This window comes from Variovorax sp. SRS16, from assembly GCF_901827165.1.
Classification (GTDB): domain Bacteria; phylum Pseudomonadota; class Gammaproteobacteria; order Burkholderiales; family Burkholderiaceae_C; genus Variovorax.
Window position 1 is genome coordinate 2,909,844 of the sequence record NZ_LR594666.1, and the last position, 111,935, is coordinate 3,021,778.

Here is a 111,935-nt window from a genome sequence, read left to right on the forward strand (position 1 = left end):
GGCGGCCGGCAGCCGGAGCCCTTCGCTCGCCAGCGTGTCGACCGCATCGTCGAGCCGCTGCGCGAGTTCGGCCTGCAGCTGGTAGGCGCCCTCGAGCTGCAGCGTGACCTGGCCGTCGGTCGCGTACACGCCCGGCAGGATGTGCCGCGCGGCCAGCGATTGCAGCACCGGCCTGAGCGCATAGTCCAGCGCCAGCATGTGATGCGGGCTGCCGCCGGTGGCCAGCGGCAGCACCGTCTTGCCCTTGAGCGCGGACTGCGGCAGCAGATCGAGGAACACCTTGAGCACGCCGCTGTAGGCCGCCTTGTAGACCGGCGTCGCGATCACGATCGCATCGGCACGCCGCACCTGCTCGGCCGCGTGCTGCACCGAAGGATGCGAGGCCTCGCCGAGCAGGAGGGCATGCGCCGCAAGCTCGCGGATCGCAAGCCGTTCGACCCGCACCTCGCGCAGCGACAGACGCGCGGCCACGGCATCGAGAAGAACGGCGGAGCGTGAAGGCGCAGAGGGGCTGCCGGCAATGAGAAGAACGGACACGAGTTATTTATTCACGTAGATCTGGTCGAAGGAGCCGCCATCTGCAAAGTGCACCTTGTCAGCCTGGGTCCAGCCGCCGAAGGCCTGGTCGATGGTGAACAGCGTGAGCTTGGGAAACTGCTTCTCGTACTTCGCCTTGGCCTTGTCCGAGGTCGGCCGGTAGTAGTTGCGGCCGGCGATGTCCTGGCCTTCATCGGAATACAGGTACTTCAGATACTCCTCGGCCACGGCGCGCGTGCCCTTCTTGTCGACCACCTTATCGACCACCGCGACCGTGGGCTCGGCCAGGATGCTGATCGACGGCACCACGATCTCGAACTTCTCGGGGCCGAATTCCTTCAGCGCCAGGAAGGCCTCGTTCTCCCATGCGAGCAACACGTCGCCGACGCCGCGCTGCACGAAGGTGATGGTCGAGCCGCGCGCGCCGGTGTCGAGCACGGGCACGTTCTTGTAGAGGTTGGCGACGAATTCCTTGGCCTTCGCATCGCCGCCGTACTTGCGCTTGGCGAACTCCCAGGCTGCGAGGTAGTTCCAGCGCGCCCCGCCCGAGGTCTTTGGGTTGGGCGTGATCACCTGCACGCCCGGCTTCACCAGGTCGTCCCAGTCTTTGAGACCCTTGGGATTGCCCTTCTTCACGAGGAAGACGATGGTCGAGGTGTAGGGCGCCGAGTTGTGCGGCAGACGCTTCTGCCAGTCGGGCTTGACGAGGCCGCCGTGCGTCGCGAGCGCGTCGGTGTCGCCGGCCAGCGCGAGTGTGGCGACGTCGGCATCGAGGCCGTCGATGATCGAGCGCGCCTGCTTGCCCGAGCCGCCGTGCGATTGCTTGATCGTCACGTCCTGCCCGGTCTTGGCTTTCCAGTACTTGACGAAGGCCTGGTTGTAGTCGACGTAGAGTTCGCGCGTCGGGTCGTATGACACGTTGAGCAAGGTCACGCCCTGGGCAAACGACGGCAATGCCGTCAGGGCGATGCCGGCTGCAGCGGCGGTACCGAGGGAAAGCTTGATAAAGTCGCGGCGAAGGCTCATGGTCTTGTGCTGCTCGATGGCATGACGTTGAAGCCGCGTATTCTGGATATCGCATATGGAAACGCGAACGACCGAGTTCTCAGTTTCTAATAGCCAAATCAACTAAGACACCCAAAGGCAACCCAAATGGCTCGCATGGTTCAGTGCATCAAGCTCGGCAAAGAGGCCGAAGGGCTCGACTTCCCGCCCTACCCTGGCGAACTCGGCAAGCGTCTGTGGGAAAACGTCAGCAAGGAAGCCTGGGCCGCCTGGCTCAAGCAGCAGACGATGCTGGTCAACGAGAACCGCTTGAACCTCGCCGATGCGCGGGCAAGGCAATACCTCGCGCGCCAGATGGAGAACCACTTCTTCGGCGGCGGCGCCGACGTCGCGCAGGGCTACGTGCCGCCTTCCGCATCCTGAGTTCCCGAGGCCCGCATGGCCGAGCCCGTCGACTGGCGTGCCGACGGCGTCCCGCGCAGCGCGCGCTTCGACGACATCTACCACACCGAAAGCGGCGCGCCCGCGCAGGCGCGGCATGTCTTCCTGGCGGGCTGCGGCCTGCCCGCGGCATGGGCCGGTCGCCCGCAATGGCTGATTCTCGAAACCGGCTTCGGCCTCGGCCTCAACTTTCTGACAACCTGGCAGGCCTGGCGCGCGGATCCGCAGCGTCCGCAGCGCTTGCACTTCGTTTCCATCGAAGCGTTCCCGGTTTCGCGCGATGACCTCGCGCGCGCAGCGGCGGCCTGTCCCGAACTTGCGGCGCTCGCCGGCGAGCTGGGCGCGCAATGGTGGGGCCTCCTGCCCGGCTTCCATCGGCTGGCCTTCGACCAGGGCCGCGTGCTGCTCACCCTTTGCATCGGCGACGTGCAGCCGATGCTGCGCGCGCAGCACTTCGAGGCCGACAGCATCTTTCTGGATGGCTTCAGCCCGGCGCGCAATCCGCAGATGTGGTCCCCGGACACGCTCAAGGGCGTGTCGCGCTTCACGCGGCGCGGCACGCGCATCGCGACCTGGAGCATCGCGCGGCCGGTGCGCGACGCACTGACGCAATGCGGCTTCCGGATCCACAAGGCACCGGGCCTGCCGCCGAAACGCGACTGCCTGCAAGGCGTGTTCGAACCGGCCTGGCAGGTGCGGCGGCGCGGTGTTCCGATCATCGACGAGCGCGCGCCGGCAGCCGGGCATTGCGCGGTCATCGGCGCCGGGCTGGCAGGCGCTGCGGTGGCATCCAGCCTCGCGCGTCGCGGCTGGCGTGTCACGGTCTTCGACGCCGCAGATCAACCCGCAGCCGGCGCTTCCGGATTGCCGGCGGGTGTGCTCTCGCCCCATGTGTCGCCCGACGACGCGCTGCTCTCGCGCCTCACGCGCACAGGCATTCGCATCATCTGGCAACAGCTCGAAGCGCTGCTGGAAGAAGGCATCGACTGGTGCGCGAGCGGCGTGCTCGAGCGGCGCGAGACCGGCAATGCCCGCCTGCCGCCCGGCTGGTCGGCCGACGGACCCAACGAGTCATGGCGCGCATCGCCGACGCAGCTGGACGCAGCAGGACTGCCAGCCGACACCACTGCGCTGTGGCACCGGCGCGGCGGCTGGGTGCGCCCGTCGCGGCTGATCGCGGCCTGGCTCGCGCAGCCCGGGATCCGCTTCGAACCCAACCGGCGCATCGCCCGCCTGAGCGCGCGCGGCACGGGCTGGACGCTCTTCGACACGCAACACGCCGCCATCGCCGACGCCGACCGCGTGGTGATCGCGGCCGGCCACGAGAGCCGCGCATTCGCCGCCTCGATGCCTTTGCAACCGGTGCGCGGCCAGCTCGAGACCGGGCGCATGCACGGCGGCCTGATGCTGCCCGCGGCGCCCCTCAATGGCGACGGCCACCTGATCGCACACGTGCCCGATGCCGGCGGTGCGCTGTGGCTGGCGGGCGCCACCTTCGACCGCGACAGCGAAGCGCTCGCGCCGAATGCCGTCGACACCGAAGTCAATCGTGCCCGCTTGGAGCGGCTTCACCCGACGGCCGCCGCGGCGCTCGCGCCGGCCTTCGAACGCGGCGCCACCGAGCCCTGGGTCGGCGTGCGCTGCGCCTCCGGCGACCGCCGGCCGCTGGTCGGGCCGCTCGATGCCGAAGGCATGCCGGGCGTCTGGCTCTGCACGGCGATGGGTTCGCGCGGCCTGAGCTTCGCGGCCCTGTGCGCCGAGCTGCTGGCCGCGCGCTGGCACGGCGAGCCGCTGGCGCTGCCGGCAACGCTGGCGCGTGCCCTCGACACGCGGCGCGTGCAAGGGCGTTGATGCGAATGCGGTCCGGCGGCCGTCGACGGCGCCACAATCGCGCATGGCCACCCAGTACGACATCGTCCACACCACCGTCTACCGCTACAACGAGCCGGTGAGCTTCGGCCTGCACCGCGTGATGTTCAGGCCGCGCGACAGCAATGACCTGCGCGTGCTGGCGACCGACCTGCAGGTCAGCCCCCAGGCCTACGTGCGGATGATCCAGGATCCGCATTCCAACTCGGTGGCGCTGGTGCAGCCGATGGGCGAGGCGACCGAGCTGCGCATCGTTTGTTCCTTCTCGATCCAGCAGGTGAGCGCGCCGCATCACACGCTCGAACTCGAGCCGGCGGCCGAGTTCCTGCCCTTCGCCTACTCGGTGCAGGAGCGGCTGGACCTGGAGCACTACCTGCGTCCGCACCATGACGATCCCGAGGGCGTGTTGATCCGCTGGGCGCATCAGTTCCTGCACAGCGATAAGCCCAACAGCACGCGCGAAGTGCTCGCGCGCATGAATGCCCACATCGGCCAGAGCCTCACCTATGCGGCGCGCGACGAGGAAGGCACGCAGACACCGCTCGCGACGCTGGCGCTGGGCACCGGCAGTTGCCGCGACTACACGCTGCTGATGATGGAAGCCGCGCGCCGCCTCGGCGTCGCCACGCGCTTCGTCTCGGGCTATCTCTACGACGCCGCGCTCGACAGCGGCAGCGCCGCGCCCGGCGACACGGTGACCGGTGCCGGCGCCACGCATGCCTGGCTGCATGCCTATCTGCCGGGCGCCGGCTGGGTGGCCTACGACCCGACCAACAACCTGGCCGGCAGCGGCCAGCTGATCCGCGTCGGCGTCGCGCGCGATCCCTCGCAGGCCGCGCCGATCAGCGGGAGCTGGTACGGCCCGGCCGAAGCCTACGAAGGGCTCGAGGCCACGGTGCAGGTGAGGCGCATCGAGTCATAGGCACCGCAGCCAGGGCGTAGCGCGAACGCCCAGACCCGATGGTGGATGCGCGCCGCCGCCGATCGGCGTCTGATGTCATGACGCTGCCGCATTGCGGCGGCCCACTCGACATCCTCACCGACATCCTCACGATCGCGATCCTTCATGTACCCCGGCGAACGCTTCAACGGATACAGCCACCTGCTCGGGCTGATGCTGGCCACGGCAGGCTCCGCCCTGCTGCTCGCGCGCACCGTGCCCGGCGGCGACCCGGCGAGGACGGCGAGCGCGCTCGTCTTCGCGCTGTCGATGGTGACGCTCTACGCCGCGTCGACGCTCTTTCACAGCACGCGCGGCCGCACGCGCCTGTTCTGGCAGCGCGTCGACCACTGTGCGATCTACCTGCTGATCGCCGGGAGCTATACGCCGTTCGCCCTGGTCACGCTGCAAGGCGCGTGGGGCTGGGCGCTCCTGGTCGCGACCTGGGGCGCCGCGCTGTTCGGCATCGGCCGCGAGCTGCGGCCGGGCGAGCCGCCCAGGCCCTCGCTGCTGCTCTATGTGGGCATGGGCTGGATCGGCGTGCTGGCCGCCGCGCCGATCGTCGAGCGGCTCGACGGTGCCGGCCTCGCGTGGCTGCTGGCCGGCGCCGCGCTGTATTCGATCGGCACGGTGTTCTATCGCAATCGCCGCGGCTGGCGCCATGCGCATGGCACCTGGCATCTGTTCGTGCTGGCCGGCACGGTGAGCCACTACGTCACGGTGACGCGCTTCGTGCTGTAGCGGGCTGCGTTCGCCAGTCCAGGATGTCGCGATGCAGGCGAAGGGTTTCGCCCAGCACCTCGTTCAACGCTGCGCCGCCGGTCTGGTCGACGTGCTCCAGGAAGGCCCGCCGCATGCGGGGATCCCAGAACTTGCGAATGTGCAGCGCGATGTCCTTCAATGCCTGAGGCCGATCGGGCATCGCCTCGAAGAAGCTGCCGATCTGGTTGGCCATGCGGATCAGGTTGTCGACTTGCATCGGGCTATTCGTTAGAGGGGTTCGAGCGAGAGTCGCTCCGGATGGGCGTAGGCGACCAGATCGTCGCCGCGCGCGAAGCCGGCCAGCGTCAGGCGCGCGGCCGCGGCCGTGCGGATCGCGAGCGAGGTGGGTGCCGAGACGGCGGCCAGCAGCGGCACGCCCGCGATCACGCTCTTCTGCACCATCTCGAAGCTGGCGCGGCTGGTGACCACGATGAAGCCGGTGTCGGGCCCGGGATGCCGCGCAGCGACGAGCCCGCCGATCAGCTTGTCGAGCGCGTTGTGGCGACCCACGTCCTCGCGCAAAAGATGGATCTCGCCGTGCGCCGAGCACCAGGCCGCGGCGTGCACCGCGCCGGTCGCGCGTTGCAGGGTCTGCAGGCCGCCCAGTTCGGCCATCGCGCGCGCGACGGCCTGCCGCTCGAATCGGGGGCCGTCGGGCAGCACGGGCAACTCGCGCGCCACATGGGCCAGGCTTTCGGTGCCGCAGAGGCCGCAGCCGGTGCGTCCGGCCAGCGACCGGCGCCGGTCCTTGAGGCGCGCGAAGGCGGCAGCGGCGATGCGCAGCCGCATCGTGATGCCGAGCGCGTCCTCGTGCTGTTCGACGTCGTAGAGCTCGTCGCGGCTCGCCAGCACGCCTTCGCTCAGCGCAAAGCCGAGCGCGAAGTCTTCCAGGTCCAGCGGCGTGGCCAGCATCACGGCATGCGATACGCCGTTGAACTCGAGCGCCACCGGCACCTCGTCGGCCACCCAGTCGCGGCCCGCGAGTTCGCGCCCCTTGCGAACCCCGCGCACCGCATGCTGCGTGGCGCCGCCGCGCAGGAACATGGCGTCATCCGGCTTCACGCGGCACCCGCCTCATCATTTCGCCGCGACGGCATGGCCGGCCTCCTCGCGTTCCTTCAGCAGCGCCTCCTGGATGCGGTTGAAGCGGCTGTATTCCTGCTGCCATTTCGACGGCTGCATCACGCGCGTCACCTGCACCGCGGTCACCTTGTACTCGGGGCAGTTGGTCGCCCAGTCGGAGTTGTCGGTGGTGATCACGTTGGCGCCCGATTCGGGGAAATGGAAGGTGGTGTAGACCACGCCCGGCCGCACGCGCTCGGTGACGTCGGCATGCAGCACGGTGTCGCCGACCCGGCTCTGGATGCCGACCCAGTCGCCGTGCCGGATGCCGCGCTCCTCGGCGTCGTGCGGATGGATCTCCAGCACGTCCTCGGCATGCCACTGGTTGTTCTCGGTGCGCCGGGTCTGCGCGCCGACGTTGTACTGCGACAGGATGCGCCCGGTGGTCAAGAGCAGCGGGAACTTGCGCGTGACCTTCTCGTCCGAGGCCACGTACTGGGTGACGAGGAAGCGGCCCTTGCCGCGCACGAAGCGGCCGACGTGCATCGTCGGCGTGCCGTCGGGCGATGATTCGTTGCAGGGCCACTGCACGCTGCCGCCCATGCGGTCGATCTTGTCGAAGCTCACGCCGCTGAAGGTGGGCGTGAGCGCGGCGATCTCGTCCATGATCTCGCTCGGGTGCGTGTAGTTCATCGGATAGCCGAGCGCGTTGGACAGCTTCATCGTCACCTCCCAGTCGCCCCAGCCGCCGAGCGGCGGGACGATCTTGCGCACGCGCGAGATGCGGCGCTCGGCGTTGGTGAAGGTGCCGTCCTTCTCCAGGAAGGAGGAGCCGGGCAGCAGCACGTGCGCGTACTTGGCGGTCTCGTTGAGGAAGATGTCCTGCACCACGATGCACTCCATCGCCATCATCGCCGCGGCGACGTGCTGGGTGTCCGGGTCCGACTGCACGATGTCCTCGCCCTGGCAATACAGGCCCATGAAGGTGCCGGCCAGCGCGGCATCGAACATGTTCGGAATGCGCAGGCCCGGCTCGGGGTTGATGTCCACGCCCCAGGCCTCCTCGAAGGAGGCGCGCACGGTGCTGTCCGAGACGTGGCGATAGCCGGTCAGCTCGTGCGGGAAGGAGCCCATGTCGCACGAACCCTGGACGTTGTTCTGGCCGCGCAGCGGATTGAGGCCGACGCCTTCGCGGCCGACGTTGCCGGTCGCCATCGCGAGGTTGGCGATCGCGATCACCGCGGTCGATCCCTGGCTGTGCTCGGTGACGCCGAGGCCGTAGTAGATCGCCGCGTTGCCGGCCGTGGCATAGAGGCGCGCGGCGGCGCGCAGCTCGGCGGCGGGCACGCCGGTCTCGGCCTCGGTCGCCTCGGGCGAGTTCTCGGGTCGCGCGACGAAGGCCCGCCACTCGTTGAACGACTTCTGCTCGCAGCGCTCGGCAACGTAGGCCTGGTCGACCAGCCCTTCGCCGACGATGACGTGCGCGAGCGCGGTGACGACCGCCACGTTGGTGCCCGGCCGCAGCTGCAGATGGTGCGCCGCGCGCACGTGCGGCGACCTGACGAGATCGATGCGCCGCGGATCCACCACGATCAGCTGCGCGCCCTCGCGCAATCGCTTCTTCATGCGTGACCCGAACACCGGATGCGCATCGGTCGGGTTGGCGCCGATGACCAGGATCACGTCGGCCTGCTCCACCGACTTGAAGGTCTGCGTGCCGGCCGAGGTGCCCAGCGTCACGCCGAGCCCGTAGCCCGTGGGCGAGTGGCACACGCGCGCGCAGGTGTCGACGTTGTTGTTGCCGAAGGCCGCGCGCACCAGCTTCTGCACCAGGTAGGCTTCTTCGTTGGTGCAGCGCGACGAGGTCAGGCCGCCGATGGCATCGCGGCCGTACTTGGCCTGGATGCGCTTGAACTCGCTGGCCGCATGGCCGATGGCCTCGTCCCAGCTCACCTCGCGCCACGGGTCGGTGATCTTCTCGCGGATCATCGGCCTGGTGATGCGGTCCTTGTGCGAGGCATAGCCCCAGGCGAAGCGGCCCTTCACGCAGGCGTGGCCCTCGTTGGCCTTGCCGTCCTTCCACGGCACCATGCGCACCACCTCGTCGCCCTTGATCTCGGCCTTGAAGCCGCAGCCGACGCCGCAGTAGCCGCAGGTGGTGACGACGCTGCGCTCGGGCTGGCCGATGGCGATCAGCGTCTTCTCCTTCAGCGCGTCGGTCGGACAGGCCGCGACGCAGGCGCCGCAGCTCACGCATTCGGAGTCCATGAACGATTCGTTCTGCCCCGCCGACACGCGCGACGCGAAGCCGCGGCCGCTGATGGTCAGCGCGAAGGTGCCCTGCGTCTCCTCGCAGGCCCGCACGCAGCGGTTGCAGACGATGCACTGCGCCGGGTCGTAGGTGAAGTACGGATTGGATTCGTCCTTCGCGTCGCTCGCATGGCTCGCGCCGCCGAAGCCGTAGCGCACGCCCTCCACGCCTGTCGCGGCCACCATGTGCTGCAGTTCGTTGCTCGGCGCCTGCGCGCCGGCGGCATCGGGCGGCAGGTCCGACAGGTAGAGCTCCATCACGCCCTTGCGCAGTGCCAGCAGCTTCGGCGTCTGCGTGCGCACCTGCATGCCGGCCTCGGCCGGCGTGGTGCAGGATGCGGGATAGCCCTTGCGGCCTTCGATCTCGACCAGGCACAGGCGGCACGAGCCGAAGGGCTCGAGGCTGTCGGTGGCGCAGAGCTTGGGCACCTGCACGCCGGCCTGCGCGGCGGCGCGCATCAGCGACGTGCCTTCGGGCACGGTGACCGCGGTGCCGTCGATGTCGAGCGTGACCTCGCGCGCCGCCGTGCGTTGGGGCGTGCCGTAGTCGATCTCGTTCAGGGAATCGTGCATCTTCTTCATCTCCTCGTGTCGGCCGGCGCGACCGCGTCGTGGGCCGCGGCGCCGTCGAAATCCTGCGGAAAGTGATCGAGTGCCGAGAGCACCGGGTACGGCGTCATGCTGCCCATCGCGCACAGCGAGCCGTGCACCATCGTGTCGCAGAGGTCGCGCAGGAGGCGGATCTGGCGCGGCGCATCGGTGCCGGCACGGATGCGATCGATCACCTCGACGCCGCGCGTCGAGCCGATGCGGCAGGGCGTGCACTTGCCGCACGATTCGACGACGCAGAATTCCATCGCGTAGCGCGCGAGCGCGGCCATGTCGGCCGTGTCGTCATGCACCACCAGGCCGCCGTGCCCGACCACGGCACCGACCGCGGCATAGGCTTCGTAGTCGAGCGGGATGTCCCATTGCGAAGACGGCAGGTAGGTGCCGAGCGGCCCGCCCACCTGCACCGCCTTGATCGGCCGGCCCGAGGCCGAGCCGCCGCCGAAGTCGTAGAGCAGTTCGCGCAGGGTGACGCCGAAAGCCTTCTCGACCAGCCCGCCCTGCCGGATGTTGCCGGCCAGCTGGAACGGCAGCGTGCCGCGCGAGCGGCCCTGCCCGAAGTCGCGGTAGAACTCGGCGCCGCGCGCCAGGATCAGCGGCACGGTGGCCAGGGTGATCACGTTGTTGACCACGGTGGGCCGGCCGAACAGCCCGACGATGGCCGGCAGCGGCGGCTTGGCGCGCACCACGCCGCGCTTGCCCTCGAGGCTTTCGAGCAGCGCGGTCTCTTCGCCGCACACGTAGGCGCCGGCGGCCTTGCGCACTTCGAGCACGAAGCGATGGCCGGAGCCCAGCACGTCGGCGCCGAGAAAGCCCGCGGCCTCGGCGAGGCGGATGGCTTCGTTCAGGGTCGCGATGGCATGCGGGTATTCGGAGCGCACGTAGATGTAGCCCATCGTCGCGCCGGTGGCGATGCCGGCGATGGCCATGCCCTCGATCAGCATGAACGGATCGCCTTCCATCGTCATGCGATCGGAGTAGGTGCCGGAGTCGCCCTCGTCCGCATTGCAGACCACGTACTTCTGCGGCGCCGGCGTGGCCAGCACCGTCTTCCACTTGATGCCGGCCGGGAATGCCGCGCCGCCGCGGCCGCGCAGGCCGGCGTCGAGCACCTGCTGCACGATGTCCGCCGGCGCCATCGCGAGCGCGCGGCGCAGACCGGCGAAGCCTTCGTGGGCCTCGTAGTCGGCCAGCGACAGCGGATCGGTGATGCCCATGCGGGCGAAGGTCAGGCGCTCCTGCTTCTTCAGGAAGGCGATCTCGTCGGTCAGGCCGAGACCGAGCGCGTGCGCGCCGCCGTCGAGAAAGCCGGCGTCGAACAGCCCCGCCACATCGCGGGGCGTGACGGGCCCGTAGGCCATGCGCCCTGCGGGCGTCGCGACCTCCACCAGCGGTTCGAGCCAGAACAGGCCTCTCGAGCCATTGCGCACCAGCGTCACTGCGACGCCGCGCGCCGCGGCCTCCTCGGCGATGCGGCGCGCCACGCGTTCGGCGCCGGCGGCCAGCGCGGCCGAGTCACGCGGCACATAGACGGTGACGGTCATTCGTGCCCCCACGCTCGGCACTTCGTGTCCTCGCTGCCCCCCAAGGGGGCGCGAGCCTGCTTGGGGCGGCCCGGCGCGGCGCTCATGCGTAGGCCCCGGCTTCCTGCAGCAACGCGTCGAAGACCTGCGGCGTGACGCGCGCGTGCGGTTCATCGCCCAGCATCATGGCCGGCGACGAAGCGCACAGACCGAGGCAATAGACCGGCTCCAGCGAGAACTCGCCGTCCTTCGTGGTGCCGTGCAGCCCGCAGCCTAGCCGGTGCTGCGCGTGCGCCAGCAGCGCCTCGGCGCCCATGGCCTGGCACGATTCGGCGCGGCAGATCTGCACCACCCGCCGGCCCGCCGGTTGCGAGCGGAAGTGGTGGTAGTAGCTCACCACGCCATGCACCTCGGCACGCGAGAGATTGAGCGCACCGGCGATCTCGGGCACCAGCTCGGCCGGGATATGGCCGAGCGCATCCTGCACGTCGTGCAGGATCGGCAGCAGCGCACCCGGCATCGCAGCGCGCCGTTCGAGTACCTCGCGCACGATGGCCAGTGCTGTGGCGGAAGGGGGTTGGTCAGTCATCAATGGAAAGTCTCGAAGGCTCGGGGTCTCGATGCGAATTCAATGGAACAGCGCCAGCGCGCTGAGGAAGCTGCGGCGTGGATTGGATGGCAGGAGTATTCGCAGCGCAATATGCGACGTTCCATCGAAGCCATATGCGCTCGAGTGCCTATGACCCATCCGCGGACCCATGCCGCCGTTGGAGGGCATTCATAATCGGAGCGCGCCGCCAGCGAAAACACACGTACGTATGCATGAAGTCACGATCAAGCCCGAATGGATCATTCGCCGTCCGGGTGGCGTCGCGTTGCCGCGGCGGGTGGTCGACCTGCTGGTCAAGGTGCATGAGCACGGCAGCCTGGCCAGCGCCTGCAAGGCGTCCGGCATGTCCTATCGCCATGCCTGGGACCTGCTGCACGAAGGCGAGCTCCTGTTCGGCGAGACGCTGGTGCTCATGGAGCGCGGCAAGGGCTCGAGCCTGACCTTGCTCGGCGAGAAGCTGGTGTGGGCCGATCGCCGCATCGTCGCGCGCCTGTCGCCGATGCTCGATTCGCTCGCCTCCGAGTTGGGCGCGGAGATCGAGAAGGTGCTCTCGGCCGCGCCCGCGCTGCTGCGCATCCACGCGAGCCATGGCTTCTCGGTGCAGATGCTGCACAACTTCCTCGGCGCGGCCCACGTGCCGAACGAGCTCAAGTACCGCAACAGCCTCGAGGCTGTCGTGTCGCTGCACAACGGCGATTGCGACGTGGCCGGCTTCCACGTGCCGCTGGGCGAATTCGAGGCGCCGGTGCTCGAGCACTACGGCGACTGGCTCACGCTCGGCACGCAGAAGATCATCAACATCGTGACGCGGCGGCAGGGGCTGATGGTGGCGCCCGGCAATCCGAAGGAGATCTACCAGATCAGGGACCTCGCCCGGCCCGACGTGCATTTCATCAACCGCCAGGCCGACTCCGGCACGCGCCTGCTGTTCGACCTGCTGCTGCGCAGGGAAGGCATCGAGCCGGCGCAGATCAAGGGCTACGAGCAGTGCGAATACACGCATGCCGCGGTCGCCGCCTTCGTCGCCAGCGGGATGGCCGATGCGGGCTACGGCGTGGAGACGCCGGCGCGCCAGTTCAAGCTCGACTTCATCCCGAGCCAGACCGAGCGCTACTGCCTGATGTGCAACGAGAAGGCGCTGGCCACGCCCGCGGTCCAGAAGATGCTCGAGATCCTGCGCAGCGAGGAATACCGGACGGCCGTCAACCAGTTGCCGGGCTACCAGACCCACGAATCGGGGACCGTGATCGAGTTGGACGAGGCCTTCAAGTCGCTGGCGGCCGGCTAACATCCCCGCCAACGTGAAACCCCAGAACTTCAACTTCCACCATCCCCTCGCCTTCTGGATCGGCTGCATCGCCATCATCGGCGGCGTGCTCGCGCATGTGCCGATGTTCCTGATGGGCCGCTACACCGGCTACCAGATGGTCGGCATGGAGATGGACACCACCATGCTGACCGGCATGGCGATGATCCCGCTCGGCGTGCTGCTGTCGGCCTACGGGCTGATGCCGCGCATTGCGCAGATGCAGAAGAGCCTGCACGGCGACAGCCACCTGCAGTTCCATCTGGCCGACGGCGTGCCGCTCAACGGCGAGCACTGGAAGCTGGTGGGCGTGCTGGTCGTCGCGCTGGCCGTCGATGTGCTCAAGCCGGCCACGCTGGGCTTCGTGATGCCGGGCATGACGCACGAGTACGCGATCAGCAAGGAAACGGCAGGCGTGCTCGCGCTGGTCGCGCTCATCGGCACCACGGTGGGTTCCGTCGTGTGGGGGCGGCTGGCCGACATCTTCGGCCGGCGTTCGGCGATCCTGCTGTCGGCGCTGATGTTCATCGGCACCGCGATCTGCGGCGCGATGCCGGCCTTCGGCTGGAACCTCGCGATGTGCTTCCTGATGGGGGCGTCGGCCGGCGGGCTGCTGCCGATCACCTTCACGCTGATGGCGGAGACGGTCCCCGCAGCGCACCGCGGCTGGATGCTGGTGGCGCTCGGCGGCGTCGGCACCTCGGCCGGCTACCTGCTGGCGGCCTGGTCGGCAGCCTTGCTGGTGCCCGAGTTCAGCTGGCGCGCGCTGTGGCTGCTCGGGCTGCCGACGGGCCTGCTGATCGTCTTTCTCGGCCGCTACATCCCGGAGTCGCCGCGCTTCCTCTCGAACGCCGGGCTGGCCAACGAAGCCCGCGCCGTGCTCGCGCGCTTTGCCGGCGGCCAGGCGGCCGGTGCGGGCGCGGCCGGCCCCGCGCCGGTCGTGGTCGAACCGGAAGAACCGTCGGGCGGCCTGATGCAACTGCTGCGCGGCAGCCATGGCCGCATCACCTGGGGCCTGGTGGTCTGCGGCGTGGCCTGGGGCCTAGTGAACTTCGGCTTCGTGCTGTGGCTGCCGACCAACCTGGGCAGCATGGGCATGGACCCGACCGCGGCCAGCGCCCTGCTCGCGCGCTCCGCGCTGCTGGCGCTGCCGGGCATCGGCGTGGTGATCTGGCTCTACCACCGCTGGAGCAGCATCAAGGCGCTGGTGCTGTTCATCGTGCTCACCGCGGCGACGCTCCTGGTGTTCTTCGGGCTCGGCCTGGCGCAGGTGCAGTCCAGCCTCGCGATGGTGCTGACGACCGCCCTGCTGCTCGTGAGTTCGAGCGGCGTGATCGCGATGCTGATCCCCTACGCGGCCGAGATCTATCCGGTGCACCTGCGCGGCACGGGGTCGGGCGTGATCGCGGCCAGCTCCAAGTTCGGCGGCATCCTGGGCGCGGGCTTCGGCGTGCTCGGCGTGTTCGGGCATTTCGCCATGTCGGCCCTGCTGATCGCGGTGCCGATGGCCGCTGCGGCGGTGATGCTGGTGCGCAGCGGCATCGAGACCCGCGGGCGAGGCCTGGAAGATATCCAGGAAGATATCCAGGACACCTTCGCCGCGCCGCGCGGCAGCCTTTAGGGCCGCCGGCCGCCTGCGCGCTCAGGCCGCGCCGCGCGGCATGGAAGCCCGACGTGCGGCCTTATCCGAAAAAGGCCCTCCATCGCCCCGCAACCCGCATGGATGCTGGCGAATAAGCTTATCCGCATAAAGCGCGAACCAAAAAATAGTTTGGTTCCATAAGGCTCGCACCTACAGTCCTGCCTCACGTTGACGGGCCATGGACGCATGGTCTTCCAGCCAGACTGAACACATGTACCAATACACAGATTTCGACCGCCAGTTCGTGCGCCTGCGGGCCGCGCAGTTCCGTGACCAACTTGAGCGCTGGCAGAGCGGCAAGCTCGCCGAAGAACAGTTCCGGCCGCTGCGCCTGCAGAACGGCTGGTACGTCCAGCGCTACGCGCCGATGCTGCGCGTGGCCGTGCCCTACGGCGAACTCTCCAGCGCGCGCCTGCGGGTGCTGGCGAAGATCGCCCGCGAGTACGACGCGCCCGAAGCCGAGCTCTACCGCAACGCGAACGAGATCCAGGGCAAGCTGGGCAGCGTGAAGCTGCCGACGCACTATGCGCACTTCACCACGCGCACCAACGTGCAATACAACTGGATCCCGCTCGCCAAGTCGGCCGACGTGATGGATCTGCTGGCCACCGTCGACATGCACGGCATCCAGACCAGCGGCAACTGCATCCGCAACATCACCAGCGACGAGCTCGCCGGCATCGCCGTCGACGAGATCGCCGACCCGCGTCCCTTCGCCGAGATCATGCGGCAGTGGAGCACGCTGCACCCCGAATTCGCCTTCCTGCCGCGCAAGTTCAAGATCGCCGTCACCGGCGCCGTGGAAGACCGCGTTGCCACCGGCTGGTATGACGTCGGCCTGCAGCTCTACAGGAACGAGGCCGGCGAGCTCGGCTTCCGCGTCAAGGTCGGCGGCGGCATGGGCCGCACACCGATCATCGGCACCGTGGTGCGCGAGTTCCTGCCCTGGGACCAGCTCATGAACTACCTGGAAGCCGTGATCCGGGTCTACAACCGCTACGGCCGGCGCGACAACGTCTGGAAGGCGCGCATCAAGATCCTCGTCAAGGCCGAAGGCCAGCGCTACATCGACGACGTCGAGGCCGAGTACAAGCAGGTGATCGAGCGCGACGGCGCGCCGCACACCATCACGCAGGCCGAACTCGACCGCGTGAGCGCGAGCTTCGTGACGCCGACGCTCGCCGCGCGCGTGTTCCGCAGCGCCGAGGAAACCCATGCTGCGCTGCGCGCCCAGGCCGATGAAGACCCGCAGTTCGCGCGCTGGCTGCATCGCAATGTGGCGCCGCACAAGAACCCGGCGCTGCGCGCCGTCACGCTGTCGTTCAAGCGCCTCGGCCAGGCGCCGGGCGACGCATCGGCCAGCCAGCTCGAGGCCGCGGCCCAGCTCGCCGACCGCTTCAGCGCCGGCGAGGCCCGCGTCACGCACGAACAGAACCTGCTGCTGGCGTGGGTCCATGCCGAAGACCTGCACGCATTGTGGCTCGCCGCCCGCGAGGCCGGCTTCGCCAGCCCCAACATCCATCTGCTGACCGACATGATCTCCTGCCCGGGCGGCGACTTCTGCTCGCTGGCCAATGCGCGCTCGATCCCGATCGCGGCCGCCATCACCGAGCGCTACCAGGACCTCGACGAACTCGACGACCTGGGCGAGATCGACCTGCACATCAGCGGCTGCATCAACTCCTGCGGCCACCATCACAGCGGCCACATCGGCATCCTCGGCGTCGACAAGGACGGCAAGGAGTGGTACCAGGTCACGCTCGGCGGCTCCGATGGCGCCGCGCGCAATGGTCCGGCCCTGCCCGGCAAGGTGGTCGGCCCGTCGTTCTCGGCGGCCGAGGTGCCGGACGTGGTGGAAGCCGTGCTCAACACCTACCGCGACACGCGCAACGCGGGCGAGAGCTTCATCGACACTTTGCGCCGCGTCGGCATGGACCCCTTCAAGGCGGCCGCCAACGGCGCGCGCTTCAAGGTCGAGGAGGCCGCATGAACAGGACGCTTCAACTGATCGCGGCCGAGGACCACGTGGACGACGGCGACCCGAGCGTGCTGCAGATCGCCAACGATGCCGACCCGCTGGCCATCGAGGTGTGCCTGAACGACGTGCAGCGCATCGACCTGAACTTCCCGAAGTTCACCGATGGCCGCGCCTTCAGCCAGGCCTACCTGCTGCGCCGCCGGCTCGGCTTCAAGGGCGACATCCGCGCCACCGGCGACGTGCTGATCGACCAGCTGGTGCAGATGCAGCGCAGCGGCTTCTCGAGCGCGGTGCTCAAGGAAGGCGTGGACGCCTCCGATGCCCAGCGCCAGTTCGACCGCTTCGGTGACTTCTACCAGGGCGACGTGGCCTCCACGCCGCTGTTCCGCCATCGCGATGAAGCGGGAGCCGCCGCTTGAGCCTGCCTTCGATGAACGCCATCTCGCTCTACGCGAAGGCCTCTGCCGATTTCGATGCCAGGCTCGCCGAAAGCGTCGCGTTGCTGCGCCGCGCAGCGGACGAGTTCGCACCGATCACGCAAGCCTCCAGCCTCGGCGCCGAGGACATGGTGGTGACCGACCTGTTGCAGCACCACGGCATCGCGTCCGGCATCTTCGTGCTGGAGACCGGCAAGCTGCACGCAGAGACGCTGGGCCTGCTCGACACGCTGCAGACGCACTACGGCCGCCAGGTCGACATCTATCGCCCGGTCGAGGCGGCCGCGGCCGCCTTCGTCGCGGCCAACGGCGAGGAAGCCATGTACCGCAGCCTCGACCTGCGCAAGGCCTGCTGCCACATCCGCAAGATGGAGCCGCTGGAGCGCGCCCTCGCGGGCCGGCGCGGCTGGATCACGGGCCTGCGCCGGGAGCAATCGGGCGCGCGCGCCGAGGTCGAGTTCATCGAGCAGCAGCCCGAGCGCGTCAAGGTCAACCCGCTGGCGCGTTGGACCTGGGGCGACGTGTGGCACTACATCGCGTTGCACGAGGTGCCCTACAACCCGCTGCACGACCAGTTCTATCCGAGCATCGGCTGCGCGCCCTGCACGCGCGCCGTGACCCTCGGCGAGGACTTCCGCTCGGGCCGCTGGTGGTGGGAACAGGAAAGCGCCAAGGAATGCGGCCTGCATGTCGCCGCCGACGGCAGCCACGAAGGCGAGGAGCCGGCCGCGTTCGAATCCCAGTCTGCCGTTTCTGCCGTCTCGCCGCTGCCGAACCGTGCCATTCCCATCCGTGCCATCCCGAACTGACCACCGCTTTTTCATGAACGCCCGCACCGAACACGACCTGCTGCTGCAAACGACGCCTTCGCTGGCGCGCCTGTCCAACACGCAACTCGACGCGCTCGAGGAAGAGACGATCTTCATCCTGCGCGAAGTCGCGGCGTCGTTCGAGCGGCCGACCCTGCTCTTCTCGGGCGGCAAGGATTCGCTGGTGCTGCTCAAGTGCGCCGAGAAGGCCTTCGGCACCGGCCGCATTCCGTACCCGCTGCTGATGATCGACACCGGCCACAACTTCCCCGAAGTGACGGCCTTTCGCGATGCGCGCGCGGTGGAGCTGGATGCGAAGCTGATCGTTCGCAGCGTGGAGGACTCGATGCGGCGCGGCACCGTGCGGCTCGCGCATCCGGGCGAATCGCGCAACGTGCACCAGTCGGTCACGCTGCTCGAAGCCATCGAGGAATTTCATTTCGATGCGCTGATCGGCGGCGCGCGCCGCGATGAAGAGAAGGCACGCGCCAAGGAGCGCATCTTTTCGCACCGCGACAGTTTTGGCCAATGGCAGCCCAAGGATCAGCGCCCCGAACTGTGGACACTGTTCAACACGCGCCTGGCGCCGGGTGAGCATTTCCGCGTGTTCCCGATCTCGAACTGGACCGAGCTGGATGTGTGGCAGTACATCGAGCGCGAACATATCGCGCTGCCCTCGATCTACTACACCCATCAGCGCCAGGTGGTCGAGCGCCGCGGGCTCCTGGTGCCGGTCACCGAGCTCACGCCGCCGCGCGACGGCGAGAAGGTCGAACTGCGCGACGTGCGCTTTCGCACCGTGGGCGACATTACTTGCACCTGCCCCGTTGAGAGCCTGGCGTCCGATGCGGCCGAGGTGGTGATCGAAACGCTGGCGGCCGACGTGAGCGAGCGCGGCGCGACGCGCATGGATGACAAGACGTCGGACGCCTCCATGGAAAAGCGCAAGAAAGACGGGTACTTCTAGCTCGCCCCCAGGCTTGCCCACTTCGTGTGGCCGCCCACCCCCTACCGGGGGCAACACCAGCGGCCCGGCGGAGCCGGTTCCGCGGTGTTTCACGAACTGAAGAGCGCAGCATTGCGCAGAGTGGATATGAACTTGACTACTTCTCCGACCCACACGCCCATTCAGGTCCCGGCCGACACGGGGGCGGCGCTGCGCTTCATCACCTGCGGCAGCGTGGACGATGGCAAGAGCACGTTGATCGGGCGGCTCCTCGTCGATAGCAAGGCCGTTCTGCAGGACCAGCTGGCCGGTGTGCAGCGCAGCGGCGAGACGGATCTGGCGCTGCTGACGGACGGGTTGTCGGCGGAGCGCGAACAAGGCATCACGATCGACGTGGCGTACCGGTATTTCTCGACCGCAAAGCGCAAGTTCGTGATCGGCGATGCACCGGGCCATGAGCAGTACACGCGCAACATGGTCACGGCCGCGTCGAGTGCCGATGCCGCCGTGGTGCTGGTCGACGCGACCAAGCTGGCCTGGGCCGCGGAGGTCGAGGACGGCGAGGTGGTGAAGCGCGAGTTGCTGCCGCAGACGCGCCGCCACACGCTGCTGTGCCATCTGCTGCGCGTGCAGTCGATCGTCTTCGCGGTCAACAAGCTCGACGCGATCGACAATGCCGAACTCGCGTTCGAACGCATCGGTGCCGCGCTGGCCGCCTTTGCCGATGCCGCGGGCGTGCAGGTCGCCGCCACGGTGCCGATCTCCGCGCTCAAGGGCTGGAACGTGGCCACGCGCCATGCGGACTGGTGCGGCTACGAAGGGCCGAGCCTGCTCGAACTGCTCGAGCAGCTGCCCGTCACCGCGCAGGACGAAGCGGTGCCTTTCGCCTTCCCGGTGCAATGGGTCGAGAAGTTCTCGTCGTCGGCTGACACCTCGCAAGGCCGGCGCGTGTTCTGGGGCCGCGTGGCCAGCGGCCATGTCGAGCCGGGCCAGCGCATCACCGTGCTGCCGAGCCGGCAGACCGCGACCGTCGCGCAGGTGCTGAGCCACACGCGCAAGCCGAAGACCGTGCATGCGGGCCACAGCGCCGGCATCGTGCTCGATCGCGAGGTCGACGTGTCGCGCGGCGACTGGCTGCTGGCGCCCGATGCGTTCGAGGCGACGCGCGAGATCACCGCCACCATCGCCTGGCTGGACGACGAGCCGCTGACCGCAGGCCGCGTCTACTGGGCGCTGCAGGGCCACCGCTGGGTCAAGGCCAAGGTGGCGCGCATCGTCGATCGCGTGAACATCACGACGCTCGAATCCGAAGCGGCGACCCAGCTCGAAGCCAATGCGATCGGCGATGTCGTGCTGTCGCTGCAGCAGCCGCTCGCGGTGCTGCCCTTCACCCAATCGCGCGCGCTCGGTTCGCTGGTGCTGGTCGACACCGCGTCGCACAAGACCTCGGCGGCGGTGCTGGTAAGGCCCGCCGCCGCAAACGCCTAAAATCGCGGGCTTCCCGCCTCTTCTCTCTCGCTTGCCAAGACCATGACCCACGTCGTCTCCGAATCCTGCATCCGCTGCAAATACACCGACTGCGTCGACGTGTGCCCCGTGGATTGCTTCCGCGAGGGGCCGAACATGCTGGTGATCGATCCCGACGAATGCATCGATTGCGCGGTCTGCATCCCCGAGTGCCCCGTCAACGCGATCTACGCCGAGGAAGACCTGCCGGCCAACCAGATGGCCTTCATCAAGATCAACGCCGAGCTCGCGCTGGCCGACGGCTGGAAGAGCATCACCAAGCGCAAGCCCGCGCTGCCCGACGCCGACGAGTGGAAAGACAAGACCGACAAGATCGGGGAGTTGGTGCGCTGAAGCCCGCCTCCGCGCCGATCGAGACCGACGCGCTCATCATCGGCGCCGGTCCGGTCGGCCTGTTCCAGGCCTTCCAGCTCGGCCTGCTCGAAATCGCCTGCCACATCGTCGATGCGCTGCCCCGCGCGGGCGGCCAGTGCGTCGAGCTCTATGGCGACAAGCCGATCTACGACATCCCCGGCACGCCCGTCACCACGGGCCGCGGCCTCGCGGAATCGCTGCTGCAGCAGATCGCGCCCTTCAAGCCCGGCTTCCATTTCGGCGAACAGGTCGCGACGCTCGAGCGCCAGGGTGACGAGCGCCTGCTGCTGAGCACTTCGGCGGGCAGCACCTTCCTCGCCAGGACCGTCTTCATCGCCGCCGGCGTCGGCGCCTTCGTGCCCAAGCGCATCGCCCTCGAAGGCATCGAGCGCTTCGAGGGCTCGCGGCTTTTCTACCATCCCGAGGCGCTCGATCGCTTCGCGGGACAGGCGGTGGTGGTCCAGGGCGGCGACGACGTGGCGCTCGACACCGCACTGGCGCTCGCGGGCCTCGCTGCAGAGGTCACGCTGCTGCATCGGCGCGATGCCTTCCAGGCCGACGAGGCGACCGTGGCGGCGCTGCGCGCGCGCATCGCGGCCGGCGCGATCCGGCTCGTGGTCGGCCAGCCTTCGGCCTTCGACGGCGGTGCGCTGCAGGTCACGACGCCCGACGCGCAGACCGTGACGCTGGCGCTCGATGCGCTGATCGGCTGCCTCGGCATCTCGCCGCGCCTCGGCCCGATCGCGAACTGGGGCCTCGAACTCGAACGCAAGCAGGTGCCGGTGGACACGCAGCAGTTCCAGACGCGCGAGCGCGGCGTCTTCGCGGTCGGCGACATCAACACCTACCCGGGCAAGAAGAAGCTCATCGTCTGCGGCTTCCACGAGGCCACGCTGGCGGCCTGGGGCGCCACCGAGATCGTGTTCCCCGGCCGTTCCGTGCCGCTGCAATACACCACCACCAGCACACGGCTGCACACGCTGCTCGGCGTGAGTCACTAGGCGACTGCGCCCGACGCGCGGCAAGGCGCGCACGCACCTGAACGCGCGGTGAACCCCGCATTCATGTTGCCGACATGCGGCGTTCCTTATGATCGGCCGATGTCCAGCCGTCGTCGCAACGCCCCGTTTCCGTCTTTCCGCGGGGCCTTGTGGAGCCGCTGAACCTCGCGCTCTTCGAATGGATCGGCGCCGGCCATGCGCCCGACCCGTGGGCGCTGTGGTTCGCGTCGGCGGTGGCCCGCCATGCTGCATGGCTCTGCGTTGCCCTCATGGGATGGGCCGCCTGGCGCCGCCCGACGCAGCGCGCCTACGTGATGGCGATCCTGGTGGCTGCCGTCTTGGCCGCGATGCTGGCCCACGCGCTGGCCGATGCGATCGACATGCCGCGCCCCTTCGTCCTCGGCCTGAGTCCCAGGTACATCGCGCACGGCGCACGCGGCTCGCTGCCGAGCGCGCATGCGTGCGTGATGTTCACCGTCGCGCTGGCCTTCCTGATGCGGCCGGCCCTGCGCGACCTCGGCCTGGCGATCACGGCGATCGCCGTGCTCACGGGCTGGGCCCGCATCTACGTGGGCGTGCATTTCCCGCTCGACATCATCGCCGGGCTGGCGCTGGCCGGCGTGATGACGGCAGCGATCTGGGCGCTCGGGCGGCTGGCCCGACGCTTCGGCGTGCCGATCGTCGCGCGGGACGACCTGCAGACAGGGTCATCGACGAGCCCTCGCTGAAGCCGGGTCGGCGCATCGTTCTACAATCTATCCTGCTTCGCCCGTCGAAGCAACGCTAGGGGTGCCGGCGCGCGCATCGAAACGCGGGCCGGCTGAGAGAGTCCCTTTGAACCTGACTGAGGTAATCCTCGCGCAGGGAAGCCGGCCCGGCGGCTGTCACGTTGTCTCGCGTGGCAGTCCCACCGCCATGGCCTCGCCCACCTGCCAACTCTTTGCAATGGAGCAAACGGATGGCACACACACCCGACCCGACACCCGCCGGCGCGAACGAAGCGCTGACGCCGCTCGGCGAAACGAGCCGCGTCTTCCGCTGGCACGACCACATGGCGCTGTGGTTCAGCCTCGGCGTCGGCCTGCTCGTGATGCAGATCGGCGCCTACCTGGTGCCGGCGGTCGGCACGCGCGATGCGATGCTCGCGATCGTGCTGGGCTCGTGCATCGGTGCGGGCCTTCTGGCCTGGACGGCGCGCATCGGCTGCGAGAGCGGCCTCGCGAGCGCCGGCCTGATGCATGCGACCTACGGCAGCGCCTTCGCGCGCCTGCCGGTGGTGCTGAACATCGTGCAGCTGATCGGCTGGACCACCTTCGAGATCGTGATCATGCGTGAGGGCACGCAAGCCATCGGCAAGCAGGCCTTCGGCTGGCTGTCGCTCGGCGGCACGCTCGGGACGCTGCTCACCACGCTGCTGTGGGGTGCGGTGCTGCTGGCGCTCCTGGCCGGCTCGATGGTGAAGCTGGTGCGCCGTTTCGTGAGCCGCTTCGGCCTGCCGCTGGTGGTGCTGTCGCTGCTGTGGCTGAGCTGGCAGTTCGCGGTCCGGCTGCATGCCAAGGGCCTCGATGCGTTCTGGTCGCGGCCCGGCGACGGCAGCATGGGCATGTTCAGCGCGCTCGACCTGGTGATCGCGATGCCGGCGTCCTGGCTGCCGCTGGTGGCCGACTATGCGCGGCACGGCCAGCGCGGCACGGGCGGGCTCGGCGGCGCGTTCGGCGGCACCTGGGTCGGTTACGTGGTGGCCAATATCTGGTGTTATGCGCTCGGCGTGATGGTGGTCAGCGTGGCCGAGCCCGGCACCGATCTCGTGGCCGCGCTGCTGCTGGCGCAGGGCGGCCTGATGGCGCTGGGCCTGATCCTGGTCGACGAACTCGACAACGCCTATGGCGATGTCTATTCGGGCTCGGTGTCGGCGCACAGCCTGCAGCCGCGCTGGAGTGTGCGGCGCTGGGGACTGGTGCTGGCGGTGGCCTGCATCGCCTTCGCGCTGGTGCTGCCGATGCATTCGCTCGAACCCTTCCTGCTGCTGCTGAGCTCGGTGTTCGTGCCGCTCTATGGCGTGATCCTCGGACGGCTCGGCATGGGCAGCGCCGTCGTGTCGACGGGTACGCGGCGTGTCGATGTCACGGCCGCCGCGATCTGGATCGTCGGCATCGCGGTGTACCACGCCTCGGCGGCGTGGGCGCCTCAGTGGGGCTCGGCGCTGCCGACGCTCGCGATCACCTTCGTGCTGGCGTGGATCACGCGCCCGACGCCGGCAGGCGGACCGTCGGCACTGGCGCAAAGCCGTGGTTGAGCGGGCCGTGGCCGGCACCGGTCTTCACGTCCGCGCCGGCCGCCATGGCCGCGACCACGTAGCCTCGCGCGCGTTCGACCGCCTCGGGCAAGGCATGGCCGAGCGCCAGGTGCGCCGCGATGGCCGAGGACAGCGTGCATCCGGTGCCATGCAGATTGCGGCTCACGATGCGTTCGGACGCGAAGCGGAAGCGCTCGCCATCGGCCTGCGCCAGCAGATCGACCACGTCGTTGCCCGGCAGATGGCCACCCTTGAGCAGCACCGCGTGCGCGCCGAGTGCCAGCAATTCGCTGGCCGCATCGTCGAGCGCATCGACGCCGTCGATGCCATGACCGATCAGCAGCGCCGCCTCGTCCAGGTTGGGCGTGACGACCGCCGCCCGCGGGAACAGCTCGCGCACCAGCACCTGCACCGTCTCGGCGGCGATCAGCCGGTCGCCGCTGGTGGCGACCATCACCGGGTCGAGCACGACGTTGGGCAGCTGGTAGTGGTCGATGGCCCAGGCCACCACCTCGACGATCTCGGGCGCGTGCAGCATGCCGAGCTTGACGGCATCGACGCCGATGTCCTCGACCACCGCCTGGATCTGCGCCTTGAGAAAAGCCGGCGGCACGCCGTGAATGCCCGTCACGCCGAGCGTGTTCTGTGCGGTGAGCGCGGTGATCGCCGTCATGCCGTAGCAGCCGAGCGCCGCGAAGGTCTTCAGGTCGGCCTGGATGCCGGCGCCGCCGCCGCTGTCGGAGCCGGCGATCGAGAGCACGCGGGCGTAGCGTGAAAATGCAGAAGTCATATGGATAGCGTACACCCCGGGGCCACGCCCACCTTCCCCTTCGACTCGGCCGCGATCCTCGGCGCGGGCCTGATGGGCCGGCTGCTCGCGGTCACGCTCGCACAGGCCGGTTGCAAGATCGATCTGTTCGAGGCCGGTGGTCCCGATGCCGAGGGGGCGGCCGCGCGCGTGGCCGCCGCGATGCTGGCGCCGCTGGCCGAATCCGCCATCGCGCCGCCCTCGGTCGTGCGCATGGGACACCACGCACTGCAACGCTGGCCGGCGCTGCTCGCACCCTTGGCCGCGCCGGTGTTCTTCCAGCGCGAAGGCACGCTGGTGCTGTGGCATCGGCAGGACGCCGCCGAGGCCGCGCGCCTCGCGCGCTTGCTCGCGCACACGACCGAGATCGTGCCCGAGCTGCCCGCCATGCAGACGCTCGACGCGGCCGGCATCGCCGCGCTGGAGCCGTCGATCGGCCGGCGCTTCGCGCAAGGGCTGCTGCTGCCGGACGAAGGCCAGCTCGACAACCGCGGCCTGCTCGCCGCCCTGCTCGCAACGCTGCAGGCCTCGCCGCGGGTGCGCCTGTATTGGCACTCACCACGCGCCATCGCCGACTTCGAACCCGGTGCCGCGGGCCAGCCCGAGCGCGTGATCGACTGCCGCGGCCTCGGCGCGCGCCCGCAATGGAGCGCGGTGCGCGGCGTGCGCGGCGAGGTCATCCGCGTGCACGCACCCGAGGTCGGCCTCGTTCGGCCGACGCGCCTCGTGCATCCGCGCTATCCGCTCTACATCGCGCCCAAACCCGACAAGGTGTTCGTGATCGGCGCCACCGAGATCGAGTCGGAGGACATGTCGCCGGCCAGCGTGCGCTCGACGCTCGAGCTGCTGAGCGCGGCCTATGCGGTGCACAGCGGCTTCGCCGAGGCGCGCATTCTCGAGATCGCGACCCAATGCCGGCCCACGCTGCCTGACAACCTGCCGGCCTTCCGCCAGCCGCGCCCCGGCGTGCTGCAGATCAACGGCCTGTACCGGCACGGCTTCATGATCGCGCCGGCGATGCTCGATGTCGCGATGGAGCTGCTGGCCACCGGCCATTCGCAGCTGGCGAGCAATTTCGATCTGCCCTCCGAACTCGCGACCGCTTCACCATGAACGTCCTGATCAACGACACGCCCCACACGCTGCCGCCCGGCGCGATGCTGGCCGACGCGCTGGCCCTCATCGAGGCCAAGCCGCCCTTCGCGGCCGCGGTGAATCGCCAGTTCGTGCCGCGCTCGAACTACGCAGCGCATGCCCTGCAACCCGATGACCGCATCGAAGTGATCCGCCCCGTCACGGGCGGCTGAGAGAGGAAGCGCCATGACCTCCACCCACACCACCGCCAACGACCCGCTGGTCCTCTACGGCCACAGCTTCCAGAGCCGCCTGCTGCTCGGCACCGCGCGCTATCCCTCGCCCGACGTGCTCGAAGCCGCGGTGCGCCGCGCGAAGCCCGCGATGCTGACCGCGTCCTTGCGCCGGCAGATGGCCACGCCCGGCGCGGCCGGCGGCGACAACGGCTTCTGGGATCTGCTGCGCCGGCTCGACGTGCCGGTGCTGCCCAATACCGCCGGCTGCCACAGCGTGCAGGAAGTGATCGCCACCGCGCAGATGGCGCGCGAGCTGTTCGACACGCCATGGATCAAGCTCGAACTGATCGGCGACGACTACACGCTGCAGCCCGACACGCTGAACCTGGTCGATGCGGCCTCGCAGCTGATCCGCGACGGCTTCCAGGTGCTGCCCTATTGCACCGAGGATCTCGTGCTGTGCCAGCGGCTGGTCGATGTCGGCTGCCAGGCCGTGATGCCCTGGGCCGCGCCGATCGGCACCGGCCGCGGTCCGGTCAATCCCTATGCCTTGCAGGTGCTGCGCGAACGGCTCGATGTGCCGCTGCTGGTCGATGCCGGCCTCGGCCTGCCCTCGCATGCGTGCCAGGTGATGGAGTGGGGCTATGACGGTGTGCTGCTCAACAGCGCGGTCGCGCTGGCGCAAGATCCCGTCGCGATGGCGGGCGCCTTCGCCGATGCGGTGCAGGCCGGCCGCGATGCGCACCGCGCGGGCGCCATGGCCGCACAGGAGTCGGCGCAGCCGAGCACACCGGTGCTGGGCACGCCGTTCTGGCATCACGCCGCATCGCAATGAGCCACGAGCCACGAACATGACCAACGACCCTCAAGTTCTCGCGCAGGCCATCGTGGCCGCGCACGCATCGCGCTTCGGCGAGACCGCGCCCGCATCCGCCGCGCCCGTGTTCTCATCGGACGATGCTGTCTATCGCGGCGCGAAGCAAGGCTGCGCACGGCTCGGCTTCATCGAAGTCGATGCCGAGTGCCTCGCGCAAGCCTGGCATGCACAGACGCAGCGCACCGGCCACTTCGACGCCCGCGCATGGCCCGAATCACCGGTCGACTTCGGCCTGCGCGCCTTCCCGCCCGCGTCGCGCGACGATGCCTTCCCGCCCTGCCCGCCAAGGCTCGGCCTCTATGCCGTGCTGCCCGATGCGGCATGGGTCGGCCGCATGGCACGCGCCGGCGTGCCCACCGTGCAATTGCGATTCAAGTCGAGCGATGCGCAAGCCGTGTCGCGCGAGGTGCGTGCCGCCGTCGACGCCGTGCGCGGCACCGACGCGCTGCTCTTCATCAACGACCACTGGCGCGCCGCCATCGAGGCCGGCGCCTACGGCCTGCACCTCGGGCAGGAAGATCTCGACGCGCTGGCGCCCGGCGATTTGCAAGCGCTTCGTGCCTCGGGCCTGCGCCTGGGGCTCAGCACGCACGGCTATGCGGAGATGGTGCGCGCCGATGCGGTCGGCCCGAGCTACATCGCGATGGGTGCGGTCTATCCGACCACGCTCAAGCAGATGGCGACCGCGCCGCAGGGCGTGGCGCGGCTCGCGGCCTATGCACGGCTGCTGCGCGGCTATCCGCAAGTGGGCATCGGCGGCATCGACGCCGCGCGCCTGCCCGAAGTGCTTGCCACCGGCGTCGGCTCGGTCGCCGTGGTGCGCGCGCTGGTCGCCGACCCGGACCCCGAAGCCGCCGCGGCGCGCCTGATCGCCGCCGTCGAGGCCGGCACGCTCGCGTAGCCGCAAAGGATGGCGCCCCCTCCCCACCTGGTCCATCCCAAGTACCGCGCCGACATCGACGGCCTGCGCGCGATCGCCGTGCTGTCGGTGGTCGGCGTGCATGCCTTTCCGGACTGGCTGCGCGGCGGCTTCATCGGCGTCGACATCTTCTTCGTCATCTCCGGCTTCCTGATCAGCACGATCATCATCGGCAGCCTGGAAGGCGAAGGCTTCAGCTACCGCGCGTTCTATGCGCGGCGCATCAAGCGGATCTTCCCGGCGCTGGTGCTGGTGCTGGCGGCGAGCCTGGCCTTCGGCTGGTTCGTGCTGCTGGCGGACGAATGGGAACAGCTCGGCAAGCACGTGGCAGCGGGCGCGGCCTTTGTCTCCAACTTCGCGTTCTGGAGCGAGGCCGGCTACTTCGACAACGCGGCCGAGACCAAGCCGCTCCTGCACCTGTGGTCGCTCGCGGTCGAAGAACAGTTCTACATCCTGTGGCCGCTGCTGCTGGGCCTGGCTTGGCTGCGCAAGTGGAATCCACCGGCGGTGATCCTCGCGGTGGCGGCGCTGTCCTTCGGCATCAACGTCCTCACCATCCACAGCCATCCGACCGCGGCCTTCTACCTGCCGGCCTCGCGCTTCTGGGAGCTGATGGTCGGCGGCATGCTCGCGTACATCGTGCTGCACCGGCCGCAGTGGCTGTCGCGGGGCCGCGGGCTGCAATCGATCCTGGGCCTGTTGCTCATCGCATCGGGGCTGGTGCTGATCCGCAGCGGCAGCGCATTCCCCGGCTGGTGGGCGCTGCTGCCGACGCTGGGCGCGTTCTTCTGCATCGCGGCCGGTCCATCGGCATGGCTGAATCGCAGCCTGCTCTCCTCGCGCGTGCTGGTGGGGTTCGGCCTGATCAGCTATCCGCTCTATCTGTGGCATTGGCCGCTGCTGGTGTATGCGCGCATCCTCGAGGACGGCACGCCCAATCGCAGGGTCCGCTTGCTGGCGGTGCTGGCGAGCATCGCGCTGGCGTGGTTGAGCTATCGCTTCGTCGAACGCGCCGCGCGCCGCAGCGCGCGCGCGGCCGTGCTGCGGGTGCTGGTGATCGCGATGGTCGTCATCGCGGCGCTCGGCGCGCTGGCTGCCACGCAGCGGCTCGCGGCGCGGCATGGCGATCCGTACATCGGCCAGGTGATGGCTGCCGTCAAGGACTGGACCTACCCCGAAGGCCTCGCGCCGGCCGAGGTCGATGGCGAGAAGGTCTACCGCATCGGCCACGGCGCGCGCACGGTGCTGCTGTTCGGCGACAGCCACCTGGAACAGTACGGACCGCGGGCCGTCGAGCTCGCACGCACGGCGCCCGACGCACTGGCCACCACCTACTTCGCGACCTGGGGCGGCTGCGCGCCGATGCCCGGCGTGTTCGAGGACAAGAACGTCGACTGCGACAAGCGACGCAGCGCGATGATCCGCTTGGCGCTCGACAGCCGCGTCGACGCGGTCGTGATCGGCGCCTGCTGGAACTGCTACTTCGTCAAGCAGACGCTGCCCAGTGCCACGCTGGCCGACAACGAGGGCTACTACTTCTTCGATGGCCGCAAGCGCCACGGCTTTCGCAATGGCGGCGACGGTGCCGAGCTGGCCTTCGCCTCGCTGGAATCGCTGCTGAAGGAACTCGCGGCGCGCAAGACGGTGTACCTGATGCTCGACAACCCGATCGGCGACGAGTTCGATCCGAAGCGGCTCCTGCTCGGCGGCAGCCGGCTGGGCCGCATGGACGTCACCCGTTCTACGCCGACGACGCCCTGGCCGCCGGCGCAGAAGCAGCTCTACCTGCGCCTGCGCGAGCTTGCGCAGAAGACCGGCGCGATCGTCATCGATCCGGTGCCGGCGCTGTGCAAGGACGACCAGTGCATCCGGACCACGCCCGACGGCACGCCGATCTACAAGGACGGCGACCACCTGCGCTCGGACTACACGCGGCGCTTCGGGACCGAGATCGATGTCGCGCTGAAGAATTCCAGATAAGCGGGGAACCTATTGCGCGCTGGCCGACCCGTAACAAGGGTGAAGCACATCATGTTGCAAAACAACCAATAAGCCAGGAGACATCCACCCATGCGCATCCATCGTTCGCCCCTCCTTCCTGCACTTCTGACGGTCGCCATGACCACCCTGCCCGCAGCCGCGGCGTTCGCGCAGGAGGTCGTGCTCGGCGCATCGGTCCAGCTCACCGGGCCGGTCGCCAACACCGGCCGCTACTACCGCGACGCCTACCAGCTCGCGATCGACAAGATCAATGCGGCCGGCGGCGTGAAGATCGGCGGCACGGCGCACAAGCTGGCGCTGAAGCTCTACGACAACCAGTCCGACGTGAACCTGAGCGTGCGCCAATACACGCAGCTGGTCTCGCAGGACAAGGTCAACCTGCTGCTCGGGCCCTTCGCGAGCAACTTCGCGCTCGCCGATTCGGCCGTGTCGGAAAAATACAAGGTGCCGATGGTGCAAGGCGGCGGCGCATCGGACCAGATCTTCTCGCGCAAGTTCAAGTACATCTTCGGCACGCTGGCACCGGCCAGCAACTATTTCGGCAGCACGATCGACATGCTCAAGTCGCTCAAGCCGGTGCCCAGGAGCGTGGCACTGCTGTATGCCGATGATGCCTTCGACGTCTCGGTCGCCGAAGGCACGCGGCCGATGCTCAAGAAGGCCGGCTTCGACACCGTGATGGACGAGCGCTACAGCACCAACGCGACCGACTTCAATTCGCTGCTCTCGCAGGTCAAGAGCAAGAACGTGGACGTCGTGCTGGTGGCCGGCCACGAGACCGAGATCCTGAACTTCGTGCGCCAGGCCAAGAGCCTCGCGGTCGCGCCGAAGCTCTATTCGTTCACCGTCGGCGTGCCGAGCGAGGACTTCCGCAAGGCGCTCGGCAAGGACGCCGACTATGCCTTCGGCATGACCGCCTGGCTGCCCAGCACGACGCTCAAGGACCGCTGGTTCGGCGACGCGCAGAAGTTCGCCGACGAATACAAGGCCAAGTTCGGCTACGACCCCGACTACCACGCAGCCTCGGGTGCCGCGGATGTCGAGGCCATCGTGCAGGCGATCGAAACGGCCGGCAGCATCGATCCGGCGAAGGTGCGCGACGCGCTGGCCAAGAGCAAGTTCGACAGTCTCTACGGCCCGATCGCCTTCAGCCCCGAGGGTCAGATCGACCTGCCTCAGGTCGTGATCCAGGTGCAGGGCGACAAGCTGGTCGAGATCTACGGCGCCAAGGGAGGCGTCAACGCACCCAAGTACCCGATGCCGGCCTGGAACGCGCGCTGAGCGGCCGCGTTCCGGACAGCAGGTCATGGATCTCTTCGCGCAGATCGTCGTCAACGGCATTCTGCAAGGCGGCCTCTATGCGGTGATGGCGCTCGGGCTGGCGCTGGTGTGGGGCGTGCTCAACATCGTCAACCTGGCGCACGGTGCCTTCATCATGCTGGGCGGGTACCTGTCGTGGTATCTCTACACCGACGCCCACATCGATCCCTTCGTGGGGCTGCCGATCACTGCGGTCGCGATGTTCGGCCTGGGCTATCTGATGCAGCGCGGCGTGCTCAACCTGGTGGTGCGCGCGCCGATGTTCAACACGCTGCTGATCACCTTCGGCCTCGAGGTCGTGCTGACCTACCTCGCGCAGCTCGCCTTCTCGGCCGACTTCCGCACCATCAATCCGCCCTATGCGGGCAACAGCGTGGCCTGGTTCGGCATCGTGCTGCCGGTGGTGCGGCTGATCGCCTTCGCGATCGCGATCGTGCTGACCGTCGGGATGTGGCTGTTCCTGCTGCACACGCGCCTCGGCCGCGCGATCCGCGCAACGGCGCAGAACCTGGTCGCGGCGCGGCTCTACGGCGTCGAACCGCGGCATCTCTACGCGGTGACCTTCGGCCTCGGCATCGCGCTGGCCGGCGCGGCCGGCGGCCTCTATGGCACGGTGTCGCAGGTCAATCCCTACATCGGCGCCTCGCTGACCGCCAAGTCCTTCGCGATCTCGATCATCGGCGGGCTCGACAATCCGCTCGGCGTGATCGTCGGCGGCCTCTTCCTCGGCCTCATCGAGGCGCTCGCGACGCTCTACATCGGGCCGACCTTCGCCGATGTCGCGAGCTTCGGCGTGCTGCTGCTGGTGCTGATCGTCAGGCCGAGCGGCCTCCTGGGGAAGACGGCATGAAGACGTTGCGCATCGCGCTCATCCTCGCCGCGCTGGTCGCGCTGGCGGGCGTGCCCTGGTACGGCTCCGACGTGGTGATCCAGTTCGGCATCAGCACGCTGCTGCTGGCCGTGCTGGCGCAGGGCTGGAACATCATCGGCGGCTATACCGGCTATGCGTCCTTCGGCAACTCGGTCTTCTACGGGCTGGGCAGCTACGGCGTCGCCATCGCGATGGTGCAGTGGAACCTGCCTTTCGGCGTCGGGCTGGCCTTCGGCGCGCTGCTGGCGGTGGTGTTCGCGTTCGCGCTCGGACTGCCGGTGCTGCGGCTCAAGGGCCACTACTTCGCGATCGCGACGCTGGCGCTGGCGCAGGTGATGACGGCGATCGTCTCCAACATCCCGCTCGCCGGCCAGAACGTCGGGCTGGTGCTGCCGCCGCTCAACAACGACGCCCTCTTCTACGAATCCGCGCTGGCCCTGCTGGTGGCGGCGACGCTGACCATCTTCTGGATCACGCGCAGCCGCTTCGGCTTCGGCCTGATCGCGATCCGCGAGAACGAGGAGGGTGCCGCGGTGATGGGCGTCAACACGACCCTCTACAAGGTGCTCGCCTTCGCGCTCTCGGGCCTGTTCAGCGCGCTGGCCGGCGGCATCCATGCCTACTGGATCACCTTCCTCGATCCGGCGAGCGCCTTCGACATCACGCTCAACGTGCAGATGATCATCATGGCCGTCTTCGGCGGACCGGGCACCGTGTTCGGACCGATCGTCGGCGCCTTCTCGCTGTCTGCCATCTCGGAGATCCTGTCGAGCAAGGTGACCAGCATCGCGGGCCTCTTCTTCGGCGTGGTCATCGTCGCGGCGGTGGTGCTGATGCCGCGCGGCCTGGCCGACATGCTGCGGCGCGCCAAGGTCAGCGGCTGGCGCTATTTCATCGAGAACATCAGGGCCCATCGGTTATGACCGCGCAACTCGAAGTCCGCCACACGACGCGGCGCTTTGCGGGGCTGGTGGCCGTCAACGACGTCAGCTTCTCGCTGCAGCCGGGCGAGATCCTCGGCCTGATCGGCCCGAACGGCGCCGGCAAGACCACGCTCATCAGCCTGATCAGCGGCACGCTGGACATGGGCGACGGCGAGATCCTGTTCCAGGGCGAACGCATCGACGCCATGCCGGCCTTCCGCCGCGCGCGCCTGGGCATCGGCCGCACCTTCCAGATCATGCGGCCGTTCCCGGGCCTGTCGGTGCTCGACAACGTGGCCGTCGGCGCGCTGTTCGGACGAGGCGGCGGACAGTCCAGGCTGGCGCTGGCGCGCGAACAGGCGCGTGCCTGCCTCGATTTCGTCGGCATGGGAAAGGCCGTGGACCAGCGCGCCGAGGAACTCGGCGGCCCTGGCCGCAAGCGCCTCGAACTGGCGAAGGCGCTGGCCATGCAGCCCAAGGTGCTGCTGTGCGACGAGGTGATGGCCGGGCTCAACAATGTCGAGATCGACGAGGTGATCGACATCATCCGCAAGGTGCGCGCGCAGGGGATCAGCGTGCTCGTGATCGAGCATGTGATCCGCGCGATCAAGACCCTGTCCGACCGCCTGCTGGTGCTGCACCATGGCGAGAAGATCGCCGACGGCGCGCCCGACGACGTGCTGGCCGATCCTGCGGTGGTGCAGGCCTATCTCGGAAAGAAGCGCACATGAACGCCATTGCCACAGCCGCGCCGCTGCTGCAGGTCAAGGGCCTGAGCGCGGGCTATGGCGAGATGCTCGCGCTGCACAAGGTCGACCTCGAAATCCACGCGGCCGAGATCGTTGCCCTGGTCGGCAGCAACGGCGCCGGCAAGACGACGCTGCTGCGCGCCCTGTCGCGGGTGCTGCCCGCGGCCGGCGGCAGCATCGTGCTCAAGGGCGAGGAGCTGACCGGATTGACGCCCGACCAGGCCTTCGCGCACGGCCTGGTGCAGGTGCCCGAGGGCCGGCAGCTGTTCGACCGCATGACGGTGCAGGACAACCTGCTGATGGGCGCCTACCTGCGTCGCGACAAGGCGGCTGTCACACGCGATCTCGACCGGATGTACGCGCTCTTTCCGCGCCTTTCGGAACGCCGCCGCCAATTGGCGGGCAGCATGTCGGGCGGCGAGCAGCAGATGTGCGCGATGGCGCGCGCACTGATGGCCGCACCGATGCTGATGATGGTCGACGAGATGAGCCTCGGCCTTGCGCCGGTCGTCGTGCAGCAGCTGATGGAGGTGCTGGCATCGATCCGCGCCGAGGGCGTGACGGTGCTGCTGGTGGAGCAGGACATCCATCTTGCGCTGTCGGGCGCCGACCGCGGCTACGTGCTCGAGACCGGGCGCATCGTGCGCAGCGGGCCGGCCAGGGAATTGATCGACGACCCGGCGGTGCGCAACGCCTACCTGGGCCTTTGACCCGGATCTCACCCGGGCCGGCGCGCCCTCTATTCTTCAGGCCTCGGCCAACGCTTGCGGCGCGGGGCCGCCAGCGGCCTCGTTGTCGTGCTGGTGCTGGGCCGCCAGCGCCAGGTACATCGCGGGCACCACGAACAGCGTGAACAGCGTGCCGATCGACAGGCCGCTGAAAATCACGATGCCCATCGCCTGCCGCCCGGCCGCGCCGGCACCCGAGGCGATGACCAGCGGCAGCACGCCGAACACCATCGCCGCCGTGGTCATCAGGATCGGACGCAGCCGCGTGCCGGCGGCTTCGATCACCGCATCGAGCTTGCTCTTGCCGGTGCGCTGCAGCCGGTTGGCGACCTCCACGATCAGGATCCCGTGCTTGCTGATCAGCCCCATCAGCGTGACCAGCCCGACCTCGGTGTAGATGTTCATCGACGCGAAGCCGAGGAAGATGAAGATCATCGCGCCGAACAATGCCAGCGGCACCGACACCAGGATCACGATCGGATCGCGGAAGCTCTCGAACTGCGCGGCCAGCGCCAGGAAGACGATGATCAGCGCGAACGCGAAGGTCACGGCGAAGTTGCCCGACTCCTGCTGGAACTGGCGCGACTGGCCCGAGTAGTCGACCGTGTAGCCGGTCGGCGCGATCTGCTTCACCAGGCCCCGCAGGTACTCCAGCGTCTCGCCCTGCGCACCGCTGGGCACGCCCGAGATGGTCACCGAGTTGAGCTGCTGGAAGTGGTTCACCGACTCCGGCTGCACCGTGTATTGCAGGCTCGCGACCGTGCTGGCCGGCACCACGCCGTTCGGCGTCTTGATGTAGAAGTTCAGCGTGTCGGAGGGGTTGAGCCGGTCGACCTGCAGCACCTGCGGGATCACCTTGTACGAGCGGCCCGCGATCGAGAAGTAGTTGACGAAGCCGCCGCCCAGCGCAGCGCCGAGCGCATTGCCCACGTCCTGCTGCGTGATGCCGAGCGAGGCGGTCTTGTCGCGGTCGACGACCACGGTGGCCTGCGGCTTGTCGAGCTTCAGGTCGGCATCGATGTAGTAGAACTTCTTGTCGGCGCGCGCGCGGTCCATCACCTGTTGCGCGATCGTGTTGAGGTTCTCGAAAGGCTCGGTGGTGTTGATCACGAACTGCACCGGTAGCCCGGAGGCGCCCGGCAGCGCCGGGAACTGGAAGGCCGCCACGCGCGCGCCGGCGATGCCGTTCCAGCGCTGCTGCAGTTCGGACTGGATGTCGTGCGCGCTGCGCGAGCGCTGGTCCCAGGGCTTGAGCAGCACGCCGGCGATGCCGGTGTTGGTGCTGGGCACGCCGGTCAGCTGGAACATCTGCGCGTACTCGGGAATGGCCTTCGCGATCTTGAAGATCTGGTCGGCGTAGGTCTGCATCTGATCGATGGTCGCGGTCGGCGGGCCCTGGATCTGCGACAGCACGATGCCCTGGTCTTCTTCCGGCGCAAGCTCGAACTTCGACATCTTGAACATCAGGCCGAGGCACAGGATGAGGATCACGCCCATCACGATCAGCACCGGCCAGGTCCGCAGCAGGCTGCGCAACACGGACTGGTAGCCGTGGTGCACGCGCTCGAAGGTGCGCTCGATCGCCATCGCGAACTTGCCGCTGTCCTGCTCGGGCTTGAAGAAGCGCGAGCACATCATCGGCGACAGCGTCAGCGCGATCACACCCGACACCGCCACTGCGCCGGCCAGCGTGAAAGCGAACTCGGTGAACAGCGCACCCGTGAGGCCGCCCTGGAAGCCGATCGGCACGTACACCGCGACCAGCACCACCGTCATCGCCAGGATCGGCCCGCTGAGTTCGCGTGCCGCGATGAAGGCCGCCTCCATCGCCGACTTTCCCTCCCGCATGTGGCGGTCGACGTTCTCGACCACGATGATGGCGTCGTCCACCACCAGGCCGATGGCCAGCACCAGCGCGAGCAGCGTCAACAGGTTGATCGAGTAGCCCAGCATCAGCATGACGAAGAAGGTGCCGATGAGCGACAGCGGCATCGCGATCACCGGCACCAGCACCGCCCGGAAACTGCCGAGGAACAGGAAGATCACCACCGTCACGATCAGCAGCGCCTCGACCAGCGTCTTCACGACCTCGGTGATCGAGGTGTTGATGAAGTCGGTCGAGTCGTAGACGATCTCGCCGGTCAGGCCGCTGGGCAGTTGGCTCTGCACGTCGGGGAATACCTTGCGCACGCGCTCGGCCACGTCGAGGATGTTGGCCTCGGGCGCGACCTTGATGCCGACGAACACCGAACGCACGCCGTTGAAGGCCACGTTGAAGTCGTAGTTCTCGGAGCCCAGCGTGACCGTGGCCACGTCCTGCAGTCGCACGATCGCGCTGCCGCTGCTCTTGATGGCGAGCTGCTTGAACTCGTCGACCGAGTGCAGCGAGGTGCCCGCGGTCAGCGGCACGGTGACGGCCTGCCCCTTGCTCGAGCCGACCGCCGCCAGGAAGTTGTTGGCCGCGAGTGCGGCGCTCACGTCGGCCGCGGTCACCCCGTAGGCCGCCATGCGCGAGGCATCGAGCCAGGCGCGCAGCGCGAAGGTGCGGGCGCCGAGGATTTCCGCCGTCTGCACGCCATCGATGGCATTGAGCTTGGGCTGCACCACGCGCACCAGGTAGTCGGTGACGTTGTTGTTGGCCAGCGTGTCGCTGTAGAAGCCGATGTACATGGCATCGGTGGTCTGGCCGGTCTGCACCGTCAGCACCGGCTGCTGGGCCTGCGGCGGCAGCTGGTTCTTGACCGAGGCGACCTGCGTGTTGATCTCGGTCAGCGCGCGGTTGGCGTCGTAGTTCAGGCGCAGCGTCGCGGTGATGGTCGACACGCCGCTGATGCTCGACGACGACAGGTAGTCGATGCCCTGCGCCTGCGAGACCGCGGCCTCGAGCGGCTGCGTGATGAAGCCGGCCACGGTCGCGGCATCGGCGCCGTAGTAGGCGGTGGTGATGGTGACCACCGCGTTCTGCGTGCGCGGGTACTGGTTGATCGGCAGGCCGAACAGCGCACGCAGCCCGAGCACGACGATCAGCAGGCTGACCACCGTCGCCAGCACCGGCCGGCGGATGAAGATGTCGGTGAAGTTCATGCGATGGCCTTCTTCACTTTTCCTGCGGCGTCGGGTTCGGGCTGTTGGCGGGCTGCACGCTGTTGTCGATGACCACCGGCGTGTCGTTCTTCAGCTTGATCTGGCCGCTGGTCACGATCCGCTGGCCGGCCTCCAGGCCCTTGGTGATCGCGACCTGATCGCCGCGGGTCGGCCCGGCTTCGACGAAGACCTGGTGCACGACCAGCTGGTCGCCGCCGGCACCGGCCGGTGCGCTTGCCGCACCGGCTGCACTGGGCGCACTCGCTGCGCTCGCCGGCTGGCCCGGCCTGGCGGCTCCCGCCTTGCTGACGATGAACGCGGTGGAGCCGTAGGGGTTGTAGGTGATGGCGGTCTGCGGCACCGTGAGCCACTGCTGCGTGTCGCCGACGTCGATCTTCACGTTCGCGAACATGCCCGCCAACAGCTCGCGCTTGGGATTGGCGAGCGTTGCTTCGACCTGCACGTTGCGCGTGGCCGGATCGACCTTCGGATTGATCGCGTTGATCTTGCCGCTGTAGGTCTGGCCGGGGAAGGTGTCGACGCTGACGTTGACGACCTGCCCGACCGCGAGTCCGGCCAGTTGCTGCTGGGGCAGCGAGAAGTCGACGTAGATCGGATCCAGCGTCTGCAGGGTGACCAGCTTGTCGCCGGCGTTCACGTACTGTCCCGGGTTCAGCGTGGTGATGCCGAGCCGGCCGGCGAAGGGCGCGCGGATGGCCTTCTTGTCGACCGTGGCCGCCTGCTGGGCAACCTGTGCGCGCTTGGCCTTCAGGTCGTTGAGGTCGGCATCGATCTGCGCCTGGCTGACGGCCTGCACCGCAAGCTGGGCCTGGTCGCGCTTGAGCACGATGGCGGCCTGCGCGGCGGCGGCTTCCAGCGCATGCAGCTGCGCGATGTCGGAATCGGCATTGAGCTGGACCAGCAGCGCGCCGGCCTGGATGTCCTGTCCCGACTTGAAGTGCACGCTGCGCACCAGGCCCGCGACTTCGGTGCTGAGGTCGGCGCCGCGCACCGGGGTGAGCGTGCCGACGGCGGCCAGCTGCGGACGCCATTGCTGACTCTTCACCTCGATGACCGTCACGGTCTGTGGGCTCGGCTTGGGGGCCGACGCGATGAGCTGCCTGATCTGCAGGAACTTGCCGAATGCCAGCACGGCAATCAGCAGCAACACGCAGCCGATCATGATGATCATGCGCTTCGTCATGAGGGGGTTCTCCTGGGGGTCGGGGTCGTCAATTCTTGGGGGCAGCCGAGGCGTCGGCGAGCTCGCTGCGGTTCCACCAGCCGCCGCCCAGCGCCTGGAACAGCGCGGCCGTGTCGGCGTAGCGCGCAGCCTGCGCCTGCACCAGTGCCGTGTGGGTCTGCAGGTAGGCCTGCTGCGCGGTCAACAGCTGCACATAGCTCACTGCGCCGGCGCGGAATTGCTGCGTCGTCAGGTCGAGCGACTGCTTCGCGATGGCTTCGGCGTCGGACTGCGACTTGAGCGTGGCGGCATCGAACTCGAGCGCGCGCAGCGCATCGGCGACGTTCTGGAATGCCGTCAGCACGGTGCCCTGGTATTGCGCCGCGGCGGAATCGAAGGCGGCGATCGCGGCGCGGCGCTGCGCATTGAGCGCGCCGCCGTGGAAGATGGGCTGCGTCAGGCCGCCGGCCAGGCTCCAGAAGTCCCAGCCGCTGCCGAACAGGTTGCGCGCCCGGGTCGCCGTGCTGCCGTAGCTCGCGGTGAGCTGGAGCTGTGGATAGAGGTTGGCGGTGGCCACGCCGATCTGCGCGCTGGCCTCGTGCAGCAGCGCCTCGCTGGCGCGCACGTCCGGCCGCTGGCGTGCCAGCTCGGAGGGCAGCGAGAGCGGCAGCGTGGCCGGCAGGTTCAGGCTGGCGAGATCGAATTCGGGCAGCCCGGCCTCGCTGGGCAGGCGTCCTGCATAGACGGCGAGCTGATGGCGGGTCTGGGCGAGACTCTTCTCGATCGCCGGCAGCGTTGCCAGGGTCTGCGCGACCTGCGTGCGCTGCGCCAGCACGATCGACTTGGGCGTCGCGCCGGTGGCGAACTGCTTTTCGATCACATCCAGTTGCTGCTGTTGCGCCGCCAACACCTCGCGCGTGGCCTGCAATTGGGCGCGCAGCGACGCGTCCTTGATCGCCGTCGTGACCAGGTTGCCGGTGAGCGTGAGATACACCGCCTCGACCTGGTAGCGCTGCGCATCCACCGCGGCCTGCGCGCCTTCCAGTTGGCGGCGCACGCCGCCGAACACGTCGACGGTGTACGAGACATTGACCGAGGCGTTGTACAGCGTCAGCAGCTGGCCGCCCGGCACCTGCGTCTGGATGGCGGAGGCGCGTTCGCGCTCGACGCCGAGCTGTGCATCGACGGACGGCAGACTCAGCTTGCCCGATTGCGCGTTGTAGTTTTCCTGTGCCTGGCGCAGCGCGGCCTGGGCCGACGCAAGCGTCGGGCTGTGCTCGAGTGCGCTGCGGATCAGCTGGTCCAGCGGCTCGGAGTGAAACACCGTCCACCATTGCGCCGGAATGTCCATGCCTTTGGCCCATTCCTGCGCCGGGCCTGCGCTGCCGGGCGCTTCGGCCGTCCTGGCCGGCAGCGGACCGGGGGTGTAGTCAGGCCCCTGGGCCGCCGGTGGAAGCTCGGGCGTCTTGAAATCGGGCCCGACCGCGCAGCCGGCCAGGACCAGCGCCGCAGCCAATGCCGTGACTCTTTGCGAATGCCGCCACCTTGCGGGCGCCGTGTTTGCGTTGCTCATGACCTTCTCCGTATGGGAGCGATGGCGCGACTGTGCTGCCCTGTGCACCCCGTGGCGAGCGCAATGCGACGAAATGCGTCCAGCGAACGCAAGATGCCGCCTCGACCGATGGCTGGCTGATGCGGGGCACCGATTGCCTGCACCGGAACATCGCATTGACTTGATAAACCGGCAATCGGCCCCCTCGGGGCAGCGATATTCTGCCCAGAATATACTGCGCAACTGCGTATTATCATGACAAGCTCAAAGGGTTCTCCCGACAGCGTGGCGGACGTTCGGCGCGGAGTTTTCCGCCTGGCACGCCGCTTGCGCGCCGAACTCGCGGCAGACGCCCTGAGCGCCAACAAGATCGGCATGATGAGCTATCTGCAGCGGCATGGGCCCAAGACGCTCAGCGAACTTGCTGCCGCGGAATGCCAGCAGCCTCAGTCGCTGACGCGCGCACTGGCGGAATTGCGCGAGGCCGGCATGATCGTGCGCAAGCGAAGCCAGGACGATCGACGCCGCTTCTTCATCTCGATCACCGAGGCCGGGCGCGCGACGCTCGACCAGGACATGGTTCGATGCGACAGCTGGCTGTCCGCGGCCCTCAAGCAATTGAACGAGACCGAGCGCAAGGTGCTCGGCATGGCGAGCTCGCTGATGGAGCGACTCGCGGACATTGCCCCGGCCGATCACGTCGTGCCGCCGCATGCGGCAAAAGGCCGGCGCGGTCGCGATTGAGGCATTCGCCGGTCTCTCCGCGCCAACCGCCGCTCGGCGATGTGTTCGAGATACCGAACATCCCGTACGGACAAACCCGCAGCCGCACGCAAATGGCGTGGTTGTTCGAAATCGCGAACATTATTTCGCATGAGCGAATAAATTATCCGGCACTCCACACGAGGACCTGTGCATGAAATCCCCACTCCGGCGCTCGATCACGCTGGCGGCCCTGTCCGCCGGCGCATTGGCGGCGCTGCCCATTGCCCACGCGCAGACCGATTGGCCTGCGCGGCCCGTCACCTTCCTCGAACCCTACGGCCCGGGCACGACGCTCGACGCCATTACCCGCGTCCTCGCCGAACGGCTCGGCACGCAATGGAAGGTGCCGGTGATTGTCGATCACAAGGCAGGTGCCAATGGCGTCATCGGCACCGACTACGTGGCCCGCGCGGCAGCGGACGGCTATACGGTCCTGTTCACCGGGCCCGGCCACTACACCAACGAGGTGCTGATGAGCAAGGTACCCTACGACGTGGGCCGCGACTTCAAGCCAGTCGCCCGCCTGGCCAGCGTGATGCTGGTGCTGGTCGTGCCGACCAACTCGCCCTTTCATTCGGTGAAGGAGCTGGTCGACCATGCGAAGAAGAACCCGGGCAAGCTCACCTACTCGAGCGGCGGCAGCGGCAGTTCGCAGCATCTCGCCGCGGCCTCGTTCCAGCAGGTGGCGGGCGTCGAGCTGATGCACGTGCCCTACAAGACGCAGAGCGCCGCGGTCATCGACATCATCAGCGGCGAGGTCAACTTCGGCTTCGCCGCGCTCACCACGGCCGCGGCGCAGCTCAAGGGCGGCAAGCTGCGGGCACTGGCGGTCACCGGCCCGCGCCGCTCGCAGGCGCTGCCCGATCTGCCGACCGTGGCCGAGCTCGGCTATCCGGGCTGGGAATACTTCTCCTTCAACGCCGTCTTCGTGCCGACGGCAACGCCCGACGAGGTCGTGCGCAGGATTTCCGACGGGCTGTCCGCGCAGATGCGCTCGCCGGCCATGGCCGACCTGGCACGTGCGCAGGGCTTCGAGAACGACTTCGCGGACGTCACGGCATGGAGCGCCGCGCAGGCCAGCGAGCGCAAGAAATGGCAGGACCTGATCCGCGTCAGCGGGGCGAAGCTGGAATGACGGCCTTTCCCGACCGGCTCGACTTTGATGCGCGCACCGCCGATCTCCACCAGGTCCTCGCGGCCAAAGCGCGGACATGGGGCGACAAGACCTTCATGACCTGGCTGCCCACGGGCGCCGCCACCAGCTATGCGCAGATCGACGAAAGGACCTCTCGCATCGGCGGCGGCCTGGCGGCGCATGGCATCGCAGCCCGCAGCCACGTCGCGGTGCTCATGGAGAACTGCCCCGAGCAACTCCTCGCCATCTGGGGCCCCTGCCGCTCGGGCTACGTGACCGTGCCGGTGAATGCTGCGGCCAAGGGACAACTGCTCGCCTACTTCCTGAACCACTCGGACAGCGCTGCGCTGATCGTCGAGGAGCGGCTGCTGCAGCGCTTCATCGACATCTGCGAGACCGTGCCCGGCGTGAAGCAGGTGTTCGTGGTGCGCGTGGACCGGCCGGACAGCGATGCCCCTGTCCCCGCCTGGACGCCCGGCAGCACGCTCGCGTCCGGCGCCGCCGTGCATGACTTCGCGCACTTGCTGGCCGCCGAGCCCGAGGTGGCGCAGCCGCCGCGCTTCAGCGATCTCGCGATGCTGATGTTCACCTCCGGCACGACCGGGCCCTCGAAGGCCATCATGTTCAGCCACGCCCAGCTCATCTACTGGGGGACCGACGTCGCCTTCCATCACGAGTACACGCCGCAGGACATCGCCTACGTGTTCCTGCCGCTGTTCCATGGCAATGCGCTGCTGGGCAGCACCATGGGCTCGCTCATGGCCGGCTCGGCGATCGCATTGGCGCCGCGCTTTTCGGTCAGCAGGTTCTGGCAGCACATCCGCGAGAGCGGCGCGACCGTCTTCAACGGTGTCGGTGCGGTGACCAACTTCCTGTGGAAGCATCCGCCCTCGCCGCAGGACCGCAGCCACACGGTGCGGCGCTGCCATCTGGCGCCCGTGCCCGGCTTCGCCAAGGGCTTCGAAGAACGCTTCGGCATGCAGATCATGAGCGCCTTCGGCCTCACCGACTACTGCCTGGGATCGGCCTACAACACGCGAAGCCGGCGCGACAAGCTCGGCTCCTGCGGCCTGCCGCGCGCGGGCGTCGAGGTGCGCATCGTCGACGCCGACGACTTCGACGTGCCGCCCGGAACGCCGGGCGAGATCCTCCTGCGCAACAACAATCCGTGGGGCGCCTCGCTCGGCTACTACAAGCAGCCCGAGGCCACCATCGCCAGCCGGCGCAACCTGTGGTTCCACACGGGCGACCGCGGCCTGCGCGACGCCGACGGCTACGTCTGGTACACCGACCGCATCAAGGACGCGATCCGGCGGCGCGGCGAGAACATCTCGGCCTTCGAGGTGGAAGAAGTAATCCGCACCCATCCCGCCGTCGCCGACGTGGCCGTGTATCCGGTGCGCGCGGAGTCGAGCGAGGACGAGGTCGCCGCCACCATCACGCTGCGCGCCGGCATGGAAGGCGACTTCAGCCACGAGTCCCTGCTCATGCATTGCAACCGCAACCTCGCGTACTTCATGGTGCCGCGCTACATCGAGGTGGCCGAGGACATGCCCGCCACGCTGAGCCAGAAGATCGAGAAGTACAAGCTGCGCCAGAAGGCCGAAGCCAACCTCGGCGCATTCTGGGACCGCGAACGCGCCGGCATCCAGGTGACGCGCTGAACATCCCGAAAGGATCCTCTTGAGAACCAAAGCCAAGCCGAGCACCGCGATCGCGCGCTCGGATGCCCAGAGCATCTTCGTGCGCGAAGTCAATCTCGTGGAAGACATCATCGGCGAGATGAGCTTCACCGAGATGTTCCTGCTGCAGCTGATCGGCACGCGACCGACACCAGCGCAGGTGCGCATCCTCGACACCGTGCTGGTCACCCTGATGGAACACGGCATCACGCCGAGCGTCATCGCCACGCGGCTGATCTACCACTCGGCGCCCGATGCGCTGCAGGCGGCGGTCGCGGCCGGCCTGCTCGGCGTGGGCACGACCTTCATCGGCACCATGGAAGGATGCGCCGCGCTGCTGGAAGAAATCCTCGCCGCGCCCGAAGGCATGGAAGCCCGCGCGCGCGCCATCGCCGAGCGCCAGCATGCGGCACGCACGCCGGTGCACGGATTCGGCCATCCGCATCACAAGCCCGACGATCCGCGCTCGCCCAAGATGCTGGCCGTGGCCGAACGCGAAGGCGTGCCCGGGCGCCACATCGCCGCATTGCGCATGCTCTCGGTGCAGGTCGACGCGGTCTACGGCAGGCACCTGACGATCAACGCCACCGGCGCCACCGCGGCCCTGCTGGGCGAGATCGGCATTCCGCAGAAGGTCATGCGCGGCGTGGCCGTGGTGAGCCGCTCCGCCGGCCTGGTCGGCCACATCCTGGAAGAAAGCCGCAACCCGTCGGGCGCGTACATCTGGGAGACGGTGGACGAGTCGATTCCCTATGCGCCCGATGCGTCGACGCAAGACACGAAGAAGGCCTGAGCGTGCAAATCAGAAAAATCGCGGGCGCCCTCGGCGCAGAACTCTCGGGCATCGACCTGCGGCAAGGCATGGACGCCACGCGGGCCGCCGAGGTGCGCCAGGCCCTGCTCGACCACCAGGTGATCTTCATGCGCAACCAGGACCTGACGCCGCAGCAGTTCCTGGATTTCGCCAGGTCCATGGGCGAGCCGATCGAGTACCCGTTCGTGAAGGGTGTGGAAGGTTTTCCCTTCATCATCGAAGTGAAGAAGCTCAAGTACGAGACATCGAATTTCGGCGGCATCTGGCATTCGGACACGACGTACCTGGACGAACCGCCGATGGGCTCGATGCTGCTGTCGCGCGAAGTGCCACCCTATGGCGGCGACACGCTGTTCGCCAACCAGTACCTTGCCTACGACACGCTGTCGGCGGAGATGAAGCGCGTCATCGATCCGATGATCGGCATCAGCACATCGAGCAAGGCAGACATCTCGCGCACCCGCGAAGACCGCATCAGGTCCGACGGCAAGACCGAGAACCTGCGCGAATACCGTGCGGAGCATCCGGTGGTGCGCACGCATCCCGAGACGGGCCGCAGGGCGCTGTACGTGAACACCGCGCACACCGCGGGCATCAAGGGCATGACCGACGAAGAAAGCGCGCCGCTGCTGCGCTTCCTGTTCGAACACCAGGTCAGGCCCGAGTTCACCTGCCGCTGGGCCTGGGAGCCCAACGCCATCGCGTTCTGGGACAACCGCTGCGCGCAACACAACCCGGTGAACGATTACCACGGGTTCCAGCGGGTGATGCAACGGATCACGCTGAAGGGGACGAAGCCGGTCTGAAGGTTCCGACGCGCAATTCGAGGGGCTACAACTCGTCCTGCGGAATGAACGGCCCCAGCCAGCCTGCAGCAGGTCATGGATATGGGGCCAGTAGCCGACGTAGACCCAGGGCTCGTCGGTCGATGCGAGGGAGTTCGTGAGCAGCGCGACCTTGATGCCCGCGGCCCGCGCCTGCGCCAGGCTCGCCACGGCCGCATCGAAGGGCACGAAGTACGGCGACACCATCTTGATGTTCGACTGCGCGGTCCTGAACCAGCGGATCACGCCTTCCGTCACGGTGCCCTTGATCGAGTTCTCGCGTTCGAGGCGCCACAGTGCGGGCCAGCGGATGGTGCCCCTTCGATCTCGAGGCGACGCCTCGGCCGCGCATGTCATCACCATGTCATCCACCTTGCAGCTCGGTCGCCGGGCCGTCCCGCCCGGGATCGCGCGTGCCGTGCCGCCCGACCTTGGAGACTCCGGGAAAGTATGCCGCGGACACCGGCTGTGCGTGGCGCACCTCAGGCCATCCCCTGCATCCCGCGTCGCCTGTGCACGCTGAGTTTCAAGAATGGCCTGGCGCGAGGCGCTGCCTGGCCGAAGCGTAGTCGCGGCGCAGTTCCGTCACCACATCGGCCGCGGGCAGCACTTCCCGAATGCGTCCCACGCCCTGGCCCGCGGACCAGATGTCGCGCCACACCTTGCTCGTGGCCATGCTCTCGGAGCCGAAGTTCTCCGCGTGCTCGCCCTTGGCAGGCAGCTTGTCGGGGTCGTAGCCGGCCGCCGCGATGCTGCTGCGCAGGTAGTTCGCATGGACGCCCGAGAACAGGTCGGAATAGACGATGCCCTCGGCCGACGCGGCGAGCACGGCCTCCTTGTAGGCGGCCTGCACCTGCGCCTCGGGCGTTGCGAGGAAGCGCGTGCCCATGTAGGCCAGGTCGGCACCCAGTGCCTGGGCCGCGAGAACATGATCACCGGTGGTGATGGCACCACCGAGCAGGATCAGGCCCTGGAACCAGTCGCGCACCTCGCCGACCAGTGCGAAGGGCGAGAGCCGGCCCGCATGGCCGCCGGCACCGGCGCAGACCAGGATCAGCCCGTCCACGCCGGCCTGTGCGGCCTTGCGTGCATGGCGCTGGTGGATGACGTCGTGGAACACGAGCCCGCCATAGCCGTGCACCGCATCGACCACGGCGGCCGGGTTGCCCACCGAGGTGATGACGATCGGCACCTTGCGGCGCACGCAGGTCGCGAGGTCGCTCTCGAGCCGATCGTTGGTCTTGTGCAGGATCAGGTTCACCGCATGGGGCGCTGCAGGGGCCTGCGGATGTTCGCTGTCGTGCTGCGCCAGCGCTTCTTCGATGCGGCCGATCCAGCGGTCGAGCTGGTCGGCCGGGCGCGCATTGAGCGCCGGGAACGAGCCGACAATGCCCGCCTTGCACTGCGCGACGACGAGATCGATGCCGCTCGCGATGAACATCGGGGAAGCGACGACGGGCAGGCGCAGTCGCCGCAACAGGGCGGTCTTGTCCATGAGAAGCCTTTCATGCGGCGAACCGCGCAAGCATGGCGCGAGCCACGCGCTCGCATGCCGCCAGTAGAGCAGGACAAGCGCGCGCCGGCCCCACCCCTGAGGAGTAGGTGCCCTGCCGCACAATGGCGCCCGTGCGAGACGACATCCGAAAGCAGACCGACATGAAAGACCCGTGCGCGAAGCCTCGGCAAAGCGTGGCGGCAGAACGCAAGCCGCGCCCCGCGCGCGCGGACGCGGCCGCCATCGCGCGACCGCGCCTCGTCGAGCAATTGAGGCAGGCCCGGCATCGCCGCTGCGTCGTGTTGCAGGGGCCGGCCGGCAGCGGCAAGACCACGGCACTCGATGCCTGGCGGCGCGAACTGCTGGCGATCGGCGTCGAGGTGGCCTGGATCGCGCTCGGCGAAGGCGACGACGATCTGGCGCCCTTCGTCGACGCCCTCCTCGCCACGCTGTCGCACATCGATCCGTCGATGACGGCCGAAGCCTCTGCGCTGGCGGGCCATGGCCACGGCGAGGACGCCATCGAGGCCCTGGTGATCGCGCTGGTCCGCGGCATCGCGGCGCAGCGGCGCGACGTCGCGCTGATCCTCGACGACGCGCACCACCTGCGCGACCCGCGCATCGTGAACGCGCTGCAGCTGCTGCTCGACTACGGGCCTGCGAACCTGTTGTGCGTGTTCGCCTCGCGCAACGCCCTGCCGCTGTCGCTGGGCCGGCTGCGCGCGCAGGGTGAATTGCTCGAGATCGGATTCGACGCCCTGCGCTTCACGCCGCAGGAGTCGGCGCACCTGGTGGCGAGCCTGCTGGGCAAGGCCGACGAATCGCAGGCGCGGGTGCTGCACGAGTTGACCGACGGCTGGGCGGCCGGTCTCAAGATGCTGTGCCTCGACCTTCGGCGCAAGCGTGGCGGCACCGCCCTGCAAACCGGCGAGCGCGTGCGCGACGCACAGACCTTTGCGCGCTACTTCGACAGCGAAGTGCTGTCGCGGCTGTCGGCGCCCGAGCTGCGCTTCTTCGTGCTGTGTGCGCTGCCCGAGCACTTCAACCTCGGGCTGTGCGACGCGCTGCTCGGCGAGGTGCCGGCCGCGCCGGCGGCCGCCGAGCTGCTCGGCCGGCTCGAGGGCCAGGGACTCTTCCTGGTCGCGGCCGGTCCGCGCTACCCCGAAGGCTGGTGGCGGCTCCATCCCCTGCTTCGCGACGTGCTGCTCACGCGCCTCGAGGCGCTGTCCGAGAGCGAGCGGCGGGGACTGCACACGAAGGCCTGGCACTGGTTCGCTGCCGGCGGCATGGCGCACGACGCGGTGCGCCATGCGCTGCTGGCCGGCGACGCCGCCGCGGCCGCGGATCTGGTCGAGCGCTGTGCGGACGAGCTGTTCGTCGCCGGCGAGCTGCGCCGTCTCGTCGGCCTGGTGCGCCAGTTGCCGGAGGCTCTGGTTCGCGAACGCACCGGCCTGCGGCTGTGGATGGCCTGGGTGGAAGTCTACGAACGCCGGCTGCAGGACTGCGCGCTCAGCATCGCGCAGCTGCACAACGAGATGGCGGCGGCAACACCCGCCGAGCGCTACCGCCTCACGCTGCTGCGTGGCCTCCATGCGGTGCAGTGCGACGACTCCGCCGCGGCCATGGCCATCCTGCCCGAGCTGCTCGACGCGCCGGCCGATGCCGACGCGATCGCGCTGACCGGCCGCCGCAATCTGCTGACCTGGATCCATCTCTACCACGGCGACTACGAGCAGGCCCGGCGCGTTCAGATCGGCGACGCGCCGCCGCTCCTGCGAGGCCAGGTGCTGCAGGGAACGCCCTTCGGCGTGCTGGCCGGGCGGTGCCTGGCCGGCCTGACCCATGCGGTCGAAGGCCAGGTGATCCAGGCCGAGCGCATCTATCGCGACGTGCTGTTCGAAGCCGATCGCCGCGGCGCGAGCTGCATCGATGCCAGCTGCCTGGCGGCCGGCCTGCTCGCCGAGATCCTCTACGAGCTCAACGATGCGCCGGGCGCGATGCGCCTGCTGGAAGAACGGCTCGAAGTGCTCGAACGGGTCTCGATCCCCGACACCGTGGTCCGCGTGATGCTCGTGATGGTCCGCTCGCGCTGGCGCGAGGGACGGCCCCTCGATGCGCTCGCCTACGCGGAGCAGATCGAGGACTATGCCGAACGCATGGGCCTCGATCGCCTGCGCGCCTACAGCCTGCTGGAACAAGTGAAGATCCAGCTGCGGCGCGGCATGCCCGATCTCGCGCGCAGCCTGATGGTCGCGCTCGACGCGCTCGATGCGCGCCATGCGCAGGCCGCGGCCGGCACGCTCAGCGAAATCCGTGTCGTGGCCGAGCGCGCGCGGATCCAGCTCGCGATGCATGGGGGCGACCTGCGACAAGCGCTCGCGCAGCTCGATGCGCTGTCGGCCTTGTGCCGGCAACGCGGCCGGGTGCGGCGCATTCCCTATCTGCACATGCAGTCGGCGGCCATCGAGCGGATGCTCGGCAATGCCGGCAAGGCGCGCGCGCATGTGCGCGAGGCCTTGCAGCTCGGGCACCGGCTCGGGCTGGTGCGCACGCTGCTGGATGCGCACGAGGACGTCATCCCGTTGATACGCGACGCCGGCGACGAAGTGCGCCGCGATCCGGTGCTGGGCTTCTACGCCGAGCGGCTGGAAGCCGCAGCGCGCGAGCAACCGCATGCGACGAAGCCGGAGCCGGCCCGCGAAGGCCGGGCCGCGCAGGAAAAGGCGCTCGCCGTGCTGAGCCCGCGCGAGGCCGAGATCGTGCAACTGCTGCTGCAGGCGATGCCGAACAAGAAGATCGCGCGCGTGCTCGATGTGTCGCTCGACACGGTGAAGTGGCATCTCAAGAACTGCTACGGCAAGCTGGGCGTGAGCGGGCGCGACGAGGTGGTCGAGCGCATGCGCGACCTCGGCAGGACATAAGCCGCCGCAGCGCCGATTCGCCGCGATCGGGTTTACCCACCCCTCCTCATCTAGGGTGGGGCGCGCACACGCGCGAATGCAGATGATCCGTCTCATCGCACACCGGCCGCAGCCCGCAGGCAAGGCAGCGGTCCACCAGGAGACGACATCGTGCAAGTTCGATCCAACCCGGCTCTCGCCCGACTGAGTTCCATTCTGAGAGCCGCCGGACTGGCGCTGACCGCGTGCGCATTCGCGCTGGCCGCGCACGCAGCCTATCCCGAGCGCACGGTCCGGCTCGTGGTCGGCGTGCAGGCCGGCGCCAGCACCGACACGCTGGCGCGCGTGATCGCGCAGAAGCTCCATGAGCGGCTCGGCGCGCACTTCATCGTCGACAACAAGCCGGGTGCGGCGACGCGCATCGGCATGGAGATGGTGATCAAGGCGCCGGCGGACGGCTACACGCTCGGCGTGGCCAACGCGGTGACGACGAGTTTCCCGCTGATGTTCGATGACTTTGCCTTTGTGCCGGGCAAGGATTTCGTGCCGGTGGCGATGCTGGCGCGCGCGCCCTCGTACCTCGCGGTGCGCGCCAGCCTGCCTGTCAAGAACGCTCAGGAGTTCGTCGCCTACGCCAAGGCGCACAGCGGCAAGCTGAGTTTCGGACAGGGCGGCAACGGCAGCAATCCGCATCTGGCCGCATTGAAGCTCGTGCAGTCGATGGGCGTCGAGGCGGTCGGTGTGCCATACAAGGGCAACGCGCCCACGGCCGTCGCGCTGGCCGGCGGCGAGGTGGACTTCGCGATCCTGGACTACCAGTCCGTCCGGCCGCTGGTCGAGCACGGCAACATCCGGCTGCTCGCGGTGACCGAGGCACATCGCTCGTCGATGACGCCCGACGTGCCCACCAGCGGCGAGCAGGGCCTGACGCGCGAGATCGACGGCATGTCGCCGTGGTTCATGCTCGTGGCGCCGCCCGGCACGCCGGCCGCCGTGGTCGCGCTGCTGAACCGCCAGGTCGAAGAAGTGCTGAAGCTGCCCGACGTGCGCAAGACCCTGCTCACGGCCGGCATCGAGCCCGAGACCGGAACCAGCGCCGAGGCGCTGAGCTATTTCCAGCAGCAGCGCGAGAAGATCGCCCGCCTCGCGCGCGAGATGAACGTGTCGTTCAAGAACTGAAGAAGGCAGGACGGACCATGACCCCACAAACGATCGAACTGGGCGAATCCGTGCTTCGCATCGACGAAGGCGTTGCCGAGTTTTCCCATCAGCGGCCCGCTGCGCGCAACGCGATGTCGATGGCCCTGCGCAAGGACTACGAGGCGATGCTCGCCCGCGTGACGGCCGAGCGCGACATCCGCGTGCTGATCATCACCGGCTCCGGCGGCAGCTTCTGTGCCGGCGGCGACGTGAAGGGCATGAACGAGCGGCTGCACAACCCCGACCCCGAATTCAATTCGCCCGACGCCACGCGCCGCAGGCTGCAGGATTCGCATCGCTGGCTCACGCCGCTGCGCGAGCTCGACGTGCCGGTGATCGCGGCCGTCGACGGCGCGGCCTACGGCGCGGGCTTCGGCCTCGCGCTGCAGGCCGACTTCGTGCTCGCTTCCACGCGCGCGGCATTCTGCATGTCCTTCGCGCGCATGGGCGCGGTACCCGACTACGGGGCGCTCTACACGCTGCCGCGGATCATCGGGCTCGCCGCGGCCAAGGACGTGATGTTCACCGCCCGGCGGATCGATGCGGCCGAAGCCCGCGCGCTCGGCTTCGTGCACGCGGTGCACGAACCCGACGCGCTGCTGCGCGAGGCGCATGCCTTCGCGCGCCGCCTGTGCGACGGGCCGCGCGAGGCCACCGCCATGACCAAGGACTTGCTCAACAAGAGCTTCGAGACCGACTACGCCACGATGTGTTCGCTGGAGGCCTGTGCGCAGGGCATCGCGATGCACACCCCCTACCACGCCGAGGCGGCAGCGCGCTTCTCGCGGGGCGAGCCGAGTCTCTACGACTGGGATCGTCCGGCCGCCGCGCGCTGACGCGCATTCACCCTCACCGCCTTCACCATGTCGCATTCATCTTCCTTTGCCGATCTCGAAGCCTTCCGTGCCGAGGTGCGCGCTTTCCTGCAGCAGGCCGTGCCCGACGACATCCGCGCCGCCGTGCGCGCGCACACCCTCGTGACGCGCGAGCAGGCCTCGCGCTGGCAGCGCATCCTGCATGCACGCGGCTGGGCCGCGCCCGGCTGGCCGGTCGAACACGGCGGCACCGGCTGGTCGCTCACGCAGCAGGCCGTGTTCCGCGAGGAGATCGCTGCCTGCGATGCGCCGCGCTACGAGAACCTCGGCATCGACACCATCGGACCGACGATCATCCGGCACGGCACGCCGGTGCAGTGCGCACGCTTCCTGCCGCGCATGCTGTCCTTCGAGGACTACTGGGCCCAGGGCTATTCCGAACCCGACGCCGGCTCGGACCTGGCCTCGCTGCGGACCGTGGCGCGGCGCGACGGCGAGCATTTCGTCGTCAGCGGCACCAAGATCTGGCAGAGCTACGGCCACTGGGCCGACTGGGCCCTGGTGCTGGTGCGCAGCGATCCGTCTGCCGCGCGCAAGCAGGACGGCATCTCCGTGCTTCTGATCGACCTGAAGTCGCCGGGCGTGACGATCCGGCCGATCCGCTTCATGAACGGCGCGACCTTCCACGTGCAGATGTTCTTCGACGAAGTGCGCGTGCCGGCCGAGAACCTCGTCGGTGCCCGGGACGGCGGCTGGTCGGTGGCCAAGGGACTGCTGGTGATCGAGCGCCTGTTCGTGGCCCGCGTCGCGGAATGCAAGGCCGAGCTTGCGCACGCGGCGCAACTCGCTGCCGGGCGCGGCGCGGGCGGCGCTTCGCTGCTGGACGAGGACGTCCATGCGCGCCGCCATGCCGAACTCGACATCCGCGCGCGCGCGCTGGAGGCCGCCTGGTGGCCGGCCATCCACGCGGTGCAGCAAGGCCGCGAACCGGCCCTGGAGGCTTCGCTGCTGAAGCTGCAGGGCAACGAGCTGCTGCAGGACCTGCATCAGTTGCAGCTCGACCTGGTGGGACTCGACCAGCTGCCCTTCGATCCGCAGGCGATCGCGGGCATCCCGGCAGACGCGCCGCTGTCGGCGGGGCACGTCAACAACCTGCCGCTGCACGTCTGGCGCTACCGCGGCATCACGCTCGGCGGCGGGACGTCGGAAGTGCAGCGCGGCATCGTCGCGAAGGCCGTCTTCGGCGGCCAGACCGAACTCGATGCGCCGCTCGCGGCCGGACTCGACGAGCAGCAAGCCATGCTCGACACCACGTTGCGCCGCCTGCTCGCGGACCGCTACGACTTCGACACGCGCCGCACGATCATCAACGACAAGCTCAGCTTCGATGACGGCTTCTGGCGAGCACTGGCAAAACTGGGCCTGACCGGCCTGCTGGTGTCCGAACGCGATGGCGGCTTCGGCGGCACGCTCGCCGACCTGATGCCGGCCATGGAAGCGCTCGGCGAATCGCTGGTGGTCGAGCCCGTGCTCTGGAATGCCGTGCTGCCGACCCAGCTGCTGCTGGATGCAACCGGGTTCGCAGGCCGCGATCGCGCGCTGCAGGCGCTGATGAGCGAAGGCGCACGCGTGGCCTTCGTTCACGGCACCGGCTTCTCGGAGGGTGCCGTCGGCGCGGCTGGCGTCACGGCGCACCGCGACGCCGACGGCTGGCGCCTCGAAGGCCAGGCCCGCCTCGTGATGGGCGGCGACAGTGCCGGGCGGCTGATCGTCGGTGCCCGGCTCGGCGACGGTGGCATGGCCTTGTTCGAATGTGCGTCGGAGACGGCGGGCATCGAACGGCATGCCTATCGGCTGCACGATGGACGCGGCGCGGCGGACCTGCGCTTCTGCAGCGTGCGGCTGTCCGCCGAGGCTCGCCTGGCCGGCCCCGAGCGCGCCGGCGCCATCGTCGAGGAAGCCCTGGCACTCGCCACCGTCGCGCTGTGCGCGGAAAGCGTGGGCGCGATGCGCCGCGCGCTGGCGCTCACGGTCGAGTACATGCGCACGCGCAAGCAATTCGGCCGCATGCTCTCGGACTACCAGGCGCTGCAGCACCGCGTGGTCGAGCACTACCGCCGCTGGGTGAATGCCCGCGCGCTGGTGCGCGAGGCCGCGGCCGGCTGGCTCTGCGCATCGCCGGTCGAACGCAGCCAGCGCATCAGCGCGGCCAAATGGTTGACCGGGCGCGCAGGCCGCGAACTGGCGCTCGATGCGCTGCAACTGCATGGCGCCGTCGGCCTGCAGGACGAGACCGCCATCAGCCATTACGCCAAGCGGCTTGCGGCCAACGACGTGCTGCTCGGCGATACGACCCATCAGCTGGCGCGCTTCATCGCGGCCGGCCGGCAGGCGTCCTGATGCGGCAGGAGACCCATCCCTTGACCTCGACCCCTTCACCCGAACCAGCCAAGCGCCAGGGACCGCTCTCGGGCCTGCGCGTCCTCGACATCGCCACCGTCGTGGCGGCGCCTTCGGCCGCCGCGCTCCTGGCCGACTACGGCGCCGAGGTGCTCAAGATCGAGCTGCCCGGCGCCGGCGACGGCTGCCGCAATTTTCCGCCGTTCAAGGACGGCAAGCCGCTGTGGTGGAAGGTCACCAACCGCAACAAGAAGCTGATCTCGCTGGACCTGCGCAAGCCGCAGGGCATGGCCTTGTTCAAGCAGCTGCTGCCGCGCTTCGACGTGCTGATCGAGAACTTCCGTCCGGGCACGCTGGACCGCTGGGGCCTGGACCGCGACACGCTGTGGGCGCTGCAGCCGCGGCTGGTGATCCTGCGCGCCACCGCCTTCGGCCAGACCGGGCCCTATCGCGACCGCGCGGGCTTCACCCGCATCTTCGAGGCGATGGGCGGGTTGACCTACATCACCGGCGAAGCCGATGGCGAGCCCATGCATGCGGGCTACCCGATCGGCGATTCGATCGGCGGCCTCTTCGGCGCACTCGGCGTGATGACCGCGCTCTGGAAGCGCGCGCGCGATCCGCAGGCGCCGGGCGAAGAGATCGACCTGTCGCTGACCGAGGCGATGCTCAAGCTCATGGAGTTCCTGCCCATCAAGCAGGCGCTGCTCGGAGAGTCGCACGGACGCTCGGGCAACACCAGCCAGTATTCGGCGCCGACCGGCGTCTACCCCACCCGCGACGGACAGTGGGTCTCGCTGTCGGGCAGCACCGATGCCCTGTTTGCCGCCAACTGCCGCGCGATCGGCCGCGAGGATCTGATCGGCGACCCGCGCTATGCAGGCAATCGCGAACGCTGCGCCCGCACGGTCGAGCTCAACGCGCTCTATCGGCAGTGGTTCGCCGAGCACGATCTGGCCGACGTGCTCGAACGCTTCGAGCGCCACGAGGGGACGCTCGCACCGATCTATTCGGCGCGTCAGATCGTCGAGGATGCGCAGGTCAAGGCGCGCGGCTTCCTGCGCGACGTGCCGGACCGCGACTTCGGCACGGTGCCGATCCAGGACGTGGTGCCGCGCTTTCACCACGACCCGGGCGCCGTCTACAGCAGCGGCGGCGCCGTCGGCGAACACAACGACGAGATCTATGGCGAATGGCTGGGCCTGACGCCGGAGGACCGAGCCGCATTGCGCACGCAAGGGGTGATCTGATGCCTGTGCTGACCTTGCGTGCATCGCGCCTGTCGGTCGACGGCGACGGCATCGCGCTGTTCGAGCATCTGCACGGCGAGGCGCGCAATCCGCTGTCGATGGACTTGCGCGCCGACTACGCCGAGATGCTCGACCACGTGGAGGCTGACCCGGCGGTGCGCGCCCTCGTGATCGCGGGCAGCGGCGGCAGCTTCTGCGCCGGCGGCGATGTCAAGGACATGCGCGAACGGCTCGAGCACGGACAGCAAACCGCGCCCGCAGCGGCGCGGCGGCGCATCCTGGACCTGCACCGCTGGCTGCAGCGGCTGCGCGACCTGGAACTGCCGGTCATCGCGGCGGTCGATGGCGCGGCCTGGGGCGGCGGTTTCGCGATCGCACTGTGTGCCGACTTCGTGCTCGCCACGCCACGGGCCTCGTTCTGCATGGCTTTCCTGCGCATCGGCGCCCTGCCCGACATGGGCGCGATTCATCTGCTGCCGCGCGCCATCGGCCTGCCCAGGGCCAAGGACTTGTTGATGACGGGCCGCCGCGTGGATGCCCGCGAAGCGATTCAGCTCGGGCTCGTGCATTCGCTGCACGAACCCGAGGCACTGCAGCGCGAGGCATTGGCGCTGTCGCGTCGCTTCCTGGCAGCACCGCGGGTGGCGCTGGGCCTGACCAAGCGCATGGCGAACCGGGCCTACGAGCTCGACGCCGCGACCATGTCCGAACTGGAGGCCTGCGCACAGGCGACCTGCCTCGCGGAGCCGGACCATGCCGAAGCGGTGCGCCGGTTCGTGCGCAAGGAACCCTTTCGCTTCGACTGGGATCGCGACGCGACCGATTCCGCCAAGGCCGCGCAAACCACGACATGGACACAGAGATGAAGCTTTTCCCGCACCTGCGCCGGCTGGCGCACTTCGCCGCGGCCGGACTGGCCGCGCTGGCCGTGATGGGCGCGCATGCAGAAGACATCGCCGCGTGGCCGACCAGGCCCATCACGCTGATCGTTCCCTTTCCCGCAGGCGGCCCGACCGACACGGTGGCCCGCACCGTGGCGCTGCAGCTCGGCAAGTCGCTCGGCCAGCCGGTGGTCGTGGAAAACAAACAGGGTGCCGGCGGCAACATCGGCGCGAGCTGGGTCGCTCACGCGGCACCCGACGGCTACACCTTGCTGCTCGGAACGGCCACGCTCGCGACGAGCAAATACCTCTTCAAGCAACTCAGCTACGACCCGCTCAAGGACCTGACGCCGGCGGCGCTGCTGGCCACCACGCCGGTGTTCATCTGGGTCGGCAGCGGCTTTCCGGCACAGAAGCTCGCGGACATGCTTGCCCTGGTGAAGGCGAAGCCGGGGCAGTACAACTATTCGTCCTCGGCCCCGGCGACGCTGGCGCACCTCGGCAGCCTGGTGTTCTTCGAACGCGCAGGCGCCCAGCTGGTGCATCTGGGCTACAAGGGCTCGGCGCAGGCGATGAACGACTTCCTTGCGGGCGTATTCCCGATCTACTTCGAAGTCGCGCAGCCCGTGGCGCCGCAGCTCAAGGCCGGCAAGGTCCGCGCGCTGGCGGTGGTGGCGGGCCGCCGCAGCCCGCTGATGCCGGACGTCCCCAGCGTCGCGGAACTCGGCTATCCGTCGATCGATGCGGTACCGTTCATGACCCTGATGGCGCCGGCCGCGACGCCCAAGGCCATCGTCGCGCGCCTCAACGACAATGCCCGGCGCGCACTGCAGTCGCCCGAGGTGCGTGCCAGACTGGCAAGCTTGTACTTCGAAGTGGCTGATGGCGGCGATCCGGCTGCAGTGGCCGCATGGTTGCGCACGGAGTCGGACAAATGGGGCGAGGTGATACGGCGCCACGATCTGAAGCTGGATTGAATCCATCGCAACGCACGGAGAAAGGGACACTCATGAATCCGCAATCGCTTGCACTGTGGCACGTCGAAGACAGCGTCGGCCACATCGTTCTCAACCGACCGGAGGCCGCCAATGCGTTGAACTCGGCGTATGGCGACGCGCTCTGCGAGGCCATCGCGCAGGCGGCGCGCGCCGACGTGGGCGCCATCCTGCTCTCGGCCAACGGCAAGCAGTTCTGCGCCGGCGGCGACATCCATGAATTCGCCGAGCGGCGCGACGACATCGATGCGCTCATCAAGACCATGCTCGATGCGCTGCACCCCGCCATCCACACGCTGGCAACCCTGCCGGTGCCCGTGATCAGCGCGGTCCAGGGACCGGTCGGCGGGGCCGGCATCTCGGTGGCCTTGTGTGCCGACCTGGTGCTGGCTTCGCCGGCCATGAAGCTTCGCGGCGGGTATTCGGCGATCGGCCTGAGCCCGGACCTGGGCGCGTCCTACTACCTGGTGCGTCGCGCCGGGGCTGCCCGGGCCAAGAACATCCTCATGACCAATCGGCCGCTTTCGGCCGAGCAATGCCTGGCCTGGGGCCTCGTCGACGAGATCCATGCGCAGGACAGCCTGCTGCCCGCGGCGCGCGCGCTCGCGCAACAGCTGGCGCGCGGCGCCACCGCGTCGCTCGGCGGCATCAAGCGCCTGTGCGACGGCGCGCACGAACACGACCTGCGCACGCACCTTCAACTCGAACGCGAGGCGCTGTTGCGCTGCGCGCTGTCGGCGGACGGCCGCGAGGGTGTGAAAGCCTTCGTCGAAAAAAGAGCACCGGAATTCTCGGACCCGCGACTCGATTGATCAGGAGCTGAATGTGAGCCATCTGCCATTGCAAGGCGTGCGCGTTGTCGAGTTCGAGGGCATCGGGCCGGGTCCCGTGGCCGGACGCATGCTCGCCGCCATGGGTGCCGAAGTGACCGTGCTGGCGCGCCCGCGGGAGCGGCTGGCGCTCAACCTCGGCGCCGACCAGGACAATCCGCTGCGCGAGGGCAAGCAGGTCGTCACGCTCGATCTCAAGACGCCCGAGGGCGTGACACGCGCGCTGGACTGCGTGGCCGGCGCCGACGTGCTGATCGAAGGCAATCGACCCGGCGTGATGGAGCGCCTGGGGCTGGGGCCGGAAGTCTGCATGGCACGCAATCCGCGGCTGATCTACGGCCGCATGACCGGATGGGGACAGGACGGCCCGCTGGCGCAGGCAGCCGGCCACGATCTGAACTACGTCGCCCTGACCGGGCTTCTGTCGCTTTCGGCGCGCAAGGGCGAGGCGCCCATTGTTCCGCCCACGGTGGTCGGCGATGCCGGCGGTGCGCTGGGCCTGGCCTTCGGCATCGCCTGCGCCCTGGTCGACGTGCGAGCCACCGGTCGCGGGCGGGTCATCGACGCCGCCATCGTCGATGTGGTGTCCATGCTCGGCACGCTCGCGCAGTGGGTACGCGCCAGGGGCAACATCGACGGCGCACAGCCAAGCCCTTTTCACGATTCGCCCTACTACGACACCTACCTCTGTGCGGACGGCAAGTTCATCACGATTGCCGCCATGGAACCGCAGTTCTATGCCCTTCTGCTGGACAAGTTGGGCATGCACGACGTCGATCCCGGCAAGCAGGACGACCGTGCGGGATGGCCGGCGCTGAAGACGCGCTTCGCCGACTGCTTCCGCAGCCGGACCCGCGAACAATGGTGCGAATTGCTCGAAGGCACCGATGTGTGCTTTGCGCCCGTGCTGACGATCGAGGAAGCTGCCGCGCATCCGCACAATGCGGCGCGCGGGATCTTTCGCGTGCTGTCACCGGTCGACATCCGACCCGCCGTGGCGCCGCGCTTCGTTTGAATCTTGCGATGAGCCATCTTCGGCGGGATGGCTGGGGATAAACCGCCCGTTGGGCGGTCGGTAGGGCGCGCCTGCTCGAAGCGACGCGGGCCTGCGTTCTGGCTGCACGGTCACAGCCCAAAAAAATGGCCCATCCGGTGAGGGATGGGCCAAGTGCTTGTCTTCTACAACAAGAATCCATGGCTCCTCGACCTGGGCTCGAACCAGGGACCTACGGATTAACAGTCCGGCGCTCTACCGACTGAGCTATCGAGGAACAAGCCTCAAATTATAGCGTGCTTTTTTGCGGCTCCCGACTGGCACGAAAGAGCGGTGCACCCTTGTTGGATGCGGCACGGCCGATCATGGTGACCGTGCCCGCGATGTTGATCTGCCTGACGCTGCTGTTCTTGGCCGGGATGATGAGTCTCGGCATGCCCTGCTCCTTTGGCTATTTGACTGAGGAATAGCTCAAGCGCGCAGATTCAGCCTCCAAAGCACAAACAGAAGGGGCTTCTTTCAGGCTTGTTCGCAGAAGTCCGAGAGCAGCCTCGATGGCGCCCGGCTTCGTTCCTACAGCGAGGACCGATCCGTGGTGAACAGACATGAATCCTCATCCTCCGGCGGTGCCGGCGCCCGCAGCGCGGCGACAGGCCCCGTCAAGGTCGTCTCTCCCAGGCCGACCGGTGCTTTCGGCCTGCCGAACGGCGCCAGGCCCTGCAGCACGCGCAACGCAGAAGCACCCTGGATGAGCGCCTCCGAATAGTCGGGCAAGCCTTGCGTCGACGAGTCGATGGGCCTATAGCCCAGGCACTCCTCGGAATCCGCCTGCACTGCTTCCATCAGAACCCAATGGAATTCGTTGGGCTCGAGTTCGAGAACAGTCAAAGCAACATCGCGCAGCGCCATAGGGAAACCTCTCATTCAATCACTTGAAAGATTGTTGCCCGCAGTTAATCTTCCACAAAGGTACTTTTGCACGATGGACTCTTCGTGTCGGCGCGAAGCGGCACTAATGCCTGAGTTGCCGTGTCGCTTGCGCGCCGGTGATCAGCCGATACGCACCGGCACGAAGATCTTGTCCCCGTCGCGCTGGATGAGCAACGCGACCGACTTGTCGGCCTTGGCAACCACCTCGCGAATCTGCTCGACGCTCTTCGCCGGGGTGCCGTTGATGGCCAGCAGCACGTCACCCGCCTGCACGCCGGCCAGCGCTGCCGGTCCGCCGGCATCCTCGATCAGCAGGCCGCCATCGACCTGGGCCTCGCGCTTTTCCTGCGGCTGCAGTGGCCGCAATGCGAGACCCAGCTTGCCGCCGGGGCCGCCACTGTCGTCGTTGCTGGCCACGGTGGTGGTCTTGTCGTTGGCATTGCCGAGCTTGGCCGTGATCTCCTGCCGCGCGCCCTGGCGCCAGATCTCCATCGTGACCTTGGTGCCGGGCTTCTGCTGGCCGATCACGGCTGGCAGATCGCCCGACGAGACGATCGGCTGGCCATCGACCTTGCGGATCACGTCGCCGGTGCGCAGGCCGGCCTGATCGGCCGGGCCGCCCTTCTCGACGTTCGACACCAGCGCGCCTTCCGGCTTGTCGAGCTTGAAGGAATCGGCGAAAGCCTGATTGACTTCCTGCACCGCCACGCCGAGCCGCGCATGGCTGGCCTTGCCGGTGGCGACGATCTGATCCTTCACCTGCACCGCCACATCGATCGGAATCGCGAAGGACACGCCCTGGTAGCCGCCGCTGCGGGTATAGATCTGCGAATTGATGCCGACCACTTCGCCACGCGTGTTGATCAGCGGACCGCCCGAGTTGCCGGGGTTCACCGCCACGTCGGTCTGGATGAAGGGCACGTAGCTGTCGTCCGGCAGCGAGCGGCCCTTGGCGCTCACCACGCCGGCCGTCACGGTGTTCTCGAAGCCGAAGGGCGAACCGATCGCGAGCACCCATTCGCCGACCTTCAGGTTCTTGACGCTGCCCAGCGCCACCGTCGGCAGGTTCCTGGCGTCGATCTTGAGCACGGCGATATCGGTCTTGGCGTCGGAGCCCAGCACCTTGGCGCGGAACTCGCGGCGGTCGGTCAGCTTGACCGTGACTTCCTTCGCATCCTTCACGACGTGGGCGTTGGTCATGATGATGCCGTCGGGGCTGACGATGAAGCCCGAGCCCTCGCCGCGCGTCGGCGTCTCGCGCTGCTGGCCGCGCGGACCCATCTGGCCTCGGAACTGGCGGAAGAACTGGAACATCGGGTCATCGGGGTCCATGCCCGGAATGCCCTCCATCGATGTCTTCATGGTGCCGGTGACGGTGATGTTGACCACCGCAGGGCCTTCCCGCTCCGTGATGGTCGAGAAGTCGGGCATGGTGACGAGGGGCCCGGTCGTCGCGGCAGCGACTGCCGGTGTGGGCGAAGCCAGCGCATGGGCACTCGTATAGGCGCCGGCGCCGACGGCACCGATCACACCGGCGGCCGCCATGGCAATGACGAGGGTGCGGGGCGAGGTCAAACGGGTATTCATTTGAAGTCCTTTCGATGCATGAAACAGTCATGCGATGAAAGGAATGTCGATCCGCTGACTTAAGCCCGCCTTAAGCAGCAGGAGGCCCGCGCCGGGCTCAGGCGGAGGTTGGAAAACGCACCGTGACCCGCAGCCCGCCCAGGCGCTCGGACCGGTCGAGCGACACGGTCGCGCCATGCAGGTCGGCGATCGATTTCACGATGGCCAGGCCGAGGCCGCTGCCCGACGCCTGCGGCTCGCCCGAGCGATAGAAGCGGTCGAGCACGCGCTCGCGTTCGCCCTCGGGAAGTCCCGGCCCGCTGTCTTCCACGACGAGGCCCGCGCCGGCATCCGCCTGGATGATGCCCACATCGACCCGGCCACCCGCCGGCACGTACTTGACCGCGTTGTCGAGCAGGTTACGCAGCAGCATGCGCAGCGCCTCCGCGTGGCCACCCACCGACACGGCATCGTCCCGCGCGATACCGATGTCGATGTCCTGGGCTTGCGCCGCGGCGATGGCATCGGAGATCGCAAGCCGTGCGACCTCCGACAGGCTCACGGGCTCGGGCCTTGCGCCGGCTGCGGCGCTGGCTTCGTGGCGCGCCAGCGCCAGCATCTGTTCGACCAGCCGTGTCGCGCGATCGATGCCCGCGGCCAATCGGTTGACGGCGAGTTCGCGCGCGTCGGGATCCGTGGCGCGCTTCAGGCCCTGCACCTGGAGCTTGAGCGCCGCGAGGGGCGATCGCAGCTCATGCGCGGCATCGGCCACGAAGTGCTTCTGCGCGTCGAAGGCGCGACGCACGCGATCGAAAAGAAGGTTGAGTTCATGCACCAGCGGGCGAACCTCCTCCGGCAGTTCGGCTTCGCTGACCGGCGAGAGATCGTCGGCCTGGCGCGCAGCGACCTGGCGCCTCACGCGCGCGACCGGCGCGAGCGATCGGCTCACGACCCACCACACGACGAGCATCAGCAGCGGCGCGGCGAGCGCGATCGGCCCCACGGTTCGCAATGCGAGTGCACCCGCCATGTGGCGCCGCGCGGCCATGTCCTGCGCCACCTGGATCACCAGCGCGCCTGTCTGAAGCGAGAACACGCGGTAGGTCGTGCGGTGGGCCTGCACGTTCGAAAAGCCCAGCACCGCGCGTTGCGGCAGCGCAGCCTGCGGTGCCGACTCGAAGATGCGCGAGCCGTCGGCCGTCCACACCTGGACGATGAATTCGAAGTTCTCGTCGTCCCCGCCCAGTCCGCCGACCGTCGAGCTCGCCGGCAGCCCAGCGCGCAGCGAGAGTGCCATCTGCTGCATGTGATAGTCGAAGATGTCGTCGGCTTCCTTGAGCACGGTGCGATAGGCGACGAAGGCTTGAGTGCCCGCGGCCAGCACGATGGCCGCCAGCAGGAACCACAAGAGGCGTGCGCGCAGGGACTTCATGGTCGCCGCACCCGGCGCAGCGCGCCGTTCGTCATTCCTTGGGCACCATGTAGCCCACGCCGCGCACGTTGCGGATCAGGTCGGCGCCCAGTTTCTTGCGCAGGCCGTGGACGTAGACCTCGACGGCATTGCTGCTGATCTCGTCCTTCCAGCTGTAGAGCTTTTCCTCGAGCTGCGCACGCGACAGCACCATGCCGGGCCGCGCGAGCAAGGGCTCGAGCACGGCCCATTCGCGCGCGGACAGCACCACCGGCTGGCCGGCCACCGTGACCTCGCGCGTCAGCGGATTGACGCTCACGCCCATGTGCTCATAGACCGGCTCCGCCCGCCCGGAAGCGCGGCGCAGCAAGGCGCGGATGCGCGCGAGCAGCTCGTCGAGGTCGTAGGGTTTGAGCACATAGTCGTCGGCGCCGGCATCCAGCCCCTCGATGCGTTGCTGCACCGAATCGCGCGCGGTCGCGATCAGCACCGGCATGCGCTGCTTGCGGGTGCGCAGCGCGCGCAGCACGTCGAGCCCGTCGCGGCGCGGCACGCCGAGGTCCAGCAGCACGAGGTCGTAGTGCTGCGTGCGCAGCGCGGTGTCGGCGGTCTCGCCGTCCTTGACCCAGTCGACCGCATACTGCTCGGCGCGCAGCAGATCGAGCACGGCTTCACCGATCATCAGATCGTCTTCGAGCAGCAGCAATCGCATCGTTCATTCACTCGCATGGGACGGTTCGAGATCGTAACGGCGGCGAAGTTCATCCGCCTCACAGGAGCGCCCTGACCTCGCGCGCTGCTTCGAACAGGAGCGGGAGCATCTCGTGGCGCAGCGTGTCTTCCTGATGGCGCGTGCCGGAGAACACCACGTTGAGCGCCGCCACCGTATGCCCCTGCATGTCGCGCAGCGGTACGGCGAGCGCCTGCACGCCGAGTTCATGTTCCTCGCTGGCAAAGCAGAAATCGTCCTTGCGCACCCGCGCGACGAGCTGGCGCAGCACACGCGCCTGCGTGACGGTCTGCGGCGTGAGACGCGGCAGGCTGCGGCCCTTCAACCAGTGCGCGAACTGCGCAGTGCTCATCGCCGCGAGCAGCACGCGGCCGGTCGACGTCGCGTGCGCCGGCAGGCGCGCGCCCAGATGGAGGCCATAGGCCAGCACCCGCGTCGGCGCACCATAGCTGCCGCTGCGCGCGATGATGACGACCTCCTCGCCATCGAGTACCACCGCGGAAAAGGATTCCTGCGTCTGCGCGGCGAGGCGGTTCAGCGTGGGCTGCAGCGCGCGCGGCAGGCGCGACGACGCGAGATAGCTGCCGGAAAAGCGCAGCACCTTCGGCGCCATCCAGAAATAGCTGCCGTCCGTTTCGAGGTAGCCGAGGTGCGCCAGCGTCAGCAGATGGCGCCGCGCCGCGGCCCGCGTCAGGCCGGCGCGTTCGGCCGCGAGCGTCGCATTGAGGCGCTGGCGCTCGGTATCGAAGCTCTCGAGCACGGCCATGCCCTTGGCGATGCCTTCGATGAAGTCGGGCTTGGCGATGGTCATGGAATGAAGTGTTGCGCGATCATCGCGCAGACCGTCTCATGATCGCACAGAGGATGGGATCGCGCCATGCCGAATCGGCCGCAGCGGCCTACGCTTGCCCGAATCACGAGATCGAGAGACAACGCATGCGCACACAAGTCGCCATCATCGGCGCCGGCCCGGCCGGCCTTCTGCTCGGCCAGCTGCTGTACAAGGCCGGCATCGACAACATCATCGTGGAGCGGCAAACCGGCGACTACGTGCTGGGCCGCATCCGCGCCGGCGTGCTGGAACAGATCACGATGGACCTGCTCGAACGCGCCGGCGTCGACGCGCGCGCCAAGGCCGAGGGCCTGCCGCATGGAGGCATCGAATTGCTGTTCAAGGGCGCGCGGCATCGCATCGACATGCATGGCCTTACCGACGGCAAGCAGGTCACGGTGTATGGCCAGACCGAGGTCACGCGCGACCTGATGGCAGCGCGCGCGGCAGAGGGCCTGACGACCCTCTACAGCGCGTCATCGGTGAGCCTGCACGACTTCGACACGGGCAGGCCGCGCGTGCGCTACCAGAAGGACGGCACCACCCACGAGATCGAGTGCGACTTCATCGCCGGTTGCGACGGCTACCACGGCGTCAGCCGCGCCAGCGTGCCGACGCAATCGCTCCATACCTACGAGAAGGTCTACCCCTTCGGCTGGCTCGGCGTGCTGGCCGATGTGCCGCCCGTGTCGCACGAACTCATCTATGCCAACACCCCGCGCGGCTTCGCGCTGTGCAGCATGCGCAGTGCCGCGCGCAGCCGCTACTACGTGCAGGTGCCCACCGACGAACGCGTCGAGAACTGGAGCGACGAAGCCTTCTGGAACGAATTGCGCCTGCGGCTCGATCCGGAAGCGCGGGAACACCTCGTGACCGGTCCTTCGCTGGAAAAAAGCATCGCGCCGCTGCGCAGCTTCGTCGCCGAGCCGATGCGCTTCGGCAGCCTGTTCCTGGCCGGCGACGCCGCGCACATCGTGCCGCCGACCGGCGCCAAGGGATTGAACCTGGCGACTGCGGACGTCGGCTTCCTGTCGCGCGCCTTCGAAATCTTCTACACCGGGAAATCGGCGTCAGCGCTCGACCGCTACTCCGACCTCTGCCTGCGCCGGGTCTGGAAGGCCGAGCGCTTCTCGTGGTGGTTCACCTCGCTGATGCACCGCTTTCCCGAGACCGGCGAGTTCGGCCAGAAGATCCAGGAGGCCGAGCTCGACTACCTGGTGCACTCGCGCGCCGCATCGACCTCCCTCGCGGAAAACTACGTGGGATTGCCGCTCGAGGATTTCTGAGGCCCGCGCTCGCCCGGCTGGCTCAGTTCGCAGCCTGCATGAGCTGCCACAGGCGCGCGGAACTCAGCGGCATGTCCAGATGGGGTGCGCGGTCGGCCAGATGGTTGCGGGCCAGCGCATCCGCCACCGCGTTGACGACCGCCGGCGTGGCGCCGATGGTGCCGAGTTCGCCGACGCCCTTCACGCCCAGGGGATTGTTGAGACAAGGCGTGCTCTCGTCCATTTCCATTCGGAACATCGACGCGATGATGTCCGCGCGCGGTGCGGCGTAGTCCATCAGGCTGCCGGTCAGCGGCTGACCGGTTTCGGTGTCGTACACCACGCGCTCGCACAAGGCCTGCCCGATGCCCTGAACGGCACCGCCTTCGAGCTGGCCGCGCACGATCAACGGGTTGACGACGCGGCCCACGTCATTGACCGAGGCATAGGCAACCACGCTCGCGTCGCCGGTCGGCGGATCGATCTCGACCTCGGTGATGTGGCAGCCGTTGGGCCAGGTGGGGCCCGAGACGGCGCTGGTGGAGTCGACGAAGATCTCGCGCTCCGGCTGCTTGCCCGCCAGCGCGAAAAGGTCCAGTTCCAGGTCGGTGCCGGCAACCGTGAAGGCGCCGGCCGCGTAGCGCACGTCTTCGGCCGCGACTTCGAACTCTGCCGCCGCCAGCTGCTTCGCCTTGTCGATGGTCCGCTCCGCGCCCACACGCACGGCGGAGCCACCCGTGAAGAGCGAACGCGACCCGGCACTGCCGAAGCCGTCGCCGCGGTCGGTGTCGCCCAGCACGATGCGGACTTTCTCGATCGGCACGCCGAAGGTGTCGACCGCCAGTTGGGCCAGGCTGGTCGCGATGCCCTGCCCCATCGCGTTGACGGCCGAGAACACTTCGATGATGCCGTCGGCCTGGACCGAGACGGTCACGCGCTCCTCGAAGACGTTGCCGCCGGTCCATTCCAGGAAGGTGGCGATGCCGAGGCCGCGCATCTTGCCCCGGCGCTTCGACTCGGCCGCGCGGGCCTCGAAGCCCTGCCAGTCCGCGAGCGCGAGCGCCTGGTCCATGACGGATTCGAACTGGCCCGTGTCGTAGGTCTGCTTCATCGGGTTGGTGTAGGGCATCTGCGAAGGCTGGATGAAGTTTCGCCGCCGCAGTTCGATGCGGTCGATGCCGGTCTGGCGCGCCGCTTCGTCCATCAGGCGCTCGATGGTGTAGATGGCCTCGGGCCGCCCTGCGCCGCGGTAGGCGCCGGTGGGCGCGGTGTTGGTCAGTACCGCCTTGAAGTGGAAATCGATGGTCTGGATGTCGTAGACGCTGGTCTGGACCCAGGGCCCGATGAGCAGCTGGATCGCGACGCCGGTGCCGGTCGCGTAGGCGCCGACATTGGCGAGCGTCTTGATGCGAAGCGCCAGGATCCTGCCTTGCGCGTCGAGTGCGAGCTCGGCCTTGGCTTCGACGTCGCGGCCGTGTGCGCTCGAGACGAATTCCTCGCTGCGGTCGGCCACCCATTTCACCGGCCGCCGTACCGCACGCGCAGCGAAGACGACGACGATGTCCTCCGGGTAGGCACCCGTCTTCATGCCGAAGCCGCCACCGACGTCGCCCACCACCACGCGCAGCTTGTCCTTGGGCAGGCCGATCGCGTCGCACACCGAATCGCGCACGCCGGACGGCATCTGGGTGCTCATGCGCAGCGTCACGCGCTCCGATGCCGGGTCGAAATCGGCGAGCACCGAGCGCGGCTCGATCGTCAAGGCCACGACGCGCTGGTTGACGATATCGAGCGCGATCACGTGGCTGGCCCGGGCGAAGGCAGCGGCCGTCGCATCGCTGCTTCCATGGCGCATTTCGGCCGCGACGTTGCCGGTGGCCGTGTCGCAGACGAGCGGCGCGCCTTCGGCGGTCGCGCCGGCGAGATCGACGACCATCGGCAGCTCTTCGTAGTCGGCCACCACCGCCTCGGCGGCATCGCGCGCCTCGCGCGCCGTCTCGGCGATCACGGCAGCGACCGGCTCGCCGACGAAGCGCACCCTGTCGCGGGCCAGCGCATGCCGTGGCGGCGTGGCGCAATCGGCACCGTCCGCGCGCTTGAACCCCGCGGCGCCCGGCATGGGCTTGACACCCGCCTCGGCCAGATCCGCACCGGTCAGGACGCGCAGCACACCAGGCATGGCGACGGCTGCCGCGGTGTCGACGGACACCAGCCGGGCATGCGGATAGGGAGAACGGACGAAGCACAGAAAGGTCTGGCCCGGCAGCGTGACGTCGTCGGTGTAGCGTCCGGCGCCGGCCAGCAGGTTTTCGTCTTCGACGCGCCGAACGGCCTGGCCGCTGCCGAAGCGCATGGGATTAGTTTCGGATGTCACCGTGGTCCTTTGGATCTTGCGAGCAGCTGAAATTACGAGAGGAACTATATGGGCATCGGGCACATCTTGCTTTCGAAGCGCTCGTGTCGCCGAAGCCGTGTATACCTTCAATCATGCAACTGCCCTGGCTCGTTCCTGGTGAACCCCTGCCCTGCGCCGCATCGGCCTGGGGCGCAGCCGACCCTGTTCCCGGTCTTCTGGCAGCCGGCGGAGGGCTCGACGTCGCGACCCTGCTGCAGGCCTACGGCAACGGGATCTTTCCGTGGTTCAGCGAAGGCCAGCCCATCCTGTGGTGGAGCCCCGATCCGCGGATGGTCCTGGAAGCCGCCCGGTTCAGCCTCCATCGCTCGCTGCGCAAGACGCTGGCGCGCTTCGCATCCACCGAAGGCTGCGAGATTCGCATCGACCACGATTTCGAGACCGTGATCGAAGCCTGCTCGCAGGCGCCGCGAGCCGGCCAGACCGGCACCTGGATCCTGCCCGAGATGGTGGATGCGTACACCGCATTGCATCGCGCGGGGCACGCGCACAGCATCGAAACCTGGATCGACGGAGAGCTCGCCGGCGGGCTGTATTGCGTGGCGATCGGGCGCGCGGTGTTCGGCGAGTCGATGTTCGCGCACCGGGCCGACGCCTCCAAGATCGCGCTCGCGGCGCTGGTGTGCCTGTGCCGCCGGTACGGCATTCCGATGATCGATTGCCAGCAGAACACGGCCCATCTTGCCGGGCTCGGCGCGCGCGAGGTGCCGCGAGCCGACTTCCTGTCGCACGTGGCCGACAGCCGCCAGCAGACAGGCCCCGACTGGCGATTCGACCCCGTATACTGGACAGAACTCCTGTCCGCGCGACCCTCCTTCACGACGTGACGCACCTCAAGGATCTTCCGCTCCATACGCTGCAGTTCTACGCGACGGCACCCTATCCGTGCAGCTACCTGCCGGACCGGCAGGCGCGCTCGCAAGTTGCCACGCCCAGCCACCTGATCCATAACGACGCCTACTCGGACCTGGTGCTGAGCGGTTTCCGACGCAGCGGGATGTTCACCTACCGGCCGTATTGCGACGGTTGCAGCGCCTGCGTCCCGCTGCGCGTGCTGGCCAAGGAATTTCAGCCCAATCGAAGCCAGCGCCGCGCCCAGAAGCGCCATGCGAACCTGCAAGCCCGCGTGCTGAAGCTCTGCTTCGTGCCCGAGCACTACCAGCTGTATCTGCGCTACCAGAATGGACGACATGCGGGCGGCGGCATGGATCACGACAGCATCGACCAATACACCCAGTTCCTGCTCCAAAGCCGTGTCAACTCACGGCTGGTGGAGTTCCGCGAAACAGGGCCGGACGGCAGCGTGGGCGACCTGAAGATGGTCTCCATCCTCGATGTGCTGAACGACGGGCTCTCCGCCGTCTACACCTTCTATGAGCCCGATGCAGGTGCGGGCTACGGCACCTACAGCGTTCTCTGGCAGATCGAACAGGCGCGCAAGCTCGATCTCGCGCACGTCTACCTCGGCTACTGGATCGAGGGCAGCGCCAAGATGAACTACAAGGCGCGGTTCGGCCCGCACGAAGTGCTGATCGACAACCGCTGGCAGGCATCCGAGCATTTCACGAAGTAAAATCGCGACCGGTCCACCCGCGTTGCCCATGAGAAAACCACAATCCGACGTTCCAGCCGTGCCCGTCATCCAGGTGATCGAGCGCATGTTCTCGCTGATCGACGTGCTGGCGTCGCGTGAAGAGGCCATCTCGCTGAAGGAAATCAGCGAAAAGACCGGACTTCACCCCTCCACCACCCACCGCATCCTGAACGATCTTGCGATCGGTCGTTTTGTCGACCGTCCCGAAGCGGGCAGCTATCGGCTGGGCATGCGCCTGCTGGAACTCGGCAACCTGGTCAAGGGGCGGCTCAATGTGCGCGATGCCGCCATGACGCCGATGCGCGAACTCCACAAGCTGACCCAGCAGCCCGTCAATCTCAGCATGCGGCAAGGCGATGAGATCATCTACGTCGAGCGCGCCTACAGCGAACGCTCCGGCATGCAGGTGGTTCGCGCCATCGGCGGTCGGGCACCGCTGCATCTCACGTCCACCGGCAAGCTGTTTCTCGCGCTCGACGACCCGCAGCGCGTGCGCAGCTACGCCACACGAACCGGCCTAGCGGGCCACACACGCAACAGCATCACGCAATTGCCGGCGCTGGAGCGGGAGCTGTCCAAGGCGCGCCAGTACGGCATTGCACGGGACAACGAGGAGCTCGAACTCGGCGTGCGCTGCATGGCGGCAGGCATCTACGACGACCAGGGCAAGCTGATTGCAGGCCTGTCGATTTCGGCGCCGGCGGATCGGCTGGACGATGGCTGGCTGCCCAAACTGCAGGCCACGGCCAACGAAATCTCGAGTGCGCTGGGCTACAAGGTGAACACGCCGGCAGCGGCCTGACCCGCCCTCGCGCTTTGCGCCTGGAAGCGCAAGCGCAAGCGCAGGAGGGCCTCAACCCGCAATGTGCGCTGCGATGTTCTGCTGCGCGGCCGACGTGCCCATCGTGTGATTGGCTTCGACCCAGCGCCGAACGCGCTCGGCGTCGGCAATGCGGCTCAGCTTGCCGGCAGAGTCGAGGAATACCATGATCAGCTTGCGACCGGCGATCCGAGCCTGCATCACGAGGCATTGTCCTGCCTCGTTGATGAAGCCGGTCTTCTGGACACCGATGTCCCAGTCCGGGTTCTTGACGAGACGGTTCGTCGTGTTGAACTGGAGCACGCGATTGCCGACTTCCACCTGGTATTCCGGCGACGTGGTCAGCTCACGCACGGTGGCATCGGCGTAGGCTGCGTTGACCAGCAACGCCAGATCCTGGGCGCTCGACTGGTTGCGGCTCGACAACCCGGTCGGCTCGACGTAGCGGGTGTCTTTCATGCCGAGCATCCTGGCCTTGGCGTTCATGACGCTCACGAAAGTGGCCAGCCCACCCGGATAGGTGCGCCCGAGTGCATGCGCCGCACGGTTTTCGCTCGACATCAGTGCAAGGTGCAGGAGTTCACCGCGCGGCAGGGTCGTGCCGACGGTCAGCCGCGAGCTGCTTCGCTTTTCCGTATCAACATCGTCCTGCGTAATGGTGATCAGTTCATCGGAGGGCAGGCGCGCCTCGCTCACGATCAGGCCGGTCATGAGCTTGGTCAGCGAAGCGATCGGCAGCACGGCATGGTCATTCTTGCTGAAGAGCACTTCGCGCGTGTCCTGGTCGATCACCAGTGCCGCGCTGGATTTCAGATCGAGGGCGTCCTCCGTGCTGTGCAGGCCGGCCAGTTGGCCATAGGACAGATGAGGCGCCTCCGGCACCCGAACCACCGACCGCCGCTGCACCGCGACTACGGTCTTGCCGCCCCTCTTGCGAATGGTGGCCACCACGTTGCGGCCACCGCTCACGACCCGCTCCCGCGCGGCGCGCTCGCTGCCGCCCTTGCGCCTGGAAGCGACGGTATGCGGGACCGCAGCGGCCGTGCGCACCTTTCGCTTGCTGTCCACGCTGATCTGGACTTTCTTGGCAGCCGGCGCCTTCTTGGCGGCATTGGCGGCAGGCAGAAAAAACGCCGTGGCGCAAAGCGCGACGGCGACGAGGCGAAGAGCAGGCAGAAACCGCTGGCTGGAAACTCGATGGAAGCGGGCTTCAGGCATTAAAAACTCTCCAGCGGCGACGAAAGAAAACCGCAGTGTATCGAAATCGAAAAAGACACGCAATATCAGTTACTTGCATCCTCTTCCTCATTCGAAAGCAAGGATCACGCAAAAACCTAACCTTGTGCCGCTACTCTCTCAGCTTGGCTCTGTAACTTATTGAGTGCACTCAAGTAAGCCTTGGCCGACGCCACCACGATGTCAGGATCGGCGCCCACCCCATTGACCACCCGTCCGGCATTCTGCAATCGCACGGTGACCTCGCCCTGACTCTCCGTCGACCCGCTGATCGCATTCACCGAATAGAGCACCATCTCGGCACCGCTCTTGACGTGCGCCTCGATGGCCTTCAATGACGCGTCGACCGGACCGTTGCCATCCGACTCGCCCGTGACTTCCTTGCCTCGCACGGTGAAGACAACGCGAGCCTGAGGCCGCTCGCCGGTTTCACTGTGTTGCGACAGAGACACAAAACCGAACTGCTCAGCAACGTGCGACAACTCCTCGTCGCTGACGAGCGCGAGGATGTCTTCGTCAAATATTTCACTTTTCCGGTCGGCGAGTTCCTTGAAGCGCGCGAACGCCGCATTGATGTCACCCTCGCTCTCCATTGTCACGCCGAGTTCGAGCAGGCGCTGCTTGAACGCGTTGCGCCCACTGAGCTTGCCCAGCACGATCTTGTTGGCGCTCCAGCCTACATCTTCGGCGCGCATGATTTCGTAGGTGTCGCGGGCCTTGAGCACGCCATCCTGGTGGATCCCCGAGGCATGCGCGAAGGCGTTGGCCCCCACCACGGCCTTGTTGGGCTGGACCACGAAGCCGGTCGTCTGGCTGACCATGCGGCTCGCCGCCACGATGTGCCGGGTATCGATGGCCAGGTCCAGGCCGAAGTAGTCCTTGCGGGTCTTCACCGCCATCACGATCTCCTCGAGCGAGCAGTTGCCCGCGCGCTCGCCGAGCCCGTTGATCGTGCATTCGACCTGCCGCGCGCCGCCGATCTTCACGCCCGCCAGCGAGTTCGCGACGGCCATGCCCAGGTCGTTGTGACAATGCACCGACCAGACCGCCTTGTCGCTGTTCGGAATGCGCTCGCGCAGGTCTCGAATGAAGTTGCCGTAGAGCTCCGGGATGGCGTAGCCCACCGTGTCGGGGACATTGATGGTCGTCGCACCTTCCTGGATGACGGCCTCGAGGACGCGACACAGGAAGTCCGGGTCGCTGCGATAGCCGTCCTCGGGACTGAACTCGACATCCGCGATCAGGTTGCGCGCGAAGCGCACCGAGAGCCGTGCTTGCTCGAACACCTCGTCCGGCGTCATTCGCAGCTTCTTTTCCATGTGCAGCGGCGAGGTCGCGATGAAGGTATGGATGCGGCCGTTGGCTGCGCCCTTGAGCGCCGCTGCCGCGCGCGAGATGTCGCGATCGTTGGCGCGCGAAAGACCGCACACAGTCGAATCCTTGATGGCGTTGGCAATCGCCACCACAGCGTCGAAATCGCCGTTCGAGCTGGCAGGAAAGCCCGCCTCGATGACGTCGACCCGCAGGCGCTCCAGCAAGCGCGCGATGCGCAGCTTCTCATCCTTGGTCATGGAGGCGCCCGGGGACTGCTCGCCATCGCGCAAGGTGGTGTCGAAAATGATGAGTTTGTCGGCCATCGTGGATCTCCAGAATCTTATGCGGGCTCAGCCAAGGATTGTGCGCTGCGCGCACCCTGCGCCCGCGCCCGCTGCAATCCCGAGACGATGGCCTTGAGCGACGCTGAAATGATGTTGGCGTCCATGCCGACGCCGAACAGCGTCGTCCTCTCGTCCACGCGCAGTTCGAGGTAGGCGACAGCCTGCGCGTCCGCGCCCGCGCCAATCGCGTGCTGGTGATAGTCGATCACGCGAATCGAATGCCCGGTGGCGCTGGCGAGGGCGTGAATGAAGGCATCGATCGGTCCGTTGCCGCGACCTTCGATCCGTCTGATTTCGCCCTCCCACGCCAGGTCCGCATGCAACACGACCGACGCAGAAGCGCCCTCGCCCTGCTCTTCGAGCACGCGGTGTTGCGGTCCGGGTTCGTCCTTGACCCGGTATTCGCGCTCGAACAATTGCCACAGGTCCGCCGCGGTGAGTTCCTTGCCGGCGACATCCATCACGCGCTGAACCGTCTGGCTGAACTCCATCTGCAGGCGCCGCGGCAGCTCGAGCCCGTATTCGCTCTCGAGCAGATAGGCGATGCCGCCTTTACCGGACTGGCTGTTGACGCGGATCACGGCCTCGTAGCTGCGGCCCAGGTCCTTCGGGTCGACGGGGAGGTAGGGCATGTCCCAGATGTCGCCCTCCTTGCGTGCGGCGAAGGCCTTCTTGATCGCATCCTGGTGCGAGCCGGAGAAGGACGTGTAGACCAGATCGCCCACATAGGGATGCCGCGGATGCACTGGCAACTGATTGCAATGCTCGACAGCGGTGCGGATCTCGTCGATGTTCGAGAAGTCGAGTTCGGGCGACACGCCTTGCGTGTAGAGATTGAGCGCGACATTCACCAGATCGAGGTTGCCAGTGCGCTCGCCGTTGCCGAACAGGCAGCCCTCGATGCGCTCGGCGCCCGCCATCAGTGCGAATTCGCCGGCCGCCGTGCCCGTGCCGCGATCGTTGTGCGGATGGACCGACAGCACGATCGCATCGCGGCGTGCGAGATGACGATGCATCCACTCGATCATGTCGGCGAAGATGTTGGGCGTCGAGTGCTCGACCGTCGAAGGCAGATTGACGATGCACTTGCGCTCCGGCGTCGGCGCCCAGACCGCGGTGACCGCATCGACCACGCGCTTGGAAAAGCCGAGGTCGGTGCCCGAGAACATCTCGGGCGAATACTGGAACGTCCATCGGGTTGCGGACTGCTTGGCGGCGAGTTCGTTGAACATGCGCGCATGGTTGGCCGCGAGTTCGACGATCTCGTCTTCATCCATCCCGAGGACAACGCGGCGCATCACCGGTGCCACGGCGTTGTACAGATGCACGATCGCACGCGGCACGCCTTGCAGCGCCTCGAAGGTGCGCTCGATCAGATGGTCGCGCGCCTGCGTGAGCACCTGGATCGTCACGTCGTCCGGGATGCGGTCTTCCTCGATCAGCTTGCGGATGAAGTCGAACTCGACCTGCGAAGCCGAGGGAAAGCCGACCTCGATTTCCTTGAAGCCGATCGCGACCAGCATCTCGAACATGCGCATCTTGCGTGCGATGTCCATGGGCTCCACCAGCGCCTGATTGCCATCGCGCAGATCGGTCGACAGCCAGATGGGGGCCCGGGTCAGCACGGTGTCGGGCCAGGTGCGATCCTTGAGACCGATGGGCGCGGTAGCGCGGTACTTGCGGTTGGGTTGCTTCAACATCTGGTATTTCTCGCTGTGGTGGGTCAACCAGCAACCCCAAACAAAACGGCCCGTTGCTGGTGCATACGGGCCGTGAGGAGGGAATTGCGCGTGCGCTACCGTCTTCGCCCGTGAGGGACGATTAGTAGGGCCAGCGAAATCTTGGTCATGAGGGTTGGGAATGTAGCACAGACCGCTGGCCGCTCGCGGCAACCCTAGTTGTGCAGCCCGCGTTCGTCCGGTTCATCGGTCGACACGCTGATGACGCTCACGGGTTGCCCTTTCGACTTGCGCCACCCGTAGACCACATAGCCACTGAGGCCGTAGGCGACGAACAGGCCGAACAGGACGGTCGGCGGATTGATGTTGATGACGGCGATGCCCAAGGCGATCAGCACGATCACGGCGAATGGCACGCTCCGCTTCATCTGGATGTCCTTGAAGCTGTAGAACGGCACGTTGGTCACCATCGTCAGACCCGCATACAGCGTGAAGCCGAAGGTGATCCAGGTGATCTGGTTCCAGGAAAGATAGAGGACTTCACCGCCGCGCTTGCCCCACTCCGTCACGAGCCAGATGAAGCCCGCCACCAGCGCCGCAGCCGCCGGGGAAGGCAGCCCCTGAAACCAGCGCTTGTCGACCACGCCGGTGTTGACGTTGAAACGCGCAAGGCGCAATGCCGCGCAGGCGCAATAGACGAAAGCCGCAATCCAGCCCCAGCGCCCCAGGCCCTTGAGCGACCATTCGTAGGCGATGAGCGCGGGCGCCGCACCGAAGGACACCATGTCGGACAGGGAATCCATCTGCTCGCCGAACGCACTTTGCGTGTTGGTCATGCGCGCGACACGGCCGTCCAGGCTATCGAGCACCATCGCTGCAAAGACGCCGAGCGCGGCCAGGTCGAAGCGTGCGTTCATGGCCATCACGACCGAATAGAAGCCCCCGAACAGTGCTGCCAGCGTGAACAGATTCGGCAGGATGTAGATGCCCTTGCGCCGCTTGCGAAGCAACACGCCTTCGGGAACGTTGTCGTCATGCACGGGAAGCATCTCCCGCGCCCATGGCTGCTCGGCGGGCAGCTACCGGATTTACAACAACAAGAGGGTGAGTAGATCGCATCGAGGGGCAGTGTAGTTCAGGCATCGGCTTGCCTGGAAAGAAAAGGGCCACCGCGCAGGGTGGCCCTTTTCGCGTCGGAAATTGTCCGATCAGTTGCGGGTCTGGTCGACCAGCTTGTTCTTCTTGATCCAGGGCATCATCGCGCGCAGCTTCTCGCCGACCACTTCGATCTGATGCTCGGCATTAAGGCGCCGGCGGCTGATCAGCGTCGGAGCACCGCCTGCGTTTTCCAGCACGAAGCTCTTGGCGTATTCGCCGGTCTGGATGTCCTTCAGGACCTGCTTCATGACCTTCTTGGTGTCTTCCGTCACGATGCGCGGCCCGGTCACGTACTCGCCGTACTCGGCGTTGTTCGAGATCGAGTAGTTCATGTTGGCGATACCGCCTTCATAGATCAGATCGACGATGAGCTTCAGCTCGTGCAGGCATTCGAAATACGCCATTTCAGGAGCGTAGCCCGCCTCGACCAGCGTTTCGAAGCCGGCCTTGATCAATTCGACGGTGCCACCGCACAGCACAGCCTGTTCGCCGAACAGATCGGTCTCGGTCTCTTCGCGGAAATTGGTTTCGATGATGCCGGCCTTGCCGCCGCCGTTGGCTGTGGCGTACGAGAGGGCGAGGTCGCGCGCCTTGCCGCTCTTGTCGGCATGCACGGCGATCAGGTGCGGCACACCGCCGCCTTGGGTGTAAGTACTGCGCACCGTGTGGCCCGGCGCCTTGGGCGCGACCATCCAGACGTCGAGATCCGCGCGCGGCTGCACGAAGCCGTAGTGGACATTGAAGCCATGCGCGAACACCAGCGACGCGCCTTCCTTGATATGCGGCGCCACGTCGTTCTTGTAGACGCTGGCGATCTGCTCGTCGGGCAGCAGGATCATCACGACGTCGGCCGACTTCACCGCGTCGGCAACCTCGGCGACCTTCAGGCCGGCCTTCTCGACCTTCGGCCAGGAAGCGCCGCCCTTGCGCAGCCCAACCACGACCTTCACGCCACTGTCGTTCAGATTCTGAGCATGCGCATGGCCCTGGCTGCCATAGCCGATGATTGCAACCGTCTTGCCCTTGATGAGGCTGAGATCAGCGTCCTTGTCGTAGTAGACCTTCATGATTTCTCCTTCGTAGATTCGGTGGATATGGATGGGTTGCTCAGACGCGCAGGATGCGCTCGCCGCGGCCAATGCCGCTGGCGCCGGTGCGGACGGTTTCGAGAATCGCGCCGCGATCGATGGCTTCCAGGAACGCATCGTTCTTGCCGTGGTCGCCGGTGAGTTCGATCGTGTAGCTCTTGTCGGTCACGTCGATGATGCGGCCGCGAAAGATCTCGGCCATGCGCATCATCTCCTCGCGCTCCTTGCCGACGGCACGCACCTTCACCATCATGAGCTCACGCTCGGTATAGGCGCCTTCGGTGAGGTCCACGACCTTCACGACCTCGATCAGGCGGTTGAGATGCTTCGTGATCTGCTCGATCACATCGTCGGAGCCCGCCGTGACGATCGTCATGCGGGACAGGCTCGGGTCCTCGGTGGGAGCGACGGTCAGCGATTCGATGTTGTAGCCACGGGCCGAAAACAGGCCCACGACGCGCGAGAGTGCACCGGGCTCGTTCTCGAGCAGCACGGCAATGATGTGTTTCATGAGCGAAGACTTCCTCTTTTCGCCGCCCTCCCCCACGCACGGTAATGCGCGGGCTCGGCGGACAATAGATTCGTCGAAAAGGATTGGACGAAAAACCCGGTCCTGGCGAACCGGGGACTTCAGGTTTCTCTAGAGGTCCTCGGACCCCAGCAGCATTTCGGTGATGCCCATCCCGGCCTTGACCATCGGGAAGACGTTCTCGGTCGGATCAGTGCGGAAATCCATGAACACGGTGCGGTCCTTGAGCTTGCGCGCCTCGCGCAACGCCGGTTCGACGTCCTGCGGTCTTTCGATCAGCATGCCGACATGGCCGTAGGCCTCAGCCAACTTCACGAAATTGGGCAGCGCATCCATGTAACTGTGGCTGTAGCGTCCCGAGTACTCGATCTCCTGCCACTGCCGGACCATGCCGAGATAGCGGTTATTGAGCGAGCAGATCTTGATGGGCGTGTTGTACTGCAGGCAGGTCGACAGTTCCTGGATGCACATCTGAACCGACCCCTCGCCCGTGATGCAGAACACCTCGGACTCCGGCTTGGCCAGCTTAATGCCCATTGCGTAGGGAATGCCCACGCCCATCGTTCCCAGGCCGCCGGAATTGATCCAGCGGCGCGGTTCGTCGAAGCGGTAGTACTGAGCCGCCCACATCTGGTGCTGGCCGACGTCGGACGTGATGTAGGTATCGGCGTCCTTGGTCATGTTCCAGAGCGTCTCGACCACGTACTGCGGTTTGATGACGTCCTTGTTGCCGCGGTCGTACTTGAGGCAATCCTTGCTGCGCCAGCCTTCAATGGTGTCCCACCAACCGGCGAGCGCGCCGGCATCGGGCTTCGTGCTGCTCTCCTTGATCATCGAAATGAGTTCGGTCAGCACGTCCTTCACGTCGCCCACGATCGGGATATCCACCCGCACCCGCTTCGAGATGCTGGAAGGATCGATGTCGATATGAATGATCTTGCGTTCGTTCTGCGCGAAGTGCTTCGGGTTGCCGATCACGCGATCATCGAAACGAGCGCCTACCGCGAGCAGCACGTCGCAGTTCTGCATTGCGTTGTTGGCCTCGATGGTGCCATGCATCCCCAGCATGCCAAGGAACTTGCGATCGCTGGCCGGATAGGCACCCAGACCCATCAAGGTGTTGGTGACCGGATAGCCGAGCATGTCGACGAGAGTGCGCAATTCGTTCGTCGCATTGCCGAGCAACACCCCGCCACCCGTGTAGATGTACGGACGCTTGGCGGCCAGCAACAGCTGAAGTGCCTTGCGGATCTGCCCGCCATGCCCCTTGCGCACCGGGTTGTACGAGCGCATTTCCACCTTCTCCGGATAGCCGGTGAACGGGGTTTTCTTGAAGGAAACGTCCTTCGGCACATCCACCACCACAGGACCGGGACGGCCAGTGCGTGCGATGTGGAAGGCCTTCTTCATCGTCATGGCCAGATCCTTGGCATCCTTGACGAGGAAGTTGTGCTTGACGACCGGCCGCGTGATGCCGACGGTGTCGCATTCCTGGAACGCATCGAGCCCGATCGCCGCGGTCGGCACCTGGCCCGAGATGATCACCATCGGGATGCTGTCCATGTAGGCCGTCGCGATGCCGGTCACCGCATTGGTCAGACCCGGCCCCGAGGTCACCAGGGCCACACCGACCTCCCCGGTTGCGCGCGCATAGCCGTCCGCAGCATGGACCGCCGCCTGCTCGTGACGCACCAGCACGTGCTGGATGGTGTCCTGCTTGTAGAAAGCGTCGTAGATGTAGAGAACCGCGCCGCCTGGGTAGCCCCAGACATACTTCACGCCTTCGGCTTGCAGTGCCTTGACCAGCACCTCGGCGCCCATGAGTTCCTGCGTTTGACTGCCTGTCGCGGCAGCTGCGGAAGCGAGTTCCGCCTTCGAAATTTCCATGATGAACCTTTGTGTTTTTTCGGGAACGAAAAACCTTGGGTGCTCCTTCATCAGCTCTTTTGAAGCCGCGTCGGAACTTGAGGCCAAAGCCATGGGCGGACTTGTCGCACCGCCGGACCGTGACCCGTTTGCCGTTTGTCTTGGAATGCGGATTATGCCATTCGCCTTGAGTGCTCCCGCGGCAAGGCAGGCGACGGGCGCGGATGCATAATCCGCGGCTGCAAAAACGCAACCGTCCCCGAGACAACATCCCATACGGCGCTTTCCCGCGCCGGAGCTCGCTTGGCCACCGAACAAGAACTTTCCGATTTCCTGAAAAGCGTTGAGCGCCGCGCTTTCAAGCGTTCGGTCTACCACGTGCGGGACGAGGAGGCCGCACTCGACATCGTGCAGGACAGCATGATGAAGCTGGCCGAGCATTACGGCGACAAGCCGGCCAACGAGTTGCCGCTGCTGTTCCAGCGCATCCTTTCCAATTGCACGCTCGATTGGTTTCGTCGTCAGAAGACCCGGCGGGCGTTGTTTTCCAACCTCAGCGACTTCGAATCTCTGGACGACGACGGTGATTTCGATCTTCTAGAGCACGTCGTCTCGCCCACCGATGCACGGGAAACCGAGAGCGCCGAGGACACCACGAGGCGCGCCCAGGTCTTTCACGAAATCGAGGAACAAATTGCCGCTTTGCCGGGTCGTCAACGCGAGGCCTTTCTAATGCGTTACTGGGAAGAAATGGACGTCGCCGAAACGGCCGCCGCCATGGGCTGTTCCGAAGGCAGCGTCAAGACTCATTGTTCGCGCGCCGTGCATGCTCTGAGCAAAGCACTCAAAGCCAAGGGAATTTCGTTATGAACACCACGCTTTCGCCCTCTTCGGTCGTGACCGAGGACCAGTTTGGCCATCGGCTTGCAGCTCGACTTTCAGCCGGCAACCTCGAACTGTCACACGAGGTCGGCGAGCGCCTGCGGGTCGCGCGCGCTCAGGCTGTCGCGCGCCGCAAGGTCGTACGGCAGCTTGGGATGACGCCGGTGGCCGTGTCGGGTGGGCGCGCGGCGACGCTGGGCGCGGGCTGGTGGACGCGCATCGGTTCGGTCATTCCGTTGGTGGCGCTTGCGGCAGGGCTCGTTGCGATCAGCGTCATGCAAGACGACAGTCGCACGAACGAGCTGGCGGAAATCGACTCGGCGTTGCTGACAGACGATCTGCCGCCGGCGGCTTACACCGACCCCGGTTTTGCTCAATTCCTGAAGGCTACCGACGCTATGTCCGAGTCGTCGGAGCACTGAGCGTCCGTTGCCGAATGCCACCACGTCTCTTCTCACGCGCGAAGACATCCGCTGCGCTGAGCCCGTTTGAGTCGGGCGCGCTCGGCAGGCTGGGGCTCGGCCTATTGCTTGCCTGCTCCTTGGGGCTGGCAGCAATTTCGGCCTTGGCCCAAGCAAAAGAAACAAAAGAAACAACGCCGCCGCACGCACCGGCATCGGCGCCCGTGGGCAAATCGACCTTGTCCAAGCCACTGTGGCGCGAACTCAGCGCCCGCCAGCAGCGGGCCTTGCAACCGTTGGCCCCCCTCTGGGACGGCCTGAGTGCACCACATAAGCGCAGGTGGCTCGCGATATCGCGGAATTACGCCCGTTTATCCACTGAAGACCAAGAGATTCTGCATAGTCGAATGACCGAGTGGGCTGCGCTCACCAATCAACAGCGCATCCAGGCCAGATTCAACTTTGCAGAAGTCAAGCAGCTTCCCACTGAGGAGCGCAAGGCCAAGTGGGAGGCCTATCAGGCGCTCAGCGAAAAGGAAAAGGAAAAGCTGGCTGCACGCGCAACCCCTCGGGCGCCCGGCGCCGCAGTGACAATCAGGCCCGTGCCTATTCAAAAGCTCGCGCCGATTCCCGCGATCGCCCCGGACGGCCAGCGCACCCCTCGCATCCAGCTGGCCCCTCCAGTTCCAGTACCATCGCCCACTCGGCTTCGCGCGACGAATGTCACAACGCCTCCCGTACCGGCCGAATTGCAGGTGCCCGACCCTTCGTCGGTTCCGAGCGGGGAAGTTCCGGCAAGCCCGAAAGTTCCGCCGGTGCGAGTCACCGAGCAGCCGTCGTCTGCTTCCTGATCAAGATAGTGATGGCATCCAGTTCCCCCGAAATTTCCACCTCCGACGACGCTTCTTCACCTGATGCTCAGGCGCTTGCTGCAGCCGTGTTGACCGCACCCGGACTCTGGCGCCGGATGGCCTGCTGGATCTATGAAGGGATGCTGCTCTTCGCAGTAGTGTTCGTCGCTGGATGGCTGTTCAGCACGCTCGGCCAGATGCGGGACGCCATGGATTCGCGCAGGCATTTGCTCCAGGCGTTCCTGTTCGTGGTTTTCGGCGTCTATTTCGTCTGGTTCTGGATACACGGCCAGACCTTGGCCATGAAGACCTGGGGCCTGCGCATTGTCGACCGGTTCGGCCGTCCGCTGACCCAGGGCCGCGCGTTGTTGCGCTACTTGCTGAGCTGGGTGTGGTTCCTACCATCGCTCGCGGCGATTGCGCCCTTCAAGCTGGGGGGCGGCGAATCGACGGTGCTGATCTTCGGCTGGGTCGCAGTCTGGGCGATGTTGTCCCGGTTCCATCCCGAGCACCAGTTCTGGCACGACGCCTGGGCCGGAACCCGCCTCATTCCGTCCGCACCGCTCAGCCGACGATGAGCCCCGACACCCCGGCCAATCCGCAAAAGTCACGCCGCGGTCTGATCCGAATCTGGCACGCGGTGCTCATCTCGCTGGACGGCTTCTGCGCCGGCTGGAAAGAGCCTGCCTTCCGACAGGAAGTGCTGTTTGCGGTCTTCATGCTGCCGGCGGCGTTCTGGGTCGGCAGCAACTGGGTGGAAACTGCGTTGCTCGCCGCCACCATCGTGCTGGTGCTGATCGTCGAGTTGCTCAACAGCGGCATCGAAGCCGCGGTCGACCGGATCGGTCCGGAGTGGCATTCGTTCTCCAAGAGTGCCAAGGACATGGGCAGCGCCGCAGTGCTTTTGTCCATCCTCCTGTGCGGCGGTGTCTGGCTGGCAGCATTGTGGCAACGCTTTGCCACTTAGGTTCCATCAGAGCGCGGCATGATCGGGGGATGACTCCAGCCTTTTCGATTTGCGTGTATTGCGGTTCGCGTGCCGGCGAACGCCCCGAGTTCACCGGCATCGCCGAAGCGGTTGGCCGTTGGATCGGCGAACATCGGGGCCAGCTGGTCTACGGCGGCGGTCGTACCGGCCTGATGGGTGCATTAGCGAACGCTACCCGCACATCCGGCGGGCGCGTGGTCGGCATCATTCCCCAGGCCCTGGTGGACAAGGAACTCGCGAACCGCCTCAGCGACGAGCTGCACGTCGTCGACACGATGCACGAGCGCAAGGCCATGATGGGCGAACGCGCTGATGCCTTCCTTGCGATGCCGGGCGGCATCGGAACCTTCGAGGAGTTGTTCGAAATCTGGACCTGGCGCCAGCTCGGCTACCACGACAAGCCAATCGGGATCCTGAATGCGGCCGGCTACTACGACGCGCTGTTCGCGTTCCTCGCACACAGCGTGCGCGAAGGCTTCATGGGTGAATGGCAGATGGGATTGGTGCGCACCGGCAACGAAGCCCCGGCCTTGCTCGAAGCGCTGGTCGAAGAGGCTCGCCGCCACCCCCGCGGCGACAAGCTCGCCGAAGTCCTCTAACGGCGCTCAGAACCGGGTTTTTTCGGGAGGGCCGCCGCGCCCGGCCGCCCGAAGCGGCCGGCCCGCCCCCGGCAGGGGGTTGGCGAAGCGACACGAAGTGCGCGCAGCCTGGGGGCGAGCAACCTACACCGCTGCTTCGTCTTCCTCGCCGGTGCGGATGCGCACCACGCGCTCGACGTTCGTGACGAAGATCTTGCCGTCGCCGATCTTTCCGGTCCGGGCGGCACCCACGATCGCATCGACGCAGCGATCGACGTCGGCCTCGTTGACCACGACCTCAACTTTCATCTTCGGCAGAAAGTCCACCACATATTCCGCGCCGCGATAGAGCTCGGTGTGGCCTTTCTGGCGGCCAAAGCCCTTGACTTCGGTCACGGTGAGCCCGGTGACGCCGACCTCGGCCAAGGCCTCGCGCACGTCGTCGAGCTTGAACGGTTTGACGATGGCGGTGATCTGCTTCATGCGGTCTTTCTTCCGGCGGTTTCGTTGAATTTGCTGGTGATAGGGTATCGCCAATCCTTGCCGAAGCTTCGGTGGCTAACCCGGATGCCCACAGGCGCCTGGCGCCTTTTGTATTCGTTGATCTTGATCAGTCGCGCCACCCGCTCCACCACCGCACGGTCGTAGCCGGCGGCGATGATCTCGTCGATGCCTTCGTCGTCTTCCATGTAGCGCGACAGGATGCCATCGAGTATGTCGTAAGGCGGCAAACTGTCCTGATCGGTCTGGTCGGGTCGAAGCTCCGCGCTCGGCGGCCGCGTGATGATGCGCTCGGGGATCGGCTCGAAGCCGGTGCCATACGGATCGTGCGCATTGCGCCAGCGCGCCAGCGCGAACACGGTCGTCTTCAGCAGGTCCTTGATGACCGCAAAGCCGCCCGCCATGTCCCCGTACAGCGTGCAGTAGCCGGTCGCCATTTCGCTCTTGTTGCCGGTGGTCAGGACGATCGAGCCGAACTTGTTGGACAAGGCCATCAGCAGGGTGCCGCGAATGCGGGCCTGCAGGTTCTCCTCGGCCGTGTCCTCGGCCAGACCCTTGAACTCCTCGGCCAGCGCGCCCCGGAACGACTCGAACGTGTGCTTGATCGAGATCTCGTCGTAGCGCACGCCGAGCCGCTCGGCCATCGCCCGGGCGTCGATCCAGCTGATGTCGGCGGTATAGGGCGAGGGCATCATCACGGCCCGCACCTTGTCCTTGCCCAGGGCGTCGACTGCGATGGCAAGCACCAGCGCCGAATCGATGCCGCCCGACAAGCCGAGGATCGCGCCCGGAAAACCGTTCTTGCCGATGTAGTCGCGAACCCCCATGACCAGCGCATCCCAGAGCTGGGCTTCGGCGTCACGCGGCGCCACCACCGCGGCCTCGTTGCTCGCGAACTCGACGCCGCCGGCGCCGCGCTCCGCTTCTGCAAAGACCAGCTGTTCCTTGAAGCTTTCCGCCTGCAGCGCGATGCTGCCATCCGCCTGCAGCGCGAAAGAGGCGCCGTCGAACACCACCTCGTCCTGGCCACCCACCAGATGCGCATAGACCAGCGGCAGATTCACCGCCTTCGCGCGTTCCGCCATTCGCGCGACCCGCTCGCCTTCCTTGCCGACATGGAAGGGCGACGCATTGATCACGGCCAGAATTTCGGCGCCAGCCTGCTTCGCGAGTTGCGCGGGTGCTTCGAACCAGGCGTCCTCGCAGATCAGCAGCCCGACCGCCACGCCGCCCGCCTCGAACACGCACACGCCCTGGCCCGGTGTGAAGTAGCGGCGCTCGTCGAACACCTGGTAGTTCGGCAGTTCGCGCTTGGCATAGGTTTCGAGAACGCGGCCTTCGCTCAGGACGCTGGCCGCGTTGGAGCGCAGCTGCACGGCGACAGACCTGCTGCGCAGGCTGCTGCCGGTGGGATGCCCGACGACCACCACCATGCCGGCCAAGTCTGCGAGTTCGCGGGCGACCGTTCTGACGGCATCATCGCAGGCGGAGATGAAGGCCGGACGCAGGAAAAGATCCTCGGCCGCGTAGCCGCAGATCGAGAGCTCGGGCGTCAGCAGCAGCCGCGCGCCTCGTTCGTAGGCAGCACGCGCCGCGCCGATGATCTTCTGCGCGTTGCCGGGGAGGTCGCCCACCACGAAATTGAGCTGCGCGATGGCGAGTTTCAGTGTCATACAGAGCAAGCAAAGGGCTTGATCGATTATGTCATTCGCCCCCGGAGACCCTGGCCCCGGTGTGCATTGCACCTTCGGCCGCTTCGGCTGTTACCCTCGACGGGTGACCAGGCCGACAAGACTCCATTGACCGATCCGATCATTCGCATTCACCGCTCGCCGTGCGAGATCGATGCAGCAGCCTGGGATGGATTGCTTGCACAACAGGCCGCGCCCTCCCCGTTCATGCGCCATGCCTACCTGGCGGCGCTGCACGAAAGCGGCAGCGCATCCCCCGCAAGCGGCTGGACGCCGCGCTTCGTCACGTTGTGGCGTGGCAAGCAGTTGCTCGCCGGCTGTCCGCTCTATGTCAAGGGCCACTCCTATGGCGAATACGTCTTCGACTGGGCCTGGGCCAACGCCTATGAGCAGCATGGGCTCGCCTACTATCCCAAGGCCGTCGTCGCTGTGCCGTTCACGCCGGTGTCGGGCGCGCGCTTGCTCGCACGCGACGCGCAAAGCCGGGCGCTGCTTGTGCAGGCACTGATTGCGTGGTGCAAGGAAGAAGCGCTTTCGTCCCTGCACCTGCTGTTCGGCGACGATCCGGACATCGCCGCCTGCGCGGATGCAGGCCTGATGCTGCGACATACCGTCCAATTCCATTGGGAGAATCAGCCCGCGGCGGCCAGCGGCGACACATCGGGCTGGACCAGCTTCGATGTCTTCCTCGCCAGCCTGTCGCACGACAAGCGCAAGAAGATCCGCCAGGAACGCCGCAAGGTCCACGATGCCGGCGTGAGCTTTCGCTGGTCGCTCGGTGCCGACATCGACGAGGCCGACTGGGATTTCTTCTACCGCTGCTATGCCCGCACCTACCGCGAGCACGGCAATCCGCCCTACCTGAGCCGCGACTTCTTCCAGCGCATGGCCGTGACCATGCCGGAGGCCTGGCTCCTCTTCGTCGCCGAGCGCCACGGCAAGCCGATCGCGACGAGCCTCATCGCGTTGTCCGCAGCTTCGACAGGCGCTGGTGCCTCGGCAGATCCGATCGTTGCCTACGGACGCTACTGGGGTGCGCTGGAGCGCGTGGACTGCCTGCACTTCGAGGCCTGCTACTACCAGCCGCTTCAGTGGTGCATCGAGCACGGCGTGCATCGCTTCGAAGGCGGTGCGCAAGGCGAGCACAAGATGGCGCGCGCACTGATGCCCGTGAAAACCACCAGCGCGCATTGGCTTGCGCACCCGGCGTTCGCCGACGCGGTGGAACGCTTTCTCGAACGCGAAGGCGCGGGCATCGACAACTACATGGACCACCTCGGCGAACGCAGCCCGTTCAGGTCGGTGGGCCAGCGACCGAACGACCATGACCCGCAATGACTGCCTCCGCGCCGCAGCCGCCTATTTCGATGAGGGCGGATTCTTCACGGACCTCCAGCGACGCATCGCCTTCAGGACCGAGGGCGACACCGGCACGGTCCCACCCTCGCTCGATGCCTACCTGCGCTCGGAAATCACTCCGACGCTAGAGCAAATCGGCTTCGTCTGCGAACTGATCGCCAATCCGGCGCCGAACGGCGGCCCGTTTCTGATCGCGCGCCGCATCGAAGATGCCGACCTGCCAACGGTGCTGACCTATGGCCATGGCGACGTGGTCAGCGGCCAGGACGCACAGTGGCGCGAAGGCCTGCAGCCCTGGGCCCTCACGATCGAGGGCGAGCGCTGGTACGGCCGCGGCACCGCAGACAACAAGGGCCAGCACACCATCAACCTCGGTGCGCTCGCGCAGGTCCTGCATGCACGCGGCGGCCAGCTCGGCTACAACCTGACGCTGCTGCTCGAGATGGGCGAGGAAGCCGCCTCGCCCGGACTGCACGAAGTCTGCAGGCAAGAGGCCGATCGGCTTCGCGCCGACCTGCTGATCGCCTGCGACGGACCGCGGGTCAGCGCCCAACGGCCAACCCTGTTCCTCGGCTCGCGAGGGGCCGTCAACTTCAGCCTTCGCCTGCGCGCCCGTCAGCGCGCCCACCACTCGGGCAACTGGGGCGGCGTGCTCGCCAATCCGGCGACGCAGCTGAGCCATGCCGTGGCGACGCTGGCGGATGCGAACGGCCGGATCCTGGTCGATGCGCTGCGGCCGCGCGACATTCCTGCCTCGGTGCGCGAGGCGCTCGCAACCATCGAGATCGGCGACGGCCCCGACGATCCCGCCATCGACGACGACTGGGGCGAACCCGGCCTGAGCCCGGCCGAGCGGCTGATGGCGTGGAACACGATCGAGGTCCTCGCGCTCGGCGCCGGTTCACCGCAGAGGCCGGTCAACGCGATTCCGGCCGAGGCGGTGGCACATTGCCAGCTGCGCTTCGTGGTCGGCACGCCCTGGCAGGATCTGGCCTCCATCGTCCGCGCCCATCTCGATGCGCGCGGGTTCGAGCAGGTCGAAGTGCAGGTCACGCTGGAAGGTGCCGCCACCCGGCTCGATGTCGACAACCCCTGGGTCGTCTGGGCGCAACGCTCCATCGAGGAGAGCACGGGCCAGCGTCCCGACGTGCTGCCGAACCTGGCAGGGTCGCTTCCGAACGATGTGTTTGCCGATCTGCTGGGCCTGCCCACCCTGTGGGTGCCGCATTCCTATCCGGCTTGCGCGCAGCACGCGCCCAACGAGCACCTGCTGGCGCCACTGGCCCGCGAAGGCCTGCAGATCATGGCCGGCCTCTACTGGGACCTGGGCGATGCCGCCTCGAACGCCCCCTGGCATACCGGGGCGCCGTGCCCTACTTCTTGAAGTTGGCGATGCCGTCCAGGATTTCCTTCTTGGCGGCATCGATGCCTTCCCAGCCCAGCACCTTGACCCACTTGCCCGCTTCCAGGTCCTTGTAGTGCTCGAAGAAATGGGTGATGGCCTTCAGGCGCATCGGATTGACGTCCTCCACCTTCTTCCAGTGGCTGTAGATCGGCAGCACCTTGTCGGTCGGCACGGCGAGCACCTTGCCGTCGACGCCGGCTTCGTCTTCCATCATCAGGATGCCGATCGGTCGGCACGGCACCACCACGCCCGGCACCAGCGCCCAGGGCGTGATGACCAGCACGTCGACCGGATCGCCGTCGCCCGACAACGTCTGCGGCACGTAGCCGTAGTTGGTCGGATAGTGCATCGCGGTGGTCATGAAGCGGTCGACGAAGATCGCGCCCGACTCCTTGTCGACTTCGTACTTGATCGGGTCGGCGTTCATCGGGATTTCGATGACGACGTTGAAAGCTTCAGGAGCGTCTTTGCCGGGGGAGACTTGACCGAGGGACATGTTCGTCTTCGAGTAGTTGAAAGTTGTAGTGGGATGCGGACAAACCCGAAGTTTACTTTCCGTGTCACGGGCCCGTCGCACGAAAAAGCGGTTTTCCCTGTAAATTGCGCCCGTTGGCCAATCGGCCTCGGTGTTCGAAAGCACCGGGGCTTCGAGGAAGCAACGCGGCGGAAGCACTGACCCGTACGCGTTGCGCGCAGGGGCCTGTGCTTTCGTCTCCACAGAGTCACAACGAACTACTGGAGAAGCAAGGCATGACTGGCAACATCCCACTCGTCCTCGCCATGGTCTGCGGCCTCGTGGCCGTAGCCTATGGTTTCTGGGCGCGCAGCTGGATTCTTTCGAAGGACGCGGGCAACGCCCGCATGCAGGAAATCGCCGCGGCGATCCAGACCGGCGCGGCGGCTTATCTCGCGAAGCAATACCGCACCATCGCCATCGTCGGCATCGTGCTGGCGATCCTGATCGGGATCTTTCTCGATGCGACGACCGCGGTCGGCTTCGTGATCGGCGCCGTGCTCTCGGGCGCCTGCGGCTTCATCGGCATGAACGTGTCTGTCCGGGCCAACGTGCGCACCGCACAGGCCGCGACCAAGGGCATCGGCCCGGCGCTCGATGTCGCGTTCCGCGGCGGCGCCATCACAGGCATGCTGGTCGTTGGCCTCGGCCTGCTGGGTGTCTCGGGCTTCTACTGGTTCCTCGCGAGCAACGGCAGCGCCCCCTCGGACGCAAGCCACCTTGCGACCGTGCTCAACCCGCTGATCGGCTTCGCCTTCGGCTCCTCGCTGATCTCGATCTTCGCGCGGCTCGGCGGCGGCATCTTCACCAAGGGCGCCGACGTCGGCGCCGACCTGGTGGGCAAGGTCGAAGCCGGCATTCCGGAAGACGATCCGCGCAATCCGGCCGTGATCGCCGACAACGTGGGCGACAACGTCGGCGACTGTGCCGGCATGGCCGCCGACCTGTTCGAGACCTACGCCGTGACGCTGATCGCAACCATGGTGCTGGGCTCGTTGATGGTCGCTGCGGCGCCTGTCAACGCGGTGCTGTACCCGCTGGCGCTGGGCGGCGTGTCGATCATCGCTTCGATCATCGGCTGCTTCTTCGTCAAGGCCTCGCCGGGCATGACCAACGTGATGCCCGCGCTCTACAAGGGCCTGGCGGTCGCGGGCTTCCTGTCGCTGATCGCCTTCTGGTTCGTCACGAGTTGGCTGATTCCCGACAACGCGATCGCCCCCACGGGCAGCCAGTTCAAGCTGTTCGGCGCCTGCTTCGTCGGCCTGGCGCTGACGGCGGCGCTGGTGTGGATCACCGAGTTCTATACCGGCACGCAGTATTCGCCGGTGCAGCACATCGCGCAGGCCTCCACCACCGGCCATGGCACCAACATCATCGCGGGCCTCGGTGTGTCGATGCGCTCCACTGCCTGGCCGGTGATCTTCGTCTGCATCGCGATCCTGTGCTCGTACACGCTTGCCGGTCTCTACGGCATCGCGGTGGCCGCGACAGCCATGCTCAGCATGGCCGGCATCGTGGTGGCACTCGATGCCTACGGCCCCATCACCGACAACGCTGGCGGCATCGCCGAGATGTCGGATCTGCCGGCCAGCGTGCGCGCCGTCACCGATCCGCTGGACGCGGTAGGCAACACCACCAAGGCCGTCACCAAGGGCTACGCCATCGGCTCGGCCGGGCTGGCTTCGCTGGTCCTCTTCGCCGACTACACGCACAAGCTCGAAAGCTTCGGGCAGGCCATCAGCTTCAACCTGAGCGACCCGCTGGTGATCGTGGGCCTCTTCATCGGTGGCCTCATCCCCTACCTGTTCGGCGCCATGGCGATGGAGGCCGTGGGCCGCGCGGCCGGCGCAGTGGTCGAGGAAGTGCGCCGTCAGTTTCGCGACATCCCGGGCATCATGGAAGGCACCGGCAAGCCCGAGTACGGCAAGGCCGTGAGCATGCTGACCGGCGCGGCGATCAAGGAAATGATGATCCCCAGCCTGCTGCCCGTGGTGGTTCCGATCCTGGTCGGACTGCTGCTCGGCCCGAAGGCGCTCGGCGGCCTGCTGATGGGCACCATCGTCACCGGCCTGTTCGTCGCAATCTCGATGTGCACCGGCGGCGGCGCGTGGGACAACGCCAAGAAGTACATCGAGGACGGCCATCACGGCGGCAAAGGCTCCGAAGCGCACAAGGCCGCCGTCACCGGCGATACCGTGGGCGATCCCTACAAGGACACGGCCGGCCCGGCGGTGAATCCGCTGATCAAGATCATCAACATCGTCGCGCTGCTGATCGTGCCGCTGGTGGTCAAGTTCCACGGCGGCGAGGCCGCCGCCATGGCGCCCCCGCCCGCGGCGCCGGTGCCTGCCGTCGCACCCGCTGCGGCTGTTGCGCCGGCCGCCGATGCGGGCGGCTCGATCAAGACCGAGAACGGCGTGGTCAAGTTCTATTTCGCCAGCGGCAGCGCCGAAGTGCCCACGGGCTCCGCCGAAGCATTGGCCGACATCGCGAAGGCCGCGCAAGGCGGCACACGCGTGCTGGTCAGCGGCTATCACGACGCCAGCGGCGATCCGGAGAAAAACGCCGAACTTGCCAAGCAGCGCGCGGTAGCAGTGAGCACCGCGCTCAAGACGGCCGGGGCGCCGGAAGACAAGATCGAACTCGCCAAGCCGGCACAGGCACAGGCCGACGGGTCGCCCACCGAGGCACGCCGAGTCGAGGTGAAACTCCAGTAAGGCCAATCGCCTTTCGCTGCGGGCGCGGCGGACAATCGAGCGGTTTACGTCCATGACCCATCTCGTTGTCCGCCGCCTGTTGATCGACCTGCAGCCGCCCTTTGCGCACGACTGGTGCGGCGATGATGCTTTCGCGACCGCATTCTTCAATGCACTGTCGATGAGCTTTCCATTCGGCGAGCAGTTCTTCATCGACGCCGTGCGTCGCGCGCTCGGCAGTTCCCCGGAGGCATTGCAACAGGCGCACCATGCCGAGATGCAGGCCTTCATCGGACAAGAGGCCGCGCACCGGCGCGTTCACGCGCTCTTCAACGCGCACCTGGAAGCGCAAGGACTTCGCGACGGCTGGACACCGCGAGCCAGCAAGCGCCTGCAGCCGCTCGCCGATGCCGATCCGCGCCACGCACTGGCCATCACTGCGGCGACGGAGCATTTCACCGCGATGTTCGCCGGCTGGCTGCTCGCCCATCCGCAACTGCTCGACGGCGCCGAGACAAGGCTGCGCACGATGTGGCTTTGGCACTCGGCCGAAGAACTCGAGCATCGCAGCACGGCCTTCGATCTCTATCGAGCCGTCGACGGTTCACACGAGTGGCGGGTGCGCTGGTTCCGCCGGATCACGACGATCTTCCTTTGCGACCTGCTGCGGCAAACGGCCTCCAATCTGCGTCGTGAAGGCCAGTTCTGGAAGTTCTCCACCTGGCGCAGCGGCATGCGCCTGCTGTGGGGTCGCGAAGGACTGCTGCGACAAAGCTGGAACGGCTGGTGGTGCTACCTGCGCAGGGATTTCCATCCCTCCCAACAGGACGACGCGCTGTCGCAGCGCTGGCTGGCCGACAACAATGCCCGGTTCGTGCCTGTGAAGACACCTGCGCCGGAGCCCGAGGCGACGCTCAGTTCAGGCTGAGGCCGTGCGCCGTGGGCAGCGTGCCCTGGTCTGTTCGCAGCGGAACACCCTGGAGCGTGTCGAAATCGGACGGCCCTTCCGGCACACGCATCACCTCCAGTTCATGCAGCGATGCAACCCAGCGGCCGGCGGGGGAATCCGCCGGTTCGTCGTTGGTGAAGATGCCATCGCGGATATAGAAGGTCTCGCCCTGGGGTCGTTCCACGTGCAGCTCGATCAGGCGCGCGATGGGGAAGGTGTAGGTGACCAGCTTTTCCTTGGTCTTCCTGTCCTTGCCGCCGCAATTGAAGAAACCTTCAGCGGCGATCACGATGCAGGAGCCGTCCACGCTGCTGTCGACGTCGCCACCGCATCGCCAGACTGCGGTGGGCAAGCGAACGCGGACCTTGTCGATGACAAGATCACGCTGCTTGTTGAGGCTGTTGAGTGGCGGCACGAGCGAACGCAATTGCCGCAGGCGCTCCGCGAAGTTGTCGTCCATGCAGAACTCCACATGATGCGTCGCGCCACCTGAGCGCTTGACGACCTGCATGATGACGTGGCGAATGGAACTCATTGGACCCGATCCTTTCCGCGTGACGGACGCATCCCCGGATCAGGCAAGTCGATGGCTTTGGACGGGCTCATTGGCATCGATCACTGGTTAGAACTTTCGCATTGATGCAATGATTTGCATCAATTGTTTCTAACTGTAGATCGAAATTGGCCGGTTTGATAGAAGCCTGAAGTAGTAATCGGGCTTCGCAAATGTCAAGAATCGACGATCTCGTCCAGCGCCTTGCACGAAGGCGCGCAGACCGTCTGCGACTTGCCAAGCAGCTGGCGGGTTTTCATCTGGGAGCGCACGCGATGCTTGCCGCACATGAAGCAGGACATCGTCGCGCCGCTGAACGACGCCGACGCCCGAAAGGGCGAACCCGAGGCCTTCGCCTTGTAGCGCAGGCCGTCGGCCACCACGGTCGTCTTGACTTCGGCCTTGCTCATGAAGCGGCGCTGTCCGTATCGGGGCGGCGCATGGCACGGGCAATCGCCTCGCGGGCGCCGAGTTCTGCGGCCAGAGAGCTGTCCAGCGCGGAGCGGCACAGCCCCGCGTGCTGGTAGTTGAGATTTTCATACACCTCGGCGGCAGCCGGATAGGCGTCCAGCAGTTCGCCGAGCCGGGTGCCGGGCTCCACGTCGCGGAACTCGTCCACCAGGTGCATCACGACCGAACGGTATTGCTCGGGGCCCACTGGCACGGCGCTGTGATCGAGCCGCTCGAGGAGCTGCGCAAGCACATGCGTCACCGCCAGATCGGTCTTGGGCACCGGGGTGTTGATAGCGTTCATGCCCAGCATGTGGGGAGGCGGAGGCCGAATACAAGGGGCACCCCGGTTGCGAAAGGTTTGCGTCACCCCCCGAGGCTACAGCAACATCTCCGGCACGATCGGCGCAATCAGCGAGTTGTAGAAACGCTGGAAAAAGCTCGACTCCGGCTCGGAGGTCAGGATCATCTCCTTCTCGCCATCGTTCGTCAGCCACTGGAGCGTGCCCGAATCCTTGGCCAGCCGCAGGCGGTACGAGTTCTGCAGCTTGCTGATGTTGATCACGCGCAGCATCTCGCGTGCCAGTTGCGGGCTGTCGACCACCACGCCCATCTCGGTGTTCTGCGTCGCCGAGCGCGGATCGAGGTTCATCGAGCCGACGAAGATGCGCCGCCGGTCGATAGCCGCCGTCTTGGCATGCAGCCGGCCGAGCGAATGGCCGAACATGCCGAAACGCTTGCTGGCCGTGGTGCGCTCCGGACTCAGCTCGTAGAGATCGGCACCGCCGGCGAGCAGCCGCTGCCGGTAGCGCGCGTAGCCGGTGTGCACCAGCGGCTCGTCGTTGGCCGCCAGCGAGTTGGTCAGCAGCGTCAGCTTGACGTGGCGCCTGGAAAGATCGTCGAACGCCGCCATGCCCTTCTCGCCCGGCACCAGGTAGGGCGAGGTCAGGTCCACCTCGGTCTTCGCATCGAGCAGCAGGCCCCAGACTTTCATGGTCACGCTGGTGGCGAGTGCCTCGTCGTCGGTCATGTACGTGGGCTTGTTCGGCGGGTCCGCGATAGCGCGCGCCTCGCCCCACAGCAGGCCCATGCGGCCGGCATCCAGCTCTTCCGCGATCGGGCCGTAGCCGAGGACGTCGGCTGGCGGCAGTTCGATCTTCGGCGGCGGCGCGGCCATGCCTATCCAGTTGTCGAAGTCTTCCATCGTCGGCTGGCGGCCGCCCTCCCCGTGCACGATCTCGCCGATCGGCCAGACCTGCTCGGCGTTCCAGTAGGTGTCGAAGATCATCTCGAGCTGCGGCACGACCTTGCCCACCACCAGCGCATCCATGTCGATGAAGTTCTGCGCCTGGCTGAGGACGAAATATTCGTCGGCGATGTTGCGCCCGCCGACGACCGCCATCACGCCGTCGGCGATGAAGAGCTTGTTGTGCATGCGGTGGTTGAGCCGCGAGATCTCCTGCGGCGAAGCAATGAAGCGCGATAGGAAACCGTCCCGACCGCAGCAGAAAGGATTGAACAGGCGCACCTGCACGTTCGGCACCTGCGACAGCGCCAGCAGCGGCTGCTGGCTCTTCGTGGTGTACAGGTCGTCCACCAGCACCCGCACCTTCACGCCGCGCCCGGCCGCCTCGCGCAGCGCGCGCATCAGCAGCCGACCGGTGGCATCGTTCTCGAATTGGTAGTACTGGACGACCAGCGACTGCTGCGCCCGCTGCGCGAGCTGCACGCGCGCATCCAGCGAGTACACGCCCAGCGGCATCAGGCGAAAGCCGGAATGCTCGCCCGGCGGCGTCGAGTCGGCGGCGATCTTCGCCAGCCGGGTCGAAGGGTCGGGTTGGGCCGCGGTCTGGGCAGCGCGCTCGTGCGCAGGTGGCAGCGACCCGCACGCGACCAGGGCTGCCGTCCCTGCGCACAGCAGGACCATCCGAAACAGGCGAGTCAGTGCGGACGTCATATGGATTCCTCTCCTATTGATTGCTCAGAATACGCCACGGATCGCGCGCCGGTTTCAGGCTGTCGCAACATATCCTGCAGTCCTAGAATTCGCTTTCCCTCACCCGGGAGTTACACCATGATCCCCCAGATTCTTGCGCGCTTCGCCTTGTTTGCCTTCGCCGCCGCGGCCGTCCCTTCGGCCTTCGCCGCGCTGGACATCGGCGACCCCGTGCCCAAGTTCACCGCCAACGCGGCGCTCGGCGGCAAGACCTTCCGCTACTCGCTGGCCGATGCGCTGGCCAAGGGACCGGTGGTGGTGTACTTCTTCCCGGCAGCGGACACCAACGACTGCTCGATCGAGGCGCACGCTTTTGCCGAAGCGATCGATCAGTTCGCCGCGCTCGGCGCCACCGTGATCGGCGTCTCGGCCGACGACATCGACACGCTGCAGAAGTTCTCGGTGCGCTCCTGCCAGAGCCGCTTTCCGGTCGCCTCGGATCAATCGAAGACCGTGATAGAAGGCTTCGACGCGCTGATGCAGACACGGCCCGATTTCGCCAACCGGCTCTCCTACGTGGTCACGCCCAATGGCAAGGTCGCCTACTACTACCAGAACCTGAATCCGGACAAGCACGTCGAGCGCATGCTCAACGCGATCAAAGCCCTGCCGAAGACCACCGCATCCCGCTGAAAGACCCGCTGCGCGCGACTGCCGGCTGGTTTCGCGCACAATTTCGGCCATGCAACTCCACTACATCGGCAACGAAAGCGTTGCTTCCGCGTCCGGCCGCACGCTGCCCGTGATCGATCCTTCCGATGGGCAGGTCTTCGACCAGCTCCAGCGCGGCGACGCCGCCGACATCGATGCCGCCGTGCGCGCCGCGCGCGACTGCTTCGAGACCACATGGCACAAGGTCAGCGCGGCCGACCGCGGGCGGCTGCTCCACAAGCTGTCGCAGAAGATCGCCGAGCACGTCGACGAGCTCGCATTGATCGAGCAACGCGACTGTGGCAAACCGGTCAAGCAGGCGCGCGCGGATGCACTGGCCCTGGTGCGCTACTTCGAGTTCTACGCCGGCGCATGCGACAAGCTGCATGGCGAAACGATCCCCTACCAGGAAGGCTACAGCGTCTTCACCTGGCGCGAGCCGCACGGCGTCACGGGCCACATCATTCCGTGGAACTACCCGATGCAGATCTTCGGCCGCAGCGTGGGCGGCGCGCTGGCGGCCGGCAACGTGTGCGTGGTCAAGCCTTCCGAAGATGCCTGCCTGTCGCTGATCCGGGTCGCGCAGCTGGCGGCCGAGGTCGGCTTTCCGCCCGGCGCGCTCAACATCGTGACCGGCTACGGCCATGAAGTCGGCGATGCGCTGGCGCGGCACGAGGGCATCGACCACATCAGCTTCACCGGCAGCCCGAAGGTGGGCACGCTGATCCAGCAGGTCGCGGCGGAACGCCATTGCCCGGTCACGCTCGAACTCGGCGGCAAGAGCCCGCAGATCGTCTTTGCCGATGCCGACCTCGGCGCGGCCATTCCGGTGCTGATCAACGCGATCGTGCAGAACGCCGGCCAGACCTGCTCGGCCGGCTCGCGCGTGCTGGTCCAGCGCGACATCTACGAGGCCCTGCTCGACCGCCTCGGGCGCGCCTTCGAGGCATTGCGGGTCGGGCCGGCCGCGATGGACCTCGACGTCGGTCCGCTGATCCGCCAGACGCAGCAACAGCGCGTGTGGGACTTCCTCTCCGATGCGCAGCATGCCGGCATTCCGATGGTGGCGCAGGGCCGCGTGGTCGACGAGGCGCCCGAGACCGGCTTCTACCAGGCGCCCACGCTGCTGCGCGACGTGCCGGTGAACCATCGCCTGGCGCAAGAGGAAGTCTTCGGCCCGGTGCTCGCCGCGATGGCCTTCCGCGACGAGGACGAGGCCGTGGCGCTGGCCAACGCAACGCAGTTCGGCCTGGTCGCCGGCATCTGGACGAACGACGGCGCACGCCAGTTCCGCATGGCCAAGCGGGTGAAGAGCGGCCAGGTCTTCATCAACAACTACGGCGCGGGCGGCGGCGTCGAGCTGCCCTTCGGCGGCGTGAAATCCTCGGGATATGGGCGCGAGAAGGGCTTCGAGGCGCTGTACGGCTTCACGACGCTGAAGACGGTGGCCGTGCGCCACGGCTAGTCATTGCTGCAGCCGGGTGCCGACGCCGGTTGCACCGGCCCGCTCATACAGCCAGCGCGCCGCGGCGACGTCTTCCAGCGCCATGCCCAGGGACTTGAAGAGCGTCACCTCGTCGCCTCCGGTGCGCCCCGGATGCCGTCCGATGACCAGCTCGCCGATCTCCGCCAGCAGACTCGCGGGCGACACCAGGCCGCCGCGAAAGGCATTCAGGTAGTCACCCGATTCATTGAGCGTCGATTCACGCCGGTCGACGAACAGCGAGGCGCGCCCCATCAACGCCGGCTCGATCTCGCAATGCGAAGGCGTGCTGGAGCCGACGGCGTTGATGTGCGTGCCCGGTGCGATCCAATCACGCCGCAGGATGGGCTCGGAGGCGTTCGTGACGGTGATCACGATGTCTGCATCGCGCACCGCCGCATCGACGGATTCGGCGGCCTCCATCGCGAAGCCGTAGTTCGGCTGCTCCGCCGCCACGAACGCGCGGGCACTCGCCAGCGTACGCGCTGCCACCCTCACCGACGCCAGCGGTCGAACCGCCGCCGCGGCCTGCAGCTGCCAGTGCGCCTGATGCCCGCTTCCGATCAGCGCGAGCCGCGAGGCCTCGGGCCTCGCCAGCAGGCGCGTCGCCAGGCCCGTCATCGCGGCGGTCCGGATGCCGGTGATTTCGGAGGCCGACATCACGGCCATCAGCGCGCCGGTCTCGCCGCTGAACAGCAGCACGCAGCCTTGATGCGGATCCAGCCCGAGCGCGCTGTTGCCCGGAAAGAACCCGGCCGTCTTGGCGCCGTAGACCGGCTGTGCGCCGCCGATGTACGCAGGCATCAGGCCCAGCAGTCCCTTGGCATCGGGCGGACGCACGATCTGCCGCAGCGGCTGGTGCACCTCGCCACGCGCCAGCGCCGCCATGGCATCGGACATCACGTCGATGCAAGCCGCGACGCTCAGCAGCCGCGCTACATCCTCTTGCCCGAGAAAGAGAACAGGAGCGGGCCCGCCTGCACTCATGGCAGTGCGCGCGCAGCGTCCAGATGCTTCGTGAGCGTGCCCAGGTCGGTGTTGGTACCGCACAGCAGTACACCCACGCGCTGGCCTTTCAACTCTTCGCGCAAGGGTCCGAGCAAGCCCGCCGTCGCAGCCGCGCAGGCCGGTTCGGGCGAGAGCTTGAGCTCCTCGAACAGATTCACCATCGCGCGGCGGATCTGGTCGTCCGAGACTGTCACCAGCTGGTCGACATTCCTGCGGCACAGCGTGTAGCTGTAGGCCTCGGTGTGCGGCGCCATCAGGCTGTCGGCAATGCCCTGCATCGGGCCCATCTTGATCGGGCCGCCGGTCTCGAAGCTCTGCGCCATGGCGTCCGCGCCCTCGGGTTCCACGCCATAGACCTTGCATGCAGGCTGCACCAGCTTGAACGCAGTGGCAACGCCCGCCATGAGCCCGCCGCCGCCGATCGGCACGATCACCGCATCGAGCTTCGGCGCCTGCATCGCCCACTCGTAACCGAGCGTGGCCGTGCCCAGCACCGTGCGGTAAGTGCTGAAGGGATGCACGAAGAAGCGCCCTTCTTCCTTCTCGATCTGATGCACGCGCTCGAACGCCGCCGCGCCGTTGTCGGCCATCACGACCTCGGCGCCGTATTGATGGCACAGGCCGACGCGGAACGGGCTCGCGGTCTTGATCATCACCACCTTGGCGCTGATGCCCAGCTTCATCGCCGCATAGGCAACCGCGACCGCATGATTGCCCGCGCTCACGCAGGTCACGCCTGCCTTGCGCTGTTCGGGGCTGAGCGCCAGCAGGTTGGAGAAGGCCCCGCGCGCCTTGAAGGTGCCGCTGGCCTGCAGCAGCTCGAACTTGAAGTTGATGCGGGCGTCGGGCAGCGTGGAGAGCGCGTCCTTGTCCAGCGTCGGCGTCGCGTACACATAGGGCTTCAGCGCATTCGCCAGTTCGCGGATGGCGTCCAGCGTCGGCATCGGTTGGCCGTCTATGAGATCGGGAGTCTGGGTCATTGATGAATGTCGAATGCGTTGAATGTTCTTGCTACTTGAAGCCGAGCCGGCTGCGCGTGAACAACAGCGCGACGATGCTGACGATGGCGGCGAAGATCAGGTAATAGCTGGGCGACAACTTGTCGTGGGTCACGCTGATCAGCCAGGTCAGGATGAAGGGCGCGAAGCCGCCGAAGATCGTCACGGCCGTGTTGTAGCTCAAGGACAGCCCGGTCGTGCGGGTCTGGGTCGGAAACAGTTCGGACAAGAGGGCCGGCACCGGCGCGAAGTACGCGGTCATCAGGAAGCCGAAGACGATCTCCACCAGCAGCAGCGTGCCGAAGCTGGGCCGCGCGACCAGGAGCGCGAACATCGGATAGATCAGCACCAGCAGCAAGACCGCGGCGGTCAGCATGATGCGCACGCGGCCCACGGTGTCCGAGAGGTGGCCGATGAAGGGCGCGAGCAGCATCTGGATCAAGCCGACCATCAGGGTGGCGGTGAACACCACCGAAGCCGGCACACCGAGCTGCTTGACGCCGTAGGTCGGCATGAAGAGCACCAGGTAAGTGGCCACCGTGCCCAGGATCACGATGCCGATCGCCAGCAGCAGGCGCTCCTTCTGATCGCGGAAGGTGTCGCGCAGCGGCGTGGTCGTCGCTTGGATCTGCGCGAACTCGGGACTCTCATCGACGTTGCGGCGGATGTAGTAGGCGACCGGTCCGATCACGAGGCCGAAGATGAAGGGAATGCGCCAGCCCCACGCGGCCATCTGCTCGGCCGAGAGCGTGCTGGTCAGCACCGCGCCGAAACCCGCGGCCAGCAAGGTGGTCAGGCCCTGGCTGGCGACCTGCCAACTCGAGAAGAAACCGCGCCGGTGCGGTGCGTGCTCCGCCAGGAAGGCAGTGGCGCTGCCGAACTCGCCGCCGGCGGACAGGCCCTGGATCATCCGCGCCACCACCAGCACGGCCGGCGCGAGCAGGCCGATGCTGCCGTAGGTCGGCACGATGGCGATCAACAGCGTGCCGGTGAACATCAGCACGATCGACAGCGTCAGCGCCGCCTTGCGGCCGGAGCGGTCGGCATAGGCGCCGATCAGTACCGCGCCCAGCGGCCGCATGAAGAAGGACACGCCGAAGGTGCCGAGGGTCAGCAGCAGCGAGACCGTGTCGTCGCCGGTGGGAAAGAACAGCTTCGAGATCGTCGCCGCGAAGAAGCCGTAGACCACGAGGTCGAACCACTCGAGCGCATTGCCGATGGATGCCGAGACGACGGCCCGCCAGGGCGGCGTCACGGCCAAGGGAGAAAGGCTCTGGAAGCCGGATGGAGCGTGCACGTGGGCCATGGTCTTGTCTCTCTTGTCTCTCTTGTCGCTGTTGGAATAGTTCTTCGATGCCCGTGCGTTCAGGCCGCGACGGACATGCTGCGGATCAGCTTGCGCAGAAAGGATTCGCACTGCCCGAGCTGTGCCAGCGTGACGTATTCGTTGGCCTTGTGGGCCTGTTCGATGTTGCCCGGCCCGCAGATCACGGACGGCACGCCCATCTGCGCGAACAGGCCGGCCTCGGTGCCGTAGGCCACCTTGCGCACGCCGCGGTCCTGGGTCAACGCGCGCACCAGCTGCGTGATGGCGGCCTGCTCGGAGGCGTCCAGCGTGGGCGCGATGGCGAGCAGCTCGAACTCGATGGCGGCGGCCGGATGCTCGCCCTTCATCCGCGGCAGCAGCGTGTTCGCCGCGTAGTCCTTGATGCGTTCGATGATGGCGCCATGGTCCACGCCCGGAAGATTGCGGTATTCGAAGCTGAACTCGCAATCCGCCGGAATGGTGTTGAGCGCGATGCCGCCCTGGATCAGGCCGGTCTGCAGCGTGGTGAAGGGCACGTCGAAGGCATCGTCGAAAGGGCCGCTCCGGCGGAACGCGTCCGCTTGGTCGCGGATGAAGCAGATCAGCCGGGCGGCGTACTCGATCGCATTGAGGCCTTGCGGCGTCAGCGATGAATGCGCCGCATGGCCATGCACGCGGCAGCGGTAGGCATTGATGCCCTTGTGCGCCACGATGACGCGCATGTCGGTCGGCTCGCCCACGATGCAGCCATTGGCCCGGATGCCGCGCGCCTTCAGGTCCGCCAGCATGTAGGGCGCGCCGGTGCAGCCCAGTTCCTCGTCGCAGGAGAACGCGAAGTGGATCGGCTCCCGAAGCCGCGCCGCCTTCATCTCGGGCAGCATGGAAAGCGCCACGCCGACGAAGCCCTTCATGTCGCAGGCGCCGCGGCCGAACAGCTTGCCGTCGCGCACCACGGGTTCGAAGGGGCCGCTGTCCCAGGCCTGGCCGGTGACCGGCACCGTGTCGGTATGGCCCGAGAGCACGATGCCGCCCTGGGTCGAACCGTCCGCTGCCGGCAGCGTGGCGAAGAGGTTCGCCTTCTTGCCCGTCGCCTCGTGGCTGAGCATCGACGTGAGGCCCTGTTGTCCCAGGTAGTCTCGGACGGTCTCGATAAGGCCGAGGTTAGACTCGAAACTGGTGGTGTCGAACTGAATCAGCTTCTCGATCCAGGGGAGCGAAATCGGCGTTGAGGGAGAGGCGTTGCGGGCGTCCACGGATTCATCTTATACAAAATTTTTCAGATAAGAAAATTTCATGCGAGCAGCCACGCCCTCTTCGCCCCCGCCTCCTGCCCCCTCCGCGCCGGGCCACAGCATCGTGCTGGACAAGACCGAACTCGGCGCGCGCCTGCGCAACGCCCGCCAGGCGCAGCGGCTGACCCTGGCCGAGCTGGCGCAGAAATCACAGGTGTCGGTGGCCTCCATTTCCAAGGCCGAGCGCGGCCTGCTCGCGCTCAGCTACGAGAAATTCGCCGCCCTGGCAGGCGCCCTGCAACTGGACCTGTCGACCCTGTTCGGCAGCCAGCCGGCCGGCTTCATCCCCGGCAGCGTGGTGGTGACGCGCAGCGAGGACGTCGTCGAATACCACTCCGAGCGCTACCTCTACGGCATGCTGGCGACGAAGGTGAGCGCGAAGAAGATGACGCCGATGCTCGGCCGCGTCGAGGCCCATTCGCTGCTGCGCCCCGGCCAGTTCAGCAAGCATCCGGGCGAGGAATTCATCTTCGTGCTCGACGGCATGCTGGAGATGCATTTCGCCGACGGACGCGTCGAGCAGTTGGGCAAGCACGACAGCATCTACTTCGACAGCGGCCTCGGCCACCTGTACGTGAACGGCGGCGACGAAGGCGCGCAAATCCTCGTGGTCTGCTGCAACCAACCCGGCGGTGCACTGCTGGACGGCCCGGCCTGAACGAAAACGCCGCGCGGTCGCGGGCGATACACTGCCCCGCTGCATTTTTCCAGGAGACACAACGTGCGCGTCAAGGACAAATCCATCATCGTCACCGGTGCCGGCGGCGGCATCGGCGAAGGCATCGCCAAGCGGCTCGCGGCCGAAGGTGCGCAAGTCATCGTCAACGACATCAACCCCGCGCTGGGCGAACAGGTGGTCGAGGCCATCCTGCGCACAGGCGGCCGCGCTTCTTTCTTCGCGGCCGACGTCACGAAGTCGGCCGAAGTCAGGGCGCTGGTCGAGGCCGCGGTCCAGCGCCACGGCAAGCTCGACGTCATGGTCAACAACGCCGGCTGGACGCACCGCAACCGTCCGGCGCTGGAGGTGAGCGAGGACGAGTTCGACCGCTGCTACGCCGTCAACGTCAAAAGCATCTACCTCTCGACGGTGCATGCCGTGCCGGCCTTCCGCGCCAACGGCGGCGGCTCCTTCATCAACATCGCCTCCACGGCCGGCGTGCGCCCGCGCCCCGGCCTCACCTGGTACAACGGCTCCAAGGGCGCGGTCATCACCACCAGCAAGTCGCTCGCCGCCGAGCTCGGCCCGGACAACATCCGCGTCAATTGCCTGAACCCGGTGTTCAACCCCGACACCGGCCTCGCGACCGAATTCGCCGGCGGCCCGCTCACCGAAGAACGCAAGGCCAAGTTCCGCGCCACCATCCCGCTCGGGCGCTTCTCCACCGCGCTCGACGTCGCCAACGCGGCGCTCTACCTGGCGAGCGACGAGGCGTCCTTCATCAGCGGCGTCTGCATCGAGGTCGATGGCGCGCGCTGCGTCTAAATAAGTACCCTTGGAGGCCGCGCGGCGCAGGCGATGCGTTAAATTGGCCTCTCCCATGAGCCAGCACGTCGTCCCCGTCTCCGAGATCGGCCGCCCCCGCCGCGTTGCGGCGTTGCCGGAGCGCGCGGTGCCGGCCACCGGCGTGCTGCTCGACCGGCTGGCCCGGCCGCTGACCGATTTGCGCATCAGCGTGACCGACCGCTGCAACTTCCGCTGCAGCTACTGCATGCCGAAAGAAGTGTTCGACAAGGACTACCGCTACCTTCCGCACAGCGCGCTGCTGAGCTTCGAGGAAATCACCCGGCTCGCGCGCATCTTCGCGACGCACGGCGTGCGCAAGATCCGGCTCACCGGCGGCGAGCCGCTGTTGCGCAAGAACCTGGAGCGCCTGGTCGAGCAACTGGCCGCGCTGCGCACGCCCGACGGCCAGGCGCTGGACCTCACGCTGACCACCAATGGCTCGCTGCTCGCGCGCAAGGCCGTGGCGCTGAAGGCCGCAGGTCTCCAGCGCGTGACCGTGAGCCTCGACGGCCTCGACGACGCCGTGTTCCGCAGCATGAACGACGTCGACTTTCCGGTGGCCGAAGTCCTCGCAGGCATCGATGCGGCCCAGGCCGCGGGGCTCGGACCGGTCAAGGTCAACATGGTCGTCAAGCGCGGCACCAACGAGCAGGAAGTGCTGCCGATGGCGCGGCACTTCCGCGGCACGGGCGTGGTGCTGCGCTTCATCGAGTACATGGACGTCGGCGCCACCAACGGCTGGCGCATGGACGAGGTGCTGCCTTCGGCCGAGGTGGTGCGCCGCATCGCCGAGGAATTTCCGCTCGCGCCGCTCGAGGCCAGCGCGCCGGGCGAGACCGCGCAGCGCTGGGCCTACCGCGATGGCGGCGGCGAGATCGGCGTGATCAGCAGCGTGACGCAGGCCTTCTGCCACGATTGCAGCCGGGCACGCCTGTCGACCGAGGGCAGGCTCTACCTGTGCCTGTTCGCCAGTGCCGGCCACGACCTGCGCCCGCTGTTGCGCGGCGATGCCGACGACACGCAGATCGCGTCAGCCGTCGGCCGCATCTGGCAGGGCCGCACCGACCGCTACTCCGAACTGCGGGCGCTGCGCGGCCCCGACGACGGCGACGCGTCCGCGCCGCGCCGCGTCGAGATGAGCTACATCGGCGGATGAGCATGGCAGGCGCCGTCGCTGCCGCCGAGATCACCGGGCTCGTGCTCGCCGGCGGCCGTGGCTCGCGCATGGGCGGCATCGACAAGGGCCTGCAGAACTTCAACGGCGTGCCGCTCGCCATGAATGCGGTCACGCGGCTCGGCCAGCAGGTCGGCCGGATCATGGTCAATGCCAACCGCAATCTCCCGACCTACGCATCCTTCGGCGCCCCGGTGTGGCCGGATGGACTGGCCGACTATGCCGGCCCGCTCGCCGGCTTCCTGATCGGGTTGGAGCACTGCGAAACGCCCTACCTGCTCACGGTGCCCTGCGACACGCCGCTGTTCCCGCTCGATCTGGCGAGCCGGCTGGCCGGCGCGCTGGCGGCCGCCGATGCCGAGATCGCGATGGTCGATGCGCCCGAAGCCATCGCCGCAACGGGTGCCGCGCCGGTGCTGCGGCCGCAGCCCGTGTTCTGCCTGCTGCGCAAGACCCTGCTCGACAGCCTGGTGCGCTTCACGCAGAACGGCGGCCGCAAGATCGACGCCTGGACGGCGCAGCACCGCACGGTGCTCGTTCCCTTCGGTCGCACCGGCGATGCGCCCGACGCCTTCTTCAACGCCAACACGCTCGCGGAACTGCACGCGCTGGAAGCTTCGAGATGACGAGCGTCGCGGAGATCGCCGGCGCCCTGGCCGGCTACGACCCCCAGGCCCTCGGCGTCGATGACGTGCGCGCGTTCCTGGCCCGGCTGGCGGCGTCCGCGGTCGTGACGCAGAGCGAGCGCATTGCACTGCGCGACGCGCTCGGCCGCGTGCTGGCCGAGGCCATCGTGTCGCCGGTCAGCGTGCCGCCGCACGACAACTCGGCGATGGACGGCTTCGCGTTCGACGGCGCCCTCCTCGAAGGCGACGCGTCCATCGACACCTCGGTGAGTCTGCGCGTGGTCGGCACCGCGCTGGCCGGCGCGGCATGGCGCGGCACGGTCGGCACAGGCGAGGCGGTGAAGATCATGACCGGCGCGATGATGCCCGCCGGCCTCGACACCGTGATCCCGCAGGAGTTCTGCAACATCGAAGGCGATGCGGTCCGCTTCCCCGCCAAGGTCCTGCGACGCGGCGACAACCGCCGCTTCGCCGGCGAGGACCTGATGCAGGGCCAGCCCGCGCTGCAGCGCGGCGAGCGCCTCTCGCCGGCCGCGCTCGGCATGGTCGCCAGCCTCGGGCTGCCGATGGTGCCGGTGCTGCGCCGGCTGCGCGTCGCCTATTTCTCCACCGGCGACGAGATCCTGAGCCTGGGCGAGGTGCCGCGCGAGGGCGCCGTCTACGACAGCAACCGCTACACCGTGTTCGGCCTGCTCACGCGGCTCGGCTGCGAGGTGATCGACCTCGGCCTGGTGCGCGACGATCCGGCCTCGCTCGAATCCGCGCTGCGCCGCGCCGCCATGGAGGCCGACGCGATCATCACCAGCGGCGGCGTCAGCGTCGGCGAAGCGGACCATACGCGTGCCGTGATGCAGCAGCTCGGCGACATGGCCTTCTGGCGCGTCGCCATGCGGCCCGGCCGGCCGATGGCGGTCGGGCGGATCCCGCGGCGCGGCGACGGCGAAGGCGCTGCCGTGCTGTTCGGCCTGCCCGGCAACCCGGTCGCGGTGATGGTGACCTTCCTGGCCTTCGTGCGGCCGGCGCTGTTGCAGATGATGGGCTGCAACGAGGCCTGCGCCGCGCCGCCGCCGCTGCTGCGCGCAACCAGCGTCGGCGCAATCCGCAAGAAGCCCGGCCGCACCGAGTACCAGCGCGGCTGGGTGGAGACGGTGCCCGGCGCGCTGCCCGAGGTGCGCATTGCCGGCAACCAGGGCTCGGGCGTGCTGAGCTCCATGGTCGAAGCCAATGGCTTGGTCGTGCTGCACCATGACCAGGGCAGCGTGGCGGCGGGCGAGCCGGTCGACGTGATGATGTTCGACGGCATGGTGTAGTCCCCGCAGGAAACACCCATGCTCGCGGCGCGGATCGAGATGATGCAGCAGATGCCGATCTTCGGCGCCATCGGTGCGGACGCGATCGAATTCCTGCTGGCGCCGGCGCCGCTGGTCACGGTCCGGGGCGGCGACTTCTTCTTCCGCGAAGGCGATCCGGCGGCCAGCATGTTCGTCCTCGAAACAGGGCACGTGACGGTGTCGAAGAGCTGGCAGGGCCACGAGCTTCTGCTGCGGCGCTTCGCGCCCGGCGATTGCTTCGGCGAGATGGCGCTGCTGGACTTGTTTCCGCGCAGCGCGTCAGTGCGCGCGGACGAGGACTGCGACGCGATCGAGCTCACGCCCGAGAACCTCTACCGCCTCTTCGAGCGCGATGCCGAGCAGTTCGCGCTGATCCAGATGAACATCGGGCGCGAGATGAGCCGCCGCCTGCGCGCGACCGACGAGCTGCTGTTTCGCGCACGCATGGGCGAGACGCTGGAGGCGCCGCAGCGCATCGAGCCGGCGTCCTAGGCAATCGGCCGGGACGCGCCCCTCAGAGCCGCCCCAGCGCCCGCTGCACGCCCTTGTTGGCCAGTGCATCGGCACGTTCGTTGCCGGGGTCGCCGGAGTGCCCCTTGACCCAGCGCCATTCGATCTGATGTCCGCCTTCGGCCACCAGTTTGTCGAGTTCCTGCCAGAGCTCGACATTCTTGACCGGCTGCTTGGTGGAAGTTCGCCAGCCCTTGGCCTTCCAGCCGCGAATCCATTCGGTGATGCCCATGCGCACGTACTGGCTGTCCAGATACAGGACGACCTTGCACGGCCGCTTGAGCGCACCCAGGCCCTCGATCACCGCCTTGAGTTCCATGCGGTTGTTGGTCGTGTTGAGCTCCCCGCCGAACAGGTCCTTCTCCGTCTCGCCCGACTTGAGCCATGCGCCCCAGCCGCCCGGGCCGGGATTGCCCTTGCAGGCGCCGTCGGTGTAGATCTGCACTTCGTTCAAAACCCGTTTCCTTCCTGTTGTCGTTGTCGATGGCTGTGGTCGTGGTGCAGCTTGCCCGCGATCGGCACCGGTGCACTGGCGCGCGAGGCCGCGCGGCGCCAGTCGGTGCTCAGAAGCCGCATGCCGCGCACCCGCTTGACCGCCACCAGAAAATAGACCGCGCCGAAGATCGGCCACCAGCGCTCGCCCGCGGTGTCGAACCAGCGGCAGCGTTCCAGCCAGGCGTCGCTGCGCACCGCCGGCCGGTAGATGCCGAAACGCCCCGACTCGACCTCGAAGCTCAGGAGCCGCAGCCAGTCGCGCATGCGCCGGTAGCCGATGAAGTCGCCGGCATCGGGCAAAAAGAGCTCGCCGAAGCCGAGCTGCCGATAGAGCTGCGCGCGCTGCTGGCGCAGGCCCCACAGGCTGGCAGGATTGAAGCCGCAGATCACGACCCGACCCTCCGGCACCAGCACGCGCTCGACCTCGCGCAGCGTCGCATGCGGATCGGGACTGAGTTCGAGCGTGTGCGGCAGCACGACCAGGTCGAGGCTGTTGGCGCCGAAAGGCAGCGCCGCGAAATCGGTGACCAGCGCGCTGCGCGCCGCCAGGGCCGGATCGGAAAGCGCCAGCCAGCGATACGGCATGCGGTTGGCGCGCAGCCCTTCGACCTCGCCCAGCCCGAGCTGCAGCGCATGGTAGCCGAACACGTCCGCCACGGCCTGGTCGTACTGGGCCTGTTCCCACGCCAGCAGGTAGCGACCCGGGGGGGTCGCTAACCATTCATGCAAACCTATAATTTGACCGCTCATGACCCTCGTTCCGCCGCCCACCTTTGCCGACAACGGCCTTCAGCAACTGGGCGCGATTCTAGTCACGCACCCCCACATCTCCCTTCGCAGCCGCGAAGCCTCCGTCCTTCGCGCAGCCCGCGTCCACGCCAACGTGTTCGCGGCCCCGCGCCAATGGAAAAACGACTTTCGATGAAATTTATCCTTGCTGCCTGCCTCGCAGGCTCGCTGTTCCTGGCGGGCTGCGCAAGCACCACCGGCACGGGCTCCTCTTCTTCCGGCACCTCGGCCACCGGCGCGCCCGCCTATGCCGGCGGCGCGCTCAAGCCCATCACCACCAGCGAGACGAAATCGCGCACCATCGTCACGCTGGCGCCGCCTGCCGACATGTGGGACCGCATCCGCCGCGGCTTCAAGATGCCCGATCTCGACAACGACCTCGTGCACGAGCGCGAGCAGTGGTATGCGAGCCGGCCCGACTACATGCAGCGCATGACGGAGCGCTCGAGCCGCTACATCTTCCACATCGTCGAGGAACTCGAACGCCGCGACATGCCGACCGAACTCGCGCTGCTGCCCTACATCGAGAGCGCCTTCAACCCGCAGGCCGTGTCCAGCGCGCGAGCGGCCGGCATGTGGCAGTTCATGCCCGCCACCGGCACCGACTTCGCCCTCAAGCAGAACATCTTCCGCGACGACCGGCGCGACGTGATCGCGTCCACCCGCGCCGCGCTCGACTATCTGCAGAGGCTCTATGCCCAGTTCGGCGACTGGCAGCTCGCGCTGGCCGCCTACAACTGGGGTGAAGGCAACGTGGCACGCGCGGTCGCCAAGAACCAGCGCGCAGGCCTTCCGGCCGGTTACGAAGACATCAGCATGCCGGCCGAGACGCGCCTCTACGTGCCGAAGCTGCAGGCGGTGAAGAACATCGTGGCCAACCCCGAGCGCTTCAACACCGAGCTGCCGCTGATCGCCAACCACCCCTACTTCCAGACCGTCACGCTCAAGCGCGACCTCGACGTCTCGCTGGCCGCGAAGCTGGCCGACGTCAACATCGAGGACTTCCGCGCGCTCAATCCTTCCGCGCACAAGCCGGTGCTGCTCGCGGCCGGCACGCCCGAGATCCTGCTGCCGTGGGACAACGCCGCGCTGTTCCAGCGCAACTTCGAGGCCTATTCGCAAGGGCAATACGCCAGCTGGACCGCGTGGACGGTCCCGGCCACCATGACCGTGGCCGATGCGGCCCAGCGTTCCGGCATGAGCGAGGCCGATCTGCGCAGTATCAACAACGTGCCGCCGCGGATGCTGATCAAGGCCGGATCGACGCTGATCGTGCCGCGCGGTGCACGCGTGCAGGAAGACGTCGCCGCGGTGATCGCCGACACCGGCCACCTGAACTTCGAGCCCGAGATCGTGACGCGGCGCACCGTCATCCGCGCCGGCCGCAAGGACAGCGTGGCCAGCATCGCGCAGCGCCTGCGCCTGAGCCCGGCCCGCGTCGCCGAATGGAACGACGTCAAGCCCAATCACGTGTTCCAGCGTGGCTTCGAAGTGGTGGTGTACCTGCCCGTTCGTGCCGCGCGCACCGCCAGCGTGGGCACCGGCACGCCGCACGGCCACGTGGGCGCCAGCATCCTCCAGCGCACCAGTGCATCGAAGATGGCAGCTTCTTCGTCGAAGGCAGAAGTGCACGCCAAGGTCTCCGCCGCATCCGGGAAGGGTGCGTCGCGTGTCAAGGCGCAGGCACCGGTCTCCGCCAAGGCCGCCGTGACCAAGACGCCCCGATCGAGCAGCAAAGAGGTGGTGCGCGAAAAGCGCGGCGGCACGCCGTCGAAGAAGAAGCGCTGAACCAGCGCCGCGTTCAGAGCTTCTCGGTCTCGCCGCTGCGCGGCTGCCATTTCATCAGCCGCTTCTCGATCACGCTCACGAAGCCGTCGAGCGCGAGCGCGAAGGCCGTCAGCACCACGATGCCGGCGAACACCGTGTTGACATCGAAGGTGCCTTCGGCCTGCAGGATCAGGTAGCCGACGCCGCGCGCCGAGCCCAGGTACTCGCCCACCACCGCGCCGACGAAGGCCAGGCCCACGGAGGTATGCAGGCTCGAGAACACCCAGCTCGTCGCACTCGGCAGATACACCGTACGCAGCAGCTGACGCTGGTTGGCGCCCAGCATGCGCGCATTCGCCAGCACCACCGGACTCACTTCGCGCACGCCCTGGAAGACGTTGAAGAAGACGATGAAGAACACCAGCGTGATCGCCAGCGCCACCTTGCTCCAGATGCCCAGGCCGAACCAGAGCGCGAAGATCGGCGCCAGGATCACGCGCGGCATCGAGTTCGCGGCCTTGATGTAGGGCTCCAGGATCAGGCTCGCGGTCGGCGCCAGCGCCAGCCAGAGTCCGCAGGCGAGGCCCAGCAGCGTGCCGATGCCGAAGGCCAGCACGGTCTCGATCAGCGTGGTGCCCAGGTGCAGGTAGATGTCGGCATGGCCCGGCAGCCCTTCCGGAAACAGCGCATTCGGCGCCACGTCGAAGGGCAGGAACCAGCTCCAGATCCGTCCCGCGACCTCGATCGGCTCGCCGAGGAAGAAGGCGAACTGCTGGTTGCGCGACGCCAGATGCCAGGCAACCAGCAGCACGACGAGCAGCCCGACCTGCCAATAGCGCGCATTGCTTTCATGAGGAGCCAGGCGCATGTCAGGCCACCTTCTTCAGTTGCTGCGCATAGCCCTTGAGCACCTCGTCGCGCAGCACGTTCCAGATCTGCGTGTGCAGTTCGACGAAGCGCGGATGGGTGCGCACCTCGGCCACGTCGCGCGGACGGTCGAGGTCGATGGCGAACTCGCCGATCGGATGCGTCGCCGGTCCGGCCGACAGCACCACCACGCGGTCGCTCATCGCGATCGCCTCGTCGAGGTCATGCGTGATGAACAACACCGCTTTCTTCTTCGCGGCCCAGAGTTCGAGCACT

General features: G+C 67.3%; 104 protein-coding genes, 1 tRNA gene and 1 riboswitch (2 of these 106 cut by a window edge). Of the genes, 63 read left to right on the plus strand and 42 right to left on the minus strand.

Translation table 11 applies throughout. The features are described from left to right. Together ssuE and E5P2_RS14120 are read right to left on the minus strand one after the other, a co-directional pair. On the minus strand, positions 1-537 hold the 5' portion of the coding sequence (ssuE, locus tag E5P2_RS14115) for an NADPH-dependent FMN reductase (protein WP_162567769.1). Its footprint begins 48 nt before the window's first position; the window shows 537 of its 585 coding nt (coding positions 1-537); the start codon lies at positions 535-537; the stop codon falls past the left edge of the window. A 3-nt stretch (positions 538-540) separates the two neighbouring features. Next, positions 541-1,563 carry a sulfate ABC transporter substrate-binding protein gene (locus E5P2_RS14120; RefSeq protein WP_162567770.1) on the minus strand — a complete coding sequence of 341 codons (1,023 nt, stop codon included), beginning with the start codon at positions 1,561-1,563 and terminating at the stop codon, positions 541-543. Between the two features lie 126 nt (positions 1,564-1,689). Here E5P2_RS14120 and E5P2_RS14125 point away from each other — a divergent pair, with 126 nt between their 5' ends. The 4 genes from E5P2_RS14125 to trhA all read left to right on the plus strand — a co-directional run bounded on the left by E5P2_RS14125 (position 1,690) and on the right by trhA (position 5,533). Next, positions 1,690-1,965 (plus strand): oxidative damage protection protein, encoded by a 276-nt coding sequence (locus E5P2_RS14125; protein WP_162567771.1) that lies wholly within the window; start codon positions 1,690-1,692, stop codon positions 1,963-1,965. Positions 1,966-1,980: 15 nt separating this feature from the next. Beyond that, the gene (mnmC, locus tag E5P2_RS14130; protein WP_162567772.1) at positions 1,981-3,834 is read left to right on the plus strand and encodes an FAD-dependent 5-carboxymethylaminomethyl-2-thiouridine(34) oxidoreductase MnmC; all 1,854 of its coding nucleotides are present in this window, start codon (positions 1,981-1,983) and stop codon (positions 3,832-3,834) included. Between the two features lie 43 nt (positions 3,835-3,877). Continuing rightward, complete coding sequence (locus tag E5P2_RS14135) at positions 3,878-4,774, plus strand: transglutaminase family protein (protein WP_162567773.1); 897 nt, start codon at positions 3,878-3,880, stop codon at positions 4,772-4,774. 144 nt (positions 4,775-4,918) lie between these two features. Continuing rightward, positions 4,919-5,533: a PAQR family membrane homeostasis protein TrhA gene (trhA, locus tag E5P2_RS14140; protein ID WP_162567774.1), complete on the plus strand. Its 615-nt coding sequence runs from the start codon at positions 4,919-4,921 to the stop codon at positions 5,531-5,533. Here trhA and E5P2_RS14145 read toward each other — a convergent pair. From E5P2_RS14145 to E5P2_RS14165, 5 genes are all read right to left on the minus strand, one after another. Beyond that, the gene (locus tag E5P2_RS14145; RefSeq protein ID WP_162567775.1) at positions 5,508-5,771 is read right to left on the minus strand and encodes a formate dehydrogenase subunit delta; all 264 of its coding nucleotides are present in this window, start codon (positions 5,769-5,771) and stop codon (positions 5,508-5,510) included. The two genes, trhA and E5P2_RS14145, sit on opposite strands and share 26 nt — an antisense overlap. A gap of 11 nt (positions 5,772-5,782) precedes the next feature. Beyond that, positions 5,783-6,598 carry a formate dehydrogenase accessory sulfurtransferase FdhD gene (fdhD, locus tag E5P2_RS14150; RefSeq protein ID WP_162570492.1) on the minus strand — a complete coding sequence of 272 codons (816 nt, stop codon included), beginning with the start codon at positions 6,596-6,598 and terminating at the stop codon, positions 5,783-5,785. A 33-nt stretch (positions 6,599-6,631) separates the two neighbouring features. Next, a complete protein-coding gene (gene fdhF / locus E5P2_RS14155) occupies positions 6,632-9,499 on the minus strand; it encodes a formate dehydrogenase subunit alpha (protein ID WP_162567776.1) in 2,868 nt (955 codons plus the stop codon). A gap of 5 nt (positions 9,500-9,504) precedes the next feature. Next, positions 9,505-11,079, minus strand: coding sequence for a formate dehydrogenase beta subunit (locus E5P2_RS14160; protein WP_162567777.1), 1,575 nt, complete (start codon positions 11,077-11,079; stop codon positions 9,505-9,507). An 82-nt stretch (positions 11,080-11,161) separates the two neighbouring features. Beyond that, complete coding sequence (locus tag E5P2_RS14165) at positions 11,162-11,647, minus strand: formate dehydrogenase subunit gamma (protein ID WP_162567778.1); 486 nt, start codon at positions 11,645-11,647, stop codon at positions 11,162-11,164. A gap of 229 nt (positions 11,648-11,876) precedes the next feature. Between E5P2_RS14165 and E5P2_RS14170 the strand changes: the two genes are divergently transcribed. The 11 genes from E5P2_RS14170 (at position 11,877) to E5P2_RS14220 (ending at position 23,964) form a co-directional block, all read left to right on the plus strand. Further along, positions 11,877-12,956 (plus strand): substrate-binding domain-containing protein, encoded by a 1,080-nt coding sequence (locus tag E5P2_RS14170; RefSeq protein WP_162567779.1) that lies wholly within the window; start codon positions 11,877-11,879, stop codon positions 12,954-12,956. Between the two features lie 13 nt (positions 12,957-12,969). Beyond that, a complete protein-coding gene (locus E5P2_RS14175; protein WP_162567780.1) occupies positions 12,970-14,595 on the plus strand; it encodes an MFS transporter in 1,626 nt (541 codons plus the stop codon). A 232-nt stretch (positions 14,596-14,827) separates the two neighbouring features. Next, positions 14,828-16,606: a nitrite/sulfite reductase gene (locus E5P2_RS14180; protein ID WP_162567781.1), complete on the plus strand. Its 1,779-nt coding sequence runs from the start codon at positions 14,828-14,830 to the stop codon at positions 16,604-16,606. After that, positions 16,603-17,013, plus strand: a complete 411-nt coding sequence (locus E5P2_RS14185) for a DUF934 domain-containing protein (protein WP_162567782.1) — start codon at positions 16,603-16,605, stop codon at positions 17,011-17,013. The genes E5P2_RS14180 and E5P2_RS14185 overlap by 4 nt, the downstream gene beginning before the upstream one ends. An 11-nt stretch (positions 17,014-17,024) precedes the next feature. Then, a complete protein-coding gene (locus tag E5P2_RS14190) occupies positions 17,025-17,840 on the plus strand; it encodes a phosphoadenylyl-sulfate reductase (RefSeq protein WP_162570493.1) in 816 nt (271 codons plus the stop codon). 13 nt (positions 17,841-17,853) lie between these two features. After that, positions 17,854-18,807 (plus strand): sulfate adenylyltransferase subunit CysD, encoded by a 954-nt coding sequence (gene cysD, locus E5P2_RS14195; protein ID WP_162567783.1) that lies wholly within the window; start codon positions 17,854-17,856, stop codon positions 18,805-18,807. A 126-nt stretch (positions 18,808-18,933) separates the two neighbouring features. Continuing rightward, a complete protein-coding gene (locus E5P2_RS14200) occupies positions 18,934-20,274 on the plus strand; it encodes a sulfate adenylyltransferase subunit 1 (RefSeq protein ID WP_162567784.1) in 1,341 nt (446 codons plus the stop codon). A gap of 42 nt (positions 20,275-20,316) precedes the next feature. Next, entirely contained in the window at positions 20,317-20,646 is a 330-nt protein-coding gene (gene fdxA, locus E5P2_RS14205; RefSeq protein WP_162567785.1) for a ferredoxin FdxA, read from the plus strand. Further along, a complete protein-coding gene (locus E5P2_RS14210; RefSeq protein ID WP_162567786.1) occupies positions 20,604-21,668 on the plus strand; it encodes an NAD(P)/FAD-dependent oxidoreductase in 1,065 nt (354 codons plus the stop codon). The genes fdxA and E5P2_RS14210 overlap by 43 nt, the downstream gene beginning before the upstream one ends. A 149-nt stretch (positions 21,669-21,817) precedes the next feature. Further along, positions 21,818-22,396, plus strand: a complete 579-nt coding sequence (locus E5P2_RS14215; protein WP_162567787.1) for a phosphatase PAP2 family protein — start codon at positions 21,818-21,820, stop codon at positions 22,394-22,396. Positions 22,397-22,443: 47 nt separating this feature from the next. Continuing rightward, positions 22,444-22,552: riboswitch (TPP riboswitch) on the plus strand. 74 nt (positions 22,553-22,626) lie between these two features. Next, positions 22,627-23,964, plus strand: a complete 1,338-nt coding sequence (locus E5P2_RS14220) for a purine-cytosine permease family protein (protein WP_162567788.1) — start codon at positions 22,627-22,629, stop codon at positions 23,962-23,964. On the opposite strand, the gene thiD is transcribed toward E5P2_RS14220, so the two are convergent. Beyond that, the gene (gene thiD / locus E5P2_RS14225; protein WP_162567789.1) at positions 23,909-24,754 is read right to left on the minus strand and encodes a bifunctional hydroxymethylpyrimidine kinase/phosphomethylpyrimidine kinase; all 846 of its coding nucleotides are present in this window, start codon (positions 24,752-24,754) and stop codon (positions 23,909-23,911) included. The two genes, E5P2_RS14220 and thiD, sit on opposite strands and share 56 nt — an antisense overlap. Between thiD and E5P2_RS14230 the strand changes: the two genes are divergently transcribed. The 10 genes from E5P2_RS14230 to E5P2_RS14275 all read left to right on the plus strand — a co-directional run bounded on the left by E5P2_RS14230 (position 24,755) and on the right by E5P2_RS14275 (position 34,452). Continuing rightward, positions 24,755-25,885, plus strand: a complete 1,131-nt coding sequence (locus E5P2_RS14230) for an FAD-dependent oxidoreductase (protein WP_162567790.1) — start codon at positions 24,755-24,757, stop codon at positions 25,883-25,885. Further along, entirely contained in the window at positions 25,882-26,079 is a 198-nt protein-coding gene (gene thiS / locus E5P2_RS14235; protein WP_162567791.1) for a sulfur carrier protein ThiS, read from the plus strand. Before E5P2_RS14230 ends, thiS begins: the two co-directional genes overlap by 4 nt. Before the next feature lie 13 nt (positions 26,080-26,092). Further along, positions 26,093-26,917 carry a thiazole synthase gene (locus E5P2_RS14240; protein WP_162567792.1) on the plus strand — a complete coding sequence of 275 codons (825 nt, stop codon included), beginning with the start codon at positions 26,093-26,095 and terminating at the stop codon, positions 26,915-26,917. 16 nt (positions 26,918-26,933) lie between these two features. After that, on the plus strand, positions 26,934-27,860 hold the full coding sequence (locus E5P2_RS14245) for a thiamine phosphate synthase (RefSeq protein ID WP_162567793.1): 927 nt from the start codon (positions 26,934-26,936) through the stop codon (positions 27,858-27,860). Positions 27,861-27,869: 9 nt separating this feature from the next. Beyond that, complete coding sequence (locus tag E5P2_RS14250) at positions 27,870-29,858, plus strand: acyltransferase family protein (RefSeq protein WP_162567794.1); 1,989 nt, start codon at positions 27,870-27,872, stop codon at positions 29,856-29,858. Positions 29,859-29,996: 138 nt separating this feature from the next. Beyond that, positions 29,997-31,160: an amino acid ABC transporter substrate-binding protein gene (locus tag E5P2_RS14255; RefSeq protein ID WP_232080701.1), complete on the plus strand. Its 1,164-nt coding sequence runs from the start codon at positions 29,997-29,999 to the stop codon at positions 31,158-31,160. Positions 31,161-31,185: 25 nt separating this feature from the next. Then, on the plus strand, positions 31,186-32,049 hold the full coding sequence (locus tag E5P2_RS14260; protein WP_162567796.1) for a branched-chain amino acid ABC transporter permease: 864 nt from the start codon (positions 31,186-31,188) through the stop codon (positions 32,047-32,049). Continuing rightward, the gene (locus E5P2_RS14265) at positions 32,046-32,993 is read left to right on the plus strand and encodes a branched-chain amino acid ABC transporter permease (RefSeq protein WP_162567797.1); all 948 of its coding nucleotides are present in this window, start codon (positions 32,046-32,048) and stop codon (positions 32,991-32,993) included. The genes E5P2_RS14260 and E5P2_RS14265 overlap by 4 nt, the downstream gene beginning before the upstream one ends. Continuing rightward, entirely contained in the window at positions 32,990-33,724 is a 735-nt protein-coding gene (locus tag E5P2_RS14270; RefSeq protein WP_162567798.1) for an ABC transporter ATP-binding protein, read from the plus strand. Before E5P2_RS14265 ends, E5P2_RS14270 begins: the two co-directional genes overlap by 4 nt. Beyond that, positions 33,721-34,452 (plus strand): ABC transporter ATP-binding protein, encoded by a 732-nt coding sequence (locus tag E5P2_RS14275; RefSeq protein ID WP_162567799.1) that lies wholly within the window; start codon positions 33,721-33,723, stop codon positions 34,450-34,452. The genes E5P2_RS14270 and E5P2_RS14275 overlap by 4 nt, the downstream gene beginning before the upstream one ends. Positions 34,453-34,488: 36 nt before the next feature. Here E5P2_RS14275 and E5P2_RS14280 read toward each other — a convergent pair whose 3' ends face one another. Genes E5P2_RS14280 through E5P2_RS14290 form a run of 3 tightly spaced genes read right to left on the minus strand, consistent with a single transcriptional unit; the run spans position 34,489 to position 40,310 of the window. After that, positions 34,489-37,554, minus strand: a complete 3,066-nt coding sequence (locus tag E5P2_RS14280; protein ID WP_162567800.1) for an efflux RND transporter permease subunit — start codon at positions 37,552-37,554, stop codon at positions 34,489-34,491. Between the two features lie 13 nt (positions 37,555-37,567). Further along, entirely contained in the window at positions 37,568-38,758 is a 1,191-nt protein-coding gene (locus E5P2_RS14285) for an efflux RND transporter periplasmic adaptor subunit (RefSeq protein WP_162567801.1), read from the minus strand. 28 nt (positions 38,759-38,786) lie between these two features. After that, positions 38,787-40,310 carry an efflux transporter outer membrane subunit gene (locus tag E5P2_RS14290; protein ID WP_162567802.1) on the minus strand — a complete coding sequence of 508 codons (1,524 nt, stop codon included), beginning with the start codon at positions 40,308-40,310 and terminating at the stop codon, positions 38,787-38,789. Positions 40,311-40,544: 234 nt separating this feature from the next. Here E5P2_RS14290 and E5P2_RS14295 point away from each other — a divergent pair, with 234 nt between their 5' ends. From E5P2_RS14295 to E5P2_RS14320, 6 genes are all read left to right on the plus strand, one after another. Next, positions 40,545-41,033, plus strand: a complete 489-nt coding sequence (locus E5P2_RS14295) for a MarR family winged helix-turn-helix transcriptional regulator (protein WP_162567803.1) — start codon at positions 40,545-40,547, stop codon at positions 41,031-41,033. A gap of 172 nt (positions 41,034-41,205) precedes the next feature. Further along, entirely contained in the window at positions 41,206-42,189 is a 984-nt protein-coding gene (locus E5P2_RS14300; protein WP_162567804.1) for a tripartite tricarboxylate transporter substrate binding protein, read from the plus strand. After that, positions 42,186-43,853, plus strand: coding sequence for an AMP-binding protein (locus E5P2_RS14305; RefSeq protein WP_162567805.1), 1,668 nt, complete (start codon positions 42,186-42,188; stop codon positions 43,851-43,853). Before E5P2_RS14300 ends, E5P2_RS14305 begins: the two co-directional genes overlap by 4 nt. Positions 43,854-43,872: 19 nt before the next feature. Next, complete coding sequence (locus tag E5P2_RS14310) at positions 43,873-44,664, plus strand: citryl-CoA lyase (protein ID WP_162567806.1); 792 nt, start codon at positions 43,873-43,875, stop codon at positions 44,662-44,664. Between the two features lie 2 nt (positions 44,665-44,666). Continuing rightward, positions 44,667-45,491, plus strand: a complete 825-nt coding sequence (locus tag E5P2_RS14315; protein WP_162567807.1) for a TauD/TfdA dioxygenase family protein — start codon at positions 44,667-44,669, stop codon at positions 45,489-45,491. 136 nt (positions 45,492-45,627) lie between these two features. After that, positions 45,628-46,032, plus strand: a complete 405-nt coding sequence (locus tag E5P2_RS14320) for a hypothetical protein (RefSeq protein WP_162567808.1) — start codon at positions 45,628-45,630, stop codon at positions 46,030-46,032. A gap of 3 nt (positions 46,033-46,035) precedes the next feature. Here the strand turns inward: E5P2_RS14320 and E5P2_RS14325 are convergent, their stop codons facing one another. Then, positions 46,036-47,004: an NAD(P)H-dependent flavin oxidoreductase gene (locus tag E5P2_RS14325; RefSeq protein WP_162567809.1), complete on the minus strand. Its 969-nt coding sequence runs from the start codon at positions 47,002-47,004 to the stop codon at positions 46,036-46,038. Positions 47,005-47,165: 161 nt separating this feature from the next. On the opposite strand from E5P2_RS14325, the gene E5P2_RS14330 reads away from it, so the two are divergent. From E5P2_RS14330 to E5P2_RS14370, 9 genes are all read left to right on the plus strand, one after another. Then, entirely contained in the window at positions 47,166-49,925 is a 2,760-nt protein-coding gene (locus E5P2_RS14330; protein WP_162567810.1) for a helix-turn-helix transcriptional regulator, read from the plus strand. Positions 49,926-50,075: 150 nt separating this feature from the next. Next, positions 50,076-51,083: a tripartite tricarboxylate transporter substrate binding protein gene (locus E5P2_RS14335; protein ID WP_162567811.1), complete on the plus strand. Its 1,008-nt coding sequence runs from the start codon at positions 50,076-50,078 to the stop codon at positions 51,081-51,083. 17 nt (positions 51,084-51,100) lie between these two features. Further along, a complete protein-coding gene (locus tag E5P2_RS14340; protein WP_162567812.1) occupies positions 51,101-51,940 on the plus strand; it encodes an enoyl-CoA hydratase/isomerase family protein in 840 nt (279 codons plus the stop codon). Positions 51,941-51,967: 27 nt separating this feature from the next. Then, a complete protein-coding gene (locus E5P2_RS14345; RefSeq protein WP_162567813.1) occupies positions 51,968-54,319 on the plus strand; it encodes an acyl-CoA dehydrogenase family protein in 2,352 nt (783 codons plus the stop codon). 20 nt (positions 54,320-54,339) lie between these two features. After that, the gene (locus E5P2_RS14350; protein WP_232080702.1) at positions 54,340-55,569 is read left to right on the plus strand and encodes a CaiB/BaiF CoA transferase family protein; all 1,230 of its coding nucleotides are present in this window, start codon (positions 54,340-54,342) and stop codon (positions 55,567-55,569) included. Then, positions 55,569-56,435, plus strand: a complete 867-nt coding sequence (locus E5P2_RS14355; protein ID WP_162567815.1) for an enoyl-CoA hydratase/isomerase family protein — start codon at positions 55,569-55,571, stop codon at positions 56,433-56,435. The genes E5P2_RS14350 and E5P2_RS14355 overlap by 1 nt, the downstream gene beginning before the upstream one ends. Then, complete coding sequence (locus tag E5P2_RS14360; protein WP_162567816.1) at positions 56,432-57,427, plus strand: Bug family tripartite tricarboxylate transporter substrate binding protein; 996 nt, start codon at positions 56,432-56,434, stop codon at positions 57,425-57,427. The genes E5P2_RS14355 and E5P2_RS14360 overlap by 4 nt, the downstream gene beginning before the upstream one ends. A gap of 32 nt (positions 57,428-57,459) precedes the next feature. After that, the gene (locus tag E5P2_RS14365; RefSeq protein ID WP_162567817.1) at positions 57,460-58,257 is read left to right on the plus strand and encodes an enoyl-CoA hydratase/isomerase family protein; all 798 of its coding nucleotides are present in this window, start codon (positions 57,460-57,462) and stop codon (positions 58,255-58,257) included. A 13-nt stretch (positions 58,258-58,270) separates the two neighbouring features. Next, the gene (locus E5P2_RS14370) at positions 58,271-59,290 is read left to right on the plus strand and encodes a CaiB/BaiF CoA transferase family protein (protein WP_443083516.1); all 1,020 of its coding nucleotides are present in this window, start codon (positions 58,271-58,273) and stop codon (positions 59,288-59,290) included. Positions 59,291-59,470: 180 nt separating this feature from the next. On the opposite strand, the gene E5P2_RS14375 is transcribed toward E5P2_RS14370, so the two are convergent. From E5P2_RS14375 to E5P2_RS14405, 7 genes are all read right to left on the minus strand, one after another. Further along, a tRNA-Asn gene (locus tag E5P2_RS14375) sits at positions 59,471-59,546 on the minus strand. A 12-nt stretch (positions 59,547-59,558) separates the two neighbouring features. Continuing rightward, positions 59,559-59,705: a hypothetical protein gene (locus E5P2_RS14380; RefSeq protein WP_162567818.1), complete on the minus strand. Its 147-nt coding sequence runs from the start codon at positions 59,703-59,705 to the stop codon at positions 59,559-59,561. A 137-nt stretch (positions 59,706-59,842) separates the two neighbouring features. Continuing rightward, entirely contained in the window at positions 59,843-60,178 is a 336-nt protein-coding gene (locus E5P2_RS14385; RefSeq protein ID WP_162567819.1) for a hypothetical protein, read from the minus strand. A 141-nt stretch (positions 60,179-60,319) separates the two neighbouring features. Continuing rightward, positions 60,320-61,786, minus strand: coding sequence for a DegQ family serine endoprotease (locus E5P2_RS14390; protein WP_162567820.1), 1,467 nt, complete (start codon positions 61,784-61,786; stop codon positions 60,320-60,322). Between the two features lie 97 nt (positions 61,787-61,883). Then, positions 61,884-63,197 (minus strand): ATP-binding protein, encoded by a 1,314-nt coding sequence (locus tag E5P2_RS14395; protein WP_162567821.1) that lies wholly within the window; start codon positions 63,195-63,197, stop codon positions 61,884-61,886. Positions 63,198-63,228: 31 nt separating this feature from the next. Then, positions 63,229-63,888, minus strand: coding sequence for a response regulator (locus E5P2_RS14400; RefSeq protein WP_162567822.1), 660 nt, complete (start codon positions 63,886-63,888; stop codon positions 63,229-63,231). A 58-nt stretch (positions 63,889-63,946) separates the two neighbouring features. Continuing rightward, entirely contained in the window at positions 63,947-64,717 is a 771-nt protein-coding gene (locus tag E5P2_RS14405; RefSeq protein ID WP_162567823.1) for an IclR family transcriptional regulator domain-containing protein, read from the minus strand. Between the two features lie 125 nt (positions 64,718-64,842). Between E5P2_RS14405 and pobA the strand changes: the two genes are divergently transcribed. Next, on the plus strand, positions 64,843-66,024 hold the full coding sequence (gene pobA / locus E5P2_RS14410; RefSeq protein ID WP_162567824.1) for a 4-hydroxybenzoate 3-monooxygenase: 1,182 nt from the start codon (positions 64,843-64,845) through the stop codon (positions 66,022-66,024). 22 nt (positions 66,025-66,046) lie between these two features. On the opposite strand, the gene E5P2_RS14415 is transcribed toward pobA, so the two are convergent. Beyond that, positions 66,047-68,377, minus strand: a complete 2,331-nt coding sequence (locus E5P2_RS14415; RefSeq protein WP_162567825.1) for a xanthine dehydrogenase family protein molybdopterin-binding subunit — start codon at positions 68,375-68,377, stop codon at positions 66,047-66,049. Positions 68,378-68,490: 113 nt separating this feature from the next. Between E5P2_RS14415 and aat the strand changes: the two genes are divergently transcribed. Genes aat through E5P2_RS14430 form a run of 3 tightly spaced genes read left to right on the plus strand, consistent with a single transcriptional unit; the run spans position 68,491 to position 70,812 of the window. Then, complete coding sequence (gene aat / locus E5P2_RS14420) at positions 68,491-69,243, plus strand: leucyl/phenylalanyl-tRNA--protein transferase (RefSeq protein ID WP_174262669.1); 753 nt, start codon at positions 68,491-68,493, stop codon at positions 69,241-69,243. Further along, positions 69,240-69,989, plus strand: a complete 750-nt coding sequence (locus E5P2_RS14425; RefSeq protein ID WP_162567826.1) for an arginyltransferase — start codon at positions 69,240-69,242, stop codon at positions 69,987-69,989. The genes aat and E5P2_RS14425 overlap by 4 nt, the downstream gene beginning before the upstream one ends. 28 nt (positions 69,990-70,017) lie before the next feature. After that, positions 70,018-70,812, plus strand: a complete 795-nt coding sequence (locus E5P2_RS14430) for an IclR family transcriptional regulator (RefSeq protein WP_162567827.1) — start codon at positions 70,018-70,020, stop codon at positions 70,810-70,812. 51 nt (positions 70,813-70,863) lie between these two features. On the opposite strand, the gene E5P2_RS14435 is transcribed toward E5P2_RS14430, so the two are convergent. The 7 genes from E5P2_RS14435 to E5P2_RS14465 all read right to left on the minus strand — a co-directional run bounded on the left by E5P2_RS14435 (position 70,864) and on the right by E5P2_RS14465 (position 80,065). Next, complete coding sequence (locus E5P2_RS14435; protein ID WP_162570496.1) at positions 70,864-72,048, minus strand: serine hydrolase; 1,185 nt, start codon at positions 72,046-72,048, stop codon at positions 70,864-70,866. 116 nt (positions 72,049-72,164) lie between these two features. Next, on the minus strand, positions 72,165-73,703 hold the full coding sequence (locus tag E5P2_RS14440; protein ID WP_162567828.1) for a 2-isopropylmalate synthase: 1,539 nt from the start codon (positions 73,701-73,703) through the stop codon (positions 72,165-72,167). A gap of 17 nt (positions 73,704-73,720) precedes the next feature. Then, the gene (gene leuA, locus E5P2_RS14445) at positions 73,721-75,424 is read right to left on the minus strand and encodes a 2-isopropylmalate synthase (RefSeq protein ID WP_162567829.1); all 1,704 of its coding nucleotides are present in this window, start codon (positions 75,422-75,424) and stop codon (positions 73,721-73,723) included. Between the two features lie 194 nt (positions 75,425-75,618). Beyond that, complete coding sequence (pssA, locus tag E5P2_RS14450; RefSeq protein WP_162567830.1) at positions 75,619-76,452, minus strand: CDP-diacylglycerol--serine O-phosphatidyltransferase; 834 nt, start codon at positions 76,450-76,452, stop codon at positions 75,619-75,621. A gap of 159 nt (positions 76,453-76,611) precedes the next feature. Then, positions 76,612-77,628, minus strand: a complete 1,017-nt coding sequence (gene ilvC / locus E5P2_RS14455; RefSeq protein ID WP_162567831.1) for a ketol-acid reductoisomerase — start codon at positions 77,626-77,628, stop codon at positions 76,612-76,614. A 40-nt stretch (positions 77,629-77,668) separates the two neighbouring features. Beyond that, positions 77,669-78,160, minus strand: coding sequence for an acetolactate synthase small subunit (gene ilvN / locus E5P2_RS14460; RefSeq protein WP_076998466.1), 492 nt, complete (start codon positions 78,158-78,160; stop codon positions 77,669-77,671). Between the two features lie 129 nt (positions 78,161-78,289). Next, a complete protein-coding gene (locus tag E5P2_RS14465; protein WP_162570497.1) occupies positions 78,290-80,065 on the minus strand; it encodes an acetolactate synthase 3 catalytic subunit in 1,776 nt (591 codons plus the stop codon). 282 nt (positions 80,066-80,347) lie between these two features. On the opposite strand from E5P2_RS14465, the gene E5P2_RS14470 reads away from it, so the two are divergent. The 6 genes from E5P2_RS14470 to E5P2_RS14495 are packed head-to-tail and all read left to right on the plus strand — an operon-like array spanning position 80,348 to position 83,765. Further along, complete coding sequence (locus E5P2_RS14470; RefSeq protein WP_162567832.1) at positions 80,348-80,914, plus strand: RNA polymerase sigma factor; 567 nt, start codon at positions 80,348-80,350, stop codon at positions 80,912-80,914. Next, a complete protein-coding gene (locus tag E5P2_RS14475) occupies positions 80,911-81,348 on the plus strand; it encodes a DUF3619 family protein (protein WP_162567833.1) in 438 nt (145 codons plus the stop codon). The genes E5P2_RS14470 and E5P2_RS14475 overlap by 4 nt, the downstream gene beginning before the upstream one ends. A 14-nt stretch (positions 81,349-81,362) precedes the next feature. Then, on the plus strand, positions 81,363-82,178 hold the full coding sequence (locus tag E5P2_RS14480) for a DUF3106 domain-containing protein (RefSeq protein ID WP_162567834.1): 816 nt from the start codon (positions 81,363-81,365) through the stop codon (positions 82,176-82,178). 11 nt (positions 82,179-82,189) lie between these two features. Beyond that, the gene (locus E5P2_RS14485) at positions 82,190-82,756 is read left to right on the plus strand and encodes an RDD family protein (protein WP_162567835.1); all 567 of its coding nucleotides are present in this window, start codon (positions 82,190-82,192) and stop codon (positions 82,754-82,756) included. After that, the gene (locus tag E5P2_RS14490) at positions 82,753-83,145 is read left to right on the plus strand and encodes a diacylglycerol kinase (RefSeq protein ID WP_162567836.1); all 393 of its coding nucleotides are present in this window, start codon (positions 82,753-82,755) and stop codon (positions 83,143-83,145) included. The genes E5P2_RS14485 and E5P2_RS14490 overlap by 4 nt, the downstream gene beginning before the upstream one ends. Positions 83,146-83,174: 29 nt before the next feature. After that, a complete protein-coding gene (locus tag E5P2_RS14495) occupies positions 83,175-83,765 on the plus strand; it encodes a TIGR00730 family Rossman fold protein (RefSeq protein ID WP_162567837.1) in 591 nt (196 codons plus the stop codon). 123 nt (positions 83,766-83,888) lie between these two features. Here E5P2_RS14495 and E5P2_RS14500 read toward each other — a convergent pair whose 3' ends face one another. Then, positions 83,889-84,227 (minus strand): P-II family nitrogen regulator, encoded by a 339-nt coding sequence (locus E5P2_RS14500; RefSeq protein WP_162567838.1) that lies wholly within the window; start codon positions 84,225-84,227, stop codon positions 83,889-83,891. Next, the gene (locus tag E5P2_RS14505) at positions 84,224-85,918 is read right to left on the minus strand and encodes an NAD+ synthase (RefSeq protein WP_162567839.1); all 1,695 of its coding nucleotides are present in this window, start codon (positions 85,916-85,918) and stop codon (positions 84,224-84,226) included. The genes E5P2_RS14500 and E5P2_RS14505 overlap by 4 nt, the downstream gene beginning before the upstream one ends. 126 nt (positions 85,919-86,044) lie before the next feature. On the opposite strand from E5P2_RS14505, the gene E5P2_RS14510 reads away from it, so the two are divergent. Next, positions 86,045-87,274, plus strand: a complete 1,230-nt coding sequence (locus E5P2_RS14510) for a GNAT family N-acetyltransferase (RefSeq protein ID WP_162567840.1) — start codon at positions 86,045-86,047, stop codon at positions 87,272-87,274. Then, on the plus strand, positions 87,261-88,679 hold the full coding sequence (locus E5P2_RS14515) for a M20 family metallopeptidase (protein WP_162567841.1): 1,419 nt from the start codon (positions 87,261-87,263) through the stop codon (positions 88,677-88,679). The genes E5P2_RS14510 and E5P2_RS14515 overlap by 14 nt, the downstream gene beginning before the upstream one ends. Here the strand turns inward: E5P2_RS14515 and ppa are convergent. Continuing rightward, a complete protein-coding gene (gene ppa / locus E5P2_RS14520) occupies positions 88,669-89,196 on the minus strand; it encodes an inorganic diphosphatase (protein WP_162567842.1) in 528 nt (175 codons plus the stop codon). The two genes, E5P2_RS14515 and ppa, sit on opposite strands and share 11 nt — an antisense overlap. Before the next feature lie 254 nt (positions 89,197-89,450). Between ppa and E5P2_RS14525 the strand changes: the two genes are divergently transcribed. Together E5P2_RS14525 and E5P2_RS14530 are read left to right on the plus strand one after the other, a co-directional pair. Next, entirely contained in the window at positions 89,451-91,931 is a 2,481-nt protein-coding gene (locus E5P2_RS14525; RefSeq protein ID WP_162567843.1) for a sodium-translocating pyrophosphatase, read from the plus strand. A gap of 52 nt (positions 91,932-91,983) precedes the next feature. Beyond that, positions 91,984-92,838, plus strand: a complete 855-nt coding sequence (locus E5P2_RS14530; protein ID WP_162567844.1) for a metal-dependent hydrolase — start codon at positions 91,984-91,986, stop codon at positions 92,836-92,838. Here the strand turns inward: E5P2_RS14530 and E5P2_RS14535 are convergent. The 4 genes from E5P2_RS14535 to E5P2_RS14550 all read right to left on the minus strand — a co-directional run bounded on the left by E5P2_RS14535 (position 92,825) and on the right by E5P2_RS14550 (position 95,819). Then, positions 92,825-93,319, minus strand: coding sequence for a hypothetical protein (locus E5P2_RS14535; RefSeq protein ID WP_232080704.1), 495 nt, complete (start codon positions 93,317-93,319; stop codon positions 92,825-92,827). The genes E5P2_RS14530 and E5P2_RS14535 overlap by 14 nt on opposite strands. Before the next feature lie 269 nt (positions 93,320-93,588). After that, on the minus strand, positions 93,589-93,822 hold the full coding sequence (locus E5P2_RS14540; RefSeq protein WP_162567846.1) for a hypothetical protein: 234 nt from the start codon (positions 93,820-93,822) through the stop codon (positions 93,589-93,591). Continuing rightward, complete coding sequence (locus tag E5P2_RS14545; RefSeq protein ID WP_174262670.1) at positions 93,819-94,166, minus strand: hypothetical protein; 348 nt, start codon at positions 94,164-94,166, stop codon at positions 93,819-93,821. Before E5P2_RS14545 ends, E5P2_RS14540 begins: the two co-directional genes overlap by 4 nt. A 75-nt stretch (positions 94,167-94,241) precedes the next feature. Continuing rightward, positions 94,242-95,819 (minus strand): phospholipase D family protein, encoded by a 1,578-nt coding sequence (locus E5P2_RS14550; protein WP_162567848.1) that lies wholly within the window; start codon positions 95,817-95,819, stop codon positions 94,242-94,244. Positions 95,820-95,936: 117 nt separating this feature from the next. Between E5P2_RS14550 and E5P2_RS14555 the strand changes: the two genes are divergently transcribed. After that, positions 95,937-96,491 (plus strand): peroxiredoxin, encoded by a 555-nt coding sequence (locus E5P2_RS14555; RefSeq protein ID WP_162567849.1) that lies wholly within the window; start codon positions 95,937-95,939, stop codon positions 96,489-96,491. 49 nt (positions 96,492-96,540) lie between these two features. After that, positions 96,541-97,974 (plus strand): aldehyde dehydrogenase family protein, encoded by a 1,434-nt coding sequence (locus E5P2_RS14560; protein WP_162567850.1) that lies wholly within the window; start codon positions 96,541-96,543, stop codon positions 97,972-97,974. Here E5P2_RS14560 and E5P2_RS14565 read toward each other — a convergent pair whose 3' ends face one another. The 4 genes from E5P2_RS14565 to argE form a co-directional block, all read right to left on the minus strand. After that, entirely contained in the window at positions 97,975-98,979 is a 1,005-nt protein-coding gene (locus E5P2_RS14565) for an ornithine cyclodeaminase family protein (protein WP_162567851.1), read from the minus strand. Continuing rightward, the gene (locus E5P2_RS14570; RefSeq protein ID WP_162567852.1) at positions 98,976-99,980 is read right to left on the minus strand and encodes a threonine/serine dehydratase; all 1,005 of its coding nucleotides are present in this window, start codon (positions 99,978-99,980) and stop codon (positions 98,976-98,978) included. The genes E5P2_RS14565 and E5P2_RS14570 overlap by 4 nt, the downstream gene beginning before the upstream one ends. A gap of 31 nt (positions 99,981-100,011) precedes the next feature. Continuing rightward, positions 100,012-101,295, minus strand: a complete 1,284-nt coding sequence (locus E5P2_RS14575) for an MFS transporter (RefSeq protein WP_443083552.1) — start codon at positions 101,293-101,295, stop codon at positions 100,012-100,014. Positions 101,296-101,363: 68 nt separating this feature from the next. Next, positions 101,364-102,557, minus strand: coding sequence for an acetylornithine deacetylase (gene argE / locus E5P2_RS14580; RefSeq protein WP_162567854.1), 1,194 nt, complete (start codon positions 102,555-102,557; stop codon positions 101,364-101,366). A gap of 40 nt (positions 102,558-102,597) precedes the next feature. Here argE and E5P2_RS14585 point away from each other — a divergent pair, with 40 nt between their 5' ends. From E5P2_RS14585 to E5P2_RS14610, 6 genes are all read left to right on the plus strand, one after another. Continuing rightward, on the plus strand, positions 102,598-103,254 hold the full coding sequence (locus tag E5P2_RS14585; protein ID WP_162567855.1) for a helix-turn-helix domain-containing protein: 657 nt from the start codon (positions 102,598-102,600) through the stop codon (positions 103,252-103,254). Between the two features lie 63 nt (positions 103,255-103,317). Further along, entirely contained in the window at positions 103,318-104,079 is a 762-nt protein-coding gene (locus tag E5P2_RS14590) for an SDR family oxidoreductase (protein WP_162567856.1), read from the plus strand. A 55-nt stretch (positions 104,080-104,134) separates the two neighbouring features. Beyond that, on the plus strand, positions 104,135-105,256 hold the full coding sequence (gene moaA / locus E5P2_RS14595) for a GTP 3',8-cyclase MoaA (protein WP_162567857.1): 1,122 nt from the start codon (positions 104,135-104,137) through the stop codon (positions 105,254-105,256). A gap of 2 nt (positions 105,257-105,258) precedes the next feature. After that, positions 105,259-105,900, plus strand: a complete 642-nt coding sequence (gene mobA / locus E5P2_RS14600; RefSeq protein WP_174262726.1) for a molybdenum cofactor guanylyltransferase MobA — start codon at positions 105,259-105,261, stop codon at positions 105,898-105,900. Next, the gene (gene moeA, locus E5P2_RS14605) at positions 105,897-107,210 is read left to right on the plus strand and encodes a molybdopterin molybdotransferase MoeA (RefSeq protein WP_162567859.1); all 1,314 of its coding nucleotides are present in this window, start codon (positions 105,897-105,899) and stop codon (positions 107,208-107,210) included. Before mobA ends, moeA begins: the two co-directional genes overlap by 4 nt. Positions 107,211-107,228: 18 nt before the next feature. Then, positions 107,229-107,723 carry a Crp/Fnr family transcriptional regulator gene (locus tag E5P2_RS14610; protein WP_162567860.1) on the plus strand — a complete coding sequence of 165 codons (495 nt, stop codon included), beginning with the start codon at positions 107,229-107,231 and terminating at the stop codon, positions 107,721-107,723. A 22-nt stretch (positions 107,724-107,745) separates the two neighbouring features. On the opposite strand, the gene rnhA is transcribed toward E5P2_RS14610, so the two are convergent. Beyond that, positions 107,746-108,195, minus strand: coding sequence for a ribonuclease HI (gene rnhA / locus E5P2_RS14615; protein WP_162567861.1), 450 nt, complete (start codon positions 108,193-108,195; stop codon positions 107,746-107,748). After that, positions 108,192-108,986, minus strand: coding sequence for a class I SAM-dependent methyltransferase (locus tag E5P2_RS14620; RefSeq protein WP_232077066.1), 795 nt, complete (start codon positions 108,984-108,986; stop codon positions 108,192-108,194). The genes rnhA and E5P2_RS14620 overlap by 4 nt, the downstream gene beginning before the upstream one ends. Before the next feature lie 171 nt (positions 108,987-109,157). On the opposite strand from E5P2_RS14620, the gene E5P2_RS14625 reads away from it, so the two are divergent. Beyond that, complete coding sequence (locus E5P2_RS14625; RefSeq protein ID WP_162567862.1) at positions 109,158-110,813, plus strand: transglycosylase SLT domain-containing protein; 1,656 nt, start codon at positions 109,158-109,160, stop codon at positions 110,811-110,813. Between the two features lie 13 nt (positions 110,814-110,826). Here E5P2_RS14625 and E5P2_RS14630 read toward each other — a convergent pair whose 3' ends face one another. Further along, on the minus strand, positions 110,827-111,660 hold the full coding sequence (locus E5P2_RS14630; protein ID WP_162567863.1) for an ABC transporter permease: 834 nt from the start codon (positions 111,658-111,660) through the stop codon (positions 110,827-110,829). 1 nt (position 111,661) lies between these two features. Continuing rightward, a protein-coding gene (locus E5P2_RS14635; RefSeq protein ID WP_162567864.1) for an ABC transporter ATP-binding protein crosses the window boundary here: on the minus strand, positions 111,662-111,935 show its end. Its footprint extends 542 nt past the window's final position; only the last 274 of its 816 coding nucleotides appear in the window; the start codon falls outside the window, past its right edge; the stop codon is at positions 111,662-111,664.

What these genes read in the sequence shown, in the direction of transcription:
- E5P2_RS14380 (WP_162567818.1), bottom strand. Translation starts at nt 59,705, where the DNA reads ATGCCGAGACTCATCATCCCGGCCAAGAACAGCAGCGTCAGGCAGATC.
- E5P2_RS14395 (WP_162567821.1), bottom strand. Translation starts at nt 63,197, where the DNA reads ATGAAGTCCCTGCGCGCACGCCTCTTGTGGTTCCTGCTGGCGGCCATC.
- E5P2_RS14250 (WP_162567794.1), top strand. Translation starts at nt 27,870, where the DNA reads ATGGCGCCCCCTCCCCACCTGGTCCATCCCAAGTACCGCGCCGACATC.
- fdhD (WP_162570492.1), bottom strand. Translation starts at nt 6,598, where the DNA reads ATGTTCCTGCGCGGCGGCGCCACGCAGCATGCGGTGCGCGGGGTTCGC.
- E5P2_RS14440 (WP_162567828.1), bottom strand. Translation starts at nt 73,703, where the DNA reads ATGGCCGACAAACTCATCATTTTCGACACCACCTTGCGCGATGGCGAG.
- E5P2_RS14545 (WP_174262670.1), bottom strand. Translation starts at nt 94,166, where the DNA reads ATGAACGCTATCAACACCCCGGTGCCCAAGACCGATCTGGCGGTGACG.
- moaA (WP_162567857.1), top strand. Translation starts at nt 104,135, where the DNA reads ATGAGCCAGCACGTCGTCCCCGTCTCCGAGATCGGCCGCCCCCGCCGC.
- E5P2_RS14555 (WP_162567849.1), top strand. Translation starts at nt 95,937, where the DNA reads ATGATCCCCCAGATTCTTGCGCGCTTCGCCTTGTTTGCCTTCGCCGCC.
- fdxA (WP_162567785.1), top strand. Translation starts at nt 20,317, where the DNA reads ATGACCCACGTCGTCTCCGAATCCTGCATCCGCTGCAAATACACCGAC.
- E5P2_RS14480 (WP_162567834.1), top strand. Translation starts at nt 81,363, where the DNA reads ATGCCACCACGTCTCTTCTCACGCGCGAAGACATCCGCTGCGCTGAGC.
- E5P2_RS14475 (WP_162567833.1), top strand. Translation starts at nt 80,911, where the DNA reads ATGAACACCACGCTTTCGCCCTCTTCGGTCGTGACCGAGGACCAGTTT.
- E5P2_RS14220 (WP_162567788.1), top strand. Translation starts at nt 22,627, where the DNA reads ATGGCACACACACCCGACCCGACACCCGCCGGCGCGAACGAAGCGCTG.
- E5P2_RS14260 (WP_162567796.1), top strand. Translation starts at nt 31,186, where the DNA reads ATGGATCTCTTCGCGCAGATCGTCGTCAACGGCATTCTGCAAGGCGGC.
- E5P2_RS14295 (WP_162567803.1), top strand. Translation starts at nt 40,545, where the DNA reads ATGACAAGCTCAAAGGGTTCTCCCGACAGCGTGGCGGACGTTCGGCGC.
- E5P2_RS14160 (WP_162567777.1), bottom strand. Translation starts at nt 11,079, where the DNA reads ATGACCGTCACCGTCTATGTGCCGCGTGACTCGGCCGCGCTGGCCGCC.
- E5P2_RS14185 (WP_162567782.1), top strand. Translation starts at nt 16,603, where the DNA reads ATGAACAGGACGCTTCAACTGATCGCGGCCGAGGACCACGTGGACGAC.
- E5P2_RS14230 (WP_162567790.1), top strand. Translation starts at nt 24,755, where the DNA reads ATGGATAGCGTACACCCCGGGGCCACGCCCACCTTCCCCTTCGACTCG.
- E5P2_RS14340 (WP_162567812.1), top strand. Translation starts at nt 51,101, where the DNA reads ATGACCCCACAAACGATCGAACTGGGCGAATCCGTGCTTCGCATCGAC.
- mobA (WP_174262726.1), top strand. Translation starts at nt 105,259, where the DNA reads ATGGCAGGCGCCGTCGCTGCCGCCGAGATCACCGGGCTCGTGCTCGCC.
- aat (WP_174262669.1), top strand. Translation starts at nt 68,491, where the DNA reads ATGCAACTGCCCTGGCTCGTTCCTGGTGAACCCCTGCCCTGCGCCGCA.
- E5P2_RS14200 (WP_162567784.1), top strand. Translation starts at nt 18,934, where the DNA reads ATGAACTTGACTACTTCTCCGACCCACACGCCCATTCAGGTCCCGGCC.
- E5P2_RS14300 (WP_162567804.1), top strand. Translation starts at nt 41,206, where the DNA reads ATGAAATCCCCACTCCGGCGCTCGATCACGCTGGCGGCCCTGTCCGCC.
- trhA (WP_162567774.1), top strand. Translation starts at nt 4,919, where the DNA reads ATGTACCCCGGCGAACGCTTCAACGGATACAGCCACCTGCTCGGGCTG.
- E5P2_RS14285 (WP_162567801.1), bottom strand. Translation starts at nt 38,758, where the DNA reads ATGACGAAGCGCATGATCATCATGATCGGCTGCGTGTTGCTGCTGATT.
- E5P2_RS14180 (WP_162567781.1), top strand. Translation starts at nt 14,828, where the DNA reads ATGTACCAATACACAGATTTCGACCGCCAGTTCGTGCGCCTGCGGGCC.
- ppa (WP_162567842.1), bottom strand. Translation starts at nt 89,196, where the DNA reads ATGTCCCTCGGTCAAGTCTCCCCCGGCAAAGACGCTCCTGAAGCTTTC.
- E5P2_RS14515 (WP_162567841.1), top strand. Translation starts at nt 87,261, where the DNA reads ATGACCCGCAATGACTGCCTCCGCGCCGCAGCCGCCTATTTCGATGAG.
- E5P2_RS14430 (WP_162567827.1), top strand. Translation starts at nt 70,018, where the DNA reads ATGAGAAAACCACAATCCGACGTTCCAGCCGTGCCCGTCATCCAGGTG.
- cysD (WP_162567783.1), top strand. Translation starts at nt 17,854, where the DNA reads ATGAACGCCCGCACCGAACACGACCTGCTGCTGCAAACGACGCCTTCG.
- E5P2_RS14525 (WP_162567843.1), top strand. Translation starts at nt 89,451, where the DNA reads ATGACTGGCAACATCCCACTCGTCCTCGCCATGGTCTGCGGCCTCGTG.
- E5P2_RS14365 (WP_162567817.1), top strand. Translation starts at nt 57,460, where the DNA reads ATGAATCCGCAATCGCTTGCACTGTGGCACGTCGAAGACAGCGTCGGC.
- E5P2_RS14190 (WP_162570493.1), top strand. Translation starts at nt 17,025, where the DNA reads ATGAACGCCATCTCGCTCTACGCGAAGGCCTCTGCCGATTTCGATGCC.
- E5P2_RS14585 (WP_162567855.1), top strand. Translation starts at nt 102,598, where the DNA reads ATGCGAGCAGCCACGCCCTCTTCGCCCCCGCCTCCTGCCCCCTCCGCG.
- E5P2_RS14280 (WP_162567800.1), bottom strand. Translation starts at nt 37,554, where the DNA reads ATGAACTTCACCGACATCTTCATCCGCCGGCCGGTGCTGGCGACGGTG.
- E5P2_RS14345 (WP_162567813.1), top strand. Translation starts at nt 51,968, where the DNA reads ATGTCGCATTCATCTTCCTTTGCCGATCTCGAAGCCTTCCGTGCCGAG.
- E5P2_RS14550 (WP_162567848.1), bottom strand. Translation starts at nt 95,819, where the DNA reads ATGACGTCCGCACTGACTCGCCTGTTTCGGATGGTCCTGCTGTGCGCA.
- E5P2_RS14135 (WP_162567773.1), top strand. Translation starts at nt 3,878, where the DNA reads ATGGCCACCCAGTACGACATCGTCCACACCACCGTCTACCGCTACAAC.
- E5P2_RS14170 (WP_162567779.1), top strand. Translation starts at nt 11,877, where the DNA reads ATGCATGAAGTCACGATCAAGCCCGAATGGATCATTCGCCGTCCGGGT.
- E5P2_RS14290 (WP_162567802.1), bottom strand. Translation starts at nt 40,310, where the DNA reads ATGAGCAACGCAAACACGGCGCCCGCAAGGTGGCGGCATTCGCAAAGA.
- E5P2_RS14435 (WP_162570496.1), bottom strand. Translation starts at nt 72,048, where the DNA reads ATGCCTGAAGCCCGCTTCCATCGAGTTTCCAGCCAGCGGTTTCTGCCT.
- E5P2_RS14390 (WP_162567820.1), bottom strand. Translation starts at nt 61,786, where the DNA reads ATGAATACCCGTTTGACCTCGCCCCGCACCCTCGTCATTGCCATGGCG.
- E5P2_RS14630 (WP_162567863.1), bottom strand. Translation starts at nt 111,660, where the DNA reads ATGCGCCTGGCTCCTCATGAAAGCAATGCGCGCTATTGGCAGGTCGGG.
- E5P2_RS14355 (WP_162567815.1), top strand. Translation starts at nt 55,569, where the DNA reads ATGCCTGTGCTGACCTTGCGTGCATCGCGCCTGTCGGTCGACGGCGAC.
- E5P2_RS14625 (WP_162567862.1), top strand. Translation starts at nt 109,158, where the DNA reads ATGAAATTTATCCTTGCTGCCTGCCTCGCAGGCTCGCTGTTCCTGGCG.
- ilvC (WP_162567831.1), bottom strand. Translation starts at nt 77,628, where the DNA reads ATGAAGGTCTACTACGACAAGGACGCTGATCTCAGCCTCATCAAGGGC.
- E5P2_RS14245 (WP_162567793.1), top strand. Translation starts at nt 26,934, where the DNA reads ATGACCAACGACCCTCAAGTTCTCGCGCAGGCCATCGTGGCCGCGCAC.
- E5P2_RS14165 (WP_162567778.1), bottom strand. Translation starts at nt 11,647, where the DNA reads ATGACTGACCAACCCCCTTCCGCCACAGCACTGGCCATCGTGCGCGAG.
- E5P2_RS14360 (WP_162567816.1), top strand. Translation starts at nt 56,432, where the DNA reads ATGAAGCTTTTCCCGCACCTGCGCCGGCTGGCGCACTTCGCCGCGGCC.
- E5P2_RS14265 (WP_162567797.1), top strand. Translation starts at nt 32,046, where the DNA reads ATGAAGACGTTGCGCATCGCGCTCATCCTCGCCGCGCTGGTCGCGCTG.
- pobA (WP_162567824.1), top strand. Translation starts at nt 64,843, where the DNA reads ATGCGCACACAAGTCGCCATCATCGGCGCCGGCCCGGCCGGCCTTCTG.
- ilvN (WP_076998466.1), bottom strand. Translation starts at nt 78,160, where the DNA reads ATGAAACACATCATTGCCGTGCTGCTCGAGAACGAGCCCGGTGCACTC.
- E5P2_RS14490 (WP_162567836.1), top strand. Translation starts at nt 82,753, where the DNA reads ATGAGCCCCGACACCCCGGCCAATCCGCAAAAGTCACGCCGCGGTCTG.
- E5P2_RS14540 (WP_162567846.1), bottom strand. Translation starts at nt 93,822, where the DNA reads ATGAGCAAGGCCGAAGTCAAGACGACCGTGGTGGCCGACGGCCTGCGC.
- E5P2_RS14570 (WP_162567852.1), bottom strand. Translation starts at nt 99,980, where the DNA reads ATGACCCAGACTCCCGATCTCATAGACGGCCAACCGATGCCGACGCTG.
- E5P2_RS14240 (WP_162567792.1), top strand. Translation starts at nt 26,093, where the DNA reads ATGACCTCCACCCACACCACCGCCAACGACCCGCTGGTCCTCTACGGC.
- E5P2_RS14305 (WP_162567805.1), top strand. Translation starts at nt 42,186, where the DNA reads ATGACGGCCTTTCCCGACCGGCTCGACTTTGATGCGCGCACCGCCGAT.
- E5P2_RS14120 (WP_162567770.1), bottom strand. Translation starts at nt 1,563, where the DNA reads ATGAGCCTTCGCCGCGACTTTATCAAGCTTTCCCTCGGTACCGCCGCT.
- E5P2_RS14495 (WP_162567837.1), top strand. Translation starts at nt 83,175, where the DNA reads ATGACTCCAGCCTTTTCGATTTGCGTGTATTGCGGTTCGCGTGCCGGC.
- E5P2_RS14330 (WP_162567810.1), top strand. Translation starts at nt 47,166, where the DNA reads ATGAAAGACCCGTGCGCGAAGCCTCGGCAAAGCGTGGCGGCAGAACGC.
- E5P2_RS14270 (WP_162567798.1), top strand. Translation starts at nt 32,990, where the DNA reads ATGACCGCGCAACTCGAAGTCCGCCACACGACGCGGCGCTTTGCGGGG.
- E5P2_RS14535 (WP_232080704.1), bottom strand. Translation starts at nt 93,319, where the DNA reads ATGGACGACAACTTCGCGGAGCGCCTGCGGCAATTGCGTTCGCTCGTG.
- E5P2_RS14485 (WP_162567835.1), top strand. Translation starts at nt 82,190, where the DNA reads ATGGCATCCAGTTCCCCCGAAATTTCCACCTCCGACGACGCTTCTTCA.
- E5P2_RS14125 (WP_162567771.1), top strand. Translation starts at nt 1,690, where the DNA reads ATGGCTCGCATGGTTCAGTGCATCAAGCTCGGCAAAGAGGCCGAAGGG.
- E5P2_RS14500 (WP_162567838.1), bottom strand. Translation starts at nt 84,227, where the DNA reads ATGAAGCAGATCACCGCCATCGTCAAACCGTTCAAGCTCGACGACGTG.
- E5P2_RS14610 (WP_162567860.1), top strand. Translation starts at nt 107,229, where the DNA reads ATGCTCGCGGCGCGGATCGAGATGATGCAGCAGATGCCGATCTTCGGC.
- moeA (WP_162567859.1), top strand. Translation starts at nt 105,897, where the DNA reads ATGACGAGCGTCGCGGAGATCGCCGGCGCCCTGGCCGGCTACGACCCC.
- E5P2_RS14620 (WP_232077066.1), bottom strand. Translation starts at nt 108,986, where the DNA reads ATGAGCGGTCAAATTATAGGTTTGCATGAATGGTTAGCGACCCCCCCG.
- E5P2_RS14505 (WP_162567839.1), bottom strand. Translation starts at nt 85,918, where the DNA reads ATGACACTGAAACTCGCCATCGCGCAGCTCAATTTCGTGGTGGGCGAC.
- E5P2_RS14385 (WP_162567819.1), bottom strand. Translation starts at nt 60,178, where the DNA reads ATGGCGCTGCGCGATGTTGCTTTGACTGTTCTCGAACTCGAGCCCAAC.
- leuA (WP_162567829.1), bottom strand. Translation starts at nt 75,424, where the DNA reads ATGTTGAAGCAACCCAACCGCAAGTACCGCGCTACCGCGCCCATCGGT.
- mnmC (WP_162567772.1), top strand. Translation starts at nt 1,981, where the DNA reads ATGGCCGAGCCCGTCGACTGGCGTGCCGACGGCGTCCCGCGCAGCGCG.
- fdhF (WP_162567776.1), bottom strand. Translation starts at nt 9,499, where the DNA reads ATGCACGATTCCCTGAACGAGATCGACTACGGCACGCCCCAACGCACG.
- E5P2_RS14565 (WP_162567851.1), bottom strand. Translation starts at nt 98,979, where the DNA reads ATGAGTGCAGGCGGGCCCGCTCCTGTTCTCTTTCTCGGGCAAGAGGAT.
- E5P2_RS14255 (WP_232080701.1), top strand. Translation starts at nt 29,997, where the DNA reads ATGACCACCCTGCCCGCAGCCGCGGCGTTCGCGCAGGAGGTCGTGCTC.
- pssA (WP_162567830.1), bottom strand. Translation starts at nt 76,452, where the DNA reads ATGCTTCCCGTGCATGACGACAACGTTCCCGAAGGCGTGTTGCTTCGC.
- E5P2_RS14145 (WP_162567775.1), bottom strand. Translation starts at nt 5,771, where the DNA reads ATGCAAGTCGACAACCTGATCCGCATGGCCAACCAGATCGGCAGCTTC.
- E5P2_RS14530 (WP_162567844.1), top strand. Translation starts at nt 91,984, where the DNA reads ATGACCCATCTCGTTGTCCGCCGCCTGTTGATCGACCTGCAGCCGCCC.
- E5P2_RS14405 (WP_162567823.1), bottom strand. Translation starts at nt 64,717, where the DNA reads ATGACCATCGCCAAGCCCGACTTCATCGAAGGCATCGCCAAGGGCATG.
- E5P2_RS14400 (WP_162567822.1), bottom strand. Translation starts at nt 63,888, where the DNA reads ATGCGATTGCTGCTGCTCGAAGACGATCTGATGATCGGTGAAGCCGTG.
- thiD (WP_162567789.1), bottom strand. Translation starts at nt 24,754, where the DNA reads ATGACTTCTGCATTTTCACGCTACGCCCGCGTGCTCTCGATCGCCGGC.
- E5P2_RS14465 (WP_162570497.1), bottom strand. Translation starts at nt 80,065, where the DNA reads ATGGAAATTTCGAAGGCGGAACTCGCTTCCGCAGCTGCCGCGACAGGC.
- E5P2_RS14325 (WP_162567809.1), bottom strand. Translation starts at nt 47,004, where the DNA reads ATGGACAAGACCGCCCTGTTGCGGCGACTGCGCCTGCCCGTCGTCGCT.
- E5P2_RS14560 (WP_162567850.1), top strand. Translation starts at nt 96,541, where the DNA reads ATGCAACTCCACTACATCGGCAACGAAAGCGTTGCTTCCGCGTCCGGC.
- thiS (WP_162567791.1), top strand. Translation starts at nt 25,882, where the DNA reads ATGAACGTCCTGATCAACGACACGCCCCACACGCTGCCGCCCGGCGCG.
- E5P2_RS14275 (WP_162567799.1), top strand. Translation starts at nt 33,721, where the DNA reads ATGAACGCCATTGCCACAGCCGCGCCGCTGCTGCAGGTCAAGGGCCTG.